This window comes from Thermoplasma sp. Kam2015, from assembly GCF_003205235.1.
Classification (GTDB): Archaea; Thermoplasmatota; Thermoplasmata; order Thermoplasmatales; family Thermoplasmataceae; genus Thermoplasma.
Window position 1 is genome coordinate 1 of the sequence record NZ_QJSM01000026.1, and the last position, 115,343, is coordinate 115,343.

Annotated in this window: 121 protein-coding genes and 5 tRNA genes (1 of these 126 running past the window's edge); 46 read left to right on the forward strand and 80 right to left on the reverse strand. The window is 43.1% G+C overall.

Features of this window, described 5'->3' with window-relative positions; all coding sequences use genetic code 11:
* Positions 1-184: 184 nt before the first annotated feature.
* Positions 185-376, forward strand: a complete 192-nt coding sequence (locus DMB44_RS09575; RefSeq protein ID WP_237265318.1) for a hypothetical protein — start codon at positions 185-187, stop codon at positions 374-376.
* Here DMB44_RS09575 and DMB44_RS05530 read toward each other — a convergent pair.
* From DMB44_RS05530 to albA, 3 genes are all read right to left on the reverse strand, one after another.
* Positions 363-1,151: a hypothetical protein gene (locus DMB44_RS05530; RefSeq protein WP_110641657.1), complete on the reverse strand. Its 789-nt coding sequence runs from the start codon at positions 1,149-1,151 to the stop codon at positions 363-365. The two genes, DMB44_RS09575 and DMB44_RS05530, sit on opposite strands and share 14 nt — an antisense overlap.
* 34 nt (positions 1,152-1,185) lie before the next feature.
* Positions 1,186-1,998 (reverse strand): aldose 1-epimerase, encoded by an 813-nt coding sequence (locus DMB44_RS05535; protein WP_110641659.1) that lies wholly within the window; start codon positions 1,996-1,998, stop codon positions 1,186-1,188.
* A 120-nt stretch (positions 1,999-2,118) separates the two neighbouring features.
* Positions 2,119-2,388 (reverse strand): DNA-binding protein Alba, encoded by a 270-nt coding sequence (albA, locus tag DMB44_RS05540; RefSeq protein ID WP_110641661.1) that lies wholly within the window; start codon positions 2,386-2,388, stop codon positions 2,119-2,121.
* 189 nt (positions 2,389-2,577) lie between these two features.
* Between albA and DMB44_RS05545 the strand changes: the two genes are divergently transcribed.
* Positions 2,578-3,276, forward strand: a complete 699-nt coding sequence (locus DMB44_RS05545; protein ID WP_110641663.1) for an SDR family oxidoreductase — start codon at positions 2,578-2,580, stop codon at positions 3,274-3,276.
* Positions 3,277-3,294: 18 nt separating this feature from the next.
* Here the strand turns inward: DMB44_RS05545 and DMB44_RS05550 are convergent, their stop codons facing one another.
* The 3 genes from DMB44_RS05550 to DMB44_RS05560 form a co-directional block, all read right to left on the reverse strand.
* Positions 3,295-4,473 (reverse strand): MFS transporter, encoded by a 1,179-nt coding sequence (locus DMB44_RS05550; protein ID WP_237265319.1) that lies wholly within the window; start codon positions 4,471-4,473, stop codon positions 3,295-3,297.
* A gap of 162 nt (positions 4,474-4,635) precedes the next feature.
* Positions 4,636-5,430, reverse strand: a complete 795-nt coding sequence (locus tag DMB44_RS05555; RefSeq protein WP_161952106.1) for a prephenate dehydratase domain-containing protein — start codon at positions 5,428-5,430, stop codon at positions 4,636-4,638.
* A 5-nt stretch (positions 5,431-5,435) separates the two neighbouring features.
* A tRNA-Leu gene (locus tag DMB44_RS05560) sits at positions 5,436-5,520 on the reverse strand.
* 122 nt (positions 5,521-5,642) lie between these two features.
* Here DMB44_RS05560 and DMB44_RS05565 point away from each other — a divergent pair.
* Positions 5,643-5,921 (forward strand): hypothetical protein, encoded by a 279-nt coding sequence (locus DMB44_RS05565; protein ID WP_010901325.1) that lies wholly within the window; start codon positions 5,643-5,645, stop codon positions 5,919-5,921.
* A 282-nt stretch (positions 5,922-6,203) separates the two neighbouring features.
* On the opposite strand, the gene DMB44_RS05570 is transcribed toward DMB44_RS05565, so the two are convergent.
* From DMB44_RS05570 to DMB44_RS09495, 10 genes are all read right to left on the reverse strand, one after another.
* Positions 6,204-6,944 (reverse strand): DNA polymerase sliding clamp, encoded by a 741-nt coding sequence (locus DMB44_RS05570; RefSeq protein ID WP_110641667.1) that lies wholly within the window; start codon positions 6,942-6,944, stop codon positions 6,204-6,206.
* Positions 6,945-7,144: 200 nt separating this feature from the next.
* On the reverse strand, positions 7,145-7,978 hold the full coding sequence (locus DMB44_RS05575) for a hypothetical protein (RefSeq protein ID WP_110641669.1): 834 nt from the start codon (positions 7,976-7,978) through the stop codon (positions 7,145-7,147).
* Positions 7,979-9,280: a DUF58 domain-containing protein gene (locus DMB44_RS05580; RefSeq protein WP_110641671.1), complete on the reverse strand. Its 1,302-nt coding sequence runs from the start codon at positions 9,278-9,280 to the stop codon at positions 7,979-7,981. It abuts the gene before it with no gap.
* On the reverse strand, positions 9,277-10,236 hold the full coding sequence (locus DMB44_RS05585) for a MoxR family ATPase (RefSeq protein ID WP_110641673.1): 960 nt from the start codon (positions 10,234-10,236) through the stop codon (positions 9,277-9,279). The genes DMB44_RS05580 and DMB44_RS05585 overlap by 4 nt, the downstream gene beginning before the upstream one ends.
* Positions 10,214-10,696, reverse strand: a complete 483-nt coding sequence (locus DMB44_RS05590; protein WP_110641675.1) for a hypothetical protein — start codon at positions 10,694-10,696, stop codon at positions 10,214-10,216. Before DMB44_RS05590 ends, DMB44_RS05585 begins: the two co-directional genes overlap by 23 nt.
* Entirely contained in the window at positions 10,683-11,258 is a 576-nt protein-coding gene (locus DMB44_RS05595; RefSeq protein WP_237265320.1) for a hypothetical protein, read from the reverse strand. Before DMB44_RS05595 ends, DMB44_RS05590 begins: the two co-directional genes overlap by 14 nt.
* A complete protein-coding gene (locus tag DMB44_RS05600) occupies positions 11,259-14,012 on the reverse strand; it encodes a carboxypeptidase-like regulatory domain-containing protein (protein ID WP_153280174.1) in 2,754 nt (917 codons plus the stop codon). It lies immediately after the preceding gene.
* Positions 14,013-14,275: 263 nt separating this feature from the next.
* Positions 14,276-15,808 (reverse strand): DUF5591 domain-containing protein, encoded by a 1,533-nt coding sequence (locus tag DMB44_RS05605; RefSeq protein WP_110641679.1) that lies wholly within the window; start codon positions 15,806-15,808, stop codon positions 14,276-14,278.
* Positions 15,809-15,908: 100 nt separating this feature from the next.
* A tRNA-Ser gene (locus tag DMB44_RS05610) sits at positions 15,909-15,990 on the reverse strand.
* An 8-nt stretch (positions 15,991-15,998) separates the two neighbouring features.
* Positions 15,999-16,160 carry a hypothetical protein gene (locus tag DMB44_RS09495; RefSeq protein ID WP_201796935.1) on the reverse strand — a complete coding sequence of 54 codons (162 nt, stop codon included), beginning with the start codon at positions 16,158-16,160 and terminating at the stop codon, positions 15,999-16,001.
* 109 nt (positions 16,161-16,269) lie between these two features.
* Here DMB44_RS09495 and DMB44_RS05615 point away from each other — a divergent pair, with 109 nt between their 5' ends.
* Positions 16,270-17,265 (forward strand): class I SAM-dependent methyltransferase family protein, encoded by a 996-nt coding sequence (locus DMB44_RS05615; protein WP_110641943.1) that lies wholly within the window; start codon positions 16,270-16,272, stop codon positions 17,263-17,265.
* A gap of 157 nt (positions 17,266-17,422) precedes the next feature.
* On the opposite strand, the gene DMB44_RS05620 is transcribed toward DMB44_RS05615, so the two are convergent.
* From DMB44_RS05620 to DMB44_RS05630, 3 genes are read right to left on the reverse strand one after another with little or no spacing between them, the layout of a single operon-like run.
* The gene (locus DMB44_RS05620) at positions 17,423-17,626 is read right to left on the reverse strand and encodes an LSM domain-containing protein (protein ID WP_201796943.1); all 204 of its coding nucleotides are present in this window, start codon (positions 17,624-17,626) and stop codon (positions 17,423-17,425) included.
* Between the two features lie 26 nt (positions 17,627-17,652).
* On the reverse strand, positions 17,653-17,865 hold the full coding sequence (locus DMB44_RS05625) for a hypothetical protein (RefSeq protein ID WP_110641681.1): 213 nt from the start codon (positions 17,863-17,865) through the stop codon (positions 17,653-17,655).
* Positions 17,828-18,442, reverse strand: a complete 615-nt coding sequence (locus DMB44_RS05630) for an exosome complex RNA-binding protein Csl4 (protein ID WP_110641683.1) — start codon at positions 18,440-18,442, stop codon at positions 17,828-17,830. The genes DMB44_RS05625 and DMB44_RS05630 overlap by 38 nt, the downstream gene beginning before the upstream one ends.
* 223 nt (positions 18,443-18,665) lie before the next feature.
* Here DMB44_RS05630 and DMB44_RS05635 point away from each other — a divergent pair, with 223 nt between their 5' ends.
* Genes DMB44_RS05635 through DMB44_RS05650 form a run of 4 tightly spaced genes read left to right on the forward strand, consistent with a single transcriptional unit; the run spans position 18,666 to position 22,129 of the window.
* Positions 18,666-19,172, forward strand: coding sequence for an ArsR family transcriptional regulator (locus DMB44_RS05635; RefSeq protein WP_110641685.1), 507 nt, complete (start codon positions 18,666-18,668; stop codon positions 19,170-19,172).
* Positions 19,169-20,188 (forward strand): tRNA (cytidine(56)-2'-O)-methyltransferase, encoded by a 1,020-nt coding sequence (locus DMB44_RS05640; RefSeq protein WP_110641687.1) that lies wholly within the window; start codon positions 19,169-19,171, stop codon positions 20,186-20,188. The genes DMB44_RS05635 and DMB44_RS05640 overlap by 4 nt, the downstream gene beginning before the upstream one ends.
* Before the next feature lie 10 nt (positions 20,189-20,198).
* Positions 20,199-20,957 (forward strand): tRNA pseudouridine(38-40) synthase TruA, encoded by a 759-nt coding sequence (locus tag DMB44_RS05645; protein WP_110641689.1) that lies wholly within the window; start codon positions 20,199-20,201, stop codon positions 20,955-20,957.
* A 41-nt stretch (positions 20,958-20,998) separates the two neighbouring features.
* A complete protein-coding gene (locus tag DMB44_RS05650; protein ID WP_110641692.1) occupies positions 20,999-22,129 on the forward strand; it encodes an MFS transporter in 1,131 nt (376 codons plus the stop codon).
* Positions 22,130-22,247: 118 nt separating this feature from the next.
* Here DMB44_RS05650 and DMB44_RS05655 read toward each other — a convergent pair whose 3' ends face one another.
* Positions 22,248-23,447, reverse strand: coding sequence for a M20 family metallo-hydrolase (locus DMB44_RS05655; RefSeq protein ID WP_237265321.1), 1,200 nt, complete (start codon positions 23,445-23,447; stop codon positions 22,248-22,250).
* 260 nt (positions 23,448-23,707) lie between these two features.
* On the opposite strand from DMB44_RS05655, the gene DMB44_RS05660 reads away from it, so the two are divergent.
* Positions 23,708-24,295, forward strand: a complete 588-nt coding sequence (locus DMB44_RS05660; protein WP_110641694.1) for a hypothetical protein — start codon at positions 23,708-23,710, stop codon at positions 24,293-24,295.
* A gap of 9 nt (positions 24,296-24,304) precedes the next feature.
* Here the strand turns inward: DMB44_RS05660 and DMB44_RS05665 are convergent, their stop codons facing one another.
* The 4 genes from DMB44_RS05665 to DMB44_RS05680 form a co-directional block, all read right to left on the reverse strand.
* Positions 24,305-24,943, reverse strand: coding sequence for an HAD-IB family phosphatase (locus DMB44_RS05665; protein ID WP_110641696.1), 639 nt, complete (start codon positions 24,941-24,943; stop codon positions 24,305-24,307).
* Between the two features lie 12 nt (positions 24,944-24,955).
* Positions 24,956-26,344: a proline--tRNA ligase gene (gene proS, locus DMB44_RS05670; protein ID WP_110641698.1), complete on the reverse strand. Its 1,389-nt coding sequence runs from the start codon at positions 26,342-26,344 to the stop codon at positions 24,956-24,958.
* A gap of 62 nt (positions 26,345-26,406) precedes the next feature.
* On the reverse strand, positions 26,407-26,727 hold the full coding sequence (locus tag DMB44_RS05675; protein ID WP_110641949.1) for a TA0938 family protein: 321 nt from the start codon (positions 26,725-26,727) through the stop codon (positions 26,407-26,409).
* Between the two features lies 1 nt (position 26,728).
* A complete protein-coding gene (locus DMB44_RS05680; protein ID WP_201796937.1) occupies positions 26,729-27,610 on the reverse strand; it encodes an iron-containing redox enzyme family protein in 882 nt (293 codons plus the stop codon).
* A 193-nt stretch (positions 27,611-27,803) separates the two neighbouring features.
* Between DMB44_RS05680 and DMB44_RS05685 the strand changes: the two genes are divergently transcribed.
* Together DMB44_RS05685 and DMB44_RS05690 are read left to right on the forward strand one after the other, a co-directional pair.
* Positions 27,804-27,888 (forward strand) — tRNA-Leu (locus tag DMB44_RS05685).
* A gap of 16 nt (positions 27,889-27,904) precedes the next feature.
* Positions 27,905-28,135 carry a hypothetical protein gene (locus DMB44_RS05690; protein ID WP_110641700.1) on the forward strand — a complete coding sequence of 77 codons (231 nt, stop codon included), beginning with the start codon at positions 27,905-27,907 and terminating at the stop codon, positions 28,133-28,135.
* On the opposite strand, the gene DMB44_RS05695 is transcribed toward DMB44_RS05690, so the two are convergent.
* Both DMB44_RS05695 and DMB44_RS05700 read right to left on the reverse strand, forming a co-directional pair.
* Positions 28,119-29,057, reverse strand: a complete 939-nt coding sequence (locus tag DMB44_RS05695) for a transcription initiation factor IIB (protein ID WP_110641702.1) — start codon at positions 29,055-29,057, stop codon at positions 28,119-28,121. The two genes, DMB44_RS05690 and DMB44_RS05695, sit on opposite strands and share 17 nt — an antisense overlap.
* Positions 29,058-29,068: 11 nt before the next feature.
* Positions 29,069-29,275: a Gar1/Naf1 family protein gene (locus tag DMB44_RS05700; protein ID WP_110641704.1), complete on the reverse strand. Its 207-nt coding sequence runs from the start codon at positions 29,273-29,275 to the stop codon at positions 29,069-29,071.
* A gap of 309 nt (positions 29,276-29,584) precedes the next feature.
* Between DMB44_RS05700 and DMB44_RS05705 the strand changes: the two genes are divergently transcribed.
* Positions 29,585-30,544, forward strand: a complete 960-nt coding sequence (locus DMB44_RS05705; RefSeq protein ID WP_237265322.1) for an NOG1 family protein — start codon at positions 29,585-29,587, stop codon at positions 30,542-30,544.
* Entirely contained in the window at positions 30,537-32,183 is a 1,647-nt protein-coding gene (locus tag DMB44_RS05710; protein WP_201796938.1) for a glutamate--tRNA ligase, read from the forward strand. The genes DMB44_RS05705 and DMB44_RS05710 overlap by 8 nt, the downstream gene beginning before the upstream one ends.
* Before the next feature lie 220 nt (positions 32,184-32,403).
* On the opposite strand, the gene DMB44_RS05715 is transcribed toward DMB44_RS05710, so the two are convergent.
* The 3 genes from DMB44_RS05715 to DMB44_RS05725 all read right to left on the reverse strand — a co-directional run bounded on the left by DMB44_RS05715 (position 32,404) and on the right by DMB44_RS05725 (position 34,389).
* On the reverse strand, positions 32,404-32,673 hold the full coding sequence (locus DMB44_RS05715) for a PRC-barrel domain-containing protein (protein ID WP_110641955.1): 270 nt from the start codon (positions 32,671-32,673) through the stop codon (positions 32,404-32,406).
* A gap of 187 nt (positions 32,674-32,860) precedes the next feature.
* Positions 32,861-33,463: a GMP synthase subunit A gene (locus DMB44_RS05720; protein WP_110641708.1), complete on the reverse strand. Its 603-nt coding sequence runs from the start codon at positions 33,461-33,463 to the stop codon at positions 32,861-32,863.
* A gap of 2 nt (positions 33,464-33,465) precedes the next feature.
* The gene (locus DMB44_RS05725) at positions 33,466-34,389 is read right to left on the reverse strand and encodes a transcription initiation factor IIB (RefSeq protein ID WP_010901355.1); all 924 of its coding nucleotides are present in this window, start codon (positions 34,387-34,389) and stop codon (positions 33,466-33,468) included.
* Positions 34,390-34,839: 450 nt separating this feature from the next.
* On the opposite strand from DMB44_RS05725, the gene aspS reads away from it, so the two are divergent.
* Positions 34,840-36,126 carry an aspartate--tRNA(Asn) ligase gene (aspS, locus tag DMB44_RS05730; protein WP_110641712.1) on the forward strand — a complete coding sequence of 429 codons (1,287 nt, stop codon included), beginning with the start codon at positions 34,840-34,842 and terminating at the stop codon, positions 36,124-36,126.
* A 264-nt stretch (positions 36,127-36,390) separates the two neighbouring features.
* Positions 36,391-37,335, forward strand: a complete 945-nt coding sequence (locus tag DMB44_RS05735; protein ID WP_110641958.1) for a 3-hydroxyacyl-CoA dehydrogenase family protein — start codon at positions 36,391-36,393, stop codon at positions 37,333-37,335.
* A 1-nt stretch (position 37,336) separates the two neighbouring features.
* Here the strand turns inward: DMB44_RS05735 and DMB44_RS05740 are convergent, their stop codons facing one another.
* Positions 37,337-37,624 carry a hypothetical protein gene (locus DMB44_RS05740; RefSeq protein WP_110641960.1) on the reverse strand — a complete coding sequence of 96 codons (288 nt, stop codon included), beginning with the start codon at positions 37,622-37,624 and terminating at the stop codon, positions 37,337-37,339.
* 152 nt (positions 37,625-37,776) lie between these two features.
* Entirely contained in the window at positions 37,777-38,205 is a 429-nt protein-coding gene (locus tag DMB44_RS05745; protein WP_110641714.1) for a multiprotein bridging factor aMBF1, read from the reverse strand.
* A gap of 212 nt (positions 38,206-38,417) precedes the next feature.
* Between DMB44_RS05745 and DMB44_RS05750 the strand changes: the two genes are divergently transcribed.
* The 3 genes from DMB44_RS05750 (at position 38,418) to queC (ending at position 40,609) form a co-directional block, all read left to right on the forward strand.
* Entirely contained in the window at positions 38,418-39,098 is a 681-nt protein-coding gene (locus DMB44_RS05750; RefSeq protein ID WP_110641716.1) for a fibrillarin-like rRNA/tRNA 2'-O-methyltransferase, read from the forward strand.
* Between the two features lie 292 nt (positions 39,099-39,390).
* Positions 39,391-39,864 (forward strand): 6-pyruvoyl tetrahydropterin synthase family protein, encoded by a 474-nt coding sequence (locus DMB44_RS05755; protein WP_201796939.1) that lies wholly within the window; start codon positions 39,391-39,393, stop codon positions 39,862-39,864.
* A gap of 25 nt (positions 39,865-39,889) precedes the next feature.
* The gene (gene queC / locus DMB44_RS05760) at positions 39,890-40,609 is read left to right on the forward strand and encodes a 7-cyano-7-deazaguanine synthase QueC (protein WP_110641717.1); all 720 of its coding nucleotides are present in this window, start codon (positions 39,890-39,892) and stop codon (positions 40,607-40,609) included.
* A gap of 6 nt (positions 40,610-40,615) precedes the next feature.
* Here queC and mdh read toward each other — a convergent pair whose 3' ends face one another.
* Entirely contained in the window at positions 40,616-41,593 is a 978-nt protein-coding gene (gene mdh, locus DMB44_RS05765; RefSeq protein WP_110641964.1) for a malate dehydrogenase, read from the reverse strand.
* 165 nt (positions 41,594-41,758) lie between these two features.
* Here mdh and DMB44_RS05770 point away from each other — a divergent pair, with 165 nt between their 5' ends.
* Positions 41,759-43,165, forward strand: a complete 1,407-nt coding sequence (locus DMB44_RS05770; RefSeq protein WP_255414319.1) for a gas vesicle protein GvpD basic region 2 domain-containing protein — start codon at positions 41,759-41,761, stop codon at positions 43,163-43,165.
* A gap of 2 nt (positions 43,166-43,167) precedes the next feature.
* Here the strand turns inward: DMB44_RS05770 and DMB44_RS05775 are convergent, their stop codons facing one another.
* Together DMB44_RS05775 and hemB are read right to left on the reverse strand one after the other, a co-directional pair.
* A complete protein-coding gene (locus tag DMB44_RS05775; RefSeq protein ID WP_110641721.1) occupies positions 43,168-43,779 on the reverse strand; it encodes a peroxiredoxin in 612 nt (203 codons plus the stop codon).
* Positions 43,780-43,853: 74 nt separating this feature from the next.
* Complete coding sequence (gene hemB / locus DMB44_RS05780) at positions 43,854-44,816, reverse strand: porphobilinogen synthase (protein ID WP_110641723.1); 963 nt, start codon at positions 44,814-44,816, stop codon at positions 43,854-43,856.
* A gap of 99 nt (positions 44,817-44,915) precedes the next feature.
* Here hemB and DMB44_RS05785 point away from each other — a divergent pair, with 99 nt between their 5' ends.
* Positions 44,916-45,248, forward strand: a complete 333-nt coding sequence (locus DMB44_RS05785; protein WP_110641725.1) for a TA0956 family protein — start codon at positions 44,916-44,918, stop codon at positions 45,246-45,248.
* Positions 45,249-45,269: 21 nt separating this feature from the next.
* Here DMB44_RS05785 and DMB44_RS05790 read toward each other — a convergent pair whose 3' ends face one another.
* From DMB44_RS05790 to gatD, 16 genes are all read right to left on the reverse strand, one after another.
* Positions 45,270-45,515 carry a hypothetical protein gene (locus DMB44_RS05790; protein WP_110641727.1) on the reverse strand — a complete coding sequence of 82 codons (246 nt, stop codon included), beginning with the start codon at positions 45,513-45,515 and terminating at the stop codon, positions 45,270-45,272.
* Positions 45,512-45,865 (reverse strand): hypothetical protein, encoded by a 354-nt coding sequence (locus DMB44_RS05795; RefSeq protein WP_110641729.1) that lies wholly within the window; start codon positions 45,863-45,865, stop codon positions 45,512-45,514. Before DMB44_RS05795 ends, DMB44_RS05790 begins: the two co-directional genes overlap by 4 nt.
* 4 nt (positions 45,866-45,869) lie before the next feature.
* On the reverse strand, positions 45,870-47,279 hold the full coding sequence (gene nuoN, locus DMB44_RS05800) for an NADH-quinone oxidoreductase subunit NuoN (RefSeq protein ID WP_110641731.1): 1,410 nt from the start codon (positions 47,277-47,279) through the stop codon (positions 45,870-45,872).
* Complete coding sequence (locus DMB44_RS05805) at positions 47,276-48,763, reverse strand: NADH-quinone oxidoreductase subunit M (RefSeq protein WP_110641733.1); 1,488 nt, start codon at positions 48,761-48,763, stop codon at positions 47,276-47,278. The genes nuoN and DMB44_RS05805 overlap by 4 nt, the downstream gene beginning before the upstream one ends.
* 1 nt (position 48,764) lies before the next feature.
* Positions 48,765-50,666 (reverse strand): NADH-quinone oxidoreductase subunit L, encoded by a 1,902-nt coding sequence (locus DMB44_RS05810; RefSeq protein ID WP_110641735.1) that lies wholly within the window; start codon positions 50,664-50,666, stop codon positions 48,765-48,767.
* Positions 50,667-50,668: 2 nt separating this feature from the next.
* Positions 50,669-50,983, reverse strand: coding sequence for an NADH-quinone oxidoreductase subunit NuoK (nuoK, locus tag DMB44_RS05815; protein ID WP_110641736.1), 315 nt, complete (start codon positions 50,981-50,983; stop codon positions 50,669-50,671).
* The gene (locus DMB44_RS05820; RefSeq protein ID WP_110641738.1) at positions 50,980-51,198 is read right to left on the reverse strand and encodes a hypothetical protein; all 219 of its coding nucleotides are present in this window, start codon (positions 51,196-51,198) and stop codon (positions 50,980-50,982) included. Before DMB44_RS05820 ends, nuoK begins: the two co-directional genes overlap by 4 nt.
* Complete coding sequence (locus DMB44_RS05825; RefSeq protein WP_110641740.1) at positions 51,191-51,439, reverse strand: NADH-quinone oxidoreductase subunit J; 249 nt, start codon at positions 51,437-51,439, stop codon at positions 51,191-51,193. The genes DMB44_RS05820 and DMB44_RS05825 overlap by 8 nt, the downstream gene beginning before the upstream one ends.
* Positions 51,436-51,867, reverse strand: coding sequence for an NADH-quinone oxidoreductase subunit NuoI (gene nuoI / locus DMB44_RS05830; RefSeq protein ID WP_237265324.1), 432 nt, complete (start codon positions 51,865-51,867; stop codon positions 51,436-51,438). Before nuoI ends, DMB44_RS05825 begins: the two co-directional genes overlap by 4 nt.
* Positions 51,864-52,904: an NADH-quinone oxidoreductase subunit NuoH gene (nuoH, locus tag DMB44_RS05835; RefSeq protein ID WP_110641744.1), complete on the reverse strand. Its 1,041-nt coding sequence runs from the start codon at positions 52,902-52,904 to the stop codon at positions 51,864-51,866. Before nuoH ends, nuoI begins: the two co-directional genes overlap by 4 nt.
* Positions 52,901-54,004 carry an NADH-quinone oxidoreductase subunit D gene (locus DMB44_RS05840; protein WP_110641746.1) on the reverse strand — a complete coding sequence of 368 codons (1,104 nt, stop codon included), beginning with the start codon at positions 54,002-54,004 and terminating at the stop codon, positions 52,901-52,903. The genes nuoH and DMB44_RS05840 overlap by 4 nt, the downstream gene beginning before the upstream one ends.
* Positions 54,004-54,459 carry an NADH-quinone oxidoreductase subunit C gene (locus DMB44_RS05845; protein WP_110641748.1) on the reverse strand — a complete coding sequence of 152 codons (456 nt, stop codon included), beginning with the start codon at positions 54,457-54,459 and terminating at the stop codon, positions 54,004-54,006. Before DMB44_RS05845 ends, DMB44_RS05840 begins: the two co-directional genes overlap by 1 nt.
* Positions 54,459-54,932 carry an NADH-quinone oxidoreductase subunit B gene (locus DMB44_RS05850; RefSeq protein WP_110641750.1) on the reverse strand — a complete coding sequence of 158 codons (474 nt, stop codon included), beginning with the start codon at positions 54,930-54,932 and terminating at the stop codon, positions 54,459-54,461. Before DMB44_RS05850 ends, DMB44_RS05845 begins: the two co-directional genes overlap by 1 nt.
* Positions 54,920-55,354, reverse strand: coding sequence for an NADH-quinone oxidoreductase subunit A (gene ndhC, locus DMB44_RS05855; RefSeq protein ID WP_237265325.1), 435 nt, complete (start codon positions 55,352-55,354; stop codon positions 54,920-54,922). The genes DMB44_RS05850 and ndhC overlap by 13 nt, the downstream gene beginning before the upstream one ends.
* 240 nt (positions 55,355-55,594) lie before the next feature.
* Entirely contained in the window at positions 55,595-57,397 is a 1,803-nt protein-coding gene (gene gatE / locus DMB44_RS05860; RefSeq protein WP_110641752.1) for a Glu-tRNA(Gln) amidotransferase subunit GatE, read from the reverse strand.
* A 4-nt stretch (positions 57,398-57,401) separates the two neighbouring features.
* A complete protein-coding gene (gene gatD, locus DMB44_RS05865; RefSeq protein ID WP_110641754.1) occupies positions 57,402-58,631 on the reverse strand; it encodes a Glu-tRNA(Gln) amidotransferase subunit GatD in 1,230 nt (409 codons plus the stop codon).
* Between the two features lie 40 nt (positions 58,632-58,671).
* Here gatD and DMB44_RS05870 point away from each other — a divergent pair, with 40 nt between their 5' ends.
* Entirely contained in the window at positions 58,672-59,448 is a 777-nt protein-coding gene (locus tag DMB44_RS05870) for a DUF72 domain-containing protein (RefSeq protein ID WP_110641756.1), read from the forward strand.
* Here DMB44_RS05870 and DMB44_RS05875 read toward each other — a convergent pair.
* The 7 genes from DMB44_RS05875 to thsB form a co-directional block, all read right to left on the reverse strand.
* Positions 59,426-60,580 (reverse strand): acyl-CoA dehydrogenase, encoded by a 1,155-nt coding sequence (locus DMB44_RS05875; protein ID WP_110641758.1) that lies wholly within the window; start codon positions 60,578-60,580, stop codon positions 59,426-59,428. The two genes, DMB44_RS05870 and DMB44_RS05875, sit on opposite strands and share 23 nt — an antisense overlap.
* A 562-nt stretch (positions 60,581-61,142) precedes the next feature.
* Complete coding sequence (gene priS / locus DMB44_RS05880) at positions 61,143-62,126, reverse strand: DNA primase small subunit PriS (protein ID WP_110641760.1); 984 nt, start codon at positions 62,124-62,126, stop codon at positions 61,143-61,145.
* Between the two features lie 46 nt (positions 62,127-62,172).
* Positions 62,173-65,451 carry a S8 family serine peptidase gene (locus DMB44_RS05885; protein WP_110641762.1) on the reverse strand — a complete coding sequence of 1,093 codons (3,279 nt, stop codon included), beginning with the start codon at positions 65,449-65,451 and terminating at the stop codon, positions 62,173-62,175.
* A gap of 125 nt (positions 65,452-65,576) precedes the next feature.
* Entirely contained in the window at positions 65,577-66,608 is a 1,032-nt protein-coding gene (locus DMB44_RS05890) for a methionine synthase (RefSeq protein WP_110641763.1), read from the reverse strand.
* Complete coding sequence (locus DMB44_RS05895; RefSeq protein WP_110641766.1) at positions 66,605-67,486, reverse strand: hypothetical protein; 882 nt, start codon at positions 67,484-67,486, stop codon at positions 66,605-66,607. Before DMB44_RS05895 ends, DMB44_RS05890 begins: the two co-directional genes overlap by 4 nt.
* A 9-nt stretch (positions 67,487-67,495) precedes the next feature.
* Positions 67,496-68,287 carry a methylenetetrahydrofolate reductase gene (locus DMB44_RS05900; protein WP_237265327.1) on the reverse strand — a complete coding sequence of 264 codons (792 nt, stop codon included), beginning with the start codon at positions 68,285-68,287 and terminating at the stop codon, positions 67,496-67,498.
* Between the two features lie 176 nt (positions 68,288-68,463).
* Positions 68,464-70,101 (reverse strand): thermosome subunit beta, encoded by a 1,638-nt coding sequence (gene thsB, locus DMB44_RS05905; RefSeq protein WP_110641769.1) that lies wholly within the window; start codon positions 70,099-70,101, stop codon positions 68,464-68,466.
* Between the two features lie 385 nt (positions 70,102-70,486).
* Between thsB and DMB44_RS05915 the strand changes: the two genes are divergently transcribed.
* Entirely contained in the window at positions 70,487-70,885 is a 399-nt protein-coding gene (locus tag DMB44_RS05915) for an Lrp/AsnC family transcriptional regulator (protein ID WP_110641773.1), read from the forward strand.
* Here the strand turns inward: DMB44_RS05915 and DMB44_RS05920 are convergent.
* Together DMB44_RS05920 and DMB44_RS09345 are read right to left on the reverse strand one after the other, a co-directional pair.
* The gene (locus DMB44_RS05920; RefSeq protein WP_153280175.1) at positions 70,872-71,294 is read right to left on the reverse strand and encodes a hypothetical protein; all 423 of its coding nucleotides are present in this window, start codon (positions 71,292-71,294) and stop codon (positions 70,872-70,874) included. The genes DMB44_RS05915 and DMB44_RS05920 overlap by 14 nt on opposite strands.
* A 127-nt stretch (positions 71,295-71,421) precedes the next feature.
* Positions 71,422-71,565, reverse strand: a complete 144-nt coding sequence (locus DMB44_RS09345; protein ID WP_153280176.1) for a hypothetical protein — start codon at positions 71,563-71,565, stop codon at positions 71,422-71,424.
* A gap of 114 nt (positions 71,566-71,679) precedes the next feature.
* Here DMB44_RS09345 and DMB44_RS05925 point away from each other — a divergent pair, with 114 nt between their 5' ends.
* Positions 71,680-72,900, forward strand: coding sequence for an arginine deiminase family protein (locus tag DMB44_RS05925; RefSeq protein ID WP_237265328.1), 1,221 nt, complete (start codon positions 71,680-71,682; stop codon positions 72,898-72,900).
* 644 nt (positions 72,901-73,544) lie between these two features.
* Here the strand turns inward: DMB44_RS05925 and DMB44_RS05935 are convergent.
* Positions 73,545-74,132: a DUF998 domain-containing protein gene (locus DMB44_RS05935; RefSeq protein ID WP_110641781.1), complete on the reverse strand. Its 588-nt coding sequence runs from the start codon at positions 74,130-74,132 to the stop codon at positions 73,545-73,547.
* A gap of 57 nt (positions 74,133-74,189) precedes the next feature.
* Positions 74,190-74,261, reverse strand: a tRNA-His gene (locus tag DMB44_RS05940).
* 149 nt (positions 74,262-74,410) lie between these two features.
* Between DMB44_RS05940 and DMB44_RS05945 the strand changes: the two genes are divergently transcribed.
* The 3 genes from DMB44_RS05945 to DMB44_RS05955 all read left to right on the forward strand — a co-directional run bounded on the left by DMB44_RS05945 (position 74,411) and on the right by DMB44_RS05955 (position 76,253).
* On the forward strand, positions 74,411-75,181 hold the full coding sequence (locus DMB44_RS05945; RefSeq protein ID WP_110641783.1) for a sulfite exporter TauE/SafE family protein: 771 nt from the start codon (positions 74,411-74,413) through the stop codon (positions 75,179-75,181).
* A 144-nt stretch (positions 75,182-75,325) separates the two neighbouring features.
* A complete protein-coding gene (locus DMB44_RS05950) occupies positions 75,326-75,577 on the forward strand; it encodes a hypothetical protein (protein ID WP_110641784.1) in 252 nt (83 codons plus the stop codon).
* A gap of 103 nt (positions 75,578-75,680) precedes the next feature.
* Complete coding sequence (locus tag DMB44_RS05955; RefSeq protein WP_110641786.1) at positions 75,681-76,253, forward strand: rusticyanin; 573 nt, start codon at positions 75,681-75,683, stop codon at positions 76,251-76,253.
* A 380-nt stretch (positions 76,254-76,633) separates the two neighbouring features.
* Here DMB44_RS05955 and DMB44_RS05960 read toward each other — a convergent pair whose 3' ends face one another.
* The 4 genes from DMB44_RS05960 to DMB44_RS05975 all read right to left on the reverse strand — a co-directional run bounded on the left by DMB44_RS05960 (position 76,634) and on the right by DMB44_RS05975 (position 80,506).
* The gene (locus DMB44_RS05960; protein ID WP_110641787.1) at positions 76,634-77,593 is read right to left on the reverse strand and encodes an NAD(P)/FAD-dependent oxidoreductase; all 960 of its coding nucleotides are present in this window, start codon (positions 77,591-77,593) and stop codon (positions 76,634-76,636) included.
* Between the two features lie 116 nt (positions 77,594-77,709).
* Positions 77,710-78,666, reverse strand: coding sequence for an NAD(P)/FAD-dependent oxidoreductase (locus DMB44_RS05965; protein ID WP_110641789.1), 957 nt, complete (start codon positions 78,664-78,666; stop codon positions 77,710-77,712).
* 57 nt (positions 78,667-78,723) lie between these two features.
* On the reverse strand, positions 78,724-79,731 hold the full coding sequence (locus DMB44_RS05970; protein ID WP_110641791.1) for a 60S ribosomal export protein NMD3: 1,008 nt from the start codon (positions 79,729-79,731) through the stop codon (positions 78,724-78,726).
* Positions 79,732-79,804: 73 nt separating this feature from the next.
* Positions 79,805-80,506 (reverse strand): metallophosphoesterase, encoded by a 702-nt coding sequence (locus DMB44_RS05975; RefSeq protein ID WP_153280177.1) that lies wholly within the window; start codon positions 80,504-80,506, stop codon positions 79,805-79,807.
* A 339-nt stretch (positions 80,507-80,845) separates the two neighbouring features.
* Here DMB44_RS05975 and DMB44_RS05980 point away from each other — a divergent pair, with 339 nt between their 5' ends.
* The 5 genes from DMB44_RS05980 (at position 80,846) to DMB44_RS06000 (ending at position 87,730) form a co-directional block, all read left to right on the forward strand.
* Positions 80,846-81,610 carry a DUF72 domain-containing protein gene (locus tag DMB44_RS05980; RefSeq protein WP_237265329.1) on the forward strand — a complete coding sequence of 255 codons (765 nt, stop codon included), beginning with the start codon at positions 80,846-80,848 and terminating at the stop codon, positions 81,608-81,610.
* A 110-nt stretch (positions 81,611-81,720) separates the two neighbouring features.
* Positions 81,721-83,646, forward strand: coding sequence for a thioredoxin domain-containing protein (locus tag DMB44_RS05985; RefSeq protein ID WP_110641795.1), 1,926 nt, complete (start codon positions 81,721-81,723; stop codon positions 83,644-83,646).
* 101 nt (positions 83,647-83,747) lie between these two features.
* Positions 83,748-85,121: a cytochrome ubiquinol oxidase subunit I gene (locus DMB44_RS05990; protein ID WP_110641797.1), complete on the forward strand. Its 1,374-nt coding sequence runs from the start codon at positions 83,748-83,750 to the stop codon at positions 85,119-85,121.
* Positions 85,122-85,126: 5 nt separating this feature from the next.
* Positions 85,127-86,113, forward strand: a complete 987-nt coding sequence (locus DMB44_RS05995) for a hypothetical protein (protein ID WP_110641799.1) — start codon at positions 85,127-85,129, stop codon at positions 86,111-86,113.
* Between the two features lie 69 nt (positions 86,114-86,182).
* Positions 86,183-87,730, forward strand: coding sequence for a gamma-glutamyltransferase family protein (locus DMB44_RS06000; RefSeq protein ID WP_110641801.1), 1,548 nt, complete (start codon positions 86,183-86,185; stop codon positions 87,728-87,730).
* A 21-nt stretch (positions 87,731-87,751) separates the two neighbouring features.
* On the opposite strand, the gene DMB44_RS06005 is transcribed toward DMB44_RS06000, so the two are convergent.
* The 6 genes from DMB44_RS06005 to DMB44_RS06030 form a co-directional block, all read right to left on the reverse strand.
* Complete coding sequence (locus DMB44_RS06005; protein WP_201796940.1) at positions 87,752-88,510, reverse strand: geranylgeranylglyceryl/heptaprenylglyceryl phosphate synthase; 759 nt, start codon at positions 88,508-88,510, stop codon at positions 87,752-87,754.
* The gene (locus DMB44_RS06010) at positions 88,510-89,319 is read right to left on the reverse strand and encodes a UbiA family prenyltransferase (protein ID WP_110641805.1); all 810 of its coding nucleotides are present in this window, start codon (positions 89,317-89,319) and stop codon (positions 88,510-88,512) included. The genes DMB44_RS06005 and DMB44_RS06010 overlap by 1 nt, the downstream gene beginning before the upstream one ends.
* 49 nt (positions 89,320-89,368) lie before the next feature.
* Positions 89,369-90,391: a tRNA (guanine(26)-N(2))-dimethyltransferase gene (locus DMB44_RS06015; protein WP_110641807.1), complete on the reverse strand. Its 1,023-nt coding sequence runs from the start codon at positions 90,389-90,391 to the stop codon at positions 89,369-89,371.
* Complete coding sequence (locus DMB44_RS06020; protein WP_110641809.1) at positions 90,388-90,924, reverse strand: NTPase; 537 nt, start codon at positions 90,922-90,924, stop codon at positions 90,388-90,390. Before DMB44_RS06020 ends, DMB44_RS06015 begins: the two co-directional genes overlap by 4 nt.
* 6 nt (positions 90,925-90,930) lie before the next feature.
* Positions 90,931-91,293 carry a dihydroneopterin aldolase family protein gene (locus tag DMB44_RS06025; RefSeq protein ID WP_110641811.1) on the reverse strand — a complete coding sequence of 121 codons (363 nt, stop codon included), beginning with the start codon at positions 91,291-91,293 and terminating at the stop codon, positions 90,931-90,933.
* A gap of 154 nt (positions 91,294-91,447) precedes the next feature.
* On the reverse strand, positions 91,448-94,108 hold the full coding sequence (locus tag DMB44_RS06030; RefSeq protein WP_110641813.1) for an ATP-dependent DNA helicase: 2,661 nt from the start codon (positions 94,106-94,108) through the stop codon (positions 91,448-91,450).
* A gap of 581 nt (positions 94,109-94,689) precedes the next feature.
* On the opposite strand from DMB44_RS06030, the gene DMB44_RS06035 reads away from it, so the two are divergent.
* Genes DMB44_RS06035 through DMB44_RS06050 form a run of 4 tightly spaced genes read left to right on the forward strand, consistent with a single transcriptional unit; the run spans position 94,690 to position 97,915 of the window.
* Entirely contained in the window at positions 94,690-96,393 is a 1,704-nt protein-coding gene (locus DMB44_RS06035) for a succinate dehydrogenase/fumarate reductase flavoprotein subunit (protein ID WP_110641971.1), read from the forward strand.
* Positions 96,394-96,402: 9 nt separating this feature from the next.
* Positions 96,403-97,128, forward strand: a complete 726-nt coding sequence (locus DMB44_RS06040) for a succinate dehydrogenase iron-sulfur subunit (RefSeq protein WP_110641815.1) — start codon at positions 96,403-96,405, stop codon at positions 97,126-97,128.
* Between the two features lie 2 nt (positions 97,129-97,130).
* Positions 97,131-97,544 (forward strand): succinate dehydrogenase, cytochrome b556 subunit, encoded by a 414-nt coding sequence (locus tag DMB44_RS06045; RefSeq protein ID WP_237265330.1) that lies wholly within the window; start codon positions 97,131-97,133, stop codon positions 97,542-97,544.
* The gene (locus DMB44_RS06050; protein ID WP_110641817.1) at positions 97,544-97,915 is read left to right on the forward strand and encodes a succinate dehydrogenase hydrophobic membrane anchor subunit; all 372 of its coding nucleotides are present in this window, start codon (positions 97,544-97,546) and stop codon (positions 97,913-97,915) included. The genes DMB44_RS06045 and DMB44_RS06050 overlap by 1 nt, the downstream gene beginning before the upstream one ends.
* Positions 97,916-97,938: 23 nt before the next feature.
* Here DMB44_RS06050 and DMB44_RS06055 read toward each other — a convergent pair whose 3' ends face one another.
* Positions 97,939-98,229, reverse strand: a complete 291-nt coding sequence (locus tag DMB44_RS06055; protein WP_110641819.1) for a hypothetical protein — start codon at positions 98,227-98,229, stop codon at positions 97,939-97,941.
* Positions 98,230-98,297: 68 nt separating this feature from the next.
* The gene (locus DMB44_RS06060) at positions 98,298-98,699 is read right to left on the reverse strand and encodes a CoA-binding protein (RefSeq protein WP_110641821.1); all 402 of its coding nucleotides are present in this window, start codon (positions 98,697-98,699) and stop codon (positions 98,298-98,300) included.
* A 131-nt stretch (positions 98,700-98,830) separates the two neighbouring features.
* Between DMB44_RS06060 and DMB44_RS06065 the strand changes: the two genes are divergently transcribed.
* The 3 genes from DMB44_RS06065 to DMB44_RS06075 all read left to right on the forward strand — a co-directional run bounded on the left by DMB44_RS06065 (position 98,831) and on the right by DMB44_RS06075 (position 100,907).
* Positions 98,831-99,133: a transcription factor S gene (locus DMB44_RS06065; protein ID WP_110641823.1), complete on the forward strand. Its 303-nt coding sequence runs from the start codon at positions 98,831-98,833 to the stop codon at positions 99,131-99,133.
* A gap of 53 nt (positions 99,134-99,186) precedes the next feature.
* On the forward strand, positions 99,187-99,834 hold the full coding sequence (locus DMB44_RS06070; protein WP_110641825.1) for a zinc ribbon domain-containing protein: 648 nt from the start codon (positions 99,187-99,189) through the stop codon (positions 99,832-99,834).
* Between the two features lie 230 nt (positions 99,835-100,064).
* Positions 100,065-100,907 (forward strand): DMT family transporter, encoded by an 843-nt coding sequence (locus DMB44_RS06075; protein WP_110641827.1) that lies wholly within the window; start codon positions 100,065-100,067, stop codon positions 100,905-100,907.
* A 93-nt stretch (positions 100,908-101,000) separates the two neighbouring features.
* Here DMB44_RS06075 and DMB44_RS06080 read toward each other — a convergent pair.
* The 4 genes from DMB44_RS06080 to DMB44_RS06095 form a co-directional block, all read right to left on the reverse strand.
* Positions 101,001-101,074 (reverse strand) — tRNA-Thr (locus DMB44_RS06080).
* Positions 101,075-101,135: 61 nt separating this feature from the next.
* Positions 101,136-101,459 (reverse strand): DsrE family protein, encoded by a 324-nt coding sequence (locus tag DMB44_RS06085; RefSeq protein ID WP_110641829.1) that lies wholly within the window; start codon positions 101,457-101,459, stop codon positions 101,136-101,138.
* Complete coding sequence (locus tag DMB44_RS06090; protein ID WP_110641831.1) at positions 101,443-102,189, reverse strand: RNA methyltransferase; 747 nt, start codon at positions 102,187-102,189, stop codon at positions 101,443-101,445. The genes DMB44_RS06085 and DMB44_RS06090 overlap by 17 nt, the downstream gene beginning before the upstream one ends.
* On the reverse strand, positions 102,176-102,964 hold the full coding sequence (locus DMB44_RS06095; RefSeq protein WP_110641833.1) for a peptidylprolyl isomerase: 789 nt from the start codon (positions 102,962-102,964) through the stop codon (positions 102,176-102,178). The genes DMB44_RS06090 and DMB44_RS06095 overlap by 14 nt, the downstream gene beginning before the upstream one ends.
* A 225-nt stretch (positions 102,965-103,189) precedes the next feature.
* Here DMB44_RS06095 and DMB44_RS06100 point away from each other — a divergent pair, with 225 nt between their 5' ends.
* Together DMB44_RS06100 and DMB44_RS06105 are read left to right on the forward strand one after the other, a co-directional pair.
* Positions 103,190-105,007: an indolepyruvate ferredoxin oxidoreductase subunit alpha gene (locus DMB44_RS06100; RefSeq protein ID WP_110641835.1), complete on the forward strand. Its 1,818-nt coding sequence runs from the start codon at positions 103,190-103,192 to the stop codon at positions 105,005-105,007.
* Complete coding sequence (locus tag DMB44_RS06105; protein ID WP_110641837.1) at positions 104,995-105,591, forward strand: indolepyruvate oxidoreductase subunit beta; 597 nt, start codon at positions 104,995-104,997, stop codon at positions 105,589-105,591. The genes DMB44_RS06100 and DMB44_RS06105 overlap by 13 nt, the downstream gene beginning before the upstream one ends.
* A 105-nt stretch (positions 105,592-105,696) precedes the next feature.
* On the opposite strand, the gene ribA is transcribed toward DMB44_RS06105, so the two are convergent.
* Both ribA and DMB44_RS06115 read right to left on the reverse strand, forming a co-directional pair.
* A complete protein-coding gene (gene ribA / locus DMB44_RS06110) occupies positions 105,697-106,284 on the reverse strand; it encodes a GTP cyclohydrolase II (RefSeq protein WP_110641839.1) in 588 nt (195 codons plus the stop codon).
* Positions 106,285-106,335: 51 nt separating this feature from the next.
* Positions 106,336-107,481, reverse strand: coding sequence for an SAM-dependent methyltransferase (locus tag DMB44_RS06115; RefSeq protein WP_110641841.1), 1,146 nt, complete (start codon positions 107,479-107,481; stop codon positions 106,336-106,338).
* A gap of 195 nt (positions 107,482-107,676) precedes the next feature.
* Between DMB44_RS06115 and DMB44_RS06120 the strand changes: the two genes are divergently transcribed.
* The 6 genes from DMB44_RS06120 (at position 107,677) to DMB44_RS06145 (ending at position 113,476) form a co-directional block, all read left to right on the forward strand.
* Complete coding sequence (locus DMB44_RS06120; protein ID WP_110641843.1) at positions 107,677-109,038, forward strand: DEAD/DEAH box helicase; 1,362 nt, start codon at positions 107,677-107,679, stop codon at positions 109,036-109,038.
* On the forward strand, positions 109,025-110,227 hold the full coding sequence (locus DMB44_RS06125; protein WP_110641845.1) for a DUF790 family protein: 1,203 nt from the start codon (positions 109,025-109,027) through the stop codon (positions 110,225-110,227). Before DMB44_RS06120 ends, DMB44_RS06125 begins: the two co-directional genes overlap by 14 nt.
* Positions 110,228-110,494: 267 nt before the next feature.
* Positions 110,495-111,643 carry an aminotransferase class V-fold PLP-dependent enzyme gene (locus DMB44_RS06130; RefSeq protein WP_110641847.1) on the forward strand — a complete coding sequence of 383 codons (1,149 nt, stop codon included), beginning with the start codon at positions 110,495-110,497 and terminating at the stop codon, positions 111,641-111,643.
* A gap of 20 nt (positions 111,644-111,663) precedes the next feature.
* Complete coding sequence (locus DMB44_RS06135) at positions 111,664-111,897, forward strand: MoaD/ThiS family protein (protein WP_110641849.1); 234 nt, start codon at positions 111,664-111,666, stop codon at positions 111,895-111,897.
* Positions 111,898-111,996: 99 nt separating this feature from the next.
* Entirely contained in the window at positions 111,997-112,683 is a 687-nt protein-coding gene (locus DMB44_RS06140; RefSeq protein ID WP_110641975.1) for a transcription initiation factor IIB family protein, read from the forward strand.
* 97 nt (positions 112,684-112,780) lie between these two features.
* Positions 112,781-113,476 (forward strand): NAD(P)-dependent oxidoreductase, encoded by a 696-nt coding sequence (locus DMB44_RS06145; protein ID WP_153280178.1) that lies wholly within the window; start codon positions 112,781-112,783, stop codon positions 113,474-113,476.
* Between the two features lie 231 nt (positions 113,477-113,707).
* On the opposite strand, the gene DMB44_RS06150 is transcribed toward DMB44_RS06145, so the two are convergent.
* On the reverse strand, positions 113,708-115,343 hold the 3' portion of the coding sequence (locus tag DMB44_RS06150) for a molybdopterin biosynthesis protein (protein ID WP_110641853.1). 245 nt of this gene lie beyond the right edge of the window; the window shows 1,636 of its 1,881 coding nt (coding positions 246-1,881); its start codon lies beyond the right edge, outside the window; the stop codon is at positions 113,708-113,710.

A 115,343-nucleotide genomic window follows, 5' to 3' on the forward strand; every position in this document is an offset into this window, starting at 1 on the left:
ATGATAACAGAACATTCAAATTCTATCCCGATTCACATACAATTTCATTGACAACAGTACAGGGCAGGCTGGTATATCCAGTGGCTCATTCGCCCCTGATCGATAAATACAGGGGTGAATACACAAATGCCTGAACTGTGGCTTCGAACTCCATGCGGATCTGAATGCGTCAAGGAACATCGAAGTGCCATGTCCTCACGCCTCAAAAACCTTTGCACTGAACGCGGATCTGAATGCGTCAAGGAACATCGAAGTGCCCGGTACATCTGGGTACTTCAGGATGCTGTCAGCCAGCCGATCGTTGCGGTTCGATGAAACTCCACTCAGGGGTGGAGGGGAGACCAGCAGCAAGCTCCGAAGCTTTAGCGAGGAGTAGCTGACCTGTTGCTGCGACCGCCCCTGATCGGCCCACTGTCACTGAAAAACATCGATATGTAATCTGATGGCGTTTTTTCAAAATATACGTTGATACAGTTCCTGTCTATACCAAGATCTGAGCACTCATGGGACTTAAAGGCAGGATAATCGCTCATGCAGTATTCTGATTCAAACTTCAAGGACATCGTAAGTGAGTACAAAGGCCTGTCCTCATGCGCCGCACAGAGTGCCAGCGGTAGTGTTCCCACCTTATGAATCAGCGTGAGATCAGAGAGGACTGAATCCGAACCCACAACGACTGCATCGCTCATTGCAACCGCAAGGCACATCTCTGCATCTGTCGTCATGTAGACCTCCTTGCCGAAGCTGGAGATCTCTGCGGCCATGATGCGCCCCTCAAGCATGGGTCTGCTTTCAAGCACATATACCCTCTTCACATTGTCAGATGACCTGATAAATTCCAGCACGTTGTGGCTGTTGCTCATTGTTGTTATTGCCTCGGCATCGATGAATTTAACCGCATTCGCTATTGATAAACGTTCCTGATTGATAACGGTATCCCTGAAATCTTCCGGTGACATTGATGCATCATTCAAGGCCAACTTTGCTGCGTTCCTGACCAATGCCATACCGACGAAGGCTTCGCTTATTACTTCAGCATATCTGATGTTTGGATTTCTTCTAATGAAAGAGAAAACCCTGATGGATAGATCAACCGATCCCGATGTCTTATCATTGATTATTCTTTTGAGTTCGTCCACAGCCTCCTTCATATGAACACCCCCAAAGCTTGTAATCCACTTAAATTCAAAGCAGGGTTATGGAATATCCAAAGCTTATGGAATCTCCTGGATTAACAAGCCTGAGGCCTATACCATTATTGAATGCATCAACGGCGGACATCATCGGTTCTATTGCAACCGATCTCCCCGCTGAATATTTTCCGTTATATATCACAAAGAAAGGCATATTGTGCTTTGATATCCTGATTCTCCGGTTTCCAGTTTTCAGGAGTATATCTGAATCTGCAAAAAACTGGTTGTCAAATGTATCCTTATAACTGTCAGGCTCAAGAATCATCTTTTGCATTTTACCTGTGGGAAAGTACCCTTCATACTCCATTTTCCATACGGTCTTTGGGTCATCTATCTCCCATCTGCCTACATAAAGAAAGTATGGATGAAAACCAGCTGCAACTGGGCATCTTCTGTTTCCATCATTTATCACATTAACCTCACATTTATATGATTTACCAGTGATCGTGTGTCTTATTTTAACGTTGATGTGTGATGGGTATTCCGATCCTGCCTGGATATCGGTTTCCATCTCAACGGAATTATCATCCATATGAGCGATCACAAAGGATCTGTTAAGTAAAAGTCCGTGTATGCTATTGTTGCCCTCATTCTTTGGCAGATTGTACTCTATCCCATCTATGACATATTTTGCATTTCTTATCCTGTTAGCATATGGAAACAGGAATGCGGATCCAAAATGTGCCGGAATATCATCATAGGATCGCATCAATATGTCTGTACCATCAAGCATTAGCGAGTCCAGATGAGAACCTACCTCTGATACAGATATCATACTATTATCGTATCTAACTTCCATTGGCATATAGAAGTCAGTCTTAGATTGGATATAATATTTGCCAGATCTATTTGGTCTGGAGAAACGTTGATTTGATATGAAACAAACCCGTTCAATATTTAAATAAAACAATATCTGCCACGCAATTCAGCGTGACAGTGTAATCTCTATGGATGAAACGTTAGAGCTTCCCCTCTCTCCCTGAAGGGTTTCTGTATCCAGTTTAATCTCCTCGTATTTTGCGTCTGGTATGAATTTGTGCCTTGTAATCTCTGCAACATCTACTGCCTTGCTGATAGTCTTTCCACGTGCTTTTATTATTATTTTATTGCCGTTATTGTTGAACTGGGTGACCACTGCAAGTACGTAGTTCATTGTCGGCTTTTTTCCTACAAAGATTATGTTCTCCTCTGCCATTTTTGATCACTACTAATACGGATTTCTGCTTAATATATAACAGTATCGCAGAGTGACCTTGACTTATTGATTCTTTACACCCACAATTTCAAACGCATTAATATTGGAGCTTAGTAGGCTTCTATAGGGATCCGTTTTGGTACCTTATCGCTACATAATTGCTATATTAGACCTAGATTATTGTTCATTATGGAAGAAAAAAATGCTATTTTGATTGGTGCTAGCGAGACATTCGGATTCTTCACGGCAAGAAAACTACTTCATGCCGGCTTCAAGGTAACGATCAACTCAAGGAAAGAAGATAAACTCTCTTCAATGAAGCGTGAACTTGAGTCTGAGGGTGAGATCCATTACCTTACTGGCGATGTATCCAGTGCATCAACTTTGAAGTCAATAATGGATCGATATGGAGATAACGGACTCGATGCAGTAATCTTCGGTCTGGGAGGCTATGATGCAGATGATATAGAGAATCCGAAGAGCCTGAGGGAGATGTTTGAAAACAACGTCTTCCTTCCGTTTGAGACATTCTCCGCGATCCTAAGTATAATGCGCAATCCTTCATCAGCAATATTCATCAGCAGTGTCTACTCCAGCCTCATCATATCAGAGCATTCATTATCATACTCAGGAAGCAAAGCCGCACTTAACATAATGGTGGCTTCCTCCGCCAAGATGCTTCTCAAGAGAGGAATACGCGTGAATGCTGTGATGACGACTTCCATGGAGGAAAAACGGCATACGGATAGATCCATTCTTTTCAATCCTGGGAAGCAATCCATAGATCCGGATCTCGTGGCCAATGTTGTAACTTTCCTTGCTGGGGAAACATCCATGGGAATAACAGGATCTGTCATTACCGTAGATCAGGGATTCTCACTGAGATAGGGTAAATCCATTATTTTGCTATGATGGCATGGGTGAATGGAGAAGAAAGTATGATACCAGTCCGGAAAACAGCAGTAGCAACGATACCACTGTCATGCCAAGGAAGATGTGCCCGGGTGACACAAAGAGAGATCCAAGAAAGACTGGAATCACCGCAACACCCGTATTGGTGGCTACGCTGAACATCGCTGTTGAGAATCCTGCGTCCTCAGGTTTAGGCGAATAGTATGTGACCGAGGTCATTGCCATGGACCAGTAGGCGTTTCCGAAGAAGCCGAAGAGGAAAAAGAGGATCCCGATCAGGTAAAGAGATCTTGAAAACTCAAGAGAGAGCATCATAGAGAATCCAAACACAAAAGCCATTGATCCTGTGGAGACAAGACCGTATTTTAGGTTCTGATTCCTGCCGAAGAGAGGCGGTAGCACCATTGCACCGACAGCAGATCCGAGGAAGGCAAGGCCACCAAACAGACCACCAGCCTCTAGGGCCGTTGACTCCTTGAATCCATGGAGTATAAGTACAGATGATGCTATGCTTCCAAACATTACCGACATTGCTGATATCGTCAGGCCAACATACCAGTTCTTCACCATACCGATCCTGAATACACCTTTGAATTTGCGTGGAGAGTAATAACTTGGAAATTTACTTTTGAATATCAGAAACATGATCGCTATGACGAACGCCGCGATGGCTGGAATTTCAAGAACGGCATCAAGAGGCAGAACAATGATCATATATGGTGTCAACAGGGCGCCGATGGCCATGCCAAGAAACAGAGATCCAACACTGAAGCCTATCAGACTGTGGCTTCTGGAACCTCCAAATACCTCAGCTATGCTACCCACGGGGGCCATTGCCAATGGATATCCTATTGCTGCCAATATCGAGAGGAAGAGAAATGGTATATAACCTTGCAATACCGGTCTCAGACCCAGACCTATGACTGTCAGCACAGCTGAAGCTAATACCGAATTCCCAACCCTCCCTTTGAATGATATATATCCTGCCAGCAATCCGAATGCTACCATGGTGTATCCATATGCAGAGATAATGACAAGCAGATCGGATGGTGATGTATGGAAGATCCTCGTGAGATCCGGAATTATCGGCGCAATCATGAACCAGCCAAAGCCTATGAAAAACAGCAACGCAAGATATAGGCCAAATATCCCATTATTCTCCTTTTCAAACATGATGACTGCCCTTGAATGCTTTTCCGCATCGCGCAAGAGAATATCAATCTATTTTATCTTTCTCTACATGAATCTGATTATGCAAAGGAAGAGGATTCTGCAACCAGTATACGAATGTAGAAATGTCACCACGGTTGAACATGTGACGTCCTCCAACCCAAATCATTGAGATTTATACTGCACTGGATCAAACGATCCCTTGTAAAATAGCTTTATTGAACGATCCTTGAGGGATTCCATGAGACTAACATCAAACTTTCCGGAAAATTCAATATAGAAATAATATTTCCATATGTTGTTCCTAAGAGGCCTGGAATATATCATATTCATATTTATGCGTCTATCTGAAAAAACTCCGATCAGATCATAAAGGGAGCCAGGCTCGTCCGGTATGATCGATATGATTGAGTGCCTGCTCCCATCAGTATTTCTTTCCCTAGATATCACGATGAATCTAGTTATGTTTGGTGTCTCTGGATCGATCTTGACCATGTGCTTCAGTTCGTATTCTGTGGCGGCCCTTTTTGAGCATAGTGCGGCACCCTTATCATCCCTGCTGGCGAGATCTGCAGCTTCTGACGTGCTAACAGTACTAATTACCTCGATGTTATCCATCTTCTCCAGGAATTCCCTTGCTTCTGCAATTGCGTGCGGATGGGAATACACTCTTTCGATGTTCTTTATCTCTGCCTTTGATGCAAGAAATATCTCTATGGGAAAATCTATGGATCTTGTGATGTAGACGTCGTCATGTATGAAAAGCCCGTCCAGCGTTTCGTTCACCGGCCCCTCTATGCTGTTTTCTATAGGGACAACACCACGCTGATCAGTCTCCACCACTTTCTGAAAGATGGCGCTTATTGATCTCTCTGGTTTTACCTCTTGCCCCAGAGCCTCAGCAACCTCATGCGAAAAGCTACCGCGCGGACCGAGATAGAATATCATTTTATCAGGCATTTCCATGCGAGGGGCGGGATTTGAACCCGCGAACCCCTTCGGGACAGGATCTTAAGTCCTGCACTGTTGGCCTGGCTTAGTTACCCTCGCGTTTCTGCGATACATATATCACATAATAATCTTTCCGGGATCGACCTCATGCTGACATTATAGCAATTGCTACCATCTCAATAACTCAGGAACATTAATATCTCATAACCATATGAGGTCATATGGCATTTCCCGGTGGCAATTTTCCAACAGATGGTGAGCTTGTTGAATTTGAAACGGAAGAGGAACCGAAATGGATCACAGTAAAATTGAAAGATGGATCCGTCCTGCAGATAAAGATGGAGATAGTTTCAATTCTCAGGAATGGAAATGATCCCAACACAGGAATACCAAATTATATGATCCAGGCTACCAATATAATACGGCTTGTAAAGGTACCGAAGGAACTCATAGTGAAACCGAAGAAAGGAAATGAGCAGGGCGGCCAGCTCTATAGATGATCTAACTCTCATATGCTGGGATCCTTGTATTACATCTTTAAATAGAAGTTGGTGGTTTGTGGGAAGCAGTAATTCTCCTTCTTCGTACAAGAGATACACGGACTTCTTCCAATGAAAATATTTATAGATTGTCTTCCCACATTCATTTGCATCATCCACGATGGCTAAGTGGGCGATGCTTGAGTGGGATCGATGCGATCCGAAGCTTCAGCTGAGGAGTAGCTCACAGACCTGGGTTTACGGCCCAGAGATCAGTAATTTTCGCATAAATATGTTGGTAAATCACTGTTCCATCCTGGGGGCGAGCAGGAAAAGCCCCTTTATCTTTGCATCAGGATTCTGATCAAGACTGAATTCTACAGACAGCGGATAATCATCTCTGAAGCTCAACTTCAGGGAATCGGTGGAGGATATTGCCTTTATGAACTTGAGCAGATATTCCAGAGGATATGAGCTCTTTATCGTGGTATTGCATGACATATCAGTTATCATATCCTTGGGCAGTATCATCTCTGATTCTTCCGACTCGGAATGTGAATATGCCTTGAAACCGTCCGGAGATAGCGTGAATCTGATAGAGTCTGATATATCCTCAGCGGCCCTAAGCCCCCTCTCAAAATCTGACTTTTTGACAACAGCATAGTACTCGGATGTTATGTTAGGTATCTTCGGAGTAACTATGGTGGATGGATCGAGCAGCGATATGCTCTTATTTATGGTTCCCAGCTCAAATTTAAGCTTCTCACCATCCTTGGTTATGCCCACATTCTCGGAGGAGCTCGCCAGCCTTATAACCGATTTCAGTCTGTCTATATCAAGAGCGATCTCCTCCTGCCCATCGATATGAAATTCCACAAATGCCTCCTTTGGAACTTCAAGTCTTATCATTGCCACGTGGGCTGGATCGACAGCGGTAACGCTCATACCGCTATCATCAACCTTGAACTTCGCCTCAGATACTATCGTACTCAGTAAATCCGTTATTTCCTTAAGATTCTTCACGGAAAGATTCAATCTAATCATATCACAACACCATTCATACAGCTTCTTCGATTAGTCCATCACCTTGCTGATGGAAGTGAACCATGTCCATCGAACATGTAACACGTCCTCAATGCAGTTTTCTCAACGATCGATCAACCGCAAAAAACAGATAATGCTGAAAAATATAAATTTTTGTTTCCATAGGGCTGCATGTATATTCTACAGTCTGAACCAGACCGTCATGCGCCATCACCTTTCCTCCCTGGATCGGTGCGTATAATAGCATATATCATGACCACTATGACTATGGATATGGCCAGAAACTGAAGCGAAAAACGAGACATGGCCGTTATGAAATAGAATGATGCGCCACCGAGTATGGAACCATAGAGTACGGAATAAGCGAACGACCTCGATCTGTCCATCGATCTGTTTCCGTTTCTGTACGCCGCGACAATTATGGATACCATGGATATCACAAAACCTCCGATAAGATAGGAGTTTATAGGTATGGTGAAGGTAGCAAGGGGCAGACTGAATTCATAACCGTAAACAACGAGCGTGTACATTGCTTCGTATTCCATGAGCTCAACGTACATATACGACGTGAAGAACGGATAGCCCGTTTCCCTGAAAACTATGAAGGCCGCCATCAGATCCAGAAATGTAAGGGATGAAAATGCCATCAGCGTTATCACTGAATAAAGCTTCCCAGCAAAGATGCCCTCAAGTAGCGTCACAATACCTATGACGAGCGTGATGGAAACCATGAAGGGTTCATTGACCGGCGTACCAATTACAAGGTATCTCTTCGATATTGCACCTGATATGGATGCAGCCCATATCAGTATAGATGCCGCAGCTATCAAAATGGCAGCAGGATATACAAAACCGCGAATACTCTTACCAAGAAACCGCCTTAAGATGGGTAAAAATGCAAACAGAAAGATGATAAAAGGATTCGCATAGGAAAATGTGCGTGGGAGTATATAGATAGCCATGATTATGGCAGGCATCATCACGCCAAAATTTACAAGATTTCCTATTGTCGTTTCCCTTGATGCTGTATCCATTCACTCACCCATATTTGTCATCTTTGCATAGAGGTATGAGGAAACGAGCTTGCGATATGCATCCCTTGTTCCAACAACCTCTGTTCTGAACCCAAAGCGTCTCATTATCTCTCTCTTCTTCTGCATTATACTGTTCTGCTTGTGAAAGAGAGTTGTTCTCAGTGTCCTGTTTTCATCACCTGTGATGACGAATTCATATGGATTAACTATGAAGAACATGGCCTTGTATGAACCGATCAAATCCCTAACTGAAGCAGGATCTTCGTCATACTCGAATGAGCTTATTATGAACATCATCGTTGTTTTCTTGATCTTTCTTCTGAGAAAATCAATAGATGTCGCAAGAGAAAATGATCCTGATGGTCTGAGATCTGATATTACTTTCTGCAGGTTTTCTATGGGTGCGGCGGTTCTCTCTGGCGGAATGTACACATTTACCTCCGAGGACCATATGAGATAACCCACACCATCCTGATTCTTCCTTATCTTATATGATGTCTTTATAACATCAGCCATGATGGAGTCGAACATCCTCTTTCCATCATGACCTTGGTTCATGCCGTTCCCATAGTCAATCAGAAAGAGAACATCCATTATGCGTTCTTCCTCCATCTGCTTAACATAGATGTCATCGCCCCTAATTTTACCCAGCATGGACCAGGCAACGTACCTGATCTCATCTCCCGGCACGTATTCTCTCAGCGTGAGAAAATCGTAACCCTGTCCTGCCTTCTTGTTATAGTGTATGCCGGTATAGTAGAGCATATTGCTTATGCGTTCGCTTCTGGCAGCCATTATTTCACTGAGCGCGGGAGCCACCTTCAGATCCACCATTCTAGAAACCTCAGCCCTTTCAACAGCCAGACGCATCCCGTCCTCCGTGTAAACAGAGACCGGGCCCAGCCTGTAACGTCCTATCGTGTTTGGCGTAACTATGAACTTCTTGACTACCCTTTCGAACGGCTTCAGGGAAAGGAAACCCTCAAAATCTCCTGCCATCTTGAACGTATCAGACGAATAGACATAGTAATGAAACGAGGTGGGCGAATTGTTCTTATTGAGAAAGGCTATGGTGAATTCCTTTGGTGAGAATTTTCTTGCCTTCTCGTTCTCCGCAGATATATCCACCTCTATGTTTCTCACAAGCCTTGCAGTGGTGAGATTGAAGATGAGTATATCTGAGGCGAAGACGAAGAAGAGTATGATTGAAAAGATTATGTAATACTTATACCCAAGGAGTATGGATTCGAAGATGTTGTACACGGACGCACTAAGAATGAGATAACCAGACTTTCTTATCATTTCGGAACCGATACCTCTGAGATCACGCGATCAATTATTCGCTTGACTATCAGCTTTGGATCATCTGTCTCATCCATTATCGCTTCAGGTTTCAGTATAAGCCTATGATTGAGGATCTCAAAGGCCATGAAAGTTATGTCCTCAGGTATCACATAACTTCTGCCGCTTATCAGCGCATTGGCCCTCGCTGCTTTCATGTACTTTGCAGTGGTTCTAGGGCTGGCGCCAAGGTATACAAGTTCATTCTCGCGCGTGCGCCTCATCAGATCCACCAGATACTGTTTTATCTCATCCGATATGTAAACGTTGTCCACCTGGGATCTGAATTCCAATATCTCGTCCGGCATAAGCACAAGCGAAGGATCTTCGTATTTCCCTATGGAATTCAGTATATTCAGTTCCTCTTCTCTGCTTGGATATTCAAGATAATATCTGAACAGAAAGCGATCCATAAGAGCCTCGGCAAGTGGAAATGTTCCTTCCTGCTCTATAGGGTTCTGAGTAGCTATCACGAAAAATGGCTTCGGTAGAGGGTGCGTCTCTCCACCTATTGTAACCTGTGTCTCCTCCATCGCCTCCAACAGAGCAGACTGCACCTTTGGTGGCGTCCTGTTGATCTCATCAGCCAACACCACATTGGCGAATATTGGGCCTTCCTTGAATTCCATTTTTCTTGATTCTATGTTAAACATTATTGTGCCCGTCACGTCTGATGGAAGCATATCCGGTGTGAACTGGATCCTCCTGAACTTCATCTTGGTGTGCCTTGCAAATTCGTTGGCGAGCATGGTCTTTGCTAGACCAGGCACCCCTTCCATGAGCATATGATTGCCTGTCAGTAAGGCTATGAACATGAAACGCACTATTCGTCTGGATCCTATCACGCGTTTCCCTATACTTTCCTCGATACTTATGACCGTATTTCTCAGATTTTCAAGATCTTCCGCCGCTTCCATAATCCTCACCAAGTATTAGCTTATCAAATTTCATTCTGGCAAGCTGATCATATATCCTCGATATCTCAGAAAATATACGCTCCCTCTCCTCTCTTGCCCTCTTTCTCCTTCTTCTGCTGGGGGAGTTTAGCATTTCAGTGTATTTTCTGTACTGTTTTATGTAATATCTGTACTGTTCGATCATATCCTTGACCGATTCAAAATCCTTAGAGACCTTGTTCATGTAATAATCAATGTCATTATCTCTGACATGTGGATATTCCTGATTTATATAATTATCTGGAACGTCGAACTGCTCCTTTTTCTGACTGTCTGTTGGATAATCATCCGGAACTCCACGTTTTGAATAATGTTTCACGACAAACACCATTATGAAAAGCATCACGGCAGGGATAAGAAAACGGAATATGACCAGCGGATAGGCTATTATGTTAGAAAACATGGTACTAAGTATTGACATTCGTGTCCTCACCTCTAAAATACAGCTTGGTTATATCCATATAGTTATATATCCCGGTCAGGCGATCGATGATATCCCCACTATCCTCTATCGCAGAATCAGAATATTTGGCCCGTTCGTAATAGAGAAGATAGAACTCGGTAAGCTTGACAAAACATGCGAGCTTAGGATCGGTTGATGTTAGATCGATGCTAGAAATGCGATCCACTATGAATTTACCGTCAACAATGGCTTCCTCAGGAAGATCTATTCCGAGACCTTTCAGCGTTTCGACTATGAAGGATCTTTCGCCATTCTGCCCGAGCGCCTGAATACCAAAATATCTGATATAGTCGTTTTTTACCTCAGAATATGCCAATATTATCGCATCCTTTACATTTCCTTCTGTTATGTTCTTCCTGGCGGATACTATGGTCGGAACATCCCCCACAGTTTTTACCTTTATGACGGTTTTCACCTCTTCCTTGACCCTTTTACGCCCAAAGTTAAAAAGGGATTTCTTCTGCTTCTTCTGAGGTTCAGAATTGAAATCTATCTTTGCCTGCTTATCATCATCTGCCAATCAGATCACCTCTATGCTGGTTTGATATTCCTGTATTGTACCATTTATATATTGCCTGTAATACTTGGTGAAATCAGCCGCAGGATAACGTATTATAACGACTATCTCAGATGAGAGATTTATGTAAATATTTCCGATAGTAACATTATCCGAATTTATTGGCTCTGTTACGTTAGGCATGCCGCTCGTTTCAATGTCCATGGTGGTATTGTTTATTGATACATTGAAACCTATAAATGTTATATTGTGTATGTATCCGGTTACGAAAGCATTCTGGCTTCCAGTTATGTTAAATTGATTAATGATAGTAAAATTATCTATCAACCCATATACAGACTGGGATTTGAAACTTTTAACTTCATTCGTAACATTGAATACAACTATTCTCGTTGTAAACGTTGAATTCAGATTCACAGCCGTGGAATTGACAGGATTCACATTTGAAACTTTAAGGAAGGCTTTGAATTCATATGTACCGGCGGTCAACAGGTAGGCAACTTCAGTCTTGACCGTTCTGCCAGTATAGTTCACAGAGGGCGAGACGCCTGATCCTGAGATAATCGAGAAATACCATGAGGTTACTGACTCGTTTTCCACAACGATCAAGTACGGTTTCAGATTGGATGAAATGCTAATATTCGAAGAAAGCTGAGTATAGTTGTGGAACGGCAGGAACGATGCATTGCTGTAGGTGAAACTGTAATTGGATCTTGGCAGAGTATAATTCACATACAGTCTGCTGCCATTATCTGCAAGAGATGGTTTTATTTCGAAGCTGCCCCCGTTCATAATTATACTTGCTTCGGGTATTCTCTGACCGGTCAGATTGAAGAACCTCGAGTAGTTGTATAGATCAAATGAAAGCCTGTATAGCGTTCTGTTTATCAGATTTACGTTTTCATGCGTATCTGCAGTGAGGTTTACGCTAAGGTTCCCTTTGTAATCAAGGAAATAAAACCTCATGTGATAATAACCCGAATAATACAGAGTCAGATTATCTGTACCAGCTGCGCTCGTATTCCCAAGGTATCTGTATTCCTTCGTGTCAAATATCATGAACATCTCAAATTCTGAATTATCTACTGTTCTACCATTTTCAACGAATGTTAGGTTCAGGTATAGCATCTTTACACCGCTTATGGACGATGCATTCAGGCTTGGGCTGTATGATATAGGTACGGAAAGAGATGTGGATTGCGATATTCCCACTCCAAGAGATGCTGCAGGAGTCAGATTTTTGTTGATGACCGTATTGCTTGATATACTTTCGTTAAATTCTTCTGTGATATATCCAGGCGAACTGATACTAAATGTGTAATTCCCCTGCATGAGTGAAATATTACCGGATCCATCGAAGGAAAGGTTAGCTACAGGAACACCGCCTGAGTATACTGTAATGTTATAGGGAATTGGACCTGTGTAATTCCCAATGTTGAACCTAACGTTATCGGAGGATCCGGGAAGGGGAACAAAGACAAGATTATGAACCGTGATGGCTTTCAATATCGCCACTGAAAAATTATCAGGGTAGAATCCCGGTGCGTATGCGGTGAAATTGTAATACCCTTCCGACAGGAGCGTTATATTATAATAGCCGAGACTGTTCGTTCTGTTTATGATGTAAAAACCTGTTCCCTGAACTGATATTGTGAAATTTATGTAATGATTCGTTATGGGAATGATAAGACCGCTGTCGTTGTAATATGCTAGGCCTCTTAATACGTAAATTCCGCTGGAATTTGCTATTATGCTTGACTGGTTCATGTGCGATATTAAGGACGACTGCTTACCACCAAGTATGGGATCAGCTGCAGGCAATGTTATGTTTACGTTGCTGACGTTTGATGTCACCATCAAGGTAGCATTTCCATATCCATATCCTGGTGCCGTGGCGAGTAAAAGGACAGGACCTGCGCTGACGTTTATGGTGTAAAATCCAGTTGCATTGGCGTAAACGTAGGCACCTTCATATATAACCTGGGCGCCACCCACGTTATTGCCTTCAATGTTCTTAACAAAACCAGAAACAACTATGTCTCTGATTCCAGATGTATGCAGCGTTATGTTCTGGAACAGGTTTTTTCCGTTTACGGTGATCATCTCTGGTGTTACGTTAACCGCAAAACCCGGTTTCGAAACGGTCACAATATATGTACCATTATAGAGGCTAGTTTCATAGCTTCCTACGGAATTGGATTGAGCCTCAACGCTCTTTCCATGCGTGAAGAACACGGACACATATGGTATCTGTGTACCGTTAAAGATCGTGAATCCATGTACATAATATTTTTCAGATGGCCTGAAACTAAGATTTAGCCAGACGGTTCCTGATGTTATAAAATTGAAGTAATGATAGACTGTGTTGTATCCATAGACGAAAAATGCCAGGTTGGCCCTTCCTGTTTTCAGTATGCCTATCCGGTAATATCCATTGGATGAAACGCTGTAATACGTGGAATATGGGCCAGCAGCCACAGTCAGGAGCGTATCTGAAATCTTGGCACCGGAGGTACCGTTTGAGATATAACCCTCTATCCATATGGTTCCATTTCCAGTAGGTATGAAGTAGGATGAGTTCAGACCCACGGAATACTTGTTAATGCTTTGATTCATGAATATTATCTGTTCCTTTGGTAATTTGTTTGTCTTCATGTGTATTGGATTGCCCGTAGGATAACCTACATTTGCAAAGGCAAATATTGACGAAAAGATAATAATACCCAATACGACCAATGCTAGATATTTAGGAGACAATGTAAAACTACCGCAATACCATATTTAAATTTTTCTACGATGTTATCGTTTCCTGAACAGATTATCCTGTGTTCGATCCAAAGGTAACATCGATCCGTTTAAGTAGGAAATGAATCGCTATAGCCAGGTATCCATACCCAGCCCACGAAGGATGGAAGGATGGACGGAGGAGATTTCGCGAAAGTGCCATTAATACAATATTTCAGAGCGAATAGCCCGTGCTCTAATCAGCTTTATTCTACGAATTATCACGGAATACAGCGTCATCTTACCTTAACTGCCACACCCTTCTTCAATTCGATCATTGCCCTTGCCGGCATCTTTGCTATGCCGACGCCGCGGATCTCACCATTATGGACAAGCACAACCTCGTCTTCCTGCCTGATGTCCTCAGTGGCGTCAACAACCCCCATGGCGTAGACGTTTGAAGTGGGTTTGAAGTCATCTATCTCCACAAGGAATTTTCCATTGTTAAGAAACATATCTGCTGAGGCCTTATTTATGGTGAACTTTCCCATCTTTTCATTGTATACAAACAGAATTTTCCCATCCTTTACTAGCATATCCTGATTGTAATTTCTCCTTATAGTGTATCCGGATATCAATGGCATCAGCCAATCCCCAAACTGGTATTTAAGTATGGAATTATATTTGACAATTTTCTGATTTACTGATTTCCCAGAATTTGCCTCTCTCTTCAATATATCATTTAGTTTCGACAGATTTGCAGATTTGAACTCTATGACTTCATATGGATATGGTATGGCTTCGGTGATAAATTCCAGATCATCAGGAATGAAGGCTATTACCTTTCTGTATCTGTTTCGATCCATATAGCTCCGCATCATGCGCTTCATCATGACCTTTTCATCCTCATACCAGAGCCCAATCACAGGTATATCGTAAAACCTTGGAGGGTACGTTTCTTCCAGCTCCCTTGGTACTATACCAAGAGGTGATGTAACTATTATTTCATGAATATATTTTCTCAGATCACCTATGGCTCCGATCACCTTCTGATGGCTTCTGGAATAAGAATAGGGCTTCTTTGCAGAGCATGGAAGTATAAGCGCCACGTCCAGATCGGGCTTCATGTATGAATTGCTTATATAGTTGCGGTACCTTATCAGGTCTGGCCTGTACAGATCCTCTATGGTGTTCGCCTTTATGTAAGGGGTACGCGCAGGAAATACGCTCTCGAATTCCTGATAATATGAATAATCGGCTATGCGCACTATCTCTGCAGCCTTGCTGGATACGACGGTTTTTTCGACAATTTCTCTCAGCGTACCGTCTGCTATTGAACTGCGTATGTCCTGGATGATCTCAGAGATGAACACATTATTCTCAGCTGAAACGTCATGATCCGTTCGATCTATTCCAAATGGAGTGAATCTATAGCCCATCTTACCCTGCATCTCCAGGACTGAATCATCGAAAAACGATACACCAAGGTAAACCAGCGCGGGTATCGAAAACGGATCACTCAATCCTGAGATAAATATCAGCTTGGAAAAGCCGTATTTCGAATGTATGTCCATGATCAGCCTTACAAGATCCTTCGGCTTCCTTACAAGTTCCATACCATTGGGTATTATGATGAGATTTTCAGTCTCCAGCAATTCCTGTTTTATCTTTGCTGGATAGAGTATCTGCCTCGGTATTCTTTCTCCAAGAATTTCTATATATTTCTCATCATAATTTATATCAGAGGCTGTTCTGAGTACTGCCGGAAAAACTACATCGCCAATTTTTCCGTATCTGGAATAACCGAATATGGCCTGATCCTCAATCATTTATTTACGATATTTTGACAGGATTATTTAAAGTTCGTATCACAAAAAGTACTACCCATCTATTTGGCCTTTCATTGAATATTTTTATAGATTAGGAAAACGCGGGGAGTGGGATTCGAACCCACGCTCTCATAAGAGAAACAGCTTAGCAGGCTGCCGCCTTACCTCTGGGCCATCCCCGCCCACAATCTCACTGGCTGAACCTCTCCTGAAGGTCGTTGGCTATCTGCTCCAGCATCTCTTCGAAGTCCTCGTTCTCAAAGGTGAATATTTCTCCGCTCGGTAGAATTATTTTCGCATAATATATATCGCCATCCTTAGATACCTCAACCTGAGCCAGTTCCTCTGTCATACCTATCAAGCCTTAAATGATTTGCCTATATTATACTTTTACGCAATTGTCCTCTGGCGTTCGAAACGATAATGATCGCGTTTATATCCCGATGTATATATACGATTGGATGAGATCCAAGGCCTATCTTATTCCGAGTAGCTTAGCCGATCAGGCCATAAGGGATCTTATGGCATCTGGTAGGATCAGGAAGGATCTGAAGATCCGCAAGATCGGGGATTATGTTGCGGTTCCAATATTCGATGAGGATACCTCATACAATTTCGAATCAAAGTATCTGGACTTTGAAAGCAGAAAGTACGCCAATGTGAAAGATATGATAAGGGATATCCTTTCTAGGGAGTATAGATACACAGGGTATATACCTGAAAAATGGGTGAGGTATGGAAACAGCCTCTTCCTTACCAGACCCGTTGGAGAATGTGTCTTTGAAGTTATGAAGCGTGTTCTAGGTATAGATTCGATATACGTCTATCATGGAATCACCTCGGCAGAAAGGATACCGGTTGTTGAATTTCTATACAGAAAGAGAGGCGAAGTTCTTCATATAGAAAATGGCATAAGGTATCTCTTCGATCCGGAGAAGGTTATGTTCTCTCCTGGAAACACCAACGAAAGAACGAGGATGCGCCTTCTGAAATTCCAGGATGAAAACGTGCTTGACATGTTCTGTGGCATAGGTTATTTCACTCTGCCCATTGCAAAATATGGCCAGCCGGAAAAAGTGTATGCCTGTGACATAAATCCATCGGCAGTTCATTATCTGGAGGAGAATGCTAGAATTAACCGTGTGGAAGAGAAAATAATACCGATCATCGGAGATTCAAGAGTCTCATGTCCCAAGGGCCCATTTGATTCCATAATCATGGGTAATTTCAAATCTCTGATGTTTTTACCCGCAGCACTCAAGCGATCGAAGGAAAACACAAGAATAATACTCCACCATCTTGTATCCCAGGAAAATCTTAGCAGATATAGATACGATATAATGCACTACACATCCACGATAGGCTATCTTTCATCGGTGGAGGAGTCCCATATTGTAAAGTCGTACGCACCTAAGATGTTCCATGTTTCAACCACGCTGAGGATACTCCGGATATGAATTGCGCAAAAATAAGAGGGAAAACGCCCCATAAGATATCAACAACCACATCATCTAAAAGAGATTAACACAAAAATAGATTTTGTCCACCGAACCGTCTTTCATCGATCCGGTATAGAATCTAGTGAGTTAACTGAATTTCAATTCCCTCTCCTGATTATTTTGGTACTATTCTTACAACGTTGCTTCCTCTAACCACCACAGTACCAAGTTTCCTTGACACGTTCTCGCTGCTTTCGTCCACATCATCCAGTACCATATTCATGTACTCGTCAAATCCTGTGAGCACACCTTCAAGTACACGGTTATCCTTCAACAGCAAAGAAACCCTTTTGTTCACGCTTTCCTCAAGCATTTTCATTGGCATCATCAAGATCATTTCACCCCTCAATTGTATTCATCATCATCAAAGTTATCTTCGCGGCTCATTATGACCTGTATCAGACCACGGAGTACCTCTTTAACATCATCCAGTTCCTTTCTCATATTTTTAACTTCCTTGTTGAGTGCCTCAACATCCTTTGCCTTATCATTACCTGCGTATTTCATCATCAAAACCCCCTTAATTTTGCCTGCGGGCCTCACTATGGCTGTTGCCATGGGTTATCCTGTTTTCGTAATTGAATATATCTACATTGCCATAATCATCCGCTATCTTGCGTATCTCCGTGCGCTGACAGTTCTCACAGTACAGAGTTATATTCTTCTTCACGAGAGGTTGCCTGCATCTGGAACATACCGCACTTATAACTCCATAATGGTTGCCATTTATAGATATTTCCGGCATATCTCCAGTCCTCACCACATAACCTCTTATCAGGTCTCCCACAGAGATGAAATCGGACTGTGGTCTCTTGGACATTCCAAAAGAAAGCTGCATCTCTTCATCAACTTCCTTCAGGCCTGTTCCTCTCTGGAAGACTCCAACAACCCTGACTATGTATCTGTGCGAATCGTTCTTTATTACCTGCCCATACACAATATCGCCCTTTTTCAACGTGAACTCCTTTTTTTCGGTATCCACTGATATCATGAGATTTATATCATCCCTGATTATATTCCCGAATTTTGTTGCTACTATCTCACCGTTCTTTTCCTCAGTATTGCGTCCTGGCAGGTATTCCTCCGTAGTGGCTATTATGTCCCCAGGAAAAGCAACTTTCTTTTCTCCTTCCATGGATATTCCTTTGTATACTTTGGCCTATGCGGCTATATCGACATATGATCATACATATTTAAGTTTTTTTCCACTGAAAACGTAAGTATTCGCTCATTATATAACCGTTCACCATGCACCTGTATGGAGGTTAACCAGTTATATGGGGCCCATAATTCAATTTCATGATAATCCTTTCACTCTCAATAAAAGTTATATTATTTTTTAGCATATCCTGAATATTATGGTAAGCAGAATAAAAGTTGTTAACGACCCTGGTGAACTGGTATCCATATTTCATGCTGCTGATAGTGAGGTCAAGAGAAAATTGCTTCTGGATCTATCCACCGGATGGATAACACTGCCTGTGATAGAACAGAAATATGGAAAGGAGGGGAGAAAGGCCCTTCTATACCTGGACAAGATCAAGATGATAGAGACGCAGTGGATCACTGGGCAAAATGGACCTGAAAAAGCCTACCATACATATTACACAAATGTTCAGATAAACATAATGGGTTCGTTAAGCGAGCTCTCAGACATCATATATGCCGCAACGCTTTCAGATGAACAGCTCGGGGAATATGAGGAGAAGATAAGATCCATGATGAAAAATGGTGAAGGTGTGTTTCTTGGCGATGTTTCGGATGCTCTCGGCATCTCGCAGACGCTCATAAGGGGCATAGTCAAGAGATCGAGCATCCTTGAGATAAAAGGATATAAAATAGAGTTGGTTTCTGGTGCTGAATGATCACCGTACTCAGGATAAACCACAGACCATTCCGGGATAAGAGAATAACAACGCATGTGGCGTTGACCGCAAGGGCCTTCGGTGCCTCCTCAATACTGGTCGATGAGAAAGACGAGACGCTGGAAAACACTATAAATGAGGTTGTTAAAAATTTCGGAGGAAATTTCTCCATAAAGACAGGATGCAACTGGCTATCAGAGTTTAAGAATTTCAATGGAATTAGAGTGCATCTGACCATGTATGGGCGGAGGATTTCCGATGTGATGGATGAGATCAGGCTAAGCGGCAAAGATCTTATGGTACTCGTAGGATCAGAAAAGGTTCCCATGGATGCCTATGAGATAGCCGATTACAATGTCTCGGTAACAAATCAACCCATAAGTGAGGTTTCCGCCCTCGCTATATTCCTGGATCGCTATTATCAGGGCGCTGAACTCAAGAAAGAATTTATAGGGAGGATAAATGTGCAACCGACCGATAGGGGGAAGATAGTCAAACTCATCCCGGATGAACAGGAGTGCATGGATCTCCTGAAAAAATATGGGGCCAGCGAGAAGCTTATAGAACATGTGAAAGCCGTAAAGGAACTCGCGGTGAAGATAGCCGAACGCTGCAGTGCAGATCAGCGTATCGTGGTCGCTGGATCTCTTCTTCATGATATAGGCCGTACAAGAACCAATGGTGTGGATCATGCAGTGGTCGGTGCTGAGATACTCAGATCCGAGAATGTGCATGAAAGCATTGTTCAGGTCGTGGAAAGACACATCGGTGCCGGAATATCCAGGGAAGATGCTGTTAAACTTGGGCTCCCGCCTAAGGATTATACTCCTGAGTCCCTGGAGGAGATGATCGTTGCGCACGCCGACAATCTCTTTGCAGGAAACAGAAGATTGAAGGTCAAGGATGTTATTGAAATCTATCGGAAAAAAGGACTGAATGATGCTGCTGAGAAAATAGGTGATCTGCACAGAAAGCTCAGCGCCATCGTCGGCATGGACATAGACGATATTCAATGAAAAGTACATCATGACGCACTACGCATTCAAATTCGGTTATGAGGGTCAGTATTTTACAGGGTTCCAGAGAGGCAATGGTGAACACAGCATAGAGGATGCAATAATATACGTCCTCCGAGAAAATGACTTCGAATATGATATAAGAACTGCAGCAAGGACCGATCGCTACGTCTCGGCAGTTTCCAATGTTTTCACTCTAGAAACAGCGAGGGATCCCGATTCAGTGGCCAATCTTATAAACTCAAAGGAAAAACACATCTTTGTGCATTCATATGCTATTGTTGCAGATAGCTTTAATCCAAGACACTGCACATACAAGATATACAGATATTATATCTTCGATGATATAGACTGCCTGGCTATGGAAAATGTTATCAGGAAATTCATAGGGACTCATGATTTTCGCAGTTTCGCAAGGGTAGACAGCAGAAGGACGATGAGAACGATACTCGATGCAAAATGTGTTGAAGAGGATAATCGCCAGTATCTTGAGTTTAAGGCCAGAAGTTTTCTCTGGAATCAGGTCAGAACCATGGTCGCATTTGCACAGGATAATGCTGAAACCGGAATTGATCCGTTTTCAATAGAGGGCAGATATCCTAGAGTTGCAAGACCGAATAATCTGATACTCTGGGAAATATATTACGAAGGGCTGGAATTCAAAGGCGTAAGAAGGATGCCGAAGAAGATGCACGAACTCTATGAAGACAGCAACATAGACGCCATGCTGCTTGAAAACTTGATCCGGAAATTTGATCACGGCATCTAGACTGATACAGTTTTATTAAGCCTATACATTTCCCTATCCAGATGGATTACAGGCCCAAAGCTTATAGCATAATATTTGCCAGATCCCTTTACGCACTTAACTGGTTTGACATTGCACCAGCGCTGAAATACATATCAGCAGATCTGCACATGAATGTCATACAGATAGGGTTGGCCACCACGTCATTCTATATAGGCCTGGCTCTTTTCCAGCTTGTGGGCGGATCTCTGGCGCATCGTATCGGGAATCTGGTCGTATCGGTAACTGGTCTTGGGATACTTGGCACATTCGGCATATTTTCTGGACTCTCCACAAACTTCGTTGAACTGTCTGTGTCCAGATTCATGGCTGGAGCCGGATCGGCCCTGTTCTTTTCGCCTGCACTTGGTATAATATCGGATATAGTACCGGTTGAAAGATACGGATCCTATGTGAGCGTTTACAATGGAGCGTTCAGTTTCGGAGCCGGTACGGGCATATTTGCCTTTGGTTACCTCGACACGATCACCGGCTGGCGTCTGTCCCTCGTCATTGGCGGTCTGCTTCTCATTCTAGCGGATCTTGCTCTGTTCATACTGATGAGGAGAGAAAATCTGAAGAAGAGAAGGCCGATGAGCGATCTCATAGCTGCCGTGAAAAAACCTGCCCTCTGGATTCTTCCAGTTGTTACCGTTGGAAGTGCGATTTCCGAAACAATAATGGGACAGCTCTTTGTCTATTATCTAGAAGAGTACAGGCATTTCTCAGCGATAATTGCGTCCCTTGCTGGTTCGTTCTTCCTCTTTGTTGGGCTGCCTGGAGGTTTTATCTCTGCATTTATAATACGCAGGTACAGCAGGAAGGTGCAGGTGACGTCACTCTTCGTCCTGATGTCTCTCATATTCTTCTTTGTGCCCTTTGAGAGAAATCTGGCGGAGATATTGATCACACTTTTTGCATTCAGCGTACTTTCCATCTATGGATTTTCATATCTCTATATGGAGGCCAGCAACATAAACAGATCAGCCGTTTCCTTCTCGCTCTCAGTTGTGAATTTTGTTCAGATGATGATAAGCTCTGCTGTACCGTATCTGTATACATATGCAATATACAGCGTATCCGTGAATACTGGATGGTATCTCCTTGGCGTAATTTCCCTTGTGCCTGCCCTCTTCATCGTAAAAATAAAGTGAACCATCTTAAGGCGATCATGAAAATGGTAAATAAAGTGCCATTACGGTTAAACGGTCGGAGCTTCAGGCCGAAAAAATGACCAGATGGCCTGTATGATGCCCAAAATGATCAAAAAAATTATGATACGAGAACGTCTTCGAGTACGTCTCTGTCCATAAGTATATGCGAGATCAGACAGAATTCATCTGGCTTGTGGGCGTTCTCCTCTATCGTCGTGAACCACACCACTGCTGGCATGCCAAGCCTCCTGAAAAATGCGGCGCATGTTCCTCCGCCGATGCCTATGGCCCTGGGTTCCTTTCCCCTCTTCTTCTTTATTGATTCCTTCAGTCTCGTCACAACTTCTGAATCTTCCGGAGTCTTCGCCGGTGCTTGTTCCTTCTGTATGAGTTCGTAAGTTATTCTGGCCTTGCTCTCCTTCTGAAAACTGCTTATGGCGCCATCTATCGTTTTCAGAACGTCATCAAGATTGTACTCCGGCAGGACTCTGCAGTCAAAGTAAAAGACGTCTGTTCCAGGTATTGTATTGACGTTGTCCACATTCTTTTCATGTTTGGTGGGCTCAAAGGTAGAATATGGAACGTTGAAGAGATCGTCCCTTGCCGTGTATTTCTCATGAAGTATCTTATCGAGATCAAGCATGAATCTGGCACCTTCCCTGAAGGCGTTTATGGCGTTTACAGGCATGCTCGCATGCCACTGCTTGCCCATCACGCTGAATTTTACCCAGAGGATGCTCTTCTCCGCCACCTCTATTGTCATACCATCCTCGCTTCCAGCGTCCGGCACTATTATAAGATCGGATTTGCCGAATATATTCTTGTCAAGAAGGTACTGTATTCCGTATTTGCTTCCCATCTCCTCATCAGCAACAAAAGCCACACCGAAGCCTATTTTGGACTTCAGATTCTTGACTTTCATATCTCTGAGGATAAGGAGCGCAGTGAACACAGCCTGACCATCATCCTCAGTTCCCCTTCCATACATCCTGTCTCCATCCACTGTCACGTCGAATGGCGGTTTTGTCCACAGTCCAGGATCGCCAACAGGAACAGTATCTATGTGAGCTACAAGCCAGAGCGTTTTCTGTGCATTTCCTGTCCTCAGGACTATGTTTGACCTGATCTTTCCGTATTCATCCGTGGTATCATATCTCTTGTAATCACTATAACCAAGCTCTTTCAATATCTTTTCCAATTCGTCTGCCCTGTTCTTTTCTCCTTCTCCACCGGAGGCTGGGGATATGGCCGGTATCCTTATAATTCTCCTAGCAACCTCAATTACAAAATCCCTATCTGGCATAGAAATGAGATCCATGTCGGAGTATATCGCTAACACGTTAAAATTTTCCCTGTCTTATCCGCATCGCATGGATCTGATATGTTTGACATATGCATCGCCACAGTGCCATTCAATCTGAAGAAGATGAACAATATGCATAGCAGCGATGTTGCCTGTCTGCATTGTTATAACCGTAATAGAATATATATCATGAGATGCATCGTAATGAATCGAAGAAACATACCGATGAGAAGCCCTGCCACCGGCAAAGATTTAACATAGTATAAGTTGCCCTAATGATGTTCCACAGACCAGAGTATGCATATATATACAGAGGCATAACAGTTATGGTCGCCTTCACAATAATGGTAGATATTCTGCAATCTCTGGTGCATATATATTTACCTCTTTCCAGCCTCAATTTCATAGTATTTTACATAAATACCTTTTCCCTGGGGATACTGTTTGCTCTCCTCATTACATATGGGTTTCTTGAGGGATCTACATCCATAAAAATATCTGCCATCTTTCTTCTGGCCTATTTTATAATGGACTATTCCAGGCCGCTGATCGTGCCTCATGCGGACGTAAGTTTTTCGGCTCTTTATGGTTTTTTACTGCTCTTTCTGCCCATAACCTCCAGAACACTTGCTCTGTTCTATTATCCGAATATGCTAACAAGATTTCTCACGCTAATATTCTTCATAGCTGGTACGGCATCCGCACTGATAACCTTTCATGGACTCATATATATCCACCATCCTATGAAGCACATCCAATTCGAACTCCTGATGATGTATCTTATATTATCGCTCCTGTCATCTATTATGATATTTTGGTATGCGAAAAAGCATGCCCAGCATCAGTATGAGCCTGTGCAATGATTTTTCGTTTCAGGCCTTTATATCATCCTTCAACATCTGGATTAGTTTTCTCATATCGTAGCCCAGTGGTATCTCACCATTGATGCCTCTGTTGCCTATCACGAAGGCCTTGGAAGAATTCTCATGGATCTTTCCGTTTTCCATCTGATCTCCGATCGATACAGTCTCATTCCTTGATATTTGAAGCCTCATCTGAAGATTCTGTACTGCTATGTCTTTGTGCTCAGGTATGACTTGTATCCTACCATACGGTTCAACGAAGCCATGTTCATCTGTGCCTATGACGTTTGATATGTTGTAGTCCAATTTCATACTCTCGCTCAGTATATCAAAAAGCCAGGATATACCTCCAGAAACAACAGCAGTTATCACACCTGAATTCCTGAGCGTTTCTATAACTTCCATAACGCCTTCCCTGATCCTTATTTCACGTAGGATTTCCTTGATGTCATTCTTCGTCAATCTCGGATGCATCCTCAGCCATGCCATAACATCGCTTCTGAAAAACTCATCGTATGTAATGAAACCATTTTTATAAAGTCTGAAATTTCTGTGGTTGTCTGTTCGCAGGCGTCGATGAACATATTCCCAGCTGCTAGGCTCCTCCGTCAACGTGCCATCCATATCAAAAATGGCCAGTCTTATCATCTGCCCTATCCTTCAATAAGATCTGGAAAAGACGGCCAATTTACCTTCCTTACCGCACACCACACATTTGCCGGTCTCCTTTGCGTCAACCATGAACCCGAGTGCGGATTTCTCTGTCTTCGCTTCTATGCTGTCTGAACATTCCTTAGAACCACACCAGAACGCTGTTATAAGACCGTCCCTATTGAATTCTTCAATACTGGAGGCCTTAAACACATGCTCATTGAACTGCCTTTTCGCATCGTCCATCATCTTCTCTCTTATCCTTATGAGCGTGTCCGGTATCTCGTATATGAGTTTCGATCTGTCTATTGTTATCTTACCAGGAATGTTCCGCATGGATAATGTGACAGTCTTATTTTTGACCTCTCTCTCCCCTATCTCTATCCTGAGGGGGACTCCTCTCATCTCCCAGTCATTGAATTTATAACCCGGGGTGAAGTTTTCTCTATCGTCAACCTTCACACGAACGTTTATGCTGTTCAGGGTGTTCTCAATATCCCTGGCATATTCCATTACTCCATCACCGGGGATCGGAACTATTATTACCTGTATAGGCGCCACGTCAGGCGGAAGTATGAGACCTTTATCATCTCCATGTATGCCTATGATGGCGGCCAGCAACCTCTCGCTCATACCATAGGTTGTCTGATGAGCATAATCGAATGTTCCGTCTTCCTTGAGATATTTTATGTCATAGTTCTTCGAAAAGTTTGTGCCGTACTGGTGTATCGTACCTATCTGCAGCGATCTGCCTGAGGGGAGAATGGTATCAAAAGCGATGGTATACATGGCTCCTGGGAACTTATCCCAGTCTGGCCTCTGATCATAGAAGTACGGGAGACAAAGCTGGGCGGATATTTCCCTCCATATCTCCTTGTACTGATCCATCTGCGCTTCAGCATCCTCGTAGGTCGCATGGGCAGTATGAGCCTCAAAGAAGTGTATTTCCCTTATCCTTATGAAGGAACGCGTATGCTTGGTCTCATACCTGTAGACGCTGACTATCTGGTATATTTTCAGCGGAAGATCAGCATGAGATCTGACCCAAAGTGAGAACATTGGATACATCGCAGATTCGCTTGTGGGACGCAACGCAAGTTCCTCCTCAAGGTTCTCCTTGCCTCCTTTGGTGACCCAGTAAATCTCATTTTCGAAACCCCTTATGTGTTCAAACTCAACCTCAAGCATGCTGCGGCCTATGAGAACTGGAAAGTTAACCTCTTGAAAATTCCTCTTATCCACCGCCTTTCTAACTATTGAATCGATCAGACTCATTATTTTCCAGCCATAGGGAAGCCACACATTCATTCCCTTCACTGGGTACCTTTTATCGCTAAGTCCCGCAAGTGTGATTATCTCGTTATACCATTCGCTGAAGTTATCCTTCTTGTTCTCCATTTTGCTTAGAATTTAAGAACGATATTTAAATTTCTTTGTCTCTTCATATTGTGTTTCCGCAATCATTTCTCCATCCTAAATTCTTCTATGACTGCACCAGGCCCAAATTTTACATAGAAACCCAGGGAATTCTTTTCGTTCTTTATAACGACATGTCTTCCGTCTCGATAATTTCCATTTATTCTTAGTTCATCTATTTTATTAATTGGAGTATTCTGCAATGCCTTCTCGATCATGTTTCTGAACTCGGCAGCACATATGTCGCAGCAGAAGAACAGATCCTCACCGAGTATCTCCTCGTGATGATCGCCCCATGTTGCTCCGCAAAGCGCACAACCGGTGGCCTTGCTACCGGCCCTGGCTCCGTTGACGATTATATTCAAATCATTCACCCCAAGCGGCTTCAAGCATTCTTGATCTTCTCAGCCTCGCGTTTAAATATAAATAAAAAGCGTCCATCGAACGGATCATTATTGATCTTGTTGTAAGATCGTCCATGGTCTCCGATTCCACTATCTTCAAAGCTTTTCCAGCATGATCCACGTCCGCTTTATAACCTTCCATCAGAAAATCCCGTACTTCCTGTGGATATTCTGAACTATTGAGTATGCCTGGATCGAAGTAATGCATCTTGGCACCATCATCCACAAGTGTCCTGTCGGCAACAAGTTCAAGCACATGCATTGCACCCATAGTATCCACCCAGGAATAGTGACTGGATATACTATACCAAACCTCAATTGCCTTCGAGGTCTCCGGTAACGGTGTGTATTCCATTATACGTTTTCTTGTCATGCCAAGAGCCTCACCCATCCTGATGAGCAGATCGAGATGCGATGGTCTTCCGTTGAAGCCTATGTATTCCGTCGCCACGTTCTCAATCTCATAATTGAATACTTCTTCTGAAGTTGTGGAATGTATAACGGATGAAAGAGTCCTGATCCAGTTTCTGAGGAAAAATCTGTGTTCAATAACGTATCCTAGCAATACTGGAATGCTTGGCTTCTGCATTGCCTGTATGAATGGATGCGGATCTGTGTAGAATTTTCTAATGAATGCGAGTCTCGCCCATTTCGCCAAGGATACTTGCGGAGAGAATACCATATCGAAGGCTTCTTCCAAATCAGAATAATCTATATACTTACCTCCCAGCTCGGCATAGATCCATGAGGTGTGGTTTGCATCACCCCTGATTGACATATTTCCGAAATGAACGCCGAGATCATGAAGCGTCTGCACTTTATCCTCACATACTGGACAGATCATAGTGTACATATACTTAAAGTCTATTTAAATTTAAATAGATTTAGAATGATATATATTTTAGAATAATGATTGCTATAATCATGCATTGAACAAATTGAGTGCGAGAACACTGCACCTATTGACCTTGAAAAATGATAAAATTTATGCCCTTCATTAAGATCTGCTTCCGCTGATCCTGAGGGTGAATGTATCTGCAGAGGTTGCCGAGTCAGGTCAAAGGCGGCAGACTCAAGATCTGCCTCCGTAGGGATTCGCCGGTTCGAATCCGGCCCTCTGCATCTTGGAAGTGAGGAAATGCTATCAGAACTTTTCATAGATGATCGGGATTGCGATCCATTTCTGAAAACCATTTCCCCAGATAATTATGGCAACATAAAGATGGAATGCAACAGCGAGAGAATAAAAATAGCTATAAATGAAGATAAATATGGTACGGTATTCACATTATTGGATGATATACTGAGAAATTATGAGGTTTTCAAAAAAATAAGGGATCTTATGTCACAGATCACTGTTCAACGTTGAGCTGCAGTTTTTCTGTCAGTTCCTTGTATCTGTTTCTTATGGTCACTTCGGTCACACCGGCCACCTCCGCGACCGCCCTCTGGGTTCTCCGTTCTCCAGTCATGAGTGATGCTATGTAGATCGCAGCAGCTGCCACACCTGTCGGACCCTTACCGGACGTCAAACCGGCATTTTCAGCGGTTCTCAGTATCTCAAGTGCCTTGTTCCTGGTATCCATGGACAGCTTCAGCTTGGAGCAGAATCTGCTGATGTAGTCCTCAGCCTTTGAAGGCATTATGTTTAACTTCAAGTATCTGCTCATGATCCTGTATGTCCTGCCTATCTCCTTCTTCTTGACTCTGGTTACGGACGCTATCTCACCAAGAGTCCTAGGTACGTTTGTTATCCTGCATGCGGCATAAAGTGCTCCAGCGACTACGCCCTCTATGCTCCTTCCCCTGATCATGTTCTGTTTGACGGCCTTACGATAAATGACCGCCGCTGTCTCCTTCACATCATCAGGTATGCTCAGATTTGAGGCCATTCTCTCAAGTTCCTGAAGCGCCTGGGAGAGGTTTCTCTCGGCGGCGTTTGAAACCTTAATTCTCTTCTGCCATTTCCTGAGCCTGTACAGCTGCGCTCTGTTCCTGGTGGGTATAGATCTTCCGTAAGAATCCTTATTCTTCCATGATATATCTGTTGAAAGACCCTTATCATGAATGGTGTACGTCATCGGAGAGCCGGCCCTTGCTCTGCTCTCATTCTGCTCTGAATCAAATGCCCTCCATTCTGGGCCCTGATCGATGTATGCATCTTCAATGACAGCTCCACATTCACCGCAAACAAGTTCACCATGTTCATAATCTCTTATGAGGTTTGTGGAACCACATTCAGGGCATCTTTCTATCTCCTCTACCTTTTTCTTCTTCGTATTTTCAACCATCCTAAATCACCTCAATTAACATAAACAACATCTGTCTGCACGCCCTGACTGTCCAAACTAACGAGCCCATAGGGCTCATCTACAGGTCCCATTATCTTGACGAGTACCCCTATCTTCTTTCCACTGGCATCGTATATCTTAGTCTTCAGATCCAGGGGCTTATCCAGCTGAATCACCATATCTCTACCTCTGATGTTGGTTACCTTATAAGCGTGCATTCAGATTATCATATCACATCGAAGTATTTAAATATTACGAAATGTATTTAAGTTTTTTATTTCCATTATTAAAACTTTGATGTCAAAAATCGTCCACTGCATCGAAAATAACTGGATAAAGTCGACTTGCTATTTAATGATAATGAATCAATATTAATAATAGTAATCATTTAAAGATATCAGTGAACATCGTATAAATGACAATTCGATTATGGAAAAATATCTATTTAGAAGATCCTGCATAAACCATACGCCTCCTTTCGGTAACAATTCGATAATGATTTATCGCCGGTAATACTACAGGTAGGAATGTTACTAAAGATACCCACAGTGCTCAGGGGACAGGAGCTTATTGATAAGGCCTTTTCGAGGGCAAGTAGAATTGAAGAACCATATTATCCCGATAAGGTAGAAAGAATAAAGAAGGAGGTACAGGATCGGATATCGACCATTGAAAGTATAAGCGTATCCTTCCTTGATAGGCTTGTTAAAAAATTTCCATCGATAAACAACCTTCATCCATTCTATAGCAGTCTCATAGATCTGATGTTCGATATAGATCAGTATAAGATCTCACTATCGAAGATCGACCGAACGGCACAGATGATAGAACAGATAAGCGGCGATCATATAAGAAGACTCAAAGCAGTCAAAACCGTGGAGGACGCAAACAGAATAATGAGATCCTACTACGGTAGATTTGCCTCCATAGTACATGAAATAGACCAGGATCTCGTGTTTCTCGGAAAATGCAGAGATTACATGAAGAAGATACCAGACATAGATGTAAATCTGCGTACATATATAATAGCTGGTATGCCAAACGTTGGTAAGAGTTCCCTGCTGGCTGCATTGACCACAAAGAAGCCCCAGATCGCACCCTACCCATTCACAACCAAATCTGTATTGATCGGAATTGCCGAGCATGGGAATGAAAGAATACAGTTCATAGATACCCCTGGAATACTTGATCGCGATTTCAGTGAGATGAATCAGATCGAGAAAAATGCTGTTCTCGCTCTGAGGTATATTCAGGGTACGGTCATATTTCTCTTTGATTACAGCGATGAATCCCTATATTCATCGGAAATGCAGGAGCATCTCTATAGACAGATAAAGGATCATATTAATCCGAATGTTATTAGGGTTCAGACGAAAATGGACATAAGCAAAGAAAAGAAGGAAGAGATAGCCATTTCCGTCAACTCCGAGGGTGGCCTTGATCCACTCAAGAATGTCATATTCGGAGAGAGTGATGATCATGTATGAGGACGACATAAGAAGGATAGCCCTTATCAATGCGTATCAGCACGATGGAAAAGCCGATGTAAAATCAGTCATGGGAAAGGTGATGGCAGAGATAGCCGATCTGCGCCGTGATCCAAAAGCAGCAAAGGATCTCGTCACACGCATAGTTGATGAGGTCAATGCAATGAGCCCTGCCGAAATAAAGGAGATCGTGGAGAGCAGATATTCATCATCCATCAAAAAGGAAAAGAAAACGGAGGATCACAGGCTACCCGATCTTGAAGGTGTCGATGGTCCTGTTGTAATGAGGATGGCACCTTCACCCTCAGGCCCCCTTCATGTTGGACATACAAGGATGGCCATACTTAATGATGAATATGTCAAGCGCTATGGCGGCGAACTTATCCTGAGAATTGAGGACACGAACCCAAAGAATATAGATCCTGAAGCTTACCATATGATACCTGAGGATCTGCGGTGGCTGGGCGTCAATGTTACGAAGACAGTCATTCAGAGCGATCGCTTCGATCTTTACTATGAGGAAGCTAAAAAGCTCATAATGAATGGCCATATGTACATCTGCACCTGCCCCAGAGAGGAGTTCAAGAAGAAGAAATTGGAGTCAATTCCATGCAAGGATCGTGATAACCCGCCTGAAAAGAACATGGATCTGTTCGAGAAAATGCTTGACGGTACTATAAATGAGGGTGAGGCCGTAGCCGTCGTCAAGACGGATCTAAATCATCCAAATCCATCGGTGAGAGACTGGATCGCATTCAGAATAATAAATGCCGTTCATCCAAGGGTAGGAGACAGATACCGCGTATATCCTATGATGAGCTTCAGTGTCGCTGTAGATGATCATTACCTGGGATTGACGCATGTCCTAAGAGGAAAAGATCAGCTCACGAATACTGACAAACAGAGGTACATCTTTGAATACAACGGATGGAAGAGACCGTATTACTATCACTATGGAATGATAAAATTTCCAGGCCTGAAGCTGAAAACATCCCTGATGAAGAAGGGTATTATGAGTGGCCAGTATGATGGATGGTCAGATGTCAGGCTTGGCACAGTTCGCGCATTTGCAAGGAGAGGTTATCAGCCTGAAACTTTCAGAAGATACTGGATAAATTCGGGACTTCGAGAGATCGATGCAATATTCTCCATAGAGATATTTGATTCCATTAACAGAGAGATCGTGGATCCAAAATCATATCGTTTTTCTTTCGTCAAAAATCCCGTTAAAGTTGTGATAGATAACATGCCGAGGATAAGGTCAAAACTTCCACTGCATCCAACGCATCCTGAGTACGGGTTCAGGGAGTACGAGGTTGAAGGGACAGTGTATCTATCCGAATCCGATCTTACAAAGATGAACGAAGGAGAAAGGATCAGACTCAAGGATCTCTGCTATATCAGGAAAAAAGGCGACAGGATATTATACGATGGACTTGATATGACTGAAAAGACAAAGATAATAAACTGGTGCCCTGATGGATCTAGGGATTTCTCAGTACTGAGGCCAGATGGATCGATAGATCGCGGACTGATAGAACCCATGTCAGCGGGCTATAGAGGAATAGCACAACTAGAAAGATACGGATATGTGAATATAGCCGACAGTGACAGCGTGGCCTATTTCACTCACTCATGAACCATTTACAATGCAGATCTCAAAAACATACTGCATTCTTAATTTCATTCCGCAGACAGTAATAGGACGCATTTATCAGCAAAATAAATCTTGAACCATTCTTATTTGAAATGTTGACGTATTAGCTACCGAAAATAGTCCATTTTTTTGCCTGATCGCGTGATGTTCTTTGAATATATCATCCATTATCAGAAGAAACACGCTTGTTGAAAGCTAGTGATCATATATGCATCAGATCTGGAAATGACTTCAGTATTACTATATCTCCAATTGATTTTACATAATTGTATGGTATGGATATAGGATCACCGTTCTTCACCAGTTTGTCATTGCTATCCATTATGAATAGGCCATGAATCTGATTCTTATCAAAATCGAGCACTATATCTGTGACCTTGCCGACCCTGATGCCCTTCATTGTATAAACTTCTTTCCCGATTAGATTTGTTATCTCGAAAGTGTAACCTACTTCAGACGCTTCATCCAACATTTTACCTCTGCCATTTAACGTACTTGCAGAAAAGATAACGATGAAAATCGTATTAAATTTTGTGATCCATCCGTTCATCTTTCACGAGATGAAACCTTCCACCGTTCCTACGCGAAAAACTCTATTGCCGTAAGGCTCATCTTGAATAAAAATAGGATCCGTAATCATAACGGACGGATCGATCAGTTCATTGCTGGGAACTTTCCTTCTGTAGATCCCTGTGTGATAGGCAGATCGATATGAAATTTTTGAATATCTCATGCCCGAATTGCGTATGCTCAACTTCAGGGTGAAATTGGGTAGCGTAGATAGGCCGTGTTTTATGATAGAATCCCTGTACCTGGCAGGTGCTTGAAGATGCGGCAAGGACAAAATCATCCGGAAGCCCCATTATCTCGTCATTATGATTTTCCCATACAGTTATCTCCGATGGAAGCCCATAGAAGATGTTTTCAGATCGCATGACTGAAATCCTTGTTTTGCCGAATTCTGGATGCTTTGCCTTCACGACCGATGCACCGAAATGCAATGCAATGAACTGAGCCCCAACGCATATGCCCAATATGGGATAATTATGATCGTCTATGTATCTTCCAACGTTTCCAAGTTTATCTATTTCCTCGTCTATGTTTGGAGCTCCACCACTCAGCACAAGACCGTCGAGCCCATCAAGATCGCTGGAATCTATGTCGTTTGGGACTATCTTCGTATCCACACCAAGCTCCCTGAGCACACGCCATTCTCTGTGTGTCCACTGCCCGCCGTTGTCTACAACGTATATCTTCAACATATCTATTCTGAGATTGAAATATTCAATGCTTTGCTTATCTCCTTGTATCTATTCCTTATGGTGACCTCAGTTACTCCTGATATTCTCGCTATTTCCTTCTGTGTTCTTGGCTTACCCACTTTCACCGAAGCTATGTATATCGCAGCTGCTGCTATACCTGTTGGGCCCTTCCCCGAAGATATACCCATGGACATGGCCTGCCTTACGATATCTTCACTTATGACGATGGCCTGCTTGTCCAGATCGAGTTTATTGCAGAACTGTGATATATAAGAGAATGGTGTGGTTGGCTTCAGATTGAGATCAAGTTCCTTTGCAAGATGCCTATAGGCCTTTCCGATCTTCTTCTTGTTGACTTCTGAGGCCTTTGAGATCTCATCCAGTGTGCGCGGTATATTGACTTTCCTGCAGGCAGCATAAATTGAAGCGCACACGATACTCTCGATGCTTCTCCCCCTTATGAGGTTCTTTTCCACAGCTTTTCTGTAAATCAACGCAGCTGTTTCCTTAATGTCCTTTGGAATGCCTAGCTTTGCACCTATATCATTCAGAAGCTGAAGCGCGAGGGAAAGATTCCTCTCGGCAGCGTTGGAGACTCTGATTCTCTGGTGCCATTTTCTTACACGATATATCTGGGCTCTATTCTTATGTGGTATTCTCTTGCCATAATAATCTTTATTGGACCATGATATCTCCGTTGCCAGCCCCTTATCGTGGCTTAGGTATGTCATAGGCGATCCGGTTCTAGCTCTTCTCTCGTCCTGATCAGAATCAAAAGCCCTCCATTCTGGGCCCTGATCGATGTATGCATCTTCAATGACTGCACCACAGTCAGCACAAATAAGCTCGCCATGCTCATAGTCTCTTATCAGGTGTTCAGAATTGCATTCAGGACACCGCTTTGGTGTTTCTCCCTCAACAGTCATCTTATCACTATAACGCATCTACATCATTGGATCTATTTAAACATTTTTTATTTTTAGTTACTCCTTAATAATATACACTCATATCATTTCTATACAAATTTTTCATATTCTGCAAACAATACGATAGAAAATTAAAATAGCAATCATTTTATACCCAAAGATATAAGTACGATGGATACCCATAGATCGAAATGTATTTTAACTTTTGTTCTCATAGCGTGAAAAGAATATTTCAGTTATAATGTATCTTTCTTTGAACAATATGCATATTTTTCATCAATGATCGTCCTTACGATTTTCGTAGGATAAGGACAGTCATCGAAAACGCGTTGAACATATTGCATATGATGGCCTGTTATGAAGCCGATACGGATAAGATACTACCAATGGGGAGCTGGTATGGTCATATGCGGCTGGGATAATTTAATATAGCGTTTGCAATAAACGGCTATGCCCAGAACATACATAGGTGCTCTCAGGGGATTTGACGATGGTACCGATGTGGTCATATACGGTTGGCTGCAGGAAGCCAGGATCATGAAAAATGTCTCATTCCTCATTTTGAGAGATAATACAGGAATAATACAGGCAACATTCAAGAATGATGAAGCCACTCTTGAAGCCATCAAACGAATCAACAGGGAAAGCATTGTGAAGGTTCAGGGCGTGATCAATAAAAAGAGCGTAAGTAAATCAGGTATAGAGATAAAGGGAACCTCGGTGTCCGTGGTAAATGAGGCTGAAGCTCCACTACCATTGCCAGTTATAGATCCCGTTCAGGCGGATCTTGAGACCAGGCTTAACAGCAGATTTATCGATCTGAGAAAGAGAAACGTTTCGGCCATATTTCGCATTGAAAGCTCGCTTCTGTGGGGCATAAGAGAGTATCTGCATGGGCAGAATTTCATAGAGGTTCATACGCCCAAGATAGTCGCGGCAGCTACAGAGGGCGGCGCCGATCTTTTCCCAGTCCGTTATTTTGAGAAGGATGCCTATCTGAATCAGAGCCCACAGCTCTATAAGGAGGTTCTGATGTCCGCTGGATTCGATCGCGTTTTCGAGGTCGGCCCTGCGTTCAGGGCGGAGGAGCACAATACCACCAGACATCTGAATGAGTTCACATCTATAGATATAGAGATGAGCTTCGCCGATCACAATGATGCTATGTCAATGCTCGAAAATGCAATAAAGTCTGGTGTGGAGAATGCAATAAGGGCAAACAACGATGACTTCGAGGCTCTCGGGATATCAATAGGTGTTCCGGAAACTCCCTTCCCTAGGATAACCTATGAGAAATGCATAGAATTGTTGTCCAGCGAGGGCATTGATTTCAAGTTTGGTGACGATTTTTCTCCGGATCATCTGAGAATGATCGGATCTAGGTTTAAGGGCTTCTATTTCATAACCGAGTGGCCAGCCTCCGTGAGACCGTTCTACACAATGCCAAAACAGGATGATCCTAGGCTCACCAATTCATTCGATCTTCAATATCGTGAGATAGAGGTAACATCAGGTGCGCAAAGAGTACACGATCCGAAAATGCTGGTGGAAAGATTCAGAGAAAAAAAGTTGGATGTTAAATCATTTCAGTTCTATATAGATGCATTTAAGTATGGAATGCCTCCACACGCTGGATGGGGGCTAGGGCTTGAACGCCTTACCATGATTCTTCTTGGACTCAACAATATAAGAGAAACCACCTTATTTCCTAGGGATAGAACCCGTATTATTCCTTGATCTTCTATCTTTTCTACCCTCGTCAAAGACTAACCTATCCATGTCGTCGGACGATCCAATTTCGTCCTTCAATATGTCGTCGAGTTTTTTCGAGCCCATTGCTCAACATGATTATTACACAATTTCACTATATAAATTTTTTTATCCTGTTCTGTGATAAAACGTTCATAGATGAAATCGCGATGTCAAACTCCTGATCTATAAAATATCATGCTAAGACATGTCAGCGGCGAAGACATTTATTCCATATCGGAATACTTTATCATGGAGATCAAAACCGTTGGAGTGATCGGAGCAGGCACGATGGGTTCTGCTATAGCTGAACTTTTTGCCTATAATGGGTTCAATGTTGTTCTGAAGGATCAGAACATGGATCTGGCCAGATCAGGATACTCAAAGATAGAAAAAATAGTGAACGATCTGAAGAGGATAAACGATGAAAGACCTGACAAGGAGGTAGCCAGAATAGAGGGTTATGGAATAAGGCTAAGCGATGATCAGAAGGATACCATAAGAAAGAAACTAAAGGTCAATACCGAAATAGAGCCCATACTGAGAAGAATAAAGATAACGGATCAGTACTCGGATCTGTCAGAGTGCGAACTGATCATTGAGGCCGCATTCGAGGATCAGAAGGTAAAGGATCAGATCTTCTCGGATCTATCAGGATTCTCTGAAAGAGCCATAATAGCATCAAACACCTCCTCCCTGAGCATAACCGAAATGGCTGGCTTTCTGAAAAAGCCTGAGAACGCATTGATACTCCACTTTTTCAATCCGCCATATCTTCTTCCTCTTGTGGAGATCGTTCCATCCCTATATACATCAGGTGAGATCAGAGATCTTGCATTCAATTTGATATCCAGAATGAAAAATCACAGAGAGGGTATGGTTCCTGTAATGGTAAAGGAACGTGAAGGATTCATCGTCAACAGGCTCCTGATACCGATGATAAATACCGCTGCAGAAATGCTGGACAGTGGCATGGCCTCAGCAAAGGACATAGATACGGCAATGAAGAAGGGGGCAGGATTTCCAATGGGACCGCTTGAACTTGCAGATATGATAGGCATAGATGTAGTGGTGGACGTCATGGAGGTGCTTGAATCTGCCTATGGCGAACGTTACAAGCCATCGGCTATATTGAGAAGGATGAGGGAGGCAAAACAACTTGGAAGAAAAACAAGAAGTGGGTTTTATAAATATTAATTTATTTTATAGGGGTAAGATCAGTCCTCTGCTTGTTGAGCACCACAACGGTAGGTTCAACTATGTATTTGGACTTTGAGATCCGTGTAATAGAAATTAGGGCAGACTTTCTATTGTTGTTGGCAAACATCTTCCGAATCTCATACACAAGACTCTTGTTCACAAACAGTTCGACATATATAGGTACACCCCTGTTGTACCATATGGCGATTATCGAACCCTTGGAGACTCGCTCAATATCCTCCCTCTCTACTTCAACGTCTATTCGTTGCCCTATTTCTATTTTCAATTTGCTTACCCAATTTCTAATAAAAAAGACCATTATATAAGCTTTTCCTGTATTAAAGGTTAAAATCGTTTAATTTCGATAATAACTAATTTAAGCCATTTCAGAGAGCCACGAAGACGTTTATGTAGCAATTATGTCATATCAAAAAACCATCAGGAGCTTTTCTCCACAAGAGTTATGCCAAGTATCTTCTCAAGCTTTCTGGCAATCTTCAGATCGGGCATCAATTCTCCTCTTTCTATGCTCGCTATTACATTTTTTCTTTCAAATATCTTGGCTGCCAGATCCGCCTGCGACATGGCGAGTCTTTCCCTTGCGTTCTTCACCAGTTCGGCATAATCCTCAACAATATCAAGATCCTCTTCATTTACCCTTCTGACCGGTTTCTTTGCCGTGACTACCCTGGGCATAGGCTTATCCGGAAGCTGCACCTTTATCGGCTGTTCAACAGGCTTGAACTTGTTATGCTCTATGACCGGAGTGCCAAATTTGGCGCAGTCATCGCATACATTGAGGACGGCACCATCGATCATGATCTTCGTTGTCTTTGATACCTTTTTACCACACATTTCGCATTCCATAATGATTTATGCATGCCTTCAGGATAATTAATCTTTTACCAAGTTGATGAAGAAGAGTTACGCCATCCATCATATGATGTTCACCAATGCATGATTATACGGTATTTCGAGCATTGACTGTGCAGGCATAGCGGTCTTATCTTGCACATTACATCCCCCATTTCAGGTACAGTTCCCAATTTATTTATATTCATTAAATATGCTAAAGCAGGATGGTAGAGAGAAAGCAGAGAAGATCAGCCCAACCCGTCTTTCTATATGGCTCGAAGAGTATACTGAAGATTGGAACGAAGATATACACCAGAACGAGTAAGAATAAGAAGGTTTACGGTGAGGACATAATTAGATTCGATCATAACAATTACCGAGAATGGAAACCGGAGAGAAGTAAGCTTTCCGCCGCCATACTTAAGGGACTTCATCATATGCCGATAGGTGAAAAAAGCTATGTTCTCTATCTGGGAGCATCAACAGGTACAACTGTCAGCCATATCTCTGATATAGCCTCCCAGGGATCCATATTTGCAGTAGAAGTGGCCTATGAACCCTTTTCAAAGCTTCTCGACCTGTCAGAGCAGCGCGAAAACATTTATCCAATAATGGAAGATGCAAACCTACCGGAGAGATATAGTTTCTTCATAGATCATGTCGATGTGATGTATCAGGATATATCACAGAGAAATCAGATCGCAATATTCCAGAGAAACATGGAGAAATTCAATCCAAGATCGGCATTTCTCATATTGAAGACCAGGTCAATAGCCTCAACGCAGGATTCGAGGACTATTCTCAAAAAGACCGTAGATCAGATGTCCCCATACAATATCAGGGAGATCATAGATCTGTCACCCTATGATACCGATCATTACATGATCCTCGTCGATGCCAGATGATTTGAAGTGCATATTAATGATGATATTTCCCGGTCTGTTCTGTAACGTTTACGTTGCATTCGTCTCTGAAACTTTTTCCTCTATTCAATTTAAGAAGATGCATATATCCGTGAAACATTTGCAAGATCCCACCTTTGAAGGGTGCGCTCGACTGCAACAAAATGCGCAAATCACATTTCATAACCATATTTCTTAAGTCTCAGGATGCAGCCACATGGCTTTTGAAGAACTTCATCAAGAGATTAACGCGGAACGATCATCGATAATATATATGCATGTTCTATAGGGTATTATGAAATTGACTGTGAATGGCTGGTATACCAATATGCGGTTTTCGGCTGCGCATTTCATACCATCACACATAAAGTGCTCCCGTCTTCATGGTCATGACTATGGGATAATCGTGAACGTTGAGGGCGAACTGATGGATGGCATGCTTATAGACTTTATCGAGCTTAAGAATGCAATAAGATCTGTCATCAATGAAATGGATCATAAACTTCTTGTTCCTGCAAAGGCGAATATAGCAAAATACGACGAAGAAAAGGATGAATATGAGATAGTGTACAGCAACAAGAGGATGATCATCCCGGGTGAATTCGTGTATCTCGTTGACGTGAACAACACAACCAGCGAAGAACTATCTGCCTATGTAGCAAGGCGTGTTGGTGAAAAACTAAGGCTGAAGAAGAACATCAAAAAGCTTGAGATCTCCGTGGAAGAGGGGCCGGGTCAGGGAGTATTCTCGGAAGCCATGCTTCCCTAGATCGGATCCTGAGGGTGAGGAGGAGATGGAGGGGAAGAGAAAGGCTGTCGTGCTGCTCTCTGGTGGACTGGATTCAAGTACGGTTCTGGCCTATGCCATTTCGAAAGGCTATGATGTCCATGCCATTTCCTTTGATTATGGCCAGAGGCATTCAAGGGAGATGAAAAGTTCAGAGGATCTAGCGAGATATTACGGCGTGGATAGGAAAATAGTACATGTGGATCTCAGATCCATCGGGAAGAGCGCTCTGACCGATGATATAGAGGTTCCCACCAGGAGCCTGGAATCAATATCCGATGAAATTCCGGTCACCTATGTTCCAGCAAGAAACACTATATTTCTGGCCATTGCTGCAGCATATGCGGAATCGCTGGGATCAACGGACATATTCATCGGTGCAAATGCGATAGATTACAGCGGATACCCTGACTGCAGGCCTGAATATTTCAATGCCATGGAGAACGCACTCAGCCTTGGGACTGAGATAGGATTGAAACATGGGATGCATATAAACGTTCCACTACAGTATCTTACAAAGGGAGAAATAATAACACTTGGTATGAAGCTCGGCGTTCCATACCATCTCACATGGTCATGCTATCGTGGTGGAGATAAAGCCTGCGGTGAATGCGATTCATGCCTGCTGAGGTTGAAGGGATTTATGGAGGCTGGATCGGAAGATCCTATAAAATATGAAAAATATCCAGAGTTCTACGAACGATATTTAAAGGATAGAAAAAAATAATTTGGATCAGTGGTTGTGCTTAGTGATCCACTCATCCACCTTCTTTGAGCTGGCCTCAACCGAGGCAACGCTCTTCTTCCAGAGTTCCAGCTCATCCGGTTTGAAATCTATATCGTAGATCTCTTCCACACCCTGTTCTCCTATCTTTATCGGCACGCCTATGAACTTATCCTTAATTCCATAGTGATCCGCATGCTTTCCTGTTATGTATGCTGCGCACGGAATCACACGCTTCTTATCCATGATCACGGATTCAACCATGGCGGTTATGGATATACCGGGCGCATAGAAGGCGCTGCCTGTCTTCAGGTAATTAACTATCTCTCCGCCACCGAATCTTGTCCTTTTGACTATCTCGTCAATCTTCTCCTTTGACAGAAGATTCTCGATGGGTATACCAGCTACGCTCGAGTATCTTATGAAGGGTACCATATCATCGCCATGTCCTCCTATAACGAATGCATTCACGTCCTCAACGGATACGTTAAGCTCCTTTGCAAGGAATGTCCTGAATCTTGAACTGTCCAGAGAACCGCCGAGACCCATGATCTTGGACGGAGTGATACCCGTAAATTTCTGAAGCGCGTAGGCCATGATATCTGCAGGGTTGGATACCACAACGATTATGGAATCCGGTGAATATTTCTTTATATTTCTGGACACGTCTGATATTATCTCAACGTTCTTGTCGAAGAGATCGTCCCTGCTCATACCTGGTTTCCTTGCAAGTCCTGCAGTTACGACTATTACATCGCTTCCCTCCATGTTCTTATACTTAGATTCATCGCTGGTGCTGAATCCGACCACATCAAGATCGTATCTCCAGTGTGGTGCGCCTTCCTGAATATCAAGCGCCTTTCCCTCGGGAATACCGTCAACGACATCGAAAAGGTAAACATCGCCAAGCTGCTTTGCGGCCAAGAACTGAGCAACGGTTGCACCGACATTGCCGGCGCCTATTACAGAAATCTTCTTTCTTGCCATGGATGAGTATCTCTTCTTTATTAAAAAATTGTTCTCATTTTTATGTATTAACTGCAATGAAAAATGTGGAAAATTTAGCCATTCGTAAATAAATTAATATATAGAAAAAAGTTAGACATAACATAATCTGGGAGGCGTCGATGTAACTTGGCTACCGATCCTATCATGTATATATTCGAGCAATTTTTCGATCAACGTTTCGGAAAGTCCATGGTTATTAAGGGAAAGCCTGGATCTGGAAAAACAACCTTCACGCTTGATTTTCTCACATCCATAAGGGATCATCATCCCGTGTATTACATATCGTCAAGAACCACTGAAGCTTCGATAGCGGATGCCTACCCATGGATCAAGGAACGATTCAGCGGTGAGGGCGAGATAAAGAAGGTTAGAACCGACTATCTGAATCGCTTTGAAAGAATGGTAGAGGAAGGGAAATTTGGTGATTACCTTCGGGACGGCCTCATCATTGATACAAAGAAGATCGTGCCTATCATACATTCCCTTTACGAATTCGTCGATGCCCACAGCGGTGAGAGACCCATCATAGCTCTGGACTCGATTGACGCCATAGCTGAAGAGTACAACATACCTGAGGATTTTCTATTTCTTATGCTTAAGAATGATCTCGTCGAGGGTTCCGGAGCAAACCTGATATCCATACTAGAGGCGAAGCAGAATGAAAGGCTGGAGTACTTCGCAGACGGTGTTGTCAGCCTAGATTACAACATAAAGAACGATATGCTCATAAGGTCGCTCACGCTGGAGAAGATGAGGGGCATATCCATCGGGCCTTATCCAAGCTACATGTTTTCCCTTGCAGGCGGTAAGTTCAACAGCGTGATGCGGAGCAGCCTTGTGTTTCCTGATGTTAAATATGAACCAACAAGAATATCCGATCCGGCTGAATTCCAGGTATCTCTTGGCGATACTGAGTACGGGAAGCTGACGCCCGAGGGTACCGATACTGTACCTGGAGGTTCCATCGTTATTCTGCATATCAAGGATAAAGGGCCATCGGTCAACGACTTCGTCTCGTTATTCAAGACTAACCTCATCATCAACAATATCATTCAAGGACGCGGGGTGATCGATGTTACCGCCAGCGGATATGAAACATACACCGTTCTTCTCAAATCCCTGGCTGGAAAATATCTCAACAACTACATAACGACCTCAAAATCGGATATGATCAATCCGTACGTTATCTCGCTCAAAGGGGTCAGGTTGAAGGATGATATAAACCGTGAGATAATAGAGGTGAAACTGGCTCAGTCAAAGGGCCCTTATGTGTACTTCCTCTCCTCCGATTATCTATACCTTGTATATGGACCTGAATTTCTCAATCAGATCATAGAGGTGGTGGATGATATAAGGACCACCGGCGTCATATTCATAGTTGCGGATGATACAACCTATGATAAGATGTTTTCAGCATCGCATATCTCCCTTGATATATTTTCAGTCAATGGATATGCGGCGGTTTCCTCCAACAAAACATCGTCTTATCTCGTGCAGATAATACCTGATGAAAAAAGGTGGCCAAAAATAAGGTTTATAGAGATTGAATGATTTTATTTTACAAATTTGAGATACCAGGTCTTCACGCCGGGTTCTCCATCCCTCTTCAGACTGGCCTCCACGGTTGAAGGTGCTCCCTCTATTCCCTCCTGTCCAGGCTGCCAGTTTGCAGGCGTTGCTAGCTTACGTTCCCAGTTGAACTGGAGTGCCTTTATGACCCTTATTATTTCATCTATGTTTCTTCCAGTTTCGGCCGGGTAATATATCATCCATCTCACTATCTGATTCGGGTCTATGATGAATACTCCTCTCACCGTGGCTCCAGATTTCTCATCTATCAGGTTATACTGCCGGGCGACTTCCTTATCGATATCGGCTATTATCGGGAACGGTATCTCTATTCCGAAATGTTCCTTAATGTCTCTTATCCATGCTATATGGCTGTAAACGCTGTCAATACTTAGGCCGATGAGTTCCACACCCAGAGCCTGAAAATCTTTATAGCGCTCCGTGAATGCTATGAACTCTGTGGTGCATACTGGCGTGAAGTCGCCTGGATGCGAAAACAGCAAAACCCATTTTCCCCTGTAGCTTGACAGGGTTATAGGACCCTTGGATGTGTTCACGGTAAAATCCGGAGCTTTTTGTCCCAATGTAACTGGCATTCAGATCACCAGAGGAACAATGATAGAAAAAATATAAGGGTATTGAATTGTGCAATGCTAATATTTAATCTATATTATTTTGAATCAGTTAGTATTTGCTCGGTGAAATACGTTATAACGATGTCCGCACCTGCTCTGAATATTGATAGGATCGATTCTCTTATGGTGTCCTCTGAAAGATATCCATTCTTCACAGCATTGTAGATCATGTTGTATTCTCCACTCACGCTGTATGCGGCCAGCGGCAGATCAAATCTTTCTCTGGCCTTTGCGATGATATCGAGATAGAACAGGGCAGGTTTAACCATCACTATGTCTGCACCTTCGTAAACATCAAGGTCGATCTCTCTGAGTGCCTCTCTCTGATTCCTGTAATCCATCTGATAACTCTTCCTGTCTCCCACCTTTGGAGCAGATTCTGCGGCTTCCCTGAAAGGACCGTATAAATTGGATGAGAATTTTGAACTGTAGGCCATTATCATCACATTCTGGAAGCCATCACCGTCAAGTTCATCCCGTATTGCCGACACCTGACCGTCCATCATTCCACTTGGTGCTACTATATCGACACCAGCTTCAGCATAGCTCTTCGCTATCTTTCTGTATACCTCTAGAGTAGAATCATTATCCACATAGCCATTCTTGATCAATCCGCACTGGCCTGTGTCGGTATATTCGCACAGACAGAGATCGCCTATCGTTATGAGATCGGTACTTTCCTTAATGATGGATATCGCCCTCTGTATGACTCCATTCCGATCATATGCGCTGCTGCCAGTGCTATCCTTATGCTCTGGAACACCGAACAGTAGCACGGATCTGACACCTATATCTTCAAGATGCTTTGCATAATCCTTCAACTGGTTCAGCGGATACCTTCGTATTCCTGGCATAGACGCTATTTCAACAGGTTTCTGGATTCCTTCTTCAACGAATATGGGCATGACAAGTTTCTCTGGCCTTATATCTGTCTCTGAGAAAAGATCTCTGAAATTCTGATCTTTTCTGTACCTTCTCATCCTCACGATTGGAAACATGATGGTGCATTGCTTCTTGAGATAAATAGTATGTACAGATTCAATTATTAGCTGAACTTACTTGTTAAATAAATTATAGTATGATTGAATATCCGGATCATGACACTCTGCGCAATGTACAATATCTCGATAGCTGGATCTCATCCCACCACAATATGCGTGGTTATGGAGAGATTTCTCGAATCGTTTAACGAGCTCTACGACATAATTGACGAGGACGATCCTGACGTGATGATGGATTTTATCTCCAGGTATGCCAGAACAGACGAGATAATGCCGGACGATAAGACTGTTGGCTTTGTCGTTATAAATGCACAGAAGAAGCTCATGTCCGTTTCTTTCTCAGATATAGATGAAAACATGAAGCGCATCATAAGATCTACAGCAGAAAAATTCAAAAATAAAGGATTCAAGGTAGAAGCTGATCTCTAAAAAAGGATGAAAGTATAGACATCAGTACATGGTCAGATTGTATTTTTTATCCATATACTCATAGTCCCTGCGATTTCTAATATTCAACAGCTTCGTCAGTTCTTCCATCTTTTCTCTGTACCTGTCATCATAGATCTCTCTGCCGAGAACGAGCCTGCCAAGGTCATCATCATACATGACCTGTTCGCCGTATTTCTTGAGACAATGAATGCATTCTGCGGCTTCCTCCTCATCCTCAACATGCTGAAAGCACTCCTCGAAGCTCATCTATCATCACACCTCTTTCCATCATAGTACGGGAATCGCACGTTGTATCTGTCTATTGAAAAGAAGAGATAGTATGGAAAACTCTCAAGGAAATCTGGATCAACGTAAGCTGACAATTTCTCGAAATTCTCGTCCGTATACGATCTTAGGTCCTTCCAGCTCCGCCTTCCCTTCACGACCTCATCAATCAGGCTTATGAAACCATAGTACACGTCATATCTTGAGTCGCCTGTTGTTGATTTGTAGAGTTCTATCCTCTTCTTAGCGTTGAAAATTACTTTGTATGCATCGTCAATCTCGCCCGCCAGTAGGGCGCTTCTTATAACATCCATGTTCAAATTTCCATTCATCTTTTCACCCCACTATCTGCGATGAGATATTGACAAGCATCGGGAATATTACGTAGAGAAGACCTAGCAGTACAACAAGAGCTGCAGATATGATGACCATTGCCTTATTCCCAATATCCGTGGAGAATTCACCCTTTGGATCCTCCCAAAACAGGTATCTCATCACCTTCATATAATAGAAGACTGAAATGGCGCTGTTCAATATGGCTATTACAGCGAGCCACCAGAGACCTCCATCTATGACGGAGAGGAAGAGGAAATATTTAGCCAGGAAACCTCCAGTCAGAGGTATGCCCGCCAGACTAAGCAGCAGTATGGAGAAACTCGCAGCGACATATGGTGATTTCTTTCCGAGCCCAGCAATTGCATCGAACGTAACATTATCCTGTTTCACCATGTTCATGGCGAGGAAAGAGCCTCCCTTCATGAATATATATACCAGAGAATAGAACATTCCCGAGGCTATGGCAAGATCAACCGCTTTTGAACCGCTCCCTATTCCAACATAGGATACAACAGCAAGCACAAGTATAAGATATCCTGCCTGGGCCACTGAAGAATATGCGAGCAGTCTCTTAACATTATTCTGTGAGAGCGCTGCCACATTCGCATAGGTCATGGTCAACACAGAAAGAACAACGAAGAAATAGTATACCGGAGCAGTATAGGAGCTGAAACCAACCAGGAATATCTTCAGAACTATCACAAAGGCCATTATCTTTGTTCCTGTAGAGAGGAATGCCGATACATCGTTCTCAGTTCCATCGTAGGCATCGATGGCCCACTGATGCATGGGGAATATTGCAAGTTTGAACCCAAAGCCTATTAGAAGAAACAGCAGTGCAAGTAGCATCGATGACTTAGTTGCGGCTGAAATTATATTATTTGTGGATAGGACAAACGTGTGTACTGAGAAGAAATAGAATGCTACTCCCAGTATTATAAAGGTAGTCGCAATGGTTCCTGTGAAGAAATACTTTACAGTTGCCTCCAGATTCCTCTGCTTACCACCATAAGCAGACATGACATAGGTCATTATACTAACAGACTCGAATGCCACAAATGCTATTATCAGATTCCAGGTCGCAGCGACAAGTATCATACCGAGTGAAGAAAATATTAGCGCAGAATAGAAGATCTCTGATCTCTTTCCGAGGTATTTGGCAACGGGCAGCGAAATGAAGAGAGCCGATATCATCAGAACTATGGCAAAATATTCTGAGAATTTGTTCATCGTTATTCCGTATGCCGAAGAGTATGGTGTAAACAATATTATGATTATTGCTACCACAAGGGTTGCAAATGTAATTCCTGCATTGACACTCGATTTCCTGATTGGTATTCCAACGGCCAGGACTACAAAGCCCATGATCGCAAGGAATATCTCTGGATAGAAAAGGTCTATAGCGTTCATGATACCACCTTAAACACATTGCTGGTATAGTTAACCAGGTTATGGAATATGAGATTGGGATATATTCCAAGAAGGAATATCACCAGCACTAGGAATATCAGAATCAGGAATTCTCCTGCTTTCACATCCCTTATGAATCCTAGATTCTCATTGTACGGCCCATATAATGATCTCTGAGCAGTCCAGATATGGTATGATGCGGTGATTATCATACCGAATATGACAAAGAATATATACCAGCTAATCGCCTGAAACACCCCAACAACTATAGAGAATTCTCCGATGAAGCCAGCGAAACCTGGCAATCCCAAGGAGGCGAGGAATCCGATCAGCGAAAATGAGGCGAGCATGGGCGCCTCACGATATATGCCTCCGAGCCCGTACACAGAGTCCGTTTTTGCATTTCTGCTGATATAGTAAAGCGCAGAGAATACGAGGGCCATTATGAGACCATGTGCAACTATCTGGAACATTCCTCCTGAGGCTTCTATGAGTTTCACGCTGTATTCAGAACCAGTTGATTCTATTATGGATGCGGCAAATGATAGCGTCACGAATCCCATTGCGGAGGCGCTTGCGAAGGCCATCATCTTCTTTATGTTTCTCTGGAACATTGCGGTAAGTGCGAAGTATATGATACTTATGATTCCGAGAACCATCAGGAAGTAGAGAACCCAGAGGGGTATTGCCTTATACGCCTCCATCAGAATACCAAACAGCCCATAGCCGCCCATCATTGAAATTGCACCTGCCAGTATAACCGTGGCCGGATATGGCGCGGAATAATAGGAATCAGGAAGCCAGGAATGTATCGGGAATGATGGCATCTTTACCAGGAACCCAAACAGGAAACCGAAGAGAACGAAGCCGAGTTCAAATGGAGGAAGAAGGTGAACTATGCTCATCAACGGACCAATCTCGAATGTATAACCGCCGAGATATGTAAATGAATAGGAGTAAAGAGTGAATATTGAAAGCAGAATGAAGACTGATCCTATGTGCGTATAAACAAAGAATTTCAATGATATTGAATCCTTGTTGTCTCTACCATAACGCCCTATCATGAAGTAGACGGGAACGAGAACCAGCTCCCAGAATATGTAGAAGAAGAGGAAATCTCTAGAGATCAGAAGGCCTATGAGGCCCACCTCAACGAGCATCTCAAGACCAAAGAAAGCTGAACCATAGTCTCTTCCGGTTATGAGTATGGATACGAGCATAACTATGCCGGTCAGAATGAGCAGAGCATCGGTCAGACCGCTAACGCCAACTGAGAAATACAAACCTATGCTGCTGGATATTGTAATGCTGTATGATGAAACGAAACCACCTGTATAGGTGGAGAACCTCAGTATGGAGAATGCAGCTATCAGTATGAGTAGAACTCCTGAGAGGATCGATGCGACCTCCTTAGCATAACGTCCAGTGAAGAAAGTTGCGATCCCGAATACTATTGAAATTATCAAAATATCAAAAGCCAACATTTTACATCAGCTCCACGATTTCAATAACGATGAAAATAACAATCGCAGCTATTATGAGCACCGCAACATAGTTCTCGAAAACACCAGACTGCAACCTTCTGAAATACGATCCGGTCGAAACCGTGTCTGATCCAAACCTGTTAACTGAATTGTTGTACGCATTTTCGAAGCCACTGAAGGCTGCGGATAAAGGCAATATGACACGCTCTGATATAATCCTGGTATAGAGGACATCGATGTAGAATTTGTTCTTGACAAGCTTATAATACCAGGTTCTGGAAATGTCCCAGGTCTTCCATTTCTCAAATCCGTATATGTAAAGATCCACGAAAAACCCTATCGCCAGCAATATAATCGGAAGCGTAGTTATGTAAACTGGTGCCGTGGGTACGGATACTGTATAGTGAGCGATATCCAGCGTGGGCTTAACGAAGCTGTAGAACGGGGCCTGCCATACACCCAGTATCAGCGCAAATATGGATAACACGATGAGGGGCAGTAGCGCGATCACAGGTGGATCCTTTGCCCTTTCAGCCAGCGTTGATCTGGGCTTGCCTGTAGCGACCAGGAAGAACATTCTGAACGTATAAAGCGTCGTCAACAGCGATCCTATTATCAGAAATAGAAACGGCAGGAACCCTGAGAATGAAGGCGATGAAGTGAAGTAGTTGTAGGATGCAAATATTATCGGATCCTTGGAGAAATATCCAGCTGTTCCTGGGAAGGCCACCAGCGCCAGAGATCCTATGAAGAACAGCGTGGTAGTTATGGGCATTCTCTTCCATAGTCCGCCCATCTGCTTGGCATCCCTCAGATCCATCATAGCAACCAAGAATGCACCTGCACTCATGAAGAGCAGTGCCTTGAAGATTGCATGTGACACCAGGTGGAACATACCGAGCGAGACGGCAACTCCACCTATTATGGGCGCGAGGCCTATGGCTGCCAGCATGTATCCAAGCTGGCTTATGGTGGAATAAGCAAGTATCCTTTTAACATCGTTGACAACCAGACCAACTATACCTGCATACAGCGCCGTGAACGAACCAACAATGGCTACAGCATACATGGCAAATGGAGCCGCATACAGGAAAACCTGGAACAGCCTAGCAACCAGATAAACACCGGCGGTGACCATCGTGGCTGCATGGATTAGCGCTGAAACGGTAGTAGGGCCTTCCATTGCATCCGGTATCCAGACATGCAGCGGAAACTGCGCTGATTTTCCTATTGCAGCACCAAGGATGAATATCGCTATTATTCCAAGCCTTACCTTGCCTATGGCGACGGCTATGGAGCTGGCATTGCTTATGAGGTACGGTATACTAAGAGGATCCTTCGTAACGTTGATCAGGGAATAGTAGAGGATCGACATTCCTATTATGAATGAAAGATCACCCACTCTTGTCACTATGAAAGCCTTTTTGGCTGCTGCGGTAGCATTTGGCTTGAAGAACCAAAAACCGATCAGCAGGTATGAACAGAGACCGACGAGCTCCCAGAACAGAAAGAGAAGCACAAGATTGGACGAAATAACCAGTCCTAGCATGCCAGCTGTAAACAGTGCAGTTTCAGCGAAGTATACATGCTTGTTTGGATCATCCTTCATGTAGTAGATTGCGAAGAGATGTATCATCAGCGAAACAAAGGAAACCATTATCGCCATGACAATTGCGAGGTTATCGATGTAGATCCCGAAATCTATGTTGTAGAACCAGGTATAATGATTATAAATTGGGTGTTTTATAACCGTGAAATACGTGATTACTGAGAATACAAATGCCAAAAAGATGAAGAATGAAGCTACCGCTCCGGACCATCTTCTGTAATACTTACCGATTATGAGAGTCAGCAGAAATCCAATCAGAGGCGAAATGAATATCATCCAGCCATATACATACATATTTACCACCTTATCTCCCTGAGCAGTGATATATCTATTCTTCCGAATCTATGGTACACTGCTATCAGAAGCCCGAGACCTACGGCAGACTCAATCACACCTATGGCAATCGCGAAAAGAGCAAAGACGTATGGGGATATCGTTCCGGAGCCGGCATAGAAATAAGATCCTATACCTATGAGATTGAGAATTGCAGAATTTATCATGATCTCTATTGAGATCAGCATCTTGATGCCAACTCTTGATGTGATAACACCATAGAGACCGATAGCGAAGAGCAGTATTGCAACAAAGCTTATGGCTGAAACAAACATCATTCATCACCCCTTGCAACGTATATTATACCCAGTATAGCGCCAACTATAACGACAGATATCAGCTCAAATGGTACGATATATTGGTTAAACAAATCGTAGCCATAGAATGTTATATTCTGTGAAACCGGAATAAACGTGCCTGACATCATCAATACAGGCACTATCACCGCAATGAAGAAGAGAATAACAGATACAAGAGCAAGATACTTATTCAATTTCCTTACCTCCGGTCAACATCACAGTGAATGCGAGTATAGTTACAACAGCACCAATATACACCAGTACTTCCACAGCAGCTATGAATGAAGCACCCATGAATAAAAATTCAGCAGAAAGGATAACCAGAAATAGGAAAAGGTAAATGACGGAATGTATTAAATTCCTCTCTCGTACTGACATAACCGAGAACGCGATCAATAATATGGCTATCAGCGAGAATATGAGTGTATATATCATTTCTTCACCTCGCTCTCAGTCTTCTGCAGTTCCTCTGGGCTGTAGAAGAAATTGTTCTTCGTTCTTGCGGTTTCCAGCTCATGGGTGAGGTATATGGCCTCAGTCGGGCAGATCTCTTCACAATTGCGGCATACAGTACAGGTTCCGAAGTTCACCTGAGGGTACAGATTTCTCTTATTGTGCGGGTTGTTTCTCTCCACCACTATCATTCTTATTGATAGATTTGGGCATACCTGTTCACATAGTGTGCATCCGACACAGTCATCCATGCTCAGGAAAATCCTGAACTTGAATCTGGCTGGCGTGTAGGCCTTTTCTTCAGGATACTGCACCGTTATAGGTTTCTTGAAGAGATGCTTGAACACCGTATACATACCCTGAAGAGAACCTATCAGCGGTATTCTCTTTGGTTCCTTTACCTCTATCATGAGATCACCCCCAAAGTCAAAAATCCTGCCCAGATAAGATTGATAATAGATATGGGCAGAAGTATCTTCCAGCCGAAATTGATGAATCTATCGACCCTTATCCTGGGCATTGAAAGCCAGATCAAGAACGATATGAGTACCAGTATGAGGCCTTTTATGAGCAGGTACACAAAACCTGCGTACGATGAGTATGGACCGTTGAAGCCGCCCAGATAGAGAAGAGAGACAACAAGCGAACCCAGGAATATGCTACCGAACATACCCATGTAAAATAATCCGAATCTCATTCCAGAGTATTCGGTTGAATAACCCGACACGATTTCGCTATCGCTTTCCGCCAGATCAAATGGCGTATAGGAAGATCTGGCTATCATAGCCACCATAAACACGAAGAGGCCCAGCGGCTGCAGTATCCCGAAGGGAATGAACTGTGTTGAGACAAGCGTCTCAAAATTTAACGGTGTTCTACTCAGGGCAGAATCCATCATGACGAGCGCTACAGCGCTTATCATCATGGGTACCTCGAAAGAGACATCCTTCGCAATGCCCCTGAACGCACCTATTACAGCATATTTGTTGTGGGAGCTTATTCCAGCCAATACCTCACCTATGGGCATCATGGCGATGGCCCCAAAGAATAGAATCAGCGATACGTTGGAATGAGTTATCGTCAGAGAGCCTATCCAGTAGAAGCTGCCATATGGTATGAGAACGAAACCGACCACAAGACCGATAAACACAATATACGGAGCGGCCTTGTAGGCAAAATCATCCCTGAGTTTTGGTATGATCGACTCTTTGCCGACCAGCTTCAGAGCGTCGGCTATAAGCTGCAACAGACCAAATTTACCTACTCTGTTAGGGCCAATTCTGAGCTGAAGCCTAGCCATATATTTCCTGAATATGTATATCATAGCTATGAGAGCTATGACCACAAATATCAGGAAGAATATGGTCTCGAATATATAGGCAAGAAAGTAGGATGCGTAATGACCAGTTATCTGGAAAAAGAGCTGCAACCTTGTAAGTATATTCATCTGTCCACCTCACCAAAAACAAGATCGATTGAGCCGCCTATGGAAATTAGATCAGCTATCAGCTGATCCTTTGCCAGAGCCGGCAAAACTGATAGATTTTTGAATGTTGGGCTCCTTACCCTCACACGATATGGTCTGAGAGAACCATCACCTATCAGATATACTCCAAATTCACCCTTCGGAGATTCGGTCCTAGCGTACACCTCTCCCTGACCACGGAGCCTTATCATGAGCGGCTTTTTGGCCTTCTGATTGAAGTATGGGCCAGAAGGAAGCTTCTGGACTGTCTGATCGATTATCTTGATAGACTGTCTCATCTCCTCAACCCTGACAAGGAATCTTGCAAGGTTGTCTCCCTTGAATGATACAGGAATATCGAAATTTACCTTATCGTATACAAGATATGGCTGAGCCTTCCTTACATCGTATTCCACTCCGGAGGCCCTAAGCATTGGTCCTGTTACACCATAATCGATTGCCATCTCCTTGCTCAACACACCTATGCCCTTGGTCCTCGATATGAAAATATCGTTCTTCACAAAAAGATTCTCTATCTTGTTCAGCTCCTTCGGAAATTCCTTTATAAAAGTCCTTATGTGATCGAGCGCTTCATCAGTTACATCCTGATATACGCCACCTATACTCATATAATTGAGCTGCTGCCTCGATCCTGAAACTTCGGTGAATATCTTAAGGATCTTTTCCCTCTCCTTAAAGCAGTAGAAGAATGGAGTGAGCATTCCAAGATCGAGACCAAAAGCACCCAGCCACACTAGATGGCTTGCAATCCTGTTGAGCTCTGCCATCATGACGCGGATCCACTGAGCTCTCTCGGGAACCTCTATATCCAAGAGCTTTTCGGCTGCTTCAAGATAGCCTACCTCCATGTTCATCGCTGCGACATAATCCATCCTGTCGAAATATATCATATTATCGCAATAAAACTGAAGTTCCCCTATCTTTTCTGCATTTCTGTGGAGATAGCCTATGATTGGTTCAACTTCTTTCACTACCTCTCCATCGAGCTTAACCCTCAATCTGAGCACACCATGCATTGAAGGGTGCTGAGGGCCAAAGTTAACCTCAGTCCACTCAGCCATCACCAACCACCCTCCGGATCAAATGTAACGTAGTCATTGCCTTCTTCATCCATATTAACATACTGAGCTTTGCTCAGGTCGTAGTTCTTCCTCAGAGGATGACCAACCCAGCCCTCTGGGAGGAAGAGCCTCTTCAGGTTAGGATGGCCGTCAAATATCACGCCGACCAGATCGTATTCTTCCCTCTCATCCCAGTTGGCCGCATTCCAGAGAGAAGTGAGACTTGGAACATGGTTATCTCTGGTTTCAGTCTTCACTATGATGTATTCATTCTTCTGCATATTATAGACATGATATACAACCTCAATGCGATCGATGTAGTCCACCGCTGTGGTAAGCGAAAGGTTGTATCCCTGCGACTTGAGTTCCTTCATGAGTTCGATAAGGTTTTCCTTTGCTACCCTGATCACCTTTCTGCCATCTTTCGTCTTTTCCTCCGCTAGAATGTCCACCATTATCTATCAGCCTCCCCCCTTATCTTCTTCTGCAACAGGATGATTCCATTGGTTAGCGCTTCCGGCGTGGGCGGACATCCAGGTATATAAACATCAACCGGAACAACGCGATCCACACCGAGAACAACAGAATAACCCTGATTATATGGGCCGCCCTGTATTACGCAAACGCCCTGTGCAATCACGTATTTAGGGTACGGCATCTCATCGTATATCCTTCTAACCCTCGGCGCCATCTTCTTCGTAACAGTACCGGAAACGATCATAAGATCCGATTGTCTGGGAGAATTTCTGAAGATCTCACTGCCGAACCTAGATATATCCATATCTGAAGCCTGTATCGCCATCATCTCTATGGCGCAGCAGGCCAATCCGAAGGTGAGTGGCCACAGCGAGTTGCTTCTGGCCCATTCAAGTGCCTGATCAAGCGTGGTAGTGACCACGCCAACCTCTCCAGTCTTTATTTCAACCACCTCATGTAACCGTGTTTAAAGGCATAATAAACCCCGAATAGCGGCATGGCCAGAAATATCAGAGTTTCGATAAACTTTATAAGGCCAAGCTGTTTGAAATCCACAGCCCATGGAAACAGAAGGAGCATATCAATATCAAAAACAATGAAGAGAAGAACAACGACATAATACTGATTTATTGATGGTTTTCCCCATATCTCCCTTGCCACCTCTCCGCTTTCATAGGGTTCAAGATATTTCTGGTCAACGCCAGGTGGAGCATCCTCATATGCTGCCTTTTTCAATATGGTTTCTGGATCTAGCTTAATCGTGTTATCTCCATACCTGTTGGCACCAAGGGCGGGCAGAATTTTAAAGCCGAATATCAATGCCAGAGGTATAACGACGATGATTATGAGCAGAGGGATATACCCATCTAACATATTGAGAGTATCGTTTGACATTATATAAGATTTCTTTTGTAAATCCTGACCGATAATGTGATAATTTGAATTCGTGTATTTTTTTAATATAATCGTCAAATCATAACCTATAACGTAATTGAATGAATCTTTCTGATCCAATCATTCATAAATATGATCAAATTAGATGAAAAACTAACCTTTATATAACGCATTCATACATTTTATTAATATTTTTAGATAAAATATATATTAAATTAATCATTTTTTATTTTTTATTTCAAGGAAGCATTCGATCGCTACTCTGGGATCGAATACTCTCTCAGTACGATCCTTAATCAGTGCAATCACTGAACCCTGACTCACGTCGCCGCGATCTCTTAAAATTTCTTCGATCATGTTTCTCAGATCTTCCTTCGTGAGTTCTTGTATCCTAGGATCACGTAATGCTGACTCAACATCCCCGGTCTCATAAGCTATTTCGAAGGCCTTTTCCAGCTGATATCTGTCAAAATGCAGTTCACTTGATCTCCTGCACAGATCCAAGATCACGTCCTGATCCAGCGTCCTCTTATACTTCCTTTCAAGGTCAGGTATGATCTGCGTTATCAATCTTGCGGCCTCTCTAGCATCCACAAGATCTGCCATTTTTTCAAAGGTATATACAAGCATTTCAGACGCTATATATTCAGCGTTCTGCCGCGATATTGCGTATTTCACCACAAGATCCTGCACAACTTCATTGTACGTTCTGGATTTTATGGATTCAGCAAGAGCCATCAGATCATCGTCAACTGAAATCAATGGTACATCGGTCTCTGGATACATCCGATCTTTTCCAGGCATAGGCCTTAGAAATACGGTGCCTTCGCTGGATGGCCCCCTAGTTTCAGACAGGTCCATGCTCAGAATCTTTTCAATCCTATTAAACACTGCTGATTCTATGACGTTTACACGCGATGGATCCATGGCTATCAAAATCACTGCATCCTCCTCCCTCTTGCCGAAGAAAGAGTATATGTCCTCTATCTCTTCCTCGCTCAGACCGTATCCTGGCAGTTCATCGGAGTGTATCACACCCTTGATACCATAGGATTTCACTAGATCCGCTATCTCCTTTCCCATCCTCAATTTACCGTTTTTAAGGGTTCCAGCCATATTTCTCAGAAGCGATCCATAAATTCTGCCCTTCTCCAGCCCGCTTCTGATGATCTTGGATTTCGTGTTTTTGAAGCGATCTGATACATCCACAAGCCTGAAAGTTGATCTGTCGATTCCGCCTCTTGATTTTATTATATCTACGGCAACTCGTAGATTCTCCTGCCTCTCTTTTTCATATTCTATAACGTCCTTGATCTGAGCAAGCTTCGAAACTCCCTTGATTTCAACCCTGCCATATCCCATTGAAAAATTGACATCCTGCCTGACGGCGTCTACCGTTCTCCGCGCATTTCCAGTTGAGATGACCATGTATCCTATGGTGCGCGCCACTTCAACCGCATGCTCCTCATCTATTATATCCGGTTCTGTTGATATTTCAATCAACGGTATACCAAGCCTGTCAAGCGAGTACACCACCTTACCTCCGTTCTCCTCAATTTTCCTGGCAGCATCTTCCTCCAGACAGACCGTAGAAATCCTGACTGACCCCCTGCTTGTATCGACATGACCATTTATCCCTATTATGGCTGTCCTCTGAAAACCCGTGGTATTCGATCCATCTATCACTATCTTCCTCATGTATATTATATGATCCAGAATATCGCACTTCAGGGCCCTGCTGACTGAAATGGCTGTGGCTATTGCTTTGGGATCTGGCCTTTTTGGAGGCTCTTCATCCATCTCCACCAAGCATGAATTATCTGTAGCTATATATTCAAAAACTCTTGAACGCATGCTCTCATACGATGCCGCTGCGTCTATGTTTCCAAGTTCGCTAGCCGATATATGCAATCTCCTGCTGAATCTGAATAGATCCGACTTTGATGATTCAACAGGGCATCTGCAGAAAAGTTTCCCCGTGTTCAATTGAAAATGAACCTCAAGACCTATCTTGATCTCCATATGCTCACCCCACCAGCTTTAGTGATTCAAATGGCTGGTCCCTCTCAAGGATCTCGCCTCTCATATTCTTCCTGAACAGATTCACGAAGTCCTCATGAGGATACTGGCCAAGAAGATACATCGTTTTTACATAGGCAACCTCGGGTACCATGTCTCCCGCCTCGATCACGCCAGCGGATAGTAATTCCCTTCCTGTTGAATATACATTCAAATTCGTTGATCCATATATGCATTGGGATGTCATGATTATATATGATCCATTCGATACAAATCTTTTCAGAACCGGTATGAGATCCCTTGCAATATGACCCAGGCCTGTGCCCATTATCACTGCAGCATGCTTTCCCTCGATCATATTCTCTAAGTCATCTGCAGATAGCGCTGGATGGAAATATATCAACGCCACCTTGTCATCCATGGTTGATCTGAATTTAATATTATCTGACACGTGCCGGTAGTCTCCAAGAAATCTTATAGATCCATCGTACAAACCAACCGGTGGTATTCCTATGCTCTCAAAAGCGTCTCTCCTCGATGTGTGCATCTTCCTTGATCTCACAGACCTTATCAGGGAGACCATGCCATCTGAGGTGTATCTGTGCATAGATATCCCCACTTCTCCGAAATCGGTTGATGCAAAATTTATAGCTGCTTCTATATTTTCCCGTGAGTCAGAGCTTGGTCTATCGGAGCTTCTCTGGGAACCAACGAATATTATCGGAGTTCGACTTTCCTCAAACATGAATGCGAGCGCCGATGCCGTGTAACTCATGGTGTCGGTTCCATGCGCCACAACTATACCATCGGCTTTTCTGGATTCCTCTGCAACACGTTCGCCAATGGTTATCCAGTCAGAAGGCCTAAGATTCTCACTGAACTGATTCATTATGGGTTTCACAGATATTGTGAACTTGGAGAGAATGTCAGAACCTCCGAATATCAATTCTGGATCTGAGACCGGGCTCACCGCACCTGTCTCGTAATCCACCCTGCTTGCTATGGTACCCCCAGTGGCAAGAACTGATATTTTCTTGCTGCCTGATCCCTTCTCTATCTCCTCCATCTTTCTTTGATTCTGATACTCAACATTTTTTCTCTCAAGAAATTCAATCTCGGACCTGTCAAACGTGAGATTGTATCCATTCGATGATTTTATTGTCACTAGATCGTTTAGCTCATTTATAACCAGACCTGAAATGATTGAATTCTTGTAGCGAAGAACAACTCTCTCCATGTCTGGTAATTTATTTATTCTTAAATAACTGTACTGTTGTATGAGGATACATGTGGGTTGTTCCGGATGGTCATACGATGAATGGGATGGTGTCTTCTATCCGGACCGCGTATCCGATAAGCTTTCATTTTATTCAATGGTATTCAATACTGTAGAAATAGATTCCACATTCTACAGGATTCCGGAGAGATCTACAGTAAAACGCTGGAGAAAGGTGATGGCCGGAAAACCCTTCACATTCTCTGTGAAGGTACCAGGAGATGTGACGCATGATTCCATATTCAGCGACCTTGGCACGGCTTGCAATATCTTCGGGACATTCAAAGAGATCGTTCTTGAGGAACTTTCCAAAGACAATTTACTCGGACCGGTGCTCTTTCAGATGCCTCCAAGATTTGACGTAAATGGCGCAGATCGACTGGAATATCTGATCAAGTGCGCCGGTATAAAAAATGTAGCTGTGGAAGTGAGGAACAGAACGCTCTATGAAAATAGCGATTTCAGAAAAATGATCGAGGGTCTTGGAGCCGTTATTGTTGACGTTGACAGCGCTGAGAGGAGACTTCAGAGGATAGAGAGCAACCTTAGCTGGGCCTATGTCAGGCTCCATGGTAGGACGACCGGTGGCTGGAAAGCTGAAAACCCATTCGATTATAGATACACGGACGAAGAGATAAGAGAGATAGCTTCCAAAATAGAATCAGTAAAATATGATGACATTTTCGTCTATTTTAACAATCATCCACATGGAAGCGCTCCCGTCAACGCCATGATGCTCACTAGGATCCTTGGCATCAGTAATAACGCGTTTTTTTAAGGATCTCTTTTGCTATCACTATCCTTTGAATCTGATTCGTCCCTTCGTATATCTGTGTTATCTTTGCATCCCGCATATGTCTTTCAGCATCGAGGTCTGTGGTATATCCATAGCCACCGAACATCTGGAGAGCATCCGTCGTTACGCGCATGGCCACATCGCTTGCCTTCATTTTAGCCATTGCAGATATCTCTATGGTGTTTTCCTTGTTCTGCCATTTCTCTGCAGCAACGTATGTGAGGTATCGTGCGGCTTCTATCTCGGTGGCAAGGTCTGCTATCATGAACTGTATCCCCTCAAAATTCGCTATCTCAGTACCAAACTGCTTTCTCTGCTTTACATAATCTATCGCTTCAGCCAGAGCGTTCTCTGCTATTCCAAGTGCCTGTGCAGCTATACCAATTCTGCCAGCATCAAGAGTTTCCATGATGACCTTGAATCCCTCGTTCACATTTCCAACAACGTTTTCTGCGGGTATCTCCATATCTTCGAATACAAGTTCAACCGTGCTGGAACCCCTTATGCCCATCTTGTGTATATCTCTGCTTATCTTCAATCCGGGAGTATCTCGATCGGCAACAAACGCTGTTATGCCCTTATGCCTCTTTCCTGGATCAGTAACCGCATCAAAAACGAAGAAATCTGAAATCCTTCCGTTTGATATGAATATTTTATCACCATTTACAATATATTTATCGCCCTTTCTGACAGCGGTACTGGATATACCGGCCGCGTCACTACCTGCTCCAGGCTCAGTTATAGCTAGACCGCCAACGGATCCAGCCGCTACTTTCGGCAAGTATCTCTTCTTCAGGTCCTCCGATCCGAACATTATTAGCGGCTCTGCAAAGAGGGTGAGAGCCCCATCTAGGACTAGCGCGGTACTGGGGCATGCCTTGGATATCTCCTCTATAGCTCTCACAAGGAATGGAAAACTCATACCATAACCGCCATATTCCTTGGGGATGTAGGTTGCAAAAAGGCCAAGCTCCTTCATCCTGTCTATTATTTTCTGGGGAACCTGCATTTTCTCATCAATTTCCCTTGCAAGCGGCTTAAGTTCATCCTCTGCAAATTTTCGCACAAATGAAAGTACCAACTCCTCTTCCTGAGCCATTCCGAAATTTGCCATAGTAGGGTATTTGATCCATAATATAACTTTGTTGCCAGAAATCATTGTCCGTGTATGCGATATATCAATATATTGAAGATATGCAGATTCACCTTTCTATAGGATTATAGTATATATGATCTATATATTAAGATTCAAATGACTAATTGAAGTTTGAAAGCTTCAGCGCGGCGATACATAGACTTACGACAAACTAGGCACTATGGATAGCTTCATAAATTGAACTATGCTATCCATCTGCTATAATGAATCAGTGTGATATTTGGCATATATTCATCACTATTCAATATATTTCAATGATCATTCCAATATATGATCGAGAAAGATCCAAAATTTGGCGAGGCATGTATGTCAGCTCCATAAATATGCCTCCAAACGCTATTTGAAGTGAGATTACAAACCCAGAAATAACGAGATATAAATTGATCATCGAAATACTAATACTGATTCAAAGATGCGATGACTCAACTGTTAAAGTATTTATATGGTATCATCCGAAGGTGGCAAAATATGGATTATGTCTCATGACCATTGAGCATTTGATCCATATTTCATAACAATATTATGGGAAAATGGCCCGTCCGGACGCGACGAGGTACACAGCCATAAAAGTCCTTACCCTGTGTCTGCCAGGGATTCTTGGAGATTCAATTCCGCCGATCTCCACTGGCCTTATCTTTTCAGGCAGAACTATGTCATATTCTCCATCCATAAACTGTTCCGGTATGCATTCATTCAATGGGTCGAAGTCGCTGATATGTTCTAGCGGTATCTCCTTGACTACGAGACCACTCTTACCGTGCAAGGTATTGGGCATTCTTATTATCCTGTGTATATCGTAGGTGACCGGTGAATCGATGAGTACGGCATGATCCTCTCTGGCCTTCTTAATGGCCCTCTTCAGGATCGCATCTGTTATAGAACTGCTTGCATTCATCTCTCTGATCTTGCTGGCTATCACTGATGGCCATCCACCCTCGACTATCCTGAGTAGCTCCATGGACTTTCTCATGGCCGATTCGTCCAGACTGTTCCCAGTTATGTAATCGGTTATCTCTCGCCTAGCATCTGACGTGAGTCTGTAAACCTTATCGCTTGAGACATGCACATGATAGCCCCTGTTGCCGGAGAAATAAACTCTTATTGAGGATCTTGGAAAGCCAAAGTTATCTATTAAAAATTCTGATACCAGCCTATCCGTCTGATCCCTTATCTTTTCCAGCATCTGCGTCTGAGAAAGCTTCTCGGCTCCCGGAAGATGATCCGAATCCAGATCGAAGATCAGATCTGCACCTTCCCATTCCTTCTCTGGCATCTTCCTCTCGTCAGGTTTCTTATAATAGGCCGCCGAGCTATAAACGTGCATGGGGTCTGCTTCTCTCAGCAAAAGGTTCAGTTCGAATTTGTTGTTCACCCTGAGGTGTCTTATCACCTCACCGGTGAATGTCATATATCCGACTTCACGTTTGCTTATCAACTCTGGAGGATCTATAGTGTTCTCCGCGTAATATTTTCTAAACAGATCAATGAGTTTCTGCGAAACCAACCTTTTCACGCCCCCATTTTGCCATTATACTGCAGTACTTGGAACATTACCTCCTTCTCCTCATGAATATTGAGATCGCGAAATACACATAGATGAGGATGGCCACCACTATGACAAGATTGAGACCAAGGTACACAGGATTGGAATATGACATCACCGTGACCTGGCTCTGGAAAAACTGTCCGTTGTTGAGCATGAGCACCTCCTGAATATAGTAGCTGTGTCCAGGAGTTGTACCAAGTATGAATAGGCTGTTCTGCGTCTGCTGCGAGATTAATAGCTTTTCAGGATTTGCCATGGACCTGCTGGTAGATATCAATATCTCGTATGTGCCGAAGTCCGGTCCGGTGTACGTGTTCCAGGATATATATGTGACATAGAAAAGAAATGGAAAAACGTTCAATATCTTAGGCGTAAATAAAGATAATGCAGATACATTCAACGGATAAAGATCAACGTTCAGATACAACGTTTCAGATGGATCACCGCTATAATTCATGACGGCGGTGCTGTAGATCGGATAGCTATACGTTACGTTGCCCGTCCTGGTGTCAGAGAAGACTGTATAACCACCGCTGCGGTTTGTATATGCAAAGGTTGAATTCGTCTTTACGAGCACGCCGGGTATGGGAAATTTAAATAAACCGTCGCTTACATTTCCAGATATCCTTATCATAGGGATCGTTGGAACAAGATCTATCTGATCGATGTATTCTTCTCCGGGTGACAATGATACGTTCGCAGAGTAATTATTGAATCCAGGTTTTGATATATTGAGTTCGTATGTTCCGGGATGAAAACTTCCAGTATAATGCCCATCGATCATTCTCAAAGGATAATTAGAAAGTGCGACGTTCTGTGGAGCCGGATATATGTCAAGGATCACATCTGCATTCATCGGATACATAGTCTCATTGATCGTTGTGTTTTTAACTATGTTTCTTGTCTCAGTTAGGCTATAGAAGCTGCTGGATGACAGTATAAAGGTTAAATTTCCCTGCACAACTGGAATCTGTGAATTGTTTTTAACAGCAGCTGAATAGAAATGATCATATTTTATGAGGACTGTCACTGGTGAATATCCATATACAGGTTTGAAGATCAGCGTTAGACCGCTCATTCCCGGAATAGAGATATTTGCAGTTATATTTGTTCCATTATAGGTTGTGTTGAATTCGAGGTTCAGAGCGCCGTAGGTTGTGAACGGCATGCTGACTTCTTTTCCATCAAGATAGAATTGGGTCTGAGCGCTATTGTTGAGCGACAGATACAGTTTGGCCGGAAGCCCCATAGCAAGCCTGTACTCAATGAATGGTTTATGGGTCGATCCTTCTATTACATTATGTACATAGGAATAGGACCTTTCAGCCATAAGACTTCCATTCTTTTCTATGGCGATAGAAAGGGAATCGTAGGATGATCCGATTCCTGAATAACGTAGCTGCACGGCACTGAAATTTCCATAACCTTTTCCATCTATCATGAGATGATCAATGAATATCCTTGGTGCACTGAGATTATCCATAGCACCAACCATCTCCACGCCTGTGACCGGTCTCATTATTCCTAGGTTCGCGAAAAACATATGGTATGTGAAATTCCTATTTCCATATTGTATGGTAATATTATTGAACGAATTAGCATATAAACCAACGAAGACTCCGCCCGTCTTTACGGGAGCTGCATTTGCCTCGTATGAAATTCCATTTTCAGCAGCCATTAGGGCAATGTATGATCTGTTCGTATCATTCATCACGCCCGCGAATATATAATTAGAGGCATTATAATAAAAACCTACGTATGAATACGTTGAATTGCCATCTGAAACGGAGAATTCAGCAGACACCGATGAAACCGATGCATTGAAGAGGTACATTGAACCATACGGTTCCATCGTTGCAAGGCTGTCGTTGAGTAGATTCGAGACTATTGGCGTTCCGAGACCAGTCACGGGATTCCAGCCTGGTCCGGCGCTATAATAGCCATTTGAGCCGGATGTCACTTGTGTGAAAGCATTTGTGTAGAGCTTTGTGTTTGATATCTGATACAGGAGAGGATTGACCAGCCCAAGCGATCTGTTGCTAGCCTGATCCATTAGAGCCACTATTCCTGCCCACAGAGGGGCGGCAAGACTTGTACCCCCAGCATCATATGCCCTGGCATCTGATATCATCAGTACACCCGTATTTGGATTTGCTATCATAGATACATCCGGTACCCCTCTATAAGGCGAACTGTAGTTGGGTGGATCTTGCCATATGGGCCTCATGAAAACGGAACTATATCCTCCGCCGCTTCCGTAACTTTTACCACTTGACATACCGCCCCAGGCAGATTCTGAGAATTTTCCATTGAACGCAAAGAGTGATACTCCTCCAACAGAGAGAACATATGGCGATGATGCTGGGAAGTTCACTGTGAGGTTGCTTGTACCGTCATATGCGCCGTTATCGCCAGAGGCGGCCACTATAGTTATGCCCTGTTGGCTCGCCTCCTGATATATAGAATCCATCGCAATTATATCGGATTTAGGAACCTGACTCTCAGCTATACCCCAACTGAGAGAGATAACATTAGGCTTGACGTTGTTTATCATATAATTGAGCGCAGACGTCAATGACGATACGGTATCGTTATTCGCTATTACCAGTACAATCCTGGCATCTGGGGCTGAAACATGCGCCCATTCAACATCAAGGCTTGTTTCCTCAACCCAATGCTCATCGACATTAAACCCCGTGAAATTCAGGTATATGACACTCAGATTAACGGCTGGAAGCCCAGTCATGTGGTCGAAGGCAAATATATCATAGTTCAGATTTGGATCCCCAAACGCATCGACTATTCCGATCGTCTCTCCCTTCCCAGTTAAGCCGCTAGAAAACGCTGGAATATAGCTGTATGCCTGATATATCTGATTTGGATAGTAGACCAGGGCGTTTGACTGCTGCATGGGCACTGCATCTATATATGGGGTGGCGGTTAAATTCTGAGGCATGCTGATGTAACCAATATCAAAACTCTTCAATATGCCGGCAAGTTCAGAAAATTCCAAATTGGATAATCCTGAGACTATAAGATAATTACCCATTTTATGAAATTTAAAATCCATCGATCTGAATATACTAAAAGATAAACCGCTGTAATTGACTATAATTATATTATCAGCCTTATTATAATTAACGGAAGTGATATTATAATTGCTGACATTCATATCATTGGATCTCACATATGCATTGTCAGTACCGTTCAGATAATATGCATATGACGAGAACAGAAGAACCGCGATCATCGTCAGTACCATAAGTTTTATAGACAACTGCATTAAACCTCATATTACAAATATAGTTAATATTATTATCGTATTTTCAAAGAATTGTTTGATGCGTGCTGATCTAACTCAGGAATCCGCGAAAATATGAAAAATGTTGTTTTAAAAAATTTATCCATCTACAGATTTTTCAGTACCTTGTTCCTTGCGGCTACCATATTCCTAAGTTTCTGTTCTCCTATCTCCCTGCTCCTGGTTCTCAGACCGCAGTCTGGATTGATTCTCACGATCTCCGGATCCTTGATTATCTTCAATGCATAGTTGATTCTGTCTTCTATCAGTTCCACCGGCTCAATGTAATCTATGTGTACGTCCGTTACTCCTATGCCTATGAATTTTCTCCTCTGAAGGCTTTCATTGATCTCGGTGAAATATTTCAGATCGTTGAATCCTGGCCTCTTGTCATCGCTTAATCCACGCTCCAGAAGGTCTCTGTTTGAATATTCCAGATTGTATCCATCAATTTTGAGATCTGGTATCCTATCGTATAGCAATCTGTAGTCCCTGCTGTAACATACATGCATGCTTATTTCGCCATCTATACCCTCCACCGACCTGTTGATGGACTCAACAACTATATCCATCTCATCAGGATGCGTGGTCGTTGCTGGCTCGTCTATCTGGATCTCAAGTTTACGTCCACCCGAAACCTTATCCCATGTACGCTGTATGTCCTTCAGTTCTTCGTTTATTATTCTTGCAAACTCCATAGCAAGATCTTCTCTGCTCTCATAGTAATCGTTGAATGACCACTCCATCATGGTGTATGGGCCTGTGATTGGGACCTTTAGAGGTCTATCGGTCGATCTCGCCACGAAATTGACCTCATCCACATGGAATGGTTCTCTCCTTTCGAGTCTGTCTATGGCAGATCCTTTCCTGTAGTAACGATTATCGAAGGAACGAACCATACCATAGAATATTATTCCCTTGATGCGTTCTGCCGGATGCTCATACATTTCCCAGCGAAACATCTCGCCTCCTATTCCGACATTGTCAAGGCCAGATCTTTCGAATACCTCAAGCGTTTCCCTTGTGGCTTTTTCAGCAAGCTCTTTGAATCTTGGAGTACCCTCAATCTTGTGAAAATCTCTGGCAAGATATTCTGGTTTGCGAAAACTTCCAATTTCCTGAGTTATCAGTTCCTTCATGCCGTATCACCCATCTTTCCAAGCACCTCTACCTTTATATCTGCTATCTCTCTGGGCAGAAAGTCCATATAATCATCATGCGTGATGAGATCCACGGAATCATCCATCTTTTTCTCAATTGAAGCGCCTTCTATCTTTGTTTTATGGGCGCTTACAGCCTTTATGCCTAGGCTGTCTGAATAATTGATCAGATCTCTGTCGACGCCATCGGCCACCAACGTTTCAAATTTGTGTTTCAAGCCCTTCAGGTTCTGTTCATTCGGGGTTCCCTTGGCAATTAGTATAACACCAGTTGACTGGAGAAGTGGATCAAGATAGGAGATGTTGTGCTTTCCATAATCAAAGACATCGAAAAGCACAAGCTTTCTCCCACCGAAAGCCTTCACTATCTTTATGTATTCATCCACCACCGATCTAAGTAGAACATCCTCTCTAAGATCGGCCTCCAATCTTGACATCCTAACTAATGAATATGGAGAAGGTAGAAACAGCGAAGATTTTCTGTCAAGCTGATATGCAGGCAGCGGTGGATTTTCTTCAAGCTGTTCGAACTTTGTCAGATCCTTGAAAATACGCGGAATCCCATAAAACTCAGGCATTCTGTAGAACGTATTAGTTTCAAGATATCTGGTGAGCGGACCTAGCTTCACATTCTCCATAGATAGGACAATCGGTCTGAGTATATCGTACCAGTTAAACAGCGGATCCGTATATATCTCTATCCCGGATATCTCCATCATTTCATAGAACGCGTTCTTCTCCTCTCTTATGATCTCGGAGAGATCTTCTGTCTTAATCATGCCTCTCTCCCATCTATTATAGCTTCGCCTCAATTTCTCGCTTCTTGGATAAAGCCCATAAACAAGTGTCTTCAACATATAAACACCTCAGATAGTCTCAAGTATCTGTGCGGCAACCTCGTTATGCCCGAGCGGCATAATATGGATACCATCTACATATTCTTTTACTTCGTCAAATACCTCGGTTATTATCCTGACGCTGGTGGATACGATATCATCACTGTTCAGAAGACGTTCTCTTATCTCCTCCGGTATCATTATACCAAGATTTTGGGAAAACTTGACCTGACTCTTCTTGGTCAATGGGAGAAATCCAGCAAGGAGCTTGAAGTTTCGCCTTCTTATCCAGTCCTTCTCGAGGTATTCCGGAGAATATATGGCCTGCGATATGAAGAAATCAGCGCCAGATTTCAGCTTTGCACCAACTATCTCCTGCTCCACTTCTCTGTACGGGTTGAGGGCGGCCCCAACTGTGGTATTCTCCCTGCTCTTCACCAATTTCATGATCTCCATGACATCTATCTCTCTGACCTCTCTAGACTCATATTTCGGATTTATGGGGTCGCCGCCTATAGTGAAAAAATTTCTGATACCCACCTTTGCTGCAGTTTCTATCTGCGAAAGTATGTAAACCCTGTTTTTGTCTCTGGGAGTTATATGCGGAATTGGGATTATATTTCGCTCACTGGAAATTATGTATAATGCCATTATTGGATCTATTCCAGGGCTTCCACGTGGATTTTCAGGACATGTCAGTGCATTAACTCTGCCATCCAGCATATCTGCGGCCTTCAAGAGATCCTCCGTACCGGATTCTCTCGATGGGACTATCTCCACCGATTTGACGAAGTCTATGGATTTAATACTGCTGGAGAGCATATCTTTCCTCCTATTCAGCATTGCAAATAAAGTTTTCTTACTAAATAATTACCAATGGTAATCTGTTATTTCTAACCGATGGAATGGCCTCAGAATTTCTCAATACCAGGAGTTTCAAAAATAAAATAAAAAATGAATGTGTGAAGGACAATAAAAATAATGCCAGAGCAGCTATCTCAGTATTCTGGCATGCCGCCGCCCGGCATTCCCTGGCCCTGGCCACCTTGACCAGATGGCGGGGTGGATTTCTTGCTTGCAATAACATCGTCGATCCTGAGGATCATCGTTGCCACTTCGACCGCACTTTCGAGGGCATGCGTTTTGACCCTGAGCGGATCTACGACACCCTTCGCCTTCATGTCGCCAACGCCGTTGTTGTCAAGATCCACACCCATAGATATGTGCCCTTTCTCGTGCTCAGCCTTCAGCTTTATGAGGGTATTTATCGGGTCTATTCCAGCGTTCTCAGCCAGAGTCCTCGGTATTATCTCCAGTGCCTTGGCGAAAGCCTCTATTGCGAGCTGCTCTCTGCCTCCCACGCTGTTAGCATACTTGGCCAATCTCATGGCAAGCTCGGCCTCAACAGCTCCTCCACCCCAGAGGAATTTTCCGTCCTCCTTGGTTATGGCAACGACCCTTATGGCATCGTTGAGTGCTCTCTCAACCTCAGAGACAACATGATCTGTTCCTCCCCTTATGAGTATGCTGACGGCCTTTGGATTCTTGCAGCCCATCACAAAGGTCATTCTGTCATCGCCAATCTTGCGCTCCTCAACGGTTTCAGCCTCGCCGAGGACAGATGGCGTCAGGTCATCCAGATCTGTTACGATCTTTGCACCTGTGGCCTTAGCCAGCTTCTCCATGTCACTCTTTTTAACTCTGCGAACAGCGTATATGCCTTCCTTTGCAAGGTAGTGTTGTGCAACATCGTCTATACCCTTCTGGCAGAGCACGACATTTGCACCGCTCTTCTTTATCTTCTCAACCATCTGCTTGAATGTGTTTGTCTCCTGGTTCAGGAAGTCCTGTATCTTGCTTGGATCTGATATCTGTACCTTTGCCTCGATCTCAGTCTTCTTTATCTCCAAGGCCGAGTCTATAAGGGCTATCTTTGCATTCTTGACAACATCAGGCATCTTGGAGTGTACCTTCTCCTTATCGATGACTATTCCGCTTATGAATTGAGTGTCATTGACACTTCCGCCATTTTTCTTGTCTACCTTTATGTTTGCAGTGTCAACTATTGTCTTACCGTCCCTTACCTCAGCAACGGCATTGACCGCTTTTACAACTAGATCCGCGAGGAAATCATTCGATAACCCTGTGTTCTTGCCAGAGAGGGCTGTGAGAGCGATCTTCCTCAGCGTTGCGTCATCCGTTGACTTCTCGGCGATCTCATCTATTATTTTCCTTGCCTCATTCACAGCAAGCCTGTATCCGTTGGAGATCACCGTTGGATGAACGCCCTGATCGAGCAGCGTCTCAGCCTGTTTCAGAAGCTCTCCAGACAGGACAACTGCAGTAGTCGTACCGTCACCGACAGCCGTATCTTGGGCTTTAGACACTTCCACTATCATCTTGGCTGTCGGGTGTTCTACATCCATTTCCTTCAATATCGTAGCACCGTCATTTGATATTATTATGTCTCCGATTGAGTCGACCAGCATCTTGTCCATGCCTTTTGGACCAAGAGTTGTTCTGACAGCATCGGCAATGGCCTTTGCTGCTTCAATATTGTTTCTCTGTGCATTCTTACCCTGTTCCCTCTGGGTACCTTCTTTCAGAACTAGAATTGGAACCTGTCCCGTCATCATATTGCTTATCACCTAGCAAACGGATAAATATGTTCTTCAATATAAACTTTACTAAAGTTTCCATGAAGATACCATGCCTTATTTATCGCATTATTCGTGTGTACTATAGTTTCAGCTGAAAGAACTCTCTGCTTTATGAAATGACCTATAGCTATACTCACATATTCCATGAAAATCTGAAATTTCCATCGCCCGACACACATTCCGGATGCATTATATCTGATTTCATCAATATTCTTAATGAACGTCGATGCATTGCAATTTCTATCAATTGTTGAATGGCGTACCTTGAGGTTATAGATTGCAAAATATGAGGATAGAATCTTCGATCTATGCGATTAGCGTCATAACCGCATAGTTAAATTTTTAATTGGAGAGGAATTATATGGTCGTGGATCAAAAAGACAGAGACATTCTCAATCTGCTGATGGATAACGCGCGAATAAGCAATACGGAGATAGCTAAAGTCTTGAATGTGTCTGAAGGAACCGTTAGAAAACGTATCAAAAAGATGATGGACGACGGGATCATAAAGAGATTCACGGTAGAAACGAGCGATGATACTATAGATGCCCTAGTACTCGTAAAAATAGATAATAAAAGGTACAAGGATGCACTTCAGAAGATCAAAAGCAGATTTAGAGAGGTTTATGAATTCAGCGGTAAGATAGATGTTGCGATACGGATAAGAACAGACTCGACGGACAATCTTAACAGGATTGTAGATCAGATCAGGGAGCTGGATGGTGTCCTCGACACCGATACATTGATCAGGTTACAATAACTTTTTCTACCCCCATATAAGGAGACTCCCTGCTCATGAGATATTTTTCAACGCTCATGTTCCTCTTCGAAGCCTCTTCAATGATTCTGCTGGCCTCAGGGCCGGAGATTCTTATATGATGTCTGATATCCAGGCATAGATGGCTGTTGAAGAATATCTCGATGGATTTCTGATCCGAATGTTTCTCAACCGATCCTTTAGACTTTCTCTTTAAAATTTCCACATATTCTGCTTGCTTGAATCTTGTGTATTTTCTTACATATTCTGATATGGGAATATTCAGCTTTTCACTTCCTGAGATTATATTCTCAGCTATATTACCATACAATCTGTAAATTGATCCATTCTCCATCACTATTTTTAAAATACTTTCATCGTTGATGCTGTTCATCGTCCAATTCGTCTCCACAGCATGATGGTTTCCTTATTGATGAGTTCTTTTGATCATGCATATATTGTGTCTACTCCTCAGCCGAATCTTCGGATCTTCCTTCAGCGAAGGGACCTCTGCCTATATATCTGATTCAATATAGGCCTCATATCGTGCTGTCTATAGTCTGATGTTCCAACCGTCCCAATTCCATTCTCATCAGTCTTGCAGAATTTATATTGATTATTTCTATTGAAGAAAGTCCATGTATCTCATCGCTGAAGCTGTTGAGATTTGCCGTTTCACCCAAACCCTGACTTCTCTATGAACCTTAAACATGATGTGACTGTGCTAGATTACTAATACCTCGTAAGTATACTGATTCATGCGTTCTCGGGCTGAATGGTATCCATTGAAAGAGGTGATGATACACAGGCCTTCCATAGAAATCGAATATGCCATGCTTGCTCCAAAACCTTTTCTGTTTGAACGTGCATTCAATGTAGGGAAGGCTATAAGGGAACATCGGCGGCTGGAGGAGATATTAGAAGAAGAGGGTGTAAGGGTTAGGAGGCTGGAGGATGAGATAATAGAACATGCAGAAAACTCCCCCGAATTCAGGAGAAAGCTTATAGAATATATACTTCAGAACATCCATTTCTATGGAAAGATGGATGAAGTAAGATCTGCAATGCAGGATCTTCAAAGAAATTTAGAAAAACTAGACAGTTCCACACTTTTCGATTATATGGTCCTAGAACCGTCCATTGATCTGAAGACTGATTATGAGAACAGAGCAGTTTATCCTACCGTTTATTCCAATATTCCACTTGCAAATCTATATTTCATGAGAGATCAACAGGCTGTTGCTGATAGAGGTATGATCATTGGCAATATGAAACGAGATCAGAGAAAGAAAGAAACTGAGATCACCGAATTTTTCTTCAGAAATGCGATGGGGGAAGCAAATATTTTCAAGGTTCCGCAAAGTTCACATTTTGAAGGGGGCGATTTCATGCCGGCGGATAGTTTCAGTCTGATCGGCGTGGGGTTGAGAACTGATCTGAATGGTGCCTTCTCTGCTATGAATTCAGGCATGATTACAAGCGATGAGGTTATTATCGTAGAAAATCCGAAATACGAATTCTCTAAAGGAGACAACATGGTGAATATGCACCTCGATACCTATTTCAATATAGCTGGTGATGGAATAGCCGTGACATCCATGTATCTGGCATCACGCGCAAAAGCAACGATATACGGAAGAGCATCATCAGGAAATTATGAAAGGGTAGGTGAATCGACCCTGCTTGACTATCTTAAATCAAAGAATTTCAACATAATTGATCTCAGCATACCGGAACAGCTGGCCTATTCTTCAAACTTTCTCACCGTCAGAGACAGACGAATAATATCGGTTGAGGTCAAAAGCGTTGTGAAGAGGTTAATATCAGATGGTGCTTTCGATGCGGTAACGGAGAATATAGTCAGACAAGAGCTTTCCAAAATGTCAGATGGGATCTTTCCTGACAGGAGAGACGTTTCATCGGCAGGAATTGAATATATCAATGCCGAGCTTATAGAGTTAACAGGAGGATATGGCGGCGCCCATTGCATGACGGCGACATTGGAGAGGCAGAACTGACTAGATATGTGGATAAGCATTCCCTATCAATAATTGTGTATTAAAATTCTGCCTTCTTTCAATATGCGAGCTACACCTAAGCTGAGTCTACTGATCCTACTTTCAGTGAAAAGATATCTGCTCGTACTTGTATATTCTAGTTAGACCAGAAAGCACGATGACCAGGGGCGTGTATTGGAACTGCACCAGCTCTCCTCTCATCAGTTTTGCACATTTTTCATTGAATTTCATGATTAGTTGAAGTTTGTGTATCTCATCGCAAAAGTTGCTGAGATTTAAAGCTCTTTCAGGTCCATCAGATTCCGTTAAAAACTTCGTTAAACAGCTCAGGTCAATCATAATTTGTAAATCTTCATTGAAGCGACTTTAAACAGCATGTTTTTCATGACTCGTGAGCTACTCCTAAGCTGAATCCTCGATTTTTCCTTTCATCGAAGAATCTCTATCTTTCCGGACATCCGTACAAGCCATATATCGCTATGACCACGGATGTGTATTCGGTTCGCACCGATCCTACTTAGGTATAATTCTATTGTGGGAATTCCGTGTATCTCTTGTTCGAAAAAAGAGTTTTACTGCTTCCTCCAAATCCCTAACCTCTCTATAACGACAGACCTGAAAAATAGGTGAAGACAGACATAGGTTTACTTCCAGGTCATCACATATATTATGACTATGATATCTATCACGATTATTCCGAATATTTCGCTTTCGGCAACTGAACCCCATTTAACAGCATTCTCTATGAACCAAGAAATCATGATTATAATAATTGAAGAGAGACCGCTTCCGTAATTCTTCATCATCACTCTGGACAGACTAATGGTAAAAAATGAGATACTCGATAGTATGAAGAACCATATGGAAACGAAATTATGCGGATAGGTACCCTCATGATATATACCTATCAAGGCGAGGAACAGCCCAGATATTATAAAGAAAGAAAGCCCCGAAGTTTCGACCTTGTTCTTCGAATATAATATTCCAAACGATGAAAAGATTCCTATAAAAAGACCAGTTAAAATCATTCCATCATTATAGATGAAGGGAAAGGTTGGAGCTGGATGCCCGTTCTGAATTAGGTTTCCTCCACCGAGATCACTCAATGCATTATGAGTGACAGAAAACCATGGATTGAACATAATCGAAACCAGAATCGTGATCCATGCTGATATTATGGCCAGAGCTGACGTTATAAATAGAGCTCTCTTGGAGTTTAAGGGCGGAATCATATTAATATTATGCAATTTGACCTTAAAAATTCCATGCAATGATATTCTGAACTTCAGGGCCGGGACCGGGAATCGAACCCGGGTCCGGGGATCCACAGTCCCCAAGGATAGCCACTACCCCACCCCGGCCATCGTATCAGAACAACAAATTGGAAATCGTAATATTCTAACGATTGATAAGCTTTTCCTTATTTTCCACATTCATGAAGGCAAATGTTTCGTTTCTGCAATGAAATAAAGGTTGAACATGATTAATTAGGATGATTTGATGTGGGGCTATGCCTTTATTACTTCTATTAATTCTGATCGGTATTTCAGTTGGTGCTCTGACAGGAATAACAGGAAGCAGCGGTGTTTTGATCGTTGTACCGGCTTTGAGTCTCATGGGCCTTACATTTCAGGATTCCGTTGGAACAAGTCTTCTAGTTGACGTTATAACAACTTCGACTGTCATCTACGTCTATTTTAGAAACAAGAACATAGACATAGCCCCGGCATTGATAATGGGACTTGGTGCACTACTTGGAACTCAGATAGGAATAAGGATAGCCATAAGCGTGTCAGAGACCCCGCTTGAGATAGCCTTTTCAATACTGACCATGGCGCTTGCTGTGCAGATGTTCAGAAGGGCGAGGGGCCATGGAATTAACATAAAGGAGAAGAACGCAGACAACACCAGATCGCATTTTTTTCTAGCATTTCTTCTTAGCATACCCGTAGGCGTACTAACTGGAACGCTGGGTACGAGTGGCGGAATAATGTTCATAGGTATACTTATGCTGTTATTTTCGCTTAGTGCTCAAAAGATGGTCGGAACGGCCACGCTTGCAATGATCTTTTCTGCTCTGAGCGGATCAGCTGGGTATATCATTGTGGGAAGGATTTCCCTCTTAGATGCAGCCATAATAGGATCGATTTCGCTTATCTCAGGTTATTTTTTCTCGACAACAGCCAACAAAATAAGGGAAAGTTTGGTTTATGAGGCTATAGGTTCAATATTTGTCATAGTGGTTATAGTCGAGATAATGAAGATCACTGGATTTGTGTAAGTCAGCCAAGTGATGGGAACGGCCATACATGATTAGCGATTCGGCATGTGCGGGTGCATAATCGGATCGGAATGAGCCCATCATTTTTTAAATAATGGTAGAGATGCCTCATCCATCAATGCAAAATGCACAGGATGTTATTATGTGAGCTACTCCTCAGCTGAAGCTTCGGATCTTCCTGCTTCAACGACCAAACTCGGTCCCCATACTGCCAGATCGCATTTTCCCGTCATTGGAAACTTTCTTTCGGATCACGTCTGGAAGAAGGGTTACGGAGGTTGCGATCTCCACAGGCGTCTATTCGGATCTCATCGATCCTATTCAGTTATCATCCACTTGGTTTTCATGGATGATACAAGAGAATATGGGAAGACGATCTATAAATATTTCCATTGAAGGGAGTCCGTGTATCTCCTGTACGAAGAGAGAGTTTTACTGCTTCCCTCAAACTCCTAACTTCTTTATAAAGGTTTAGGATCGTCCTGACGGAGGTGTCTATTTGGAGAAAAGCAGGACAACAATTATTATCGGAATTCTTATAGTTGTTCTTCTGCTTCTGACCGCTTCGATCATCGTTGAGCATCGAAGAACAACCGAAACCGGGTATCTAAGCGCATCACAGTTAGAGGCACTGAACGCTACAACCAGCAACATTAGTGTTCTGCCGGATTCAAATGAGATATTCATAAACAGCAGTGCAACGATCCTCGTGATGCTCGGGCCAATGAATTCTCCCAGCATGTACAGCTTTGAAATTTTTGGACTGTATAATCCTCATCTTATAATAAGAGTCGGAAGTCTTGTAAGGTTCTATGCAGTCAATGTAGACACGGACTCTTATCATAACTTTGTCATAACCGATATGGCTCCGCCGTATGGCTATACAATCATGGGGAACATGGGTGAAATGGGGTCAATGATGCCATATCTACCACCCCAATCTGAAGGCCATTTTGCCTATTATGTCTATGATTTCAGTTTCGCCCAGACAGGGACTCTGTGGTACATATGCACATATCCAGGACACGCCGAACACGGGATGTACGGTGAAATAACCGTTTCATCAGCGTGAAGAAATTGAAAGAAGACAAGTATTCCGCAAGCCATTATTAACTTGAATATTCAGAACTTACTTTCAAGGAAGAGATCTCCGGCCAGACATCTAATTCATTCTGGATCTATCAATAGTGCACACAGGCTTGTATTCGAGCTTTACCAAGGCCATTCTCATAGGGCCATTCTTATAAGTCTTGAATTATTTTTCATTAAATTCTATCATTGGTAGAAGTTCGAGTACATCATGGTCAAGGATGGGAGTTTTATAGTTCTTATAGAAACATAAATTTCCTATAAAATTGGATATATCGAATCAATGATCCGTTTCAAAAAATATAGGTACATATTTATATTGTTTGAATTCTAACTTTGAGCGGTGGTATCGTCGGCGGATCTCTACTTTCTTGATATTGAATCGGAATACATTGAGAGTGCCGCCTTGCAGCCGTCACCCACCGCTGAAGCTATCTGGGCGAAACTTCCAGAGGTGACGTCTCCGGCAGCGTAGATGCCTGGGACGCTTGTCCTCTGTCTGGAATCTACGACTATGTAGCCTCTTTCATCCAACTTTACGCCGCTGTCCTTCAAGAAGGATGTCTGTGGGATTAGGCCGACGTACACAAAGACTCCGTCTGTTTCAATGACCTTTTCCTCTCCACTTGTTCTGTCTTTGTATCTAACACCTGTTACCTTCTTTCCATCCCCCACAATCTCAGTTACCTGTGCATTCATAATATATGGTATCTTCCTGCTCTTGATCTCCTGTACGTAGGCATTTTCGCACATGTATTTGGGCATGTATTCGATTATAGTTACATCTTTCACATATTCGCTCATGGATATGGCCGCTATGGCTCCTGAATTTCCTCCACCTATAACAACGACTCGCTTTCCCTTGAACAGGTATCCATCACATGTGGAACAGTAAGAGGTCCCCTTTCCAAAGTATTCAGATTCACCTTTAACGCCAAGATGCTTATGCGTTGTTCCTGTCGTAATCACAACATACTTCGCATGATAGATATCGTCGCTGGTCTCTATATCGAATCCACTTGCGGTCTTCTTTATGGATCTGACCTCCACACCTTCCCTGATTTTTGCATAGTTAGCAGCATGATCCGAAAAAAGTTTTGCGAGTTCAGAGCCGACTATGCTTTTGAATCCAAGATAGTTTTCCACAAGAGGTGCCTCTGCAGTCAGGCCGCCCGCAACGGATTTGTCAAGGATCACGACTGAGAATCCGGACCTTGCAGCATATACTGCAGCAGAAAATCCTGCTGCGCCTGCACCGACTATGACAACATCAAAGTCTCTTTCTTTTTCCTGTGATGATACTGCATGTAAGTTAAATTCCATGCCCCTTCATTATTAATTTATTAAAAAGATTAACTGTATCAGCCTATGCTAACGGATCTCTCATGCTCCGCGGATCGGCTACAATAGGATGAGCAGGATGAAAATGGATCGATGAATCAAATGATGGCTTTGAGTGCCTTGGACAGACTAAAATCTATCCCGAAGTGCCTTAGATCTCTGGATATCAAAGGAAGATATCTTATATTTGAAAAGTTTACAAGCATCCCTCGCTGTACACGGCTGACAAATTCTGAAAGGGCGTAATAAGCAGAGAAATTCTTCTTAAGACTACGGACATATCTGTCCTCAATTTCATTCAGAGTGCCACCTTCAGATATGGATCTGTAGAGCAATTCTGCAGATTCTATGGATGGAATTATTCCTTCACCAGTTAGCGGTGATACGGTTCCAATTGCCTCGCCTATTCCAATTATATTGCCTTTCACAGCTTTTTCGAATAAAGGTTTCATCCGTATCTTCCTGCCTGTTATCCTCAATCTTCGATAAGCATCTATGAAGGCAAGATCCTCACGCCTTATTGAGCCGACGCCCACATGCGATAGGCCTGACCCAAGCGGGAATTCCCATAAATATCCACTACCATTCTTTAAGAATAAAAAATAAAAATCGTCATGGATCTGCGAATCTGTGAGATACTCCTTTGTGAAATATGTCACATCATCAGGCGTCTGCCCTAAATAATATCTGGAGACCCCGGTTGCATCAACGATGATATCTGTTTCTCTGTTATTTTTAATATCTATATCTCTTCGAAGATCTTCTTGAAGCCTGTTGCGATCGAATGTTATGAGGCCTGATGGCCTAAAGTCAACCATAGAACCATTTTCTCCTGCGAATGTAACGTTTTCTGCCCAGTGTAATACATAGCCTTCAAAATCAAGATCGATTTTTGACATGTACTCCTTCATCTGGTTGAAATTCGTTCCATACGCACACGGTATGTAATGGTTCGGTCTCTTGACATCGAAGGCATCAACGTCGAAACCTGATTTTTTCAATCGTTTATAAAGATAAAGACCAGATATACCGAGACCCATCACAGAGATTTTCATCCAGTATCATCATTTTCCAATTATTATATAAAGGTTATGTATAAAAATAATATCGATTCATAAAAAATATTTGCCTTTATATGTGAAAAGTTTGATCTCGTTGCCCTCAGTCCTGCCCTTTATTGTTATGATCCTGAATGTCTGAGCATCCATCAGCTGGCTTTCATCTTCAGTCCTTGAGATAACTATAAAATTCTTCACCTGAGGTTCCTTCGTTATGATCTTACCATCATTGGAAAAGAAGACATTTCTGTTTATCCTTCCTCTTTCCTCGGTATCCACATCTATCACATCTATGTGTCTGTTTCTCACCGCAGTTAAAATGTATTTCCTTTTGTCCACCGAGATTATCGCACCTTCCGGAGCATCCAGAATTCTAAGTGAATAAGTGAACCTAAAGAATTTCCTACCCTCCTTTACTCCCGCCAACGACTTTGAAACTATAAGCGTGGCGAAGTAGTGATCCAGTATGAAGGAAGATATGAGATCTCCATCGCCCTTCTTTCCCAGATATATGTCTATTCCTTCAGGCTTTTTCTCTATCTTTGATATGAAAGATGCGGCATCCATCTTCCTTCTTTTCTCCATTATCTTTTCAATGGATTCCAGAACTCCTGACAGCATATCGTCATATTTCATACTCACTGTTCTCAACTGTATGGTGGCCTCAAAATAGGATCCGGTAACCTTATTACAAGTTGGACAGCTTATATAATTGACCGAATATGGAACGGAAACGATTTCAACTTTTGAATCCATATTCTGTCTTTCGATGCTGACCTTCAATACCAAATTTCGGCTGGACTCATCGAAATATATACTTTTGGGATCGCCAGTGATCTTGGCCACTGGATCGGTGCATTTTATCTCATCCATTATAAGTGGTAAAAGACGATCGGCGTAATCTTCTCTGTACCATTTCTTTCCTATCCTAACAGATCCGCATTTAGGGCATATTGCTATATTAACATTGCCTATATTTTCGATATTTGCACGTTCATAAAGGCACTGGCTGCATACGCCATGTTCAATGGCCTCATTCTTGCCACAAACTACACATTTCATTAATTTATCATTCACATATTACAAATTGATACTTCTTTTTTACGTAATTGCTGAACTACCTTCGGATCGCCTTTCACATACCGAAAAGCGTATAGATCCTGGCAAGTACCTCCTTATCCTCGATCAGCGATCTCAATTCTGATCTCAACCTTGAACGATCGTAATCGAACCTTTTCAATTCTATAGAATTTTTATCAGGATCGTAGACAGCATATGAGGGAAACCTCTGATCTCTAGGCTGTCCTATGGATCCTGGATTTATGATAAAGTTCCCGGCATATCTAAGGACAAATTGGTAGTGTGTGTGCCCTACGAAGTAATTTGCAGGGCCGATTGGAGCCCCTATTGCACTTTTCATATGATCTGGAACAGACCATGGATACATATATCCATACAGTTCGTCTCGTGGCGAGGCATGTATTATCTGAAATTTCAAACCATCCACATCCATCTCTTCCCTGATCTTAAGAGATTTGAGATAGGATATGTCATTTTTTCCGAGTTTCCTGATCGTTATGTTATTGCGCGTATAGATGGACAGGTCGTGATTTTCCTCTCCACACCTGCAATCAACTGAATATGCAACGGCATAGTCATGGTTTCCAGAGACAATGACATCTGCGTTGCTTCTGATTATATCGAGAACCTCCGCTGGATTTGGGCCATAATCCACGGCATCTCCACAGAATATAAGCTTATCGTACTTCTCCTCCTCGATCACGCGAGACACCGGTATTATATTCGCATGAGCATCGCTTATTATGAGATATCTCATATACGGAAATGAACCCACATGTTAAAAGGCTTTCATCATTTCATCTTTATATGGTGATCGAAGACCAGGATCCTCAGAAAGCTGAGAACTTGAGCTCTGTCTGCTAATACATGGATCTTCGTAACGCAAAAAATTTATGAGTAAATGAATTATATTTGTGGACCGGTTCAATCCATCACGAAGGTTTATGCGGTATGATCGACAGAATCTGCACCCCACCGGAAAATGTAAAGAAGCCGGTGTTGATGAGGAAATGGATGGTACCAAGGGCATACAATGCCGTATGGATCACAGTAGCTAGAGTTTTAAAGATCTATACGTGCAGGTCCATATCGATCCTTGGCAGAAAAAAGCAAAGTTTACAAGATCAGTACACGTGGTAAAATGCAGATCAGGATAGGCTGTTCTGGTTGGTATTATCAACATTGGAGAGGAACTTTCTATCCGGAGGATCTTGATAAGAAAGAATGGTTCAAATATTATATGAGCAAATTCGACACTGTGGAGATCAACTCATCCTTTTATTCTTTTCCAGATAGGAAGAGAGTTAGATCTTGGGAAAAACAAAGCTCCGACGATTTCATATTCAGCGTGAAAATGAACAGATCAATAACACACGTGAAGAAGCTTAGAGACGTTGAGGAAGATCTTACTTCGTTCTACGACGCTATTGATGCGCTTGGAAGGAAACTCGGATGTGTACTCTATCAATTTCCGCCTTCCTTCAAATATTCTCCTGAAAATCTCATTCTCATAGAAAGTGTCATTAACAAAAAATTCTGCAATGTTGTTGAATTCAGAAATGTCACATGGTTCTCAGAGTCAGCAATGTCCCAATTGGAAAGAACCGACATGCACATCGCGGCCATAAGTTCTGATCGAATACCTCTATGGTTCAAAGGAGATTCGATAGTTTATCTGAGGCTCCATGGTGATGTCAATGGCTATGCCACTTATTATCCGGATGACAGGCTGAGAGCCTTTGCGCAGAAGATAGTCGATATGGATCCTGAAGTAGTCTATATATATTTCAACAACGATTACAACGGCTATGCGCCAAAGAATGCCATAACCATGAAGAAAATGCTTGAAGAGATGGTATGAGGAGCCTGATTGCGCAATCCGGGTATTTCAATGTTGGGAGGATCATGAAATTGCTTTTTGTTGCAGCCAAAAATAGAGAAAGTTATTAATTCAAAAACAAATAGAACCTCATGTCGAATGAACTGGCTGGAAGCTCAAGTCCATACCTGCTGATGCATGCAGATGATCCTGTGAACTGGCGTGCCTGGACCAAGGAAACGCTTAGAACCGCAAAAGAGCTGAACAAGCTTATATTCCTTAGTATAGGTTATTCCTCTTGCCACTGGTGCCATGTCATGCATGATGAGAGCTTCGTCGATTCTGAGATCGCGAAAATACTCAATGATCATTATATAGCAGTCAAGGTTGATCGCGAGGAGAGGCCGGATCTTGATGCATATTTTATGAAGGTATCTCAGGTTATAAATGGGAACGGAGGTTGGCCCCTGAACGTCATTCTTTTGCCTGACGGCAGGCCGGTTTTCGCCATGACTTATGTTCCAAAAGAGGACAGGAACGGCATGACAGGATTGAAAACCATATTGATTCAGCTTTCTCAAATGTACATCAGGAACCCTCAACAATTTGATGACCAAGCGAAAGCCGTAATTGACGCACTCGAGGAAAGATCAGGCATTTCAGCCAAGATAACAGAGTCCATAGGCGATCGCCTTTATGAATTAATAGCAAGATACCTTGACTTCACGGATGGTGGTTTTTCGGGACAGACCAAATTCTACAATACGCCAGTTCTTGAGTTTCTGATTGAAAGATATGAGGACAGACATGATGATAATATCAAGAGGTTTCTGGAAACAACCCTCAAGACCATAGCCATCCGTGGTGTTCACGATCCATTGTTCGGAGGGTTTTTCAGGTATTCAACTGATTCTATGTGGATAATACCACATTTTGAAAAGATGACCTACACGCAGGCTCAGCTGATGAAGGTTTACACGAAGATGTTTCTTCTTTTCAAAGATCAATTTTATGTGAAAATGATCGATGATATTTATAATTTCATGGACAGATACATGTATGACGGTGAAGCTTATTATACCGCCATGGATGCCGATTATAAGGGTGTCGAAGGAGGCCATTACCTCTTTCGGTATGACGATATTAAGGCGTTACTTGGTGATACATTTCCAAAATTCACAAGCGTATATGATATCAATGTAAATGGAAATTTTTCTGATCCGTTCGGACAAAACAGAGGGATGAATTTTCTCTATTTTTCAGGCACATACAATGAATTTGACGATCTGACCCAATCCAGGGATGTGCAGGAAGCCCTGGTCATCGGAATGTCGAAGCTCAGATCCATAAAGGAAGGGGATGATGTATTCATAGACAGGAAAAAACTTGTCGACATGAATGCCATGATGATTTCAGCGCTGACATGGGCATATAGATCCACTTCGGATGCCAGATATCTGAAACGTGCCTCGGATCTCTCGTCCTGGATCATCAAGCTGAACGAGGGATCCGTTGTGCATGGACTATTCAACGGTAAGATTCTGGAAATACCAACCATCCAAGATTACGCCTTTCTTTCTCAGGCAATGATCGATATGTTTGAAACAACCTTTGATGAAACATATCTTGAAAAGGCAAAAAACTTCGCCAAGAAGGCCATGGTTCTGATCAAAGACGGAAAATTGGCATATTCCTCTGAGATCACCGATCTGGATCCTGCCGACGGGGAAATAGAATCATCCTATGCTGTCTTCGTCAGGGTATTGGATGAAATATCCTTGCTAACGGATGATATAGATCTTCATGATACCTCGGATGGCCTTATAAGAAACGTATTCGGAAACGTCATTTCGTTCCCTGCGGCTTATCCCTCAATGGTTCGATCCGCTGAATTCCACCGGAATGCAAAGCATGTATATTCCGAACTGCCAAAGATAGAAGAAATCATGCACAGATCGCTTCTGCATAACGCCATATTCAGCGTGGAAGAATCCAAGAATTACAATGTCTGCGGGTATGGAATGTGCTATCCCCCATCAGAAACAGTTGAAGAAGTGCTGTCAAGAATTTCTTCATAATTGTGAGCTTTTCTTATCTTTCTGAATAATTATTTTTCGCAATTTCTATTTTATAATTATTTAATTTTAGTTTTAAATACTTCTTATGTATTCTTATTAATATGAACATAGGTACGTTTGACAGATTGCTATTCGCGTACTCAATAGGTTCACATATTCTTATCGTCCTGATGAGTATTGGACTGTCGGTTATATTGCCAGTGCTGGAATACATTGCCATAAAGTACAAGGATGCCTACTATGACATACTGACGCGTAGAGTTGCAAAGGCGTTGGTCATGTTCTTCGCCGTTGGAACAGCCTCAGGTGCCGTCATGGCGGTGGAACTGATAGATCTGTTCCCAAAATTTATGACCGTGATAGCAGTGGTCGGTGTCCTCCCGTTCTATTATGAGATATTCGCATTCTTCCTGGAAACAATAATGCTGGTTTCCTATTACTACTACTGGGATGTATTCAAGAACAGGATGCATCACTGGCTTCTGACTTTCGGCGTAGCTGGAGGCACACTCGGATCTGCTGTTTTCATAACCATGATCAACGCCTGGATGAACACGCCCAATGGATTCAATATAAGCTACTACGAGCAGACGGGCAAGATAATAGACGTTAATCCATTCATAACCGCAATGACGCCGTCTACTGGACGCGAAATATTCCATGTGGCAATAGTTACAGCATTCTCAGGGCTTATGGTTCTTGGAGCTTTCTTTGCCTATCAGTACCTCAGGTCAAAGACGTTCGAGGAAAAGAATCTCTGGCGCAAGGGCCTGAAGGTAACCTTCCCCATGAACATGTTTCTGATAATAATGGCTGGGCTTTCGGGCACACTGGAAATGAGTGGTCTTCTTGCATACCAGCCAGAAAAATACGCCGCCCTAGATCTGAATCCATACCCGATCGCAAAGGATGCCCCAGAACACTTATTCGGAACCATCGTTGAACAGAACGGGCATTATGTCGTGGTGGGAGGCATAAAAGTGCCTTTGCTTCAGAGCCTTCTCGCGGGCAACGGAAACCTCAATACCTCTGTACCTGGTCTTTCACAGTTTAATCCTAGTACATGGCCACCGCTTGCTGTTCATGATACCTTCGATCTGATGGTTCTTGGCGGCTCCCTTATAGGGCTGTACCTCTTTGTGACTCTCATAGCCTGGATACTCAAGAAGAAGCCATATGAAAACAAAGGATTCATGATAGCACAGATATTATTCGCAATACTTACCATACCAATCTATATAGCTGGATGGGTCACAGATGAGGTGGGAAGACAGCCATGGATAATCTACAACGTAATGACAGTCTATCAGGCGGCTAACTATTCACCATCGATTGTTGTTCCTGGTTATCTGATAATGGCCTTCTATACAGTACTTATGCCATTTTCATACTGGTATGCATTCAGGCTCATGAAGAAGGGAGACCTCAGATCCGAAATAAGATCCACTGGTTCTTCAGCAGTGGCAGGGAGGTGATATAGGTGCTTACACTCTTTGCAATCCAGTTTTTTACCACAGCTGCGGCTATAGCATTCCTTCTCACAGAACTAATGGGGGGTGTGATGCTTCTCCTTGACTGGAAAAACAGCGGATCTAAGATAATGGCATATGTGGCCCCTGTATGGGAAGTCACAGGCACATTTCTTGCCATGTTCGTGGTAGAGACAGATGCAACGTTTGCCGGCATATTGATTCCAGTGGCATTTGCATTTGCTGCGCTGCTCCTTGTATTTCTCATTCTCTTCATTATAAGAAACGTGGCAATAATACTGGGGGAATTCGCAGAGAAAAGGCGTATCTTCACCGACAGGCAGCTATATTACATATATGTGACCTCAACATTGCTCCTCTCAGTTGTATTTCTGGCATTTGTTTCAGCAGTGATCAGCGGTCATGGAGTGAGCATTTCCATAACAGGAAATCCTGTAAACTCCTTGAGTTCTGTTAATAATGCACAGGTCACATTCAATGTAATTAAATGGATGGTAGCACCCGGAGATATACTCTTCATAATTTCTGCAGTGCTGATAACCTTCGGGCTGGCGCCTGCATTGTATGATGTTAGGAGATTCGCCACGGTGGGAATTATATCTGCAGTACTCGGATTCGTTCTCGGCATCATATCGCTTGTACAGATGGGCGTACACATCAGTCCAATCATAGTCATACCCGCCCTCATAATAATGGGTGTACCAGCGATGTATCTCCTGAACATAGCAAAGAACCTCCTATCTAACAAAGCGATCTTCATCGTGTTGCTCATCATCTCGATCTATTCCCTTTATTTCACGGTGTATCCAACAGCAATGGGAGGCAAATTAGTTCTCTCGCAGGTTGTGACCACCGGACCAATGGTGCTTGGAACCATTCTCACTACCGCGGTAGGCTTCACACTTCTGGCGCTCATGCTCTCATTGTATGTCTATGTCAATTACAGAAGCAGCCAAGCACTAACTACCGCGAAATAAATAATTTTTTTGAAAAAAATTTTAATTTTTTACGGCAAATGATATATAATCAAGACTGCATGAGGAGATGTGAAACGAAGCAGACCAAATGCCTTCTCAAATAAAGCCGTTATCGCCTCCTCCAGTGAGCTTGCCTCGATCGCTGGCAGAGACGTCATGAAAGCTGGTGGCAACATATTCGATGCTGCACTGGCAGTCAGTGCTGCACTTTGCGTAACACAGAACAATCTCTGCGGCCTTGGTGGTGATCTCTTCGCACTCATAAGAGACGAAAACGGTGAAATTATTGATTTGAATGGTAGCGGACAGTCAGCAAGAGCAGCCAGCATAGAGTTCTATGAATCAATGGGCATGAGCAGAATACCGGAGCGAGGAATATATGCAGCCATCACTGTTCCTGGAATTGTCGGATCCTGGGAAACGATATACAGGAGATATGCAAGCCTGGATATTCATGAAATTCTGAAACCCGCCATACGCATGGCAAGGGAAGGTTTCCCAGTTACACAGAATTATTCGGAGTCCATAACACGCAGTGCAACACTTCTTGGAAGATACTCTGGCTGGTCTTCAATATTTATGCCTGGCGGCAGATCCCCAGCACCAGGTGAAATTTTCAAACAGCCAGATCTTGCCAATACTCTGAAATCATTGGCTGAAGATGGCTATGGATCCTTCTACGATGGAAGGCTTTCTGAAACCATAGCTGCCGGGCTAATTGACGCAGGTTCACTGATCGATGATCAAGATCTCAAGGCGTATAGCCCAGTACTGCGTAGACCGGTATGCACTGCCCTTGATGATTTCAAAATATATGAGACCTCACCGAACAGCCAGGGTATCACAGTGATTCACTGGGTGGAGAATCTTTTCCAAAGGGGGTATGGGACAGAATCCATGGCCGATGTCAAGGCGATCGATCTGATGGAATCGATGTATAACGCGTATGAGAAGAGAAGATATATAACGGATCCTACCTTCATGAAGAATCCAAATTATAAAGATTCGGGAATCGATTCTTTCGCAAGGCAGGAAAACAAAGATCCGGATAGAGGAGATACAACTTACTTTTCTATAAGCGATGGAGAGGGGCGTTCCGTCAGCATGATTCAAAGCAACTACATGGGCTTCGGTTCTGGCATCGTTCCAAGAGGTACAGGTTTTGTATTGCAGAATAGAGGTACATACTTCAGCCTTGACAAAACTCATCCTAACGCACTGATGCCAGGCAAGAGAACCTTTCATACCTTAGCGGCCTGCATAGTTGAGAAGCGTGGTGACCTGTATGCCTCATTTGGATCGATGGGGGGCGACATTCAACCACAGGTTCAGATGCAGATCTTGATGAACGTACTCAGAGAAAACTCTGATCCTCAGGCCATTATAGACAGGCCAAGGTGGGCTGAGCCATACACCATCTACGAGGATCCAGGCCCAATATATGTCGAATCTACGCATCTCGCAGAATATCTGTCCGAATACTCAAAGACCAGAGGCATAAGAAATAAAGAGGTTTCACCTGAATTTGGTACCGCTCAGATAACCACTATGCTTCCAAACGGTGTTGTCGTGGGTGCTGCCGATCCAAGGGGAGATGGGATTGCCATACCTGTCTGATTATTGATTTATCTTTGATTATCAATGTATTTTCGACAACCCTATTTCCTTTATGCTTTCGATTATAGGGTGCAGGGCTTCATATACGTTGGATGCCCTCTCAGTTATTGTTCCTGTGACGATCATATCAGCACCGGCCAACGCCAATGACTTTGCGGACTCTGCAGTCCTGATGCCCCCTCCAACTATGATCGGTATCTGCACTTCACTTTTAACCCTCTTGATCACATTTTCGCTGACATGATAGGGAGAGCCGCTACCAGCCTCGAAGTAAAGCAGTCTGAAGCCAAGGTACTGCGCAGCCAGCGCATAGGATAATGCGGTATTTTCATCGTCTCTTGGTATCAACCTGGCCTGGCTTACTCGTCCCACGGTCATTCCAGGATAGAAAACGAGATATGCCATCGGTATCTTTTCTATAGGCATGGATGAAAGCGGAATGGCAGCCTTAACTTGATGCCCAACCACATAATCGATGTTGCCTGAATTGAGCAGACTCATGAAAAATATTGCATCGGCTTTTGACGAGATCATGAGCGATGAACCAGGGAATATGATCACCTTCAGATCTGTACGATCCTTTATGGCAGTGATGGCCTCGTCCATCATCCTCATGTCGATATCCGTTGAACCACCTACCATTATGAAGTCCGTTCCGGCCATCTCTGCCTCCTCCGCTATACGTGCACATTCCTGAGGGGGCTTTGAAGCTGGATCTATCAGGGTCATATGCACCTTGCCGCTCTTCGATCTCTGTATCATCTCTTCTAGTACAGTCATCAGAATGCACCTGCGAGGAACGACGCCATGCCCACTATCATAGCATACTTTGATACCTTTTGGCCAGACGTTGGATTTCTTGATGATATCGCGCCTGAGGCTATAAACAGTGCATCCGCCACAAGAACAACGTACAGATAGTAAATGGATAGAATGTGAAGGGCAAAGGGCAGATAAGAGACAATAACTAGGACAGCTATGATTATATCTGAAAGCATTATCGCCTTTTTAACGCCATATCTCTTTGGAAACGTAATTCTATCAGAATCTCCGTTAACGTCCTCGACGTCCTTTATTATTTCTCTCGACATGTTGGATGTGAATGCAAGTAAGAAGAGGAATATCATCCTACTGTAAGAGAATACGGATACCCCGCCGAAGATGAAGATCAGACCTATAAGAAGGCTTATGACTGCGTTTCCGGGCAGTCCGGTCTTTTTAAGAAAATATTCGTAGGATACGAGCAGCACTTCGGCCAATATAACTATGAGCATCGCAACTATGGAGATGAAAACCGATATAACTATGGAAATGCCAAATAAAACCAGGAATATGGTTTCAGCTTCTCTCTTGGACATCTCTCCAGTGACAAGCGGCCTCTTTGGATGGTTTATTCTATCCACTTCCACATCCACTATATCGTTGATTATGTTGCCACCGGACGTGACAAGAAAAACAGCTATGGCAGCCATTGTAACCGGAACCAAATGAGCCGTGATCCTGCTTCCCACCGCTATGTATGCGGAGATATAGGTTGATATGAAACCCATTGTACCGTTGATCGGTCTTATTATGGAAAATCTGCTCATTCTAGGGAACTGAACATTATGCAATATATTATTTTTGCCTATGCTTCGGTCAGTGATGCAAAATATCCATCATCATCTCTTCGATGTGAGCGCAGCTCGCGTCTGTCTTGATGCCCGTTGGTGAAAACATGGTTCTGGCTGCAATATATCCAGCCTCCCTGATTTTATCTATAACCGAGGAAACTGGGGGAAGGCTGATATGTCTGAATCGTGCTATATCAGTCATATCGCAGAACAACAACCTATTTTCTTCCGGATTGAAATTTATATGGCCGGTGGATTCGAGTACATCTCTGGCAACCTCATTATCCTGTATCCTTCCCTTCCAGACAGGCCCCTCTTCAACGTCTGGGTACATGTCAGCGTGAATATCGTGCTTGTTGACATATCCCACCTCATGGATCATCCTTCCGGCGTTCTGAAAACCCTTTTCAATCTTCAGAAATATGCGATAATAATGTCCATGCCATATAGAAAGCATAGGCTCAATGGATCTGCCAAGCGCGGCTGCTCTCTTTGCCGTGTATCCTATCAGAAGCCTGATACCCATCTCATGCCTGAAAGTATCGTTCTGAATTAAAGCATCATACCTTATTCTTGTCTTATGCGGTACTGATCCGGTGAGGGCAGTCTGATCGGTTGCGGTTATACCAAGAAAACCACCACGTTTTACCCCCACCAATGCGGCATCAATATATGGAACTGGTGATCCGTATGGATCGATATCCACGTATTCAAACGAACCATGCTGCAATACACATTCAAAGGTATCATTCACGGCTGTCGCGTGGGAACCATTCCTCTCTATGTTATCCCTTACGATTCTATATGATTCTGGAGACACCTCTGCTATCGTGACCGAGGCGTTGGTTTCCTTAGCAATCCTTATTCCACGTATCCCGGTTCCGCCAAAACCATCCAGAGCAGTTTTTATACCCATTCGCTTTATGAATTCTATAGTTATATCTCGGTTTATCTTCTGATCCGCATTGTAGAAACCAGCGCCCCTCTTTCCGGGGCCATGATATATCTCAGGAACGAAGATCTCGGCCTCTCCCTCCTTTATTATCATTCCTCTCCCTTTAGGACATGCATAACCTTAAAGGGCAGAATATTCTTGTTTATAGGCGTAATATCGAATACCCTGACGCCCTCTAGACTCTTGATCTCCTGTAGGACTGGATTTCTCGATCTTTTATGCAGGGTCACAATGAGTGGCTTACCACATTTCAGAGTTTCCTCTATTTCAGCGTGCACCTTCTTTGTGGTGTTCTCTAACTTTCCGACCTCGTCTATGACGATAACATCGGCCGTTTCCCTTGCCTTCTGCAAACTCGGTATAAGAATCTCCTCGAGTATCTTTGTATCAACCCCGAGTTTGTCTATCTTTACTCTTGAGACGAAGTTGTCGAAGCAGAACTGTGCCTTTCTCTTGGATTCTATATCCTCAATTGTGTAACCAGTGAGTTTTCCGTTGTTCGTCACCTTCGATACGAGTACGCCCTGAACGTTGAGGTGGTCATTCCTAAGCATGTCTATTATCTTCTGCAGCGCTTCCGATTTTATCGAACCAACAGGACCTGTGATTCCGATTTTTATAGCCAACCTGCATCACTCCTCTATATACATAAGCGGATAGTCCATTTCCGGAATATACTTCAGGCGTGCCACGACCACGTTGCCGTCGTAGTTCACCTTAATCCTTACGTCCAGCATTTCTCCACTCAATGTCAGATATTTATATACGCCAGGTTTTTTATTATTGACCGATGGATCGATCTTGACTTCAGCCTCCTCAACAAAAGGCTGAACCATTATACTTTCCTTTATCGCTTTTTCGATATAACTCACATTCCCCTGGTTTATGGGTATACCAACATACTGATGATAAACTGTTCCGAGCTTGATGCCCGCTTCAAACACAGCTCTCTCCCGTGGCGTACATTTGAAATAATGTGATGCTGGATCTTTCATCAAAGGGTAATAACATAATTATAGATAAATAATATGTACAATAGTCTCGCATTCGTTTTTGATCGTGCATCTAAAATCTGTGGCTCTAAATCGTAAAGTGGCCGAAGACACATTTTCGTCCAAATATAAAGGCAATCTTCATGTGTTCTTGCGTTTACATCTCGATGCTTCCGTTCTTCAATATTGCTACTATACGATCATAAAGCGTATCATCTGCATTCTTGGATCCATATTCGATGAGATCGTCTATGAACTTTTCAGGATCTTTGCAGTAATCCACATATCGCTGTATCAGACTTCTTATCTTTGAATCCTTGTGTTCCATCCTATAAACTTCGTATGTTATTTCCCCCGTATTTACAGTCGGGCGAAGGGCGAGATATCCAATAGCCGTTTGTATCTTCTTTGGATCTATATGATTTGATTTTGAATAAAGCATCTTGTAGAATGCGAGCTGATCGCCGTAGTGGTTAGTCGAATTCCTTCTCTTATCCGTCTTGTAATCAAGTATGAGATATTGTTCTCCATCGCTGAAAATAGCGTCAATTTTACCATACAATATAAAATCTTCTGCCTCCTTCATATAAACTGATCCAGGGATCTTCACCTCTACCTCACTGCCTATCTGCTTCATGTGCCATTCTTCATCTATCTCTTTCATGACGCCAATTATATTTTCATAATATTGCACAAGATGAGGCGGTAAAGCCTGCACATTTATCGTTCCCTCGTAGATCTCCTGCGCCATTCCGTGTATTTTTGTGCCGAAACTCATGGCCGGGCTTGTGTACTTAAGTTCCAGTATATGATCCTTCAGAAACCTGAACGGATCTTCTAGAGAGGAAAGCAGAGAGAATGATATTACATTATTCCTCCTTATTCCCGAGTAGATCAGCTTTCTTATTCTTCCCCCTTCATGGATCAGATCGAATGCTTTATTGAGTTCTCCACGTACAAAGGCAAGGTATGGCTCCCTCTTGATATCGTATCTATTCTCATCTATGAAGTTTTGCGTAGCAACGATAGAACCTCCCCGTATAGAATAAGCATTGAAATAACTATCATCGTCCGTGACAATTACAAGATTCTTGGCAGCACGCGTTATTGCGACAAAATCAACACGCGTATCCTCGTCTTCCAGATCAACGGAGACATCTCTCCCATTATTTATCCTGATCATCTGCTCCGCAACCAGATCCACTGCGCTCATCTTTTCGTCCTTCTTGTTCTTCGGAAAGTATATTACCGTGTCAAATTCGAGGCCCTTTGCCTTGTGCACGGTCATAACCGATATTCTCTCATCGGCGTCTATCTCCTCCATTTCGTCGTCACATATCTCCAGATAATTGATCAGATCGTCTCTGCTTTCGTTTCCGTAGAAGTCAAGATACTCGTTAAGGTTTCTGTATAATCTCTGAACGGTGAGGAAATAGCGCTGGTCGAATGCTATCGCTATCGGAATTATCAACCTATCGAATATATCTATGAGGCCTTTAATTCCAAGTGCCGAGTATGTAAGCCTGAGACTCTTAAGCAGATCGTAATTCTGAAGGCTGGTATTTCCACTTATCAGGCTCTCCTTAATGTCATACGCTTCGCTTATCTGTAAGCCACTGAATGGCGTGAACAGGCCGTTTATCACACTCTGCATGTCACCATAAATTATCATCTTCAGGAAGGCAATCACATCCTTCTTGGCTCGATCGCTTGTTGCAGACAAGGCACTGGAGGCGTATTTTACGTTGTTTCTATCTAAAATCGATGATATCCTTATGACCTGATCGTTTCTCCTGGCAAGAATGCCCACTTTATCATTTGGAAACTTCTTCAAAATATCAATAATGGCTTCTTCGTCGGCCTCGATAACCTCGACATATCCCTTATCATCCCTTGAACTTTTCAATTCAGCCAATTCAGCATGGTACTGATTCGGATACCTGGTATTCTTGAGAAAGAACTCACGTGCGTAATTCAGTATCTGCTCAGAATTTCTATGATCGGTGGAAAGATAGTCAATAGACGCGTCCGGGAAATGATGTTCGAAATTCCCGAATCCACCGCCCTGAAAACCGAAAATTGACTGCTTCCTGTCTCCGACGGCATACACCTCCTCACCAACTGAACTGATCAATTTGGCCTGAAGCTCACTCGCGTCTTGAAGCTCATCAACAAGCACATATCTGAATTTTGGCTTCACATCCAGCTTCAGGAATTTTGTTATCATATCATTGTAATCGATCAGGTTCTTTGACTCCTTGGCCAGATGATACTCATCCATTATCCTGCTGATATGAACGAATAGATCTATTATCTCATCCGTGCTTTCCTTTACACCTTTTTCCTTTCTCCGAGCCTCAAATACATCTCTCAATGATGCAGCCACCTTCTCCGGTTCTTCGACATGATCGATACCGAAGCTGCCGAGGTATCTAACTATATTCTCAAGCTGAGGCACAATTCTGGATATCAGATATTCCCTTTCATAATTGAATACATTATTTTTGATGAGATAGTCAAAGATCACCTTTCTCAGGAAATTCTGATTGACGATCCCTCTGTATCCGTATTTCCTGACGGCGGAATAGGCAAATGAATGGAATGTATATACGTTTAATGCGCTCAGATCTGTTAAAAGATCCTCTTTCTGGAGAGCCTGCATGATTCTATTTCTCATATTCTCTGCAGCCTTATTGGTGAAGGTCAAGCAGAGTATATCTCTCTGGTCTACACCCTTTCTTATAAGCTCGACATATTTTTGGGATATACTCGTGGTCTTGCCTGTACCTGGACCGGCAATCACTACGTTTGCATTCACACTTGATCAGGTTATTCTGAAAAATAAACCTATTGGTGCAGAAAAGCGATCCGATCTTCCATATCTGATATGAAATATTCTTGAGTTGAAAACTCCGAATTTAGATCCGACCAAAGACTATGGTAGCATACGGATATACCTCCATATCATAAGGCATCCTTATTGCAGAGACATATATCCCGATACTATAGACTCCATTCAGTAGCACCGTAATACTCCCATCATAGATCAAGTCGAAATTGATCATGTATAGAATGCCTGTACATCCTTCTGCTGGATGAAATCTGCACAAGTCATTGCTGATGCATATTGTATGTAAGCTGATCTTTAGCCGAAGTCGTTGAGATTTGCAGCTTCTTCCAAGTCCGTAACAAATTTTTTATGGCCTGCAGCAAACGCTGGAACTTAGTATAAATGATTTGTTCATCAAAAATCAATATTTATGAAATTCAACATTATATGCACATATTACAACGCTGTTTGTATATTAGCAGAAAAATTCAGCCGATTTCCATCACGCTATGTGTATGGTAAGGCAAAAAAATATATTTGTTTCAGGGATAATACTCTGGTGTGTTTACTTGGAAAAGATTAAAGAGGATGTGATCATCCTTGGTGGCGGTATGGCTGGCCTGAGGGCAGCTGTCGCAGCCGCAGAATATAATAAAAATCTCTCTGTAGGGGTGGTCTCTAAACTGTATCCCCTCCGTTCTCATTCTGTTTCAGCAGAGGGTGGTACGAGTGCCGTCCTGAATCCAAAGGATAGCTTTGATCTCCATGCATATGATACCATTAAAGGTTCAGACTATCTGGCGGATCAGGACGCAGTTGAGGAATTTGTGAGGTTAGTCCCTGAGCAGATCTACACCACAGACCACTGGGGTTGCCCATGGAGCAGAAATCCAGATGGCACGATTTCTCAGAGAGATTTCGGAGCGCTGAGCTTTCCCAGAGCAACATTTGCTGCAGATAAGACCGGTTTCCACGTCATGCAGACGCTCTTCAGCCGTGCTCTGAAATATGATAACATTCGATTCTATAATGAATATTTCGCGACTTCGATGTTTATTGAAAATGGCAGATTCAACTCGCTTACGACCATCAACCTAAGAACTGGTGATTTTACCGTATTTCAGGGGAAGGCAATAGTCTTTGCAGCAGGTGGAGCTGGAAGGCTTTACCAGTTCAGCACTTACGCACATTCTGTTTCCGGTGATGGGGACGCCATAGCTTACAGAGCTGGAATACCGTTGAAGGATATGGAGTTCATTCAGTTCCATCCAACAGGGCTGGTACCATCCGGAATACTCATAACCGAAGGCGCCAGAGCAGACGGCGGATACCTTCTGAATGGCGAGAAGAAGAGGTTCATGCAGGCCTATGCACCCAACAAGCTGGAAAAGGCTTCCAGAGATGTTGTTTCAAGAGCCATCATGTGGGAGATAGAGGCGGGAAGAGGGGCCAAAGGAGAATATGGAGACATGGAGTATGTGTATCTTGACCTCAGGCATATGGCTGATGTACTGGATGAACGCCTACCAATGATAACTGAAATAGCCAAGAAGTTCAACGGGATAGATGCGCATACAGAACTTATCCCTGTACATCCGGCGACGCATTACACTATGGGTGGCATAGATTCAAACGTAAAGACAACCACGGATTATTCTGGAATTTTTGCCGCCGGAGAAAACGCGTGTGTGAGTATTCACGGAGCCAACAGACTCGGTTCCAACTCCACCAATGAATGCCTCGCGCTTGGAAATGTAGCCGGGGTATCTGCAGCCAAATATGCAATGGAACATGATATCCCTGACCTCGTAGTCTCCAATGTAGATGCCGAAGAGAAAAGGATATGGGATGACCTTCTCAAGAGGAATGGAGGAGAAAACGTCGCCAAGATAAGGGAGGATCTCAGAAACAACATGGACAAAAACGTGGGGATATTCAGAGACGCTAATGGCCTGAACACAGCTCTGAAAAATATAAAGAATTATAAGGAGAGGTATGAAAAGATATCGATACAGGACAAGTCCAGCACGTTCAACATGGAGCTGGAGTGGGCCCTTGAGGTTGGCTTCATGCTTGACCTGGCTGAAATTATTACTGTGGGCGCAATAATGAGGACTGAGAGCAGGGGCGCACACTACAGGAAGGATTATCCAAACAGAGACGACGAAAACTTTTTGAAACATACGATAGCTACGTATACAAAGAATGGACCTAAGATAACGTACAAGCCAGTGGTCATAACGAAGTGGCAGCCCACGGTCAGGACATATTGAGGTGAAACCATGGCCGATGAATATGAATTTGAAATAAAGAGGAAGGATGAAAGTGGGAAGGTCTATTACAGTACCTACAAGGTACCAAAGGATAAGATATCCACGGTGTTAGAGGGCCTGCTTTACATCAAAGAGAACCTTGATCAGTCGCTGTCATTCAGATATTCCTGTAGAATGGAAATATGCGGAAGCTGTGGCATGGAGATAGATGGAAAACCAAGAATGGCGTGTTCAACGATAGTAGAGGATCTTAAGAAGGACCATATAAAGATCGAACCGCTGAAACACTATAAGGTTATACGAGATCTCGTGGTTGATATCGATCCATTCTTTGATAAATACAGGGAGGTCAAACCTTACATAATCAGGGACGACGATGGGAAATATGACAAAGAACTTCCACAGACGCCGGAACAGTTCCATGAATATGCCAACTTTGCCATGTGCATAAAATGTGGCCTGTGCATGGCTGCATGCCCGATTGAGGGATCAGATCCAAATTATCTGGGGCCTGCACCGCTGGCAGCAGCATGGAGATACATAGCTGATAACCGTGATCAGGGGGCAAAATACAGAGTCGAAGTTGTCGATGGTGAGGAAGGTACGTCCAGATGCCACTTCGCAGGTGAATGCACTGAGGTCTGCCCCAAGGGCGTGGATCCATCATTCGCAATACAGAAACTAAGAAGAACAGCCCTGAAGATTGAGATTGCGAGCATATTTGGAGGGAGATGAATATGGTTGAAGTTAATAAAGAGATGAAAGAAGGGATAACCGCTTGGGCCAAATTCTACAAGAAGGGTATGGGATATTTCGCCTTTGCCTTCCACAGGCTTTCTGGCCTGGTAATACTGTTTTACCTGTATCTGCATTACACCGTTCTGTCAAACCTTTTGAGAGGACAGGCCACATACAATGCCATCGTAAGATCAATAACATACGGACCATATGATAGTTTTCTTGTGCTGGACTTCCTGCTGGCTCTGGTTATATTCTATCATGGGGCCAATGGTGTGAGACTTGCTCTCAATGAGTTCGGTATAGGTATGTACCATCACAAGGCATTGTTCATCACCTTCGAGATCATAGCGATGGTGCTCCTGGGTCTATTCGACTATTATGCATTGCAGTTTGTGGGGGTAGGTTTCTAATGGCGGAGAAGGAAAAGATGAAATATGGATCACTCAACAGATTCGTTCAGGCTGTAACTGGCCTTTTCCTGATGTTCTTCCTCGGCGTTCACCTATATGTAGCACATATAGATTTCGGCCATCCTGTAGCATTCTTCAGTTCAGTCATAAATCAGCTGCACAATCCATGGTGGCTCGCCTTCTTCCTGATCTTTGTTTACATAATCACTTACCACGGCGTAAATGGTCTTAACCATATAATAGCTGATACAAGCATAAGCGAGAAGGCCAAGAGGAATATAGGGATCGCACTCATGGTCATATACGTGATAACCATAATATATGGAACCATACTGGCTCTTCTCGTGGCCAGGATGACAGTTCCAGCATAATTTTTTATAAAAATTTTTAATCATTATCCGAAGACAAAACCCATTCCCTCTTCTGCATTATCGTTTTCTTCCTTGATCTTTCTGTATATCTTTTCTGCTTCTTTGGAGTCTAGCTCCACCATGCTGGCCGGTTTTATACTCTTGACATAATTTACAGCTTCATCATTGCCCTCGAACAGATATATCGTTCCATCCTCACCATACATTGATCCGTCCCTTTTGAGAACGGTCATCCTTGAAACTCTGTCCTCTTGAAGGAAGTTGTTTATTGCGTTTTCGTCATCGCCCTTGCTCTTAAATATGACAAACGCCATCTTTCATCGGGTGGTCATGCATGCGTAGCATATAAATTCATTTGGAAATTAAGAGGCCACCGTATCTATCATTTGCCCATAAGCTTCATGTGCTCCTTCATCATACATCTGTCTGATACAACCAGAAGACCATTCTTTCTGGCCCTTTCTTCCGCCTCCTTATGCTGTATACCTTCCTGAAGCCATAAGACTCTAGCACCCTTTAAAATGGCCTGATCTACGATTTCTGGAACAGCTTCAGGTTTCCTGAATACATCCACCACATCCACCGGTACAGGAATCGATGTTAAGTCCCTGTACGCCTTTTTACCATTCCATGATTCTATTGCAGGATTAACAGGTATTATTTCATAGCCATTTTCTGAAAGATATTTTGCAACTCTATAGCTGTCTCTTTCCGGCTTATCGGAGATACCAACAACAGCCACAATTCTGCTGTTTTTAAGGATCATTTCGATATCATCATACATAGCGAAAATATGCCTAACACGCTAATTAAAATGATGGTAGATTCTCTCGCTACATGTTAATTTATCATTGAGGCCTGAATCAAATTAATAAACTATTAAGTTTAAATAGAAAATAGTAATTCTTTAATTCTATGTTTTGTCCAAAATGTGGTTCTCTCATGACCCCAATGAATGGGAAATATGTATGCCCATCATGCGGGTATGAAATATCAAAGAATAAGGAGACCATAAAGATAGTGGCAAAGAGCTCAGATAAGGAGACAATAATGATAAAGGAAGAGGTATCTGCGGAGCCCCTGGATTCAGATGCCGTATGCCCAAGATGCCATCACAAAGGCGCAAGATATGTGCTGAAACAAACAAGATCGGCTGATGAACCTGAAACAAAGTTCTACACCTGCGAAGAATGCGGATACAGGTGGAGGGAATATTGAAGCCGTATTTAGCATTAAGAAACTTTTATATCTAATCTTTACTAACTTAAACGATGCCTGTTTACGACCCAGATGAACATGAGATCCTCCAAGAAAAATCAAGCATGACCCGTGGAGGAGAGCAATATTTCAAGGGTACTCTCTATCTTAGCGACAAACGCCTGATATACGAAGAGAAAGGCCATAGGGGATTCATACATGCTCATCCAGCGAAGATATTGCTGGATCTGCCCCTCTATTTAATTATAAATATATCCACAGCTGTACCGAGAATAAAACTTGGTACAAAGAAAACATTATCTGTTGAGTTCGTCACGGATAAAGGTGATGATAGAGCCACATTCGTCCTGAAGGATCCAGAAAAATGGAAGAAAGAAATGGAGAGATGGACAACAGACGCAAAGCGTAGACATGATCAGGAAGAAAAACTTAAACTTGAAGAGCAGAGAAGAAGGGAGATAGAGCTCGCCCGTGCCAAGGCTCCAACTGCCAACATAGGCATGTATATAAATGCCGGCAAAAAGGAAGATGGAAAGAATATACCTAAATTTATAGAGTCTGCTGTTTCTGAAGAGAAGGAAAATATCTTCGAAGGGCAGGAGCAACCGGCCTTACCTAGAACTAAAAAATGCCCAAACTGCGGTAAAGACATTCCTGCAGATTCCGTCTACTGCCCATATTGTGGATTCAAGCAGCCATAAATATTATTGACGGGCTTTATTATTTTTCAAGTAAAGGTCCATATTTTTGTATTTTTTCTACGTGATCTCCCCATAATTTGTCTCAGCACATGATGTACATATTAAAACATTGTACATTCCAACGTTTAAGTCAAGGAGTCATATATCTCTGAATTGAAACTGCTTGAACCCATCCACCTTTCAAACATCATAACAAATATCTTTAACCGCAGTGGCAATACCCCCATTCAATGAAAGAGATAAAGTACCTCATTCCTTATGTGATCATAAGCTCATTCTCTTACTATTTTGCCAAGAATGGAGTCGATCAGGTCTCACCGGCAATCTTCATGTCCATGAGGTACTTTATAGCAGGACTTTCGCTCCTGCCATTTGCGAAACATATGAAGCTTTCGTGGAGTGTGGTGGTACTATCAGTAATGACCTCCACAAGCACAGCTCTGTGGGCATACGGGCTCATATATGTATCGCCTGCCGAATCCGCAATATTGAGTTATTCCATGCCCGTCTTCTCGCTACCCATAGCTTTCCTGATGGTGAAGGAAAGACCGTCCAGGATAGAGATCGCCGGCATAACAATAGGTTTTGCGGGAGTGATGCTGTACGGATTGCCTTTGATGCACGGATTCACTCTTTTCGGCGCGGTACTCACTCTTGCAAATGCAGTATTCTGGGCACTCTTTACAGTATATTACAGGAAACTCAAGGAGGAGGATCCTATATCAATAAACACCATGCAGTTTTTCATAGGTGGTGTTATATTATTAGCCTATATCCCTTTCGATGCCAGATTTGATCCGGGATTATCCTTCATAGCGGATGTTCTCTGGATGGCACTGCTTGGAGGTTCAGTACAGTTTATACTCTGGAACGTAATGATAAAAATGAGTTCAGTTAATAAGATAACAGTACTCGCATTTTCAGTGCCAATTTTCACAATGATCCTTTCGATAATCATAGATCATGAGATACCTAATTTTATGGAGATCGCTGGCGTCATAACAATGTTCACTGGGATATTTATCTCAAGACTGAGGGGCGGGATATCCATAGTCAAGGAAACAAGCACCTGAATTGGATATGTCAGCAGAAAAATAGATTATACCGGATATACACATTAATAAATTTCGAATTGTACTTTGGCAAAAGGTATAGGTAGTTTTTGAAGCCGCCGACGGGGTTTGGACCCGCGACCTCGTGCTTACCAAGCACGCGCTCTACCAGGCTGAGCTACGACGGCAGGATAGGATGAGATGCTACAGTTATACATGAATTTTTCAATCAAATGCTCATGGAGTGATTCACAGCTTTATATATAGCCAGCCCTCAGATTCCTTTTTCAGAACTTCATATATACCTGCATTAACTATTCTGACGCCCTTTATGACCGATTTTTCATCCAATTTCTTCGCTATCAGCGAATTTCTGCATGCCACGATATCCACGCCCTTGCTCATCAAGGAGGATAGCCTTTCTTCATTTTCATTACTGCATACATAGTCTATCGCATCTGAATGAAACACGATCTCCACCGCTGCATCTGGATCCTCTCTGATAAGATTGAGGGCACTGGCTATTGTAACGTTAATCTTTCCTGGTTCTGTAACATTAATGATCGCTTTCATCTTTAACGACCCTCGAGAGACTATCCTTTACTCTCCTGATAACACCCATCATTCTGAAATATTCCCGATCGCTCATATGCGATCTAGCGATCAGCCTCCTGATGAGAACCTCGGTGTTCCTGATCTTATGTTCGGGATACGATGTCATTCTCATTATCTGTATTATATCTCTTATCATGAGATCCTCGTGCTCTGGTACTATGGCAGCTACTTCGATATTCTCTGGAGGGTTGAATCTGGTAAACATCACATAAAGAATTATTGCGACCGCATGTGAGAGATTGTATACTGGATATTCCGGATTTCCTGGAATATTGATGAAATAATTGCATTTTTCAATCTCCGCATTTCTGAGGCCATCGTCCTCCCTTCCAAAGACAAGAGCTATTTTACCATTTTCGCCAGCCATTTCATCCCAAAATTTCTCAGGTGTGAGCGGCAATCTTCTAAAATGCTTCTCGTCATTCGAAGCCGTACTAGACGTTGCCGCAATAATATTGAACCTAGACACGATGCAAGAAAAATCATCTACTATTTCAGCGTTCTCGAGTATGAATCTTCCGCCCATTGACCTGGCGAAAGCCTCATCTTCAGGTTTATTCCCCACTATTATGAGGTGCTTAAGACCAGAATTCCACATGGATCTGGCCACTGCACCAATATTTCCCTGATATTTTGGGTATACGAGAACTACGTATACATTTTCAGATATGTATTCAGCTCTGGACATTCTCCTGCTTCTGTTCAGGCTGGCTTTCGCTGGGTTCCTGTTTCTTCTCCTTCACTTCTGTACTCTCTGTCTTGGCCTGTTCTCCCTCCGTCTTCTGCTCTTCCTGCTTCTTGTATACCTCAAGTATGACTATATCGTATCCGGGGATGTATTTTCTTACGGTATTGACTATGTTGTATTTCGCATCGATCCATTGTAGACTGAATTTGGCTGATTCTGGTATTTCTATGTGTATATCCTTGTCGATGGATACGGTGAAGCCCTCAGAATCGTAATTGTTCGCTATAATTGCGTTTACCTTCTCAACTGGATCCGTTATCACTCCATTTATCTTGAATTTATAATAGACGGTCTTTCCTGCCCATCTGTGATTGTAGTCCACAAGAACCCTGCCAGGTGTAACCGAGATTATCCTGCCCACTCTTCTATTTATTTCAACCTCCTTTCCAACCTGCGGGTCTATATTGAGCCTCTGGAATTCGCGCATTGTATGTATCTTTATATTTGAGGGCAATCGCTGCCCGAAAGCATCCTCAGGCGGTATTTCAACCTCGAATTCCTTTCCAGGCTCCGCCTTCTTAAAGGCTTCATTAACTTCCTTAAAAATTCCATCCTGGCCAACTATGACAACGATATCTCCATACTTGGCCTTCTCGTCAAAAATATCATTTTCCTTTGCAAGATCCGCTTTGCTGGTAGAAACCAGTTTCTTATCTTCACCAACGCGCATCTCGAATTCTATCTTAATGAAATCTCCATCATTCAATGATTTCACCTTTAAACTAGAAGGTCATATATAATCACTATTTTAGGTTTGTCATTCTTTTTTATATATAAAATATGGATAATAATCGCAATTTCCATTTACTATATAAGCATATCTATGATGAAACCTTTAATTTCAGTATCTTCGTCTCATTTCAATTTTCTTTTATTGTGTCATATAGAATTATCATTTCAAGATACGTCATATTTACATACCTATTGTGCGATACTATGGATGATGCCGAAATCAAAATTTATGATCGGCAATGAAGCCATAGCGATAGCTGCAGTTCATGCCGGCGTGAGCGTCGCAGCAGGTTATCCAGGGACACCCTCCACAGAGATTATAGAAAATATAAGCAGATTCAGTCCTGACGTTTATGTTGAATGGAGCATAAACGAAAAGATAGCGTTCGAAACCGCATATGGGGCCGCAATAAGTGGTGCTTATGGACTCGTGGCCGTCAAACATGTGGGCCTCAATGTAGCTTCAGATCCGCTATTCAGCTCTTCATATACTGGAATAAATGGTGCACTTGTTATAGTTTCAGCTGATGATTCATCCATGTGGTCATCTCAGAACGAACAGGATAACAGATACTATGGCTTACATGCACTCATACCCGTTATCGAACCTTATGATGTTCAAAGCGCTTACGATTTTACGCTAAAAGCATTCGAGATCAGTAGAAGATTCCATCATCCCGTCATTCTAAGAACGACTACAAGAATAGGTCATGTGAGATCGAATGTACTCTATTCCGATGATCGTGAGCCAGTACGTGGACGGATGATAAAGGATCCAAATACCTATGTACTTGCTCCGGAAAACGCAAGGAATGATAGAAAGAATCAACTTGCGAGATGGAAGGAGATAACGGATTATGTTTCCTCTATGAGCTCATTGGAGAAAGCCGATGGAGATTTGATCATTATAACTGGTGGCATATCATATTCCTATGTAAGAGAGGTGCTTGATGATGCTAGATTCAATGCAAGTGTTCTGCGCCTGGATGCAACTGTTCCAGTAGCTGAGGATCCTGTATTGAAGGCCGTAAAAGGCAAATCTAAGGTTTTGGTTGTTGAGGAAAACGATCCAGTGATTGAAATGCAGGTGGCGGAGATTCTGGCGAAACACGGTATCCTAGCAGAATTTCATGGTAAAGATCTCATACCTATGGAAGGTGAGATGACATTCGAGAAGCTTAAGACTGGACTGTACGAATTTTTAGGCGTACAATACCATGCTGCAGAATTTCAGGATGAGCCGCTAACTCCCAGGCCGCCAGCACTTTGCCCCGGCTGTCCTCATAGATCCAGCTTCTTCGATATAAAGAAGGGGCTCAGTAGGATCTCTATGCAGAATACCTATTTTTCCGGCGATATTGGCTGCTATACTTTGGGTGCGCTTCCTCCCTTCAGAGAACAGGATAGTGCAACAAACATGGGTTCAAGCCTTGGAATAAGTAATGGTGTCTTCAGATCTACCGGTCAGGTACCGGTGGCTATAATAGGCGATTCCACCTTCTTCCACAGTGGTATGGAGGGTATAGCAAATGCGGTATACAACCATACGGCAGAGGTTATTGTTGTTCTTGATAACAGATCCACAGCCATGACGGGTCAACAGCCCAGTCCATCAACTGCCATAGACATCGCAAAGGTCTGCAGTGCCATGGGTATCGAATACGTTGAAACATTCGATCCTTTCGATGCGGATGCAGGAGAAAGAAGCGTCCAGGAAGCTGCAGAATACGTAAAGAACACGGGTAAGCCTGCGGTCGTGATAGCTAAAAGGGCATGCGCCTTGGAGGTTCTTGAGAAGGTGAGTTCAGATACGCTTAAGGCGCATGTGGATCAGAATAAGTGCACTGGTTGCTCAATATGCTACGATTTCTTCACCTGTCCATCAATAGTTCCCTTGCCCAACAGAAAGGCCATGATCGATGATAGCTGTATAGGCTGCGGAGCCTGCGTGGAAGTGTGTCCGTTCAAGGCAATAACGGTTAAGGGCGAGAAACCTGTGGGATGGGAAGAGGCATGGAACGCATAAATATTCTAATTGCAGGAGTCGGTGGTCAGGGAATAATCACCATGGGTAAGATGATCGGAAATGCCGCAGTCAATGCTGGTGTTAAAGTCCTGGTCGCTGAAACACACGGTCTATCACAGAGGGGTGGATCTGTCCAGGTTCACGTTCGCATAGGAGATGTTATGGCACCTCTGATAGAGAGGGGATCTGCGGATTATATTGTTGGACTTGAAGCCAGCGAAGCCCTTAGGAATCTCTCATATGCCAGCAAGGATACGATCTTCATAATCAACAATCAGACAGTAAAACCTGTCCTACCAAAGGTCTCCGCACCGGATGTCGATGCTGTATTAGATAGACTCCATGGATTCCGCCATTATCTGATAGACGGTGAAAGGATAGCCATAGAAGCAGGAAATCCAAAGGGATCAAATGCGGTGTTAATAGGCTTCATGCTTGGTCTAGGTTTCTTCAAGATTGTGGATACCTCGGCATTCGAGAAGGCCATGATCACGGACAAGAATCTGAAATGCTTGCATGCTGGTTATGAGGAGGCCCTCAAAATTAACCATGGGGAAGGATCACAGAGAACCTTAACACATTGAATCAGACTTCAAAATACCAAAATGCTGGCCTGGTAATGAATATTATTGATGTTATCAACATGTTCTGCAGATCATAGGATCGTGCTTCATATTCTCATACTATTATTATATATTTTCAATCTCATGGCCCAATTTTATCTTCTTGGTTTCAAGATAGAATTTGTCGTATGGTGTTGGATCGCTGAAGATCGGTATTCTGCCCTTAACGTTTATGCCACTTTCAATCAATGCCTTCATCTTTTCTGGGTTATTTGTCATTATATAGATCGATTTTATTTCGAAGAACTTAATAACCTCTGAGGCAAATGAATAATCTCTGCTATCAACAGGAAGGCCCAGTTTCAGGTTAGCTTCCACCGTATCAGCTCCTTTGTCCTGAAGGCTGTAGGCCTTTATCTTATTCAGAAGCCCAATGCCCCTCCCCTCCTGTCTCAGATAGATGAGCATACCATAATCCTGCCTTCCAAGGTATCGAAGAGACTGTATCAGCTGATCTCTGCAGTCGCATCTGAGAGACCCAAGAACATCCCCCGTCAGACATTCTGAGTGAATCCTGACGGGAACATCCTCCTTACCTCTCGGATCCCCTCTTACTATAACGGCGTGATCCTTGTTTTCATCATTGACAAATGTGTATATGCGAAAAAGGCCAAATTCAGTGGGTAGTCTCGCATCAGAATAGAGTTCGATCATCTTTGCGTCGAAAGTAATTTCTTGCCTTTATAAAAACATTGTTTTGCATGATTATAAATTGGCTTTCAAATTATAATTAATATCAAATATTTTATTTGCCAGCACATATCTATCCGAAAACTTGAATATATAAAGATCTCCTGATCCTCCCGGATATTCCAGCTTCGCGGTTGTTCCGTAATAGTCTTCGCTCGATATTCCATATCTGAGGTAAACCTTCCTTGGTTTGATCTCTGCTATCTTCTTTTCCAGATCTGGCCATTCATATATACCTATAACGGAAAATACCATGCCGGGAAAATCTTTTCTAAAGGATTCTGAAGATAGTACGGTGCGCCTATCGTCCCTCGAAACAAGCGCCATATCGGAGAATTCCCACATCAAACCAGCAGCCGCAACGGCCGGATCCACAACGTATATGTAATCGTACACGTGTGGACTGGCAAAGCTACCTGTGTAAGGCGATCCGGTTATATGAATGCCTGCCGGCATTATATGGGCAGAAAACTCCGAATCCATGAGGTTTCCTGTGTAGACTGTCAATCTTGAAAGGACACCATCCACAGATATGTATTCCTTCTCACCCTCAAATGTGATGGTCTGCAGATCAGTGTGAGGGGGAACATCGAAAACGTATGAATCTGATCTGATACGGTCCATTATGTCGTACGGTGAGGGTACCAGCTTTCTCAGATCATGAGTGTTCATCCTGAGAGGATCCGAAAATACAACGTCTGCTGAAACATCGGTTATTGAGTAAAAATCAACGTTTCTAAACCTACTCTTTGAACCGTAAACATCTGCGTTTATTATGGACGAGAGATATCTCAGTCTCTCTCTTTCTATGCCAAGACATTCATCCTTCAATCCGAACATAATACACTGCATACCTGACCCTGATCCTATATCTATGACAGAGCCGCGTATTCTGCCAGATCGATATTTGCCGATCATTTCTGGCGTGGAATATCTTGCTGAGTATTCATCCAGAAATAGTCTATTCCAGAGTGTGTACTTCTTTCTAACACGTATTCTGGATCTGGCCAGTTCAAGAATGGAGGAATATTGCACGCTGTGGCCAGCATCTAAAAGATCAATTACCTCATCTATCCTGCGATTAATATTCTCTCTGTAATTTTTGTCTCTCACGCATCTTGAGATTATGGATTCCAGATCAGACTGACTTTTATCCTTCATATGCTCAATGCACCGCCTTCAAATCTGGTCAATATGATACCGCATGCGCATTGGATTGAAAACTATTATGATCACAGCATGCAATGTACACATTCCCGCAATATGTTGACTGAACATAGGTCACGCATATCAGAATAGTTAATGTGTAGTATGTATTCTGAGAAATGTTTATTATGCGTCTACATATAGTGAGATGTGCCTGTTCTCAGCTATTCTGGAGGATCCATATTGATCAAGGATTTTGATGGACGCATACCCGAGGATCTCGCTACCTACGATAAAAGAATATCATGCTACAGATCACTCGGCGTTAACTATCCGAGAATCATCACCTTTCTAAGGGAAAGCGGAGTTAAATTTGAGGATCACGTCATGGAGAGAAAGCGCATAGAGCTGAATGGCAAAATTTCACTGAGACCGTACCAATCACAGGCACTTGAAGAATGGAAAAAATATGGAATGAGAGGTACCATTGTGCTTCCAACGGCAGCCGGAAAGACGCACATAGGAATGGCTGCCATACAGGCGATATCCGAAAAAACTCTCATCCTAGTGCCGACGATCGATCTGATGATACAGTGGAAGCGAAGGGTATCTGAAACCTTCGGCATTGAGCCCGGGCAAATAGGCGGTGGAGAACATGATGAGCGTGATATTACAATATCTACGTATGACTCGGCCTACCTAATGGCTGAGAAATACGGGAATAGATTTTCCCTGCTGATCGCGGATGAGGTTCATCACCTTGCCTCTGAGAAACTCAGGATGATACCGCAGATCTACACGGCGCCATTTAGAATGGGCCTCACAGCGACATATGAGCGAACAGACGGCCTGCAGAATGTTCTTGAACAGGTTATGGGCGGAAAGATATTTGAACTTGGATATGAGGAAATCGATGAGTATCTGGCGGATTACACAATAGCCAGAATACCCATAGAGCTGAGCGAAGATGAATACGCCGAGTATCAGAGATATCACGATATCTTCGTATCTTATCTGAGAAAGCACAGGATGACGATGCGCGGCCCATGGGATTTCGAGAAGTTTATAAGAAGTTCATGGACTCCAGAGGGACGTGAAGCCCTGATCGCATGGAGAAGATCAAGAGAGATAGCGTTCAATTCACAGGGAAAGATGGAGATGCTGAGAACCCTAATGTCAAAACATCGCGGAGAGAAAATACTCGTATTTGCTGAAGATACGGAGACTGCATACACCATATCAAAGGAGTTTCTGATACCGGCCATAACGTATCTAACAGATAAGGATGAAAGGGAGAAGATACCTGCCATGTTCAGGGAAGGCAAGATAACCGCAATAGCCACATCCAGAGTCTTGGATGAGGGCGTTGACTTTCCGGACGCATCAGTTGCCATAGTTGTGAGCGGATCTGGCAGCATGCGGCAGTTCAGGCAACGACTTGGTAGGATACTCAGGCCATCTGATGGAAAAAAGGCAATACTTTATGAACTTGTAACGGCAGAGACATCAGAATACGGAGTATCAAGAAGGAGGAGGAAGGGTGTTCCCGGCAGAATTGATGGTGGTACGTAAAGCTCAGGACGGCTCTCTGAAGCCGATGATGCTAAATCCTGATAATGTGGAGTTAGCTCAGAAAGTTATAGACCTCTATAGGTCGTCCATCGGCATGACCAAGAAGGAGATAATGAAGGGCATCACCAATATAGAGTACGGCGTCAGAAATCCAAAGATAGTTAGAGGTCTGGCGCTGATCATGGAGCGCACATCAATTTTCAAAAGCAGATCAAAGGTAAGCAGCAAGGATGTCAGAGATTTCCTCTTTCAGCTTGGTCCTGCAGTCACTCCCGAGGAGAGATATGAAAGGATAAAACTTACTGCGAAGCACTTCTCAGTTTCACCTGAGGATATAGAGGACGCCATCTATGGGGATATGGATTCAGAGAACGTCTTAGAAGAGTGCTCATCGCTTAGCGCATTAGACTTGAACAGGCGCTTCAATCTCGAACAGCTGACAACGTTGATGTACAGGGCGCGGTACTTAGAGGTATCTGGCGTTAAAGATTGGTATCGTTTCATCTCCATGATAAAGGGCCTAGGACTTGTGTTCGAAGCCAGAGGAAATCCTTTACAGAGCGTTCGCATTGATGGACCAAACTCAATATTCAACAACATGGACAGATATGGATCGTCCATAGCCAGGGCTGTTGAAAGACTTACAGCGTTTGAGGATTGGACTCTGAGTGCCGAGATTGCGATTAAGGATAGGATCTCAAGCATAAGCATAGATAGCTCCATCAAATATTATCTGCCGGAGATGAGGATGGAGGAAACAGATAAATTTCCTGATCCTGTGGTTGTTGGGACTAGGGTATTTTTCCCAACACGTATCATCGAAGTTAATGGAAAGCCAGTATACCTGGATGTGGTGTATCACATGAGTCCTGAGGCAATAAGGAAAAGAGATGATGTTATCAGATCCGCAGGCATCAGATGGATCACTGCAGTTGTTGGGGATTGCAAGAAATTCCAGAATATACCCTGTTTCAGGAACAAGGTGGACTGGGATTCACTCATTTCCTATGCCTCAAAGGCCTTTCCGGCGGAAATAGACCCCCTAAAAGATGAGATAGACGCCCTCTATCCCAATATCGATGCAATAATGGATCTTCTATATAGTCGCGGCGTACCGATCTCATATCTAGAGAGAATAGGGTACAGGATAAAATGGAACGGAATTTTGCCAGAAATATATAGAGAATAATTTATTGTAAGGTTAGAGGTTTGGAGGAAGCAGTAAAACTCTTTCTTCGGACAATAGATAAATGGATTCCCCTCAATGGATGTATAAATTGCGTTTCCAATGTTTTTGTATCCCCAGCGATAACCAGATGGTATTATACGTGAATGGTATCGATGAAAGAAGATCCGAAGATCCAGCTGAGGAGTAGATTACCTTTTATTCAGTACACTATAAAACTTTGCGATCATGATATCGATACAGTTATTATGCAGACATTGATATGAAATCATGCAAAGAAAATTGATGCATGTTGGGCCGTCATTTACAAGTTACAGGGTGCAGATGGCCGGTATCGGTGAAAATATAGGTTTTGCGTCTCCCGAATTTCTGGAAGCAATGAAATACTCACTGGAAGGCCTACTAAGAGTAGCGGGAGCTGATGATGCATATTTGCCTTTCATATTGCCCGGTAGTGGCACGGTGGCGATGGAGACGGTGTCTTCAATACTACCTAAAGGAACAAGGACTCTCCTCCTGACCAACGGCGTGTTCGGTGACCGATGGATACCGATCATGTCATCGCATGGGCTTGATCTTGATGTACTTTCTGCCGAACCGGGAAAAGCTGTTACTGTTGATGATATGGAGAAAAAGCTTGAGACTGGAAAATACCAAAATCTGATAATGACCCATGTGGAAACCAGCACCGGCGTACGAATGGATCTTGAAAAGATTGTACCGGTGGCAAGGAGATATGTGGAGAGGATCATCGTGGATGGGGTTGCAAGCCTAGGTGCTGAGAAGGAGGATGTCAAGAAACTCGGCATAACAGCCGTCATAAGTGCCAGTCAGAAAGCCCTTGGAGCTCCACCCGGTGCAGCCCTTATGGTTGTTTCGCGTTCCGCACTGGATAGTATTAATGAATTTAGCTATTTCTTCAATCTGAAGAACTGGATCGCGCCAATGGAAAGATATCTTGAGGGTAAAAATGGATACTTGTCTACCGAGCCTGTGGGCGTGATACTCTCGCTGAGCAAGGTGTTTTCGGACATAGATGCCATGGGTCTCGATGCAAGGATAGAGGAACATCGGAGGCTAACCATGGCGCTTAATGAGGGAATAGAAGCAGCCGGCCTCAGGGTGCTGGCTGACAGGCAACTATGGAGCAATACTGTCACTGCCGTGCTGTCAGACCATGCGGATGATATCGTGAAGAGATCGATGGAGCTCGGCGTGGAATTTGCCACCGGAGTTCATCCAAAACTCATAGGGAAATACTTCAGAGTTGGGCATATGGGTTATATCAATGATTTTGATGCGCTGACAGCCTTATCGGTGATCGAAAGATCTGCATCGTATTGCGGTGAACGCGTGAAGATCGGCGAAGGCGTAAGAAGGGCGCAGCAAGTTCTTTTCGAAATGACCGATAGGAACTGAGGTGGTGAGAGACGAATGTTATAGTTAAATATTTCGCATATTATAGAGAGGCGATCGGAAAGGATCATGATAGCGTCCAAATAGATCCTGGTTCGCGAATATCGGATCTGGTGGAAATTCTGAGAAATAGATATCCAAATGTCTTCTCCGGCAGAGGAATATTCGTGGCACGCAATTTTAGATATGCTGATCTTGATGAGACAATAATGGACGGTGATGTGATCGCGATCATGCCTCATGTGTCAGGTGGATGATGTTTCACCTCTTGGAATTATTTTGATCCCAATGACAGGTAAACCTAATATGTCAAATAATTACATTATGTTTAAATATGAATGTTTCAATTTACATATGTGGAAAGACTTGAACCGGAAATAGATAAAGATGAACTTGTATCGAGTTTTTTGGGGAGACTAAAGCGATATAGGGGATTGAGGATTCCAGAAAATATATCCAGAGAAGAAAATTTGAACAGAATTGCCCCATATCTCAAGAGATCAGGCATGTTAGCGGAGCTGCCGGATAACGTGATCATAGATGCACTCAAGCTGTACTTAGATAGCGTTTCCAGAGGAATTTCGCGCGGAAGAGGATGCCTTTCAGTTCTTGCAGCATGCATTCTGATAGCCTCTAGAAGGCAGTCAAATCCGATGACCTTGAAATACATAGCGAAGAGCATGCACACCGATGCGTCTCGCATTTGGAGGACGGAAGGTGCAATAATGAAGAACATGAAGACATCCAATATATCGGCCAGGCCAATGGACTTCGTAGAGAGATATGCTGATGTTCTGAATGTGGATAATGACGTCAGAAATGAGGCTATAAGTGTGATACAGAAGGTTTCAGGAGAAATGAAGATAATGCGAAAGGCACCGTCAACTATAGCAATATCCGCGATATATCTGGCCTCTGAAAGATTATCCAAACACCTTGTCCAGAGGTATATAGTTAAAAAGACCGGTATAACTGAGGTTACTCTCATAAGAACATACAAGGAGATGGCCAATTATCTATCTATGTCAATCAACGATACATAGGCGCAAAACTGGCAAAGCTAACATATGATGTTGTAATGATCATGCTACGGAAAGGATACTGATAACTGATGGGAATTCTGTCTCCGGATTCAATCTTGTGAAATCCGCACTGGAAATGGGATATCAGGTCGACGCTATTCTAGGCAACGACCCGATGGTACTAACGAGATCTCTTGAAAATTACAGGAAATTTCATTACGATGCAACGGTGATAACGAATCAGAGGCCTGAAATGGCCCTTGTTGCGATCGATTTGGTGAAGAAACATATAAAGGCTAAAAAAATCGTGCTCATATCCTCTGATCTTGTCTACAGACCATCAAATATTCCGAAACCAGAATTCTGGGATATAGACCCAGTCACCGATGAAGGTAGAATGTTTGCTCGATCTGAAGAGATGCTTGATATATACAGCGATATAATATTCCGTACAGGTTATATAATAGGCCTTTGCTCCATAAATCTGTACACAAACATACTCAATCTCGCAAGATCCGGGATGGATATAGTTCTATCCAGGAGGACGGTGAGAAATTTCATAAGAAACACCGATCTGTCAACATTTGTACTGGAATCTATAGAACGCAATGTAACCGGCGTGTATAACGTTGCATCGGACATCGCCACCGAGTATGATTTTGCCCAATGGATATGCAGTGCCTCTGGGCTGAACTGCAAGATCAAGGATTCCGGTGAAGACCTAGGCAATTACTCCATGGATACTTCTAAGGCCTTGAAAACATTTGGGTTCAGACCATCCAGCGTTTTAGAGACTTATATGTTTCCAAAATGAATTCTGATTCCTCTCAAAAGGCCTAGTACCAGCATTTCCATAACAGAGAATAGCGAAAAACCATTACAGTGCCGGAATCCGATATATCTGAGCACAGCATGGAAAATTATTATAAGAAGCGGCTTCGGAGCAGATCGATGATCTATAAGGGACGCTGAACGCGCCCCTTTACACTAAATCCGGGAACCTCTGGAAGCAGTGAGATTCATACGCTTTGGGTTGGGAGATAAATCACAGGATCACCTCGCCAATATCGCTTGGTATTTCATATCCTGGATACTGTGATTCTCTACCCTTCAAAGCCTTAAGTTCCTTAATGAAGCTTCGGCCGGTCTCCGACTCATAGAAATCTATTGAAACAAGGATATCGTAATTTTCCTTCTTTATATGCTTGTACTGAAGGCCCAGCTTTATCGCATAGAACTCAAGGCCTATTCCGGCATCAGCTCTGCCCTGCGCAATGGCCTGCGCCACACCAGCCTCAGAGGGGGATTCCCAGAGGTATCCACGCATTGATGTTCTTATTCTATCGTCATTGCCTATCATCTCCTCTATAAGATCCCTGGTACCTGATCCCTTGTTTCTGTTAACAAATGTTAGGCCGTTTCTTATTATCTCATCGAATGAACCTATACCTGTCCTTGACAGAAAACCCCTATTTCTGTCAAAGCCCCTTATAAGAACTGATCTTTTATTCAGATCCTCGTCTATCACGGGAATGTTGTAGGTTCCACCCCTAAGTATGTGTATCCCGGACACGTCAGCTACACCTATCCTCATGGCATTTATACCACCCCATGAACCCATGTTCACTATCTTCGCATTCCTGTCGGTACCCAGGACGACTATATCCAAAAGTGGGTCACTACTCCCGATGGATATTATTGATGCTGCCCGCTCTTCCAGAGCATAATAATCTACGGTTTCGCCTGCATCAACATACTTTACATCACCAGGGATGGAGATCAACCCATCTGCGAACCTCAATCTGCTTATGGAGCCTGAATTGCCCATTATGGGGAAGGCTGTGCCATTTCTGGTTATTATGACCGGATATACTGTTTCTTGCATATGTTCCGGCGTTATCTTTATTGGTACCTTCACTTTCCTTGGACCTTCAACACCTCCGAAAACGACAGAACGCATGGCCGGTATCACTATATAGTTAAGTATAATGGCAGAGGACAGAGGAAATCCTGGCATACCTATGAACAGCTTATCTTTTATCTTTCCAAAGAATGTCGGCTTGCCCGGTCTCATGTTGATCCCATGGAACAATATCGTTCCTCCAACACTCTCTATGACTCTATAGAGCATATCATAGAAACCGGCTGATGTGGATCCTGACGCCATTAGAATATCAAAGTATTCAAGGTTATCTTTTATGATGCTGATCATTTCTTCCTCCCTGTCTCCCACGTAGCCAAGAAAGACGGTATCAGCCAGTCCAGTCGCATTGAGTTTGGCCTGGAAGTAATGACCGTTGACGTCGAATATCTGACCCATTTTCAAATCTGTTCCAGGCTTAACTATCTCGTTTCCCGTGGAGAATACCCCTATTCGGATCCGATCAAAAACCGTCACGTCAGAGACTCCTGAAGCGGCCAGTGTAGCAAGTCTCTCCGGCATCATAACCGTTCTGGATGTGGCTATGATCTCACCTAAAGATATGTCTGTACCGGCGAACGCAACGTTTTCTCCAGGGTAGACTGAACGATAGATATCGACTTGATCCCCTCTCTGTCTTGTATCCTCAACCATAACGACCGCATCTGCCCCCTTTGGCATGATTGCTCCAGTTGCTATGTACACCGCTGTACCCTTTTCAACGCCCGTTATGCTTGACTCGCCTGGGGATACACTTCCA

Excerpts from the sequence above, each read along its gene's own strand:
- proS (WP_110641698.1), bottom strand. The coding sequence starts at position 26,344 with ATGGAGAACAAGAAGGATAACTTCAGCGAATGGTATAACGAGATAATC.
- DMB44_RS05915 (WP_110641773.1), top strand. The coding sequence starts at position 70,487 with ATGGTCGTGGATCAAAAAGACAGAGACATTCTCAATCTGCTGATGGAT.
- DMB44_RS05590 (WP_110641675.1), bottom strand. The coding sequence starts at position 10,696 with ATGTCAATACTTAGTACCATGTTTTCTAACATAATAGCCTATCCGCTG.
- DMB44_RS05975 (WP_153280177.1), bottom strand. The coding sequence starts at position 80,506 with ATGAGATATCTCATAATAAGCGATGCTCATGCGAATATAATACCGGTG.
- DMB44_RS05945 (WP_110641783.1), top strand. The coding sequence starts at position 74,411 with ATGCCTTTATTACTTCTATTAATTCTGATCGGTATTTCAGTTGGTGCT.
- nuoH (WP_110641744.1), bottom strand. The coding sequence starts at position 52,904 with ATGAATATACTTACAAGGTTGCAGCTCTTTTTCCAGATAACTGGTCAT.
- DMB44_RS05870 (WP_110641756.1), top strand. The coding sequence starts at position 58,672 with ATGAGGATACATGTGGGTTGTTCCGGATGGTCATACGATGAATGGGAT.
- gatD (WP_110641754.1), bottom strand. The coding sequence starts at position 58,631 with ATGGAGAGAGTTGTTCTTCGCTACAAGAATTCAATCATTTCAGGTCTG.
- DMB44_RS05745 (WP_110641714.1), bottom strand. The coding sequence starts at position 38,205 with ATGGAATGCGAAATGTGTGGTAAAAAGGTATCAAAGACAACGAAGATC.
- albA (WP_110641661.1), bottom strand. The coding sequence starts at position 2,388 with ATGGCAGAGGAGAACATAATCTTTGTAGGAAAAAAGCCGACAATGAAC.
- DMB44_RS05845 (WP_110641748.1), bottom strand. The coding sequence starts at position 54,459 with ATGGTGGACATTCTAGCGGAGGAAAAGACGAAAGATGGCAGAAAGGTG.
- DMB44_RS05535 (WP_110641659.1), bottom strand. The coding sequence starts at position 1,998 with ATGCCAATGGAAGTTAGATACGATAATAGTATGATATCTGTATCAGAG.
- DMB44_RS05825 (WP_110641740.1), bottom strand. The coding sequence starts at position 51,439 with ATGATATATACACTCATATTCTCGCTGATAGCCATATTATTGATCGCG.
- aspS (WP_110641712.1), top strand. The coding sequence starts at position 34,840 with ATGCCCAGAACATACATAGGTGCTCTCAGGGGATTTGACGATGGTACC.
- DMB44_RS05960 (WP_110641787.1), bottom strand. The coding sequence starts at position 77,593 with ATGGAATTTAACTTACATGCAGTATCATCACAGGAAAAAGAAAGAGAC.
- DMB44_RS05895 (WP_110641766.1), bottom strand. The coding sequence starts at position 67,486 with ATGTTGAAGACACTTGTTTATGGGCTTTATCCAAGAAGCGAGAAATTG.
- DMB44_RS06045 (WP_237265330.1), top strand. The coding sequence starts at position 97,131 with ATGGTTGAAGTTAATAAAGAGATGAAAGAAGGGATAACCGCTTGGGCC.
- DMB44_RS05665 (WP_110641696.1), bottom strand. The coding sequence starts at position 24,943 with ATGATAAGACTGGCCATTTTTGATATGGATGGCACGTTGACGGAGGAG.
- queC (WP_110641717.1), top strand. The coding sequence starts at position 39,890 with ATGGAGGGGAAGAGAAAGGCTGTCGTGCTGCTCTCTGGTGGACTGGAT.
- DMB44_RS05575 (WP_110641669.1), bottom strand. The coding sequence starts at position 7,978 with ATGGATACAGCATCAAGGGAAACGACAATAGGAAATCTTGTAAATTTT.
- DMB44_RS05700 (WP_110641704.1), bottom strand. The coding sequence starts at position 29,275 with ATGCACGCTTATAAGGTAACCAACATCAGAGGTAGAGATATGGTGATT.
- gatE (WP_110641752.1), bottom strand. The coding sequence starts at position 57,397 with ATGGAGATCAAGATAGGTCTTGAGGTTCATTTTCAATTGAACACGGGG.
- DMB44_RS05900 (WP_237265327.1), bottom strand. The coding sequence starts at position 68,287 with ATGCTCTCCAGCAGTATTAAATCCATAGACTTCGTCAAATCGGTGGAG.
- DMB44_RS05555 (WP_161952106.1), bottom strand. The coding sequence starts at position 5,430 with ATGCCTGATAAAATGATATTCTATCTCGGTCCGCGCGGTAGCTTTTCG.
- DMB44_RS05635 (WP_110641685.1), top strand. The coding sequence starts at position 18,666 with ATGGTAAGCAGAATAAAAGTTGTTAACGACCCTGGTGAACTGGTATCC.
- DMB44_RS05725 (WP_010901355.1), bottom strand. The coding sequence starts at position 34,389 with ATGACTGTTGAGGGAGAAACACCAAAGCGGTGTCCTGAATGCAATTCT.
- DMB44_RS05970 (WP_110641791.1), bottom strand. The coding sequence starts at position 79,731 with ATGAAATGTGTAGTTTGTGGCAAGAATGAGGCCATTGAACATGGCGTA.
- DMB44_RS06010 (WP_110641805.1), bottom strand. The coding sequence starts at position 89,319 with ATGAGCAGATTTTCCATAATAAGACCGATCAACGGTACAATGGGTTTC.
- DMB44_RS06125 (WP_110641845.1), top strand. The coding sequence starts at position 109,025 with ATGGTGGTACGTAAAGCTCAGGACGGCTCTCTGAAGCCGATGATGCTA.
- DMB44_RS05660 (WP_110641694.1), top strand. The coding sequence starts at position 23,708 with ATGATGTTCCACAGACCAGAGTATGCATATATATACAGAGGCATAACA.
- DMB44_RS05580 (WP_110641671.1), bottom strand. The coding sequence starts at position 9,280 with ATGATAAGAAAGTCTGGTTATCTCATTCTTAGTGCGTCCGTGTACAAC.
- DMB44_RS05565 (WP_010901325.1), top strand. The coding sequence starts at position 5,643 with ATGGCATTTCCCGGTGGCAATTTTCCAACAGATGGTGAGCTTGTTGAA.
- DMB44_RS05775 (WP_110641721.1), bottom strand. The coding sequence starts at position 43,779 with ATGCCAGTTACATTGGGACAAAAAGCTCCGGATTTTACCGTGAACACA.
- DMB44_RS05875 (WP_110641758.1), bottom strand. The coding sequence starts at position 60,580 with ATGGCAAATTTCGGAATGGCTCAGGAAGAGGAGTTGGTACTTTCATTT.
- DMB44_RS06050 (WP_110641817.1), top strand. The coding sequence starts at position 97,544 with ATGGCGGAGAAGGAAAAGATGAAATATGGATCACTCAACAGATTCGTT.
- DMB44_RS06005 (WP_201796940.1), bottom strand. The coding sequence starts at position 88,510 with ATGACTGTACTAGAAGAGATGATACAGAGATCGAAGAGCGGCAAGGTG.
- thsB (WP_110641769.1), bottom strand. The coding sequence starts at position 70,101 with ATGATGACGGGACAGGTTCCAATTCTAGTTCTGAAAGAAGGTACCCAG.
- DMB44_RS06015 (WP_110641807.1), bottom strand. The coding sequence starts at position 90,391 with ATGATAATAAAGGAGGGAGAGGCCGAGATCTTCGTTCCTGAGATATAT.
- DMB44_RS06040 (WP_110641815.1), top strand. The coding sequence starts at position 96,403 with ATGGCCGATGAATATGAATTTGAAATAAAGAGGAAGGATGAAAGTGGG.
- DMB44_RS05750 (WP_110641716.1), top strand. The coding sequence starts at position 38,418 with ATGGTAGAGAGAAAGCAGAGAAGATCAGCCCAACCCGTCTTTCTATAT.
- DMB44_RS06070 (WP_110641825.1), top strand. The coding sequence starts at position 99,187 with ATGCCTGTTTACGACCCAGATGAACATGAGATCCTCCAAGAAAAATCA.
- DMB44_RS05985 (WP_110641795.1), top strand. The coding sequence starts at position 81,721 with ATGTCGAATGAACTGGCTGGAAGCTCAAGTCCATACCTGCTGATGCAT.
- DMB44_RS05710 (WP_201796938.1), top strand. The coding sequence starts at position 30,537 with ATGTATGAGGACGACATAAGAAGGATAGCCCTTATCAATGCGTATCAG.
- DMB44_RS05690 (WP_110641700.1), top strand. The coding sequence starts at position 27,905 with ATGCTATCAGAACTTTTCATAGATGATCGGGATTGCGATCCATTTCTG.
- DMB44_RS05935 (WP_110641781.1), bottom strand. The coding sequence starts at position 74,132 with ATGATTCCGCCCTTAAACTCCAAGAGAGCTCTATTTATAACGTCAGCT.
- nuoI (WP_237265324.1), bottom strand. The coding sequence starts at position 51,867 with ATGATAGAGGTAAAGGAACCAAAGAGAATACCGCTGATAGGTTCTCTT.
- ribA (WP_110641839.1), bottom strand. The coding sequence starts at position 106,284 with ATGATCGAACTCTATTCTGATGCGAGACTACCCACTGAATTTGGCCTT.
- DMB44_RS05785 (WP_110641725.1), top strand. The coding sequence starts at position 44,916 with ATGACACTCTGCGCAATGTACAATATCTCGATAGCTGGATCTCATCCC.
- DMB44_RS05805 (WP_110641733.1), bottom strand. The coding sequence starts at position 48,763 with ATGTTGGCTTTTGATATTTTGATAATTTCAATAGTATTCGGGATCGCA.
- DMB44_RS05655 (WP_237265321.1), bottom strand. The coding sequence starts at position 23,447 with ATGGATCTCATTTCTATGCCAGATAGGGATTTTGTAATTGAGGTTGCT.
- DMB44_RS06085 (WP_110641829.1), bottom strand. The coding sequence starts at position 101,459 with ATGAAAGCGATCATTAATGTTACAGAACCAGGAAAGATTAACGTTACA.
- DMB44_RS05810 (WP_110641735.1), bottom strand. The coding sequence starts at position 50,666 with ATGTATGTATATGGCTGGATGATATTCATTTCGCCTCTGATTGGATTT.
- DMB44_RS05885 (WP_110641762.1), bottom strand. The coding sequence starts at position 65,451 with ATGCAGTTGTCTATAAAACTTATGGTACTGACGATGATCGCGGTTCTT.
- DMB44_RS05720 (WP_110641708.1), bottom strand. The coding sequence starts at position 33,463 with ATGTTGAAGATATACGTTGTAGACAACGGCGGGCAGTGGACACACAGA.
- DMB44_RS06115 (WP_110641841.1), bottom strand. The coding sequence starts at position 107,481 with ATGAAGGATAAAAGTCAGTCTGATCTGGAATCCATAATCTCAAGATGC.
- DMB44_RS05715 (WP_110641955.1), bottom strand. The coding sequence starts at position 32,673 with ATGTTGGATGAAGCGTCTGAAGTAGGTTACACTTTCGAGATAACAAAT.
- mdh (WP_110641964.1), bottom strand. The coding sequence starts at position 41,593 with ATGGCAAGAAAGAAGATTTCTGTAATAGGCGCCGGCAATGTCGGTGCA.
- DMB44_RS05620 (WP_201796943.1), bottom strand. The coding sequence starts at position 17,626 with ATGAAAATGCTTGAGGAAAGCGTGAACAAAAGGGTTTCTTTGCTGTTG.
- DMB44_RS05735 (WP_110641958.1), top strand. The coding sequence starts at position 36,391 with ATGGAGATCAAAACCGTTGGAGTGATCGGAGCAGGCACGATGGGTTCT.
- DMB44_RS06075 (WP_110641827.1), top strand. The coding sequence starts at position 100,065 with ATGAAAGAGATAAAGTACCTCATTCCTTATGTGATCATAAGCTCATTC.
- DMB44_RS05680 (WP_201796937.1), bottom strand. The coding sequence starts at position 27,610 with ATGATCTGTCCAGTATGTGAGGATAAAGTGCAGACGCTTCATGATCTC.
- nuoN (WP_110641731.1), bottom strand. The coding sequence starts at position 47,279 with ATGAACGCTATAGACCTTTTCTATCCAGAGATATTCCTTGCGATCATG.
- DMB44_RS05890 (WP_110641763.1), bottom strand. The coding sequence starts at position 66,608 with ATGAAGGAACTGATAACTCAGGAAATTGGAAGTTTTCGCAAACCAGAA.
- DMB44_RS06105 (WP_110641837.1), top strand. The coding sequence starts at position 104,995 with ATGGAACGCATAAATATTCTAATTGCAGGAGTCGGTGGTCAGGGAATA.
- DMB44_RS05630 (WP_110641683.1), bottom strand. The coding sequence starts at position 18,442 with ATGGAAGGAGAAAAGAAAGTTGCTTTTCCTGGGGACATAATAGCCACT.
- DMB44_RS05840 (WP_110641746.1), bottom strand. The coding sequence starts at position 54,004 with ATGGCTGAGTGGACTGAGGTTAACTTTGGCCCTCAGCACCCTTCAATG.
- ndhC (WP_237265325.1), bottom strand. The coding sequence starts at position 55,354 with ATGTTAGATGGGTATATCCCTCTGCTCATAATCATCGTCGTTATACCT.
- DMB44_RS06060 (WP_110641821.1), bottom strand. The coding sequence starts at position 98,699 with ATGTATGATGATATCGAAATGATCCTTAAAAACAGCAGAATTGTGGCT.
- DMB44_RS05795 (WP_110641729.1), bottom strand. The coding sequence starts at position 45,865 with ATGAATGGAAATTTGAACATGGATGTTATAAGAAGCGCCCTACTGGCG.
- DMB44_RS05990 (WP_110641797.1), top strand. The coding sequence starts at position 83,748 with ATGAACATAGGTACGTTTGACAGATTGCTATTCGCGTACTCAATAGGT.
- DMB44_RS05640 (WP_110641687.1), top strand. The coding sequence starts at position 19,169 with ATGATCACCGTACTCAGGATAAACCACAGACCATTCCGGGATAAGAGA.
- DMB44_RS05925 (WP_237265328.1), top strand. The coding sequence starts at position 71,680 with ATGATACACAGGCCTTCCATAGAAATCGAATATGCCATGCTTGCTCCA.
- hemB (WP_110641723.1), bottom strand. The coding sequence starts at position 44,816 with ATGTTTCCAATCGTGAGGATGAGAAGGTACAGAAAAGATCAGAATTTC.
- DMB44_RS09495 (WP_201796935.1), bottom strand. The coding sequence starts at position 16,160 with ATGACAGAGGAACTGGCTCAGGTTGAGGTATCTAAGGATGGCGATATA.
- DMB44_RS06100 (WP_110641835.1), top strand. The coding sequence starts at position 103,190 with ATGATGCCGAAATCAAAATTTATGATCGGCAATGAAGCCATAGCGATA.
- DMB44_RS05570 (WP_110641667.1), bottom strand. The coding sequence starts at position 6,944 with ATGATTAGATTGAATCTTTCCGTGAAGAATCTTAAGGAAATAACGGAT.
- DMB44_RS05705 (WP_237265322.1), top strand. The coding sequence starts at position 29,585 with ATGTTACTAAAGATACCCACAGTGCTCAGGGGACAGGAGCTTATTGAT.
- DMB44_RS06065 (WP_110641823.1), top strand. The coding sequence starts at position 98,831 with ATGTTTTGTCCAAAATGTGGTTCTCTCATGACCCCAATGAATGGGAAA.
- DMB44_RS05625 (WP_110641681.1), bottom strand. The coding sequence starts at position 17,865 with ATGGCAACAGCCATAGTGAGGCCCGCAGGCAAAATTAAGGGGGTTTTG.
- DMB44_RS05650 (WP_110641692.1), top strand. The coding sequence starts at position 20,999 with ATGGATTACAGGCCCAAAGCTTATAGCATAATATTTGCCAGATCCCTT.
- DMB44_RS05695 (WP_110641702.1), bottom strand. The coding sequence starts at position 29,057 with ATGGTTGAAAATACGAAGAAGAAAAAGGTAGAGGAGATAGAAAGATGC.
- DMB44_RS05545 (WP_110641663.1), top strand. The coding sequence starts at position 2,578 with ATGGAAGAAAAAAATGCTATTTTGATTGGTGCTAGCGAGACATTCGGA.
- nuoK (WP_110641736.1), bottom strand. The coding sequence starts at position 50,983 with ATGATGTTTGTTTCAGCCATAAGCTTTGTTGCAATACTGCTCTTCGCT.
- DMB44_RS05645 (WP_110641689.1), top strand. The coding sequence starts at position 20,199 with ATGACGCACTACGCATTCAAATTCGGTTATGAGGGTCAGTATTTTACA.
- DMB44_RS06025 (WP_110641811.1), bottom strand. The coding sequence starts at position 91,293 with ATGAAAGATCCAGCATCACATTATTTCAAATGTACGCCACGGGAGAGA.
- DMB44_RS06090 (WP_110641831.1), bottom strand. The coding sequence starts at position 102,189 with ATGTCCAGAGCTGAATACATATCTGAAAATGTATACGTAGTTCTCGTA.
- DMB44_RS06055 (WP_110641819.1), bottom strand. The coding sequence starts at position 98,229 with ATGGCGTTTGTCATATTTAAGAGCAAGGGCGATGACGAAAACGCAATA.
- DMB44_RS05585 (WP_110641673.1), bottom strand. The coding sequence starts at position 10,236 with ATGGAAGCGGCGGAAGATCTTGAAAATCTGAGAAATACGGTCATAAGT.
- DMB44_RS06130 (WP_110641847.1), top strand. The coding sequence starts at position 110,495 with ATGCAAAGAAAATTGATGCATGTTGGGCCGTCATTTACAAGTTACAGG.
- DMB44_RS05790 (WP_110641727.1), bottom strand. The coding sequence starts at position 45,515 with ATGAGCTTCGAGGAGTGCTTTCAGCATGTTGAGGATGAGGAGGAAGCC.
- DMB44_RS05965 (WP_110641789.1), bottom strand. The coding sequence starts at position 78,666 with ATGAAAATCTCTGTGATGGGTCTCGGTATATCTGGTCTTTATCTTTAT.
- DMB44_RS05550 (WP_237265319.1), bottom strand. The coding sequence starts at position 4,473 with ATGTTTGAAAAGGAGAATAATGGGATATTTGGCCTATATCTTGCGTTG.
- DMB44_RS05530 (WP_110641657.1), bottom strand. The coding sequence starts at position 1,151 with ATGAAGGAGGCTGTGGACGAACTCAAAAGAATAATCAATGATAAGACA.
- DMB44_RS05755 (WP_201796939.1), top strand. The coding sequence starts at position 39,391 with ATGAAATTGACTGTGAATGGCTGGTATACCAATATGCGGTTTTCGGCT.
- DMB44_RS05615 (WP_110641943.1), top strand. The coding sequence starts at position 16,270 with ATGAGATCCAAGGCCTATCTTATTCCGAGTAGCTTAGCCGATCAGGCC.
- DMB44_RS05770 (WP_255414319.1), top strand. The coding sequence starts at position 41,759 with ATGTATATATTCGAGCAATTTTTCGATCAACGTTTCGGAAAGTCCATG.
- DMB44_RS05605 (WP_110641679.1), bottom strand. The coding sequence starts at position 15,808 with ATGATTGAGGATCAGGCCATATTCGGTTATTCCAGATACGGAAAAATT.